A 115,343-nucleotide genomic window follows, 5' to 3' on the forward strand; every position below is an offset into this window, starting at 1 on the left:
AGCCGCTGGCAAGGCAGCGGCTAACAGGCAGTTAGATACCGTCGCGTTCCAGCGGGCAGCTCATGCAGCGCGCGCCGCCTCGGCCTCGTCCGAGCTGATCTCCGGGCACAGATAACACCTTGATACCCGCTTTATCATATTTTTCATTGGTGTAGGTATTGCCTTCGTAGCCAATAACAACGCCAGGGCGTACGGTTAGCACGTTGTTGGCGTCGTTCCATTGCTCACGCTCGGCCGCGTAGCTATCACCACCGGTGGTAATGATATTGAGTGGGCCGACATCCAGCGCTTTTTCAATCGCGGTGAGGTAGCAAGATTGCGCTTCCACGTTCAGGCTGTCTTCCCCTTTGCGGGTTAAGCGCCAGCATGGCAAATCAGGACGCATCACGGTGGGGTAGACCGAGAAGGTATGCACATCCATATGGGTCATTACGGTATCAAGGTGCATACACGAGCGGCTTTTCGGCAGTTGTACCGCAATCACTTCTTTGGCTTGACCACTAAACAGCAGGCTTCGCGCCAATTGTTCAACCCCTTGAGGCGTGGTGCGTTCCGACATACCAATTAAGACAGCGCCGCGGCCAATCACTAACACATCGCCGCCTTCAATCATGGCGTTGTCGTAATCACGCACTTCATCACCGAGGTAATTAATAAACTGGCTTTCTGCAAATTCGGGATGCCAGCGATAGATGGCGCGCAGGTGATTGGTTTCACGTTGGCGTGCGGATTTTGCCATTGGGTTGAGTGAGACACCGCCATATACCCAGCAGGATGTATCTCGGGTAAATAAGTGGTTCGGTAGCGGCTCAATCACGAAATCGGTTTTGTCGTGCATCGCTTGCATCATTGAGGATGATTGCACGGGCAAGTCAATGTAGCTTAATCCGCCGAGTAAAATGTCGGCGAGTGCATTGTGATCGATATCGGCCATGTAGGCGCGCACGTCGTTAGCAAACTGATAGCCGAGGCGATATTGGTTGAGTTGGGTGTCGAGTAGCCATTGTTTTGCTTCTGGCACGGCGAGGGTTTCAACCAGCAAATCATGAAGCAAATAAACCTGCACCCCTTCGTTGGTTAAGGTGCGGGCGAACATATCATGCTCTTCTCCGGCTCGTTCCACCGCCAGAACATCATCAAATAACAGCTCATGGCAGTTCGATGGCGTCAGGTGGTTTAACGCTCGTTCAGGGCGGTGAAGCAATACCCGCTTCAGTTGCCCAACTTCTGATCCAACGTAAAACTCACTCATGGTAGGTCCTCTTTTTCCTTTCTACGGGCCAGGCAATGAGACAGACTACATCGCCTTACACACGTCATTGTGTGTCACCAGTGGTGCGGGGAGTGCAGGTCTTGCTCGAGGGACGGGCGTGTCTCATGTCCTCCTTGGATGGTCGAATAATGACAACCTTCTGAAAGCAGGTCAATGTTACAATTCACTAACAATCCCAGCGGACTAGCAAGGTCACAGAAAATTCATCAACTTGGCGACTTTCTGGTCAGTTTGCCTTTTTATCAACGTGGCATTTTTTGCTAAACCGTGCCATATTGCGCCCCACATTCACTATTTGGAGTCGCGGCATGTCACTGGCAGAAATGATTCAAGAGCAACAAGAAGATACTCGCATGATTATTGAGGAGCTTCTGGCGGATGGAAGCGATCCGGATGCGCTTTACACTATTGAGCATCACCTATCGGCGGCCACGTTTGCTGAGTTAGAAGATGCCGCTGTTGAGGCATTTAAACTGGGCTTTGAAGTGGCGGAAGCCGAAGAGCTAGAGCTGGAAGAAGGCGGGACCATCGTCTGCTTTGATGCGGTGATGGAAACGGCACTTAATGCCGAGCGTATTGATGAGCAAGTAGAAAAGCTAATGACGCTTGCTGAAAAACACGATATCGATTACGACGGCTGGGGCACGTACTTTGAGTCGGGTGAAGACGAAGACGGCGACGACAACGAATAAGTCGGCCATCCATCCTGTTTTAAAAGCCACGATATATCGTGGCTTTTTATTTAATGATGATGCCCCACATGAAGCGGTGCGGAGTTTACCGAATGGCGACGCTGCCATACCTTTTCGTGGAAGAAGTAGGCAAGGGTGTTGATGCTTGGCTCAACCAGTGCCAGTGCGCCACCGACTAACCAATCGCCACTGATCACATAGCCCACTAAGAAGGCAACGTTAAAGTGCACCACCGCAAAGCTGGCGGTTTTCACCACGGGACGTGCGCGGCGGCTCAGTTGCCAGAGTTTTTCATGAAGATAAAACGCGCCGGTATTGACGGTGGGCTCTGTCATCGCAATCAAGCTACCTATGATGATGTCGCCCGTCAGCACATAGGCCACGGTAAAGGCGATAGAAAAGTGGATAGCGGCAAAGCTTAATGTCTTTTTCATGGTGTAGCTCCTTCGCGGCAACACGCGTTTTATCAACACTGACAGTATGTCGTGTTTATGTCGATAAATAAAAACGGTTCTCACTATCTTTTAGATAGGGCGGAGCTATCAAGTGTGGTGGATTTTTGCTGCGGCGTGCTGAGTGACGGATGGGAGAGAATAAAAAAACCACGCCAGATGGCGTGGTTTATCACGAAGGTCTATCGATTTAAAACGTCCGACGTCAACGCTCGATTTAAAGCGCTGCAATCGTGGTTTTTTGCTCACCCAGTTTGGTGAGGCTGACACGATAGTTGTCGAGTTTTTCGCGCTCTTTGGCGACCACTGCTTCAGGAGCTTTGGAGACAAAACTTTCGTTGCCGAGCTTCCCTTCGATGCGTTTGATCTCGCCTTCTACTTTGGCGATTTCTTTATCCAAGCGCGCCAGTTCGGCATCTTTGTCAATCAGACCCGCCATCGGGATCAAGATTTCTGAGCCACCAACCAAGGCAGAAGCACAGGCTGGGAGAGATTCACTACCATCCAGTACCTTGAAGCTGCCTAGTTTGGCAAGAGCGTGTAAGGTCGCGCTGTTGGTGTTCGCACGAGCGGCATCGCGTTCATCAGCGGCTTTCAGCATCACCTCAAGCGGCTGGCTTGGCGCAATATCGTACTCAGCACGTAGGTTACGGATGCTAACGATAAACTGCTTCACCCACTCAATGTCTTCTGACGCTTGGGTGTTCACGCGGCTAGCATCAAATTGCGGCAGTGGCTGCTGCATAATGGTATCGCCTTCCACACCGTCAACCAGCGGTTTGACACTTTGCCAAATCGCTTCGGTGATGTAAGGGATCACCGGATGCGCCAGACGCAAGGTTTTTTCCAATACCGTGATCAGGGTATAGCGGGTGGCACGTTGTTGTGCTTCGTCGCCTTTCCACAGGACAGGCTTGGTAAGTTCCAAGTACCAGTCACAGAATTGGTGCCAAATAAACTCATACAACACACCGGCAGCCATATCGAGACGATAGTTGTCGAGGTGAGTATTGAAGTCTTTCGCCGCTTGCTGGAACTGAGATTCAATCCACTGATCAGCCAGTGAGAATTGCATCTCGCCGCCGTTCATGCCGCAATCTTGATCTTCGGTATTCATCAGCACATAGCGGCTGGCGTTCCAAAGTTTGTTACAGAAGTTGCGGTAACCTTCAAGGCGCTTCATGTCCCAGTTGATGTCACGACCGGTAGAGGCCAGCGCTGCGAGGGTAAAACGCAGTGCATCGGTGCCGTGGGCTTCGATGCCGTTTTCAAACGTTTTACGGGTCGCTTTCTCAATTTTTTCAGCCAGCTTTGGTTGCATCATGTTGCCGGTGCGCTTCGCTACCAACTCATCGATGCCAATGCCGTCAATCATGTCGAGAGGGTCAAGGACGTTACCCTTAGATTTTGACATCTTGGCGCCGCTTTCGTCGCGGATAAGGCCGGTCATATAGACCGTCTTAAAGGGCACTTGTGGCTTACCATTTTCATCTTTGATGAAGTGCATGGTCATCATGATCATGCGCGCCACCCAGAAGAAGATGATGTCAAAGCCTGATACCAACACGTCGGTCGGGTGGAAGGTTTTCAGCGCATCGGTGTTCTCTGGCCAGCCTAGGGTACCGAACGTCCAAAGTGCCGATGAGAACCAAGTATCTAGTACGTCATCGTCTTGGCGCAGCGTTACGTCGTCTGCCAGTTGGTTTTCACGACGGACTTCGTCTTCGTCACGGCCAACATAGACATTGCCTTGGTCGTCGTACCAGGCAGGAATGCGGTGACCCCACCAAAGCTGACGAGAAATACACCAGTCTTGTACGTCACGCATCCACGCAAAGTACATATTCTCGTATTGCTTAGGTACGAATTGAATGTCGCCATCTTCTACCGCTTTTACGGCAGGCTCTGCCAGTGGTGCAGTACGTACGTACCACTGGTCGGTAAGCATTGGCTCAATGACGACGCCGCCACGATCGCCGTATGGGACAGTGAGATCGTGATCTTTGATTTCTTCCAATAAACCCAGTGCGTCAAATTCGGCCACGATCGCTTTACGCGCGGCAAAACGCTCCAAACCTTGGTAGTTGGCTGGAATATCGGTTGGGTAAGCATTGCTTGGCTGACCTTTGTGATCAAACACTTCAGCACTGTCGCGGATATCGGCGTTCAGCGTGAGAATGTTGATCATTGGCAGCTGGTGGCGCTGGCCCACTTCATAGTCGTTGAAGTCGTGCGCGGGAGTGATTTTTACACAGCCGGTGCCTTTTTCCATGTCAGCGTGCTCATCGCCCACGATAGGGATACGACGATTCACCACTGGCAGTAACACGTGCTGACCAATCAGGTCTTTGTAGCGCGGGTCTTCTGGGTTAACCGCAACACCGGTATCGCCCAGCATAGTCTCCGGACGGGTGGTGGCAACCACAATGTAGTCTTTGCCTTCGGCTGTTGTCGCGCCATCGGCAAGTGGATAACGGAAATGCCACATGTGGCCTTTCTTGTCTTTGTTTTCCACTTCGAGATCGGAAATCGCGGTGTGCAATTTCGGATCCCAGTTCACCAAACGCTTACCACGATAGATAAGATCTTCTTGGTAAAGGCGAACAAAGACTTCTTTAACGGCATTGGAAAAGCCTTCATCCATGGTGAAGCGCTCGCGATCCCAATCGACAGAGGCACCGAGACGACGCAACTGTTGCGTGATCGTGCCGCCTGATTCGCCTTTCCATTGCCAGATCTTGTCGACAAACGCGTCACGTCCGTAGTCGTGCTTGGTCTTGCCTTCTTCGGCCGCGATCTTACGTTCCACCACCATTTGTGTTGCGATACCGGCATGGTCGGTACCCACTTGCCACAAGGTGTTTTTGCCTTTCATACGCTCGGCACGGATCAAGGTATCCATAATGGTATCTTGGAACGCGTGACCCATATGCAAGCTGCCAGTGACGTTTGGCGGCGGGATCATGATGCTATAGGCATCTTTGCTGGTATCACCATGAGGTCGGAAATAGCCCGCCTCTTCCCAGCGCTGGTACAGCGCTTTTTCAATTGATTGTGGGTTATATGTCTTTTCCATAGCGCTCTTGAAAGATCGTCAAGGTTTGGGCGATTGGTCGATGGCAAGGGTTTGAAGTTGCAGGCCTGCCAGTCGGTATGCTTTATATCGGTGACGCGCGTGCTGTTTGAGCGTCTCATCGCAAGGGACGAAGTCTACCACTTGTGCAAACGAAGGCGCAAAATTTGATGCCTCTGTCGCCAAATTGATTAGCACGCTGCGGTGCCCGGAGTGACGTACACCGGGCCAACCGATTTCTACGGGTGCACCACCTCGTGGTCCTTCTCCTACCAAATTATGGGGAACAAACGTATCGGCGTCGCGCTGCCATAAGGCATCATCCAGTTGATGGGCCTGTTGCTGGTCGCGGGCGGCGAGATAAATACGTTGTCCCTGTTGATAGTAATAGAAGGCCAAATGAATCGCGGTGTCTATTAACGTTTGTTGTTCGCGCGCTTGTTGTTTGGGCGTCAATCCATCGTCAGATGACGCGCCGTCGGGTGGCGCCAACAAATAAAAGGTGGCGGTGGACATATACGCTCCTAAAGTTGAGAAACGGCCTCCGTCCCAAAAGTGTGGTGTCCGGTCAAGCGCGGGACAACCAACATAGCGGATTGTGCGCGCTGACACCAGTGTCGATTAAAGTTCAGACAAAAAAAGGAGGCCGTTTGGCCTCCTTGGCAATTACTCGACCACTTCGAGGCCAGAGCGATTCAATAAGAACTGCACCAGCAAAGGCACCGGGCGGCCGGTTGAGCCTTTTTCCTTGCCGCCGCTTTTCCATGCGGTACCGGCAATATCTAGGTGTGCCCAGTTGTATTTCTTGGCAAAGCGCGACAAGAAACAGCCCGCAGTGATGGTGCCACCACCTTTGCCACCAATGTTGGCCATATCGGCAAAGGGGCTGTCGAGCTGCTCTTGGAACTCGTCAGTCATCGGCAGACGCCAAGCGCGATCACCTGCTTGCTCAGAAGCATTGATGATTTCATGCGCCAGCGGGTTCTGGTTGGCAATCAAAGCACTGATGTGATGGCTAAGAGCCATGATGCAGGCGCCGGTTAAGGTGGCCACATCAATCACACAGTCTGGCTCATAGCGTTCAACATAAGTCAGGGCGTCACACAAGACTAAACGGCCTTCGGCATCGGTGTTGAGCACTTCCACCGTTTGGCCTGACATAGTGGTGAGAATATCGCCGGGACGATAGGCTTGGCCATCTGGCATGTTTTCACAGCCGGCGAGCACACCGACGACGTTAAGCGGTAAGTTGAGCTCGGCAAGGGCACGCATCACCCCAAAGACAGACGCGGCACCGCCCATGTCGTACTTCATTTCGTCCATGCCCGCACCGGGCTTAATGGAAATGCCGCCTGAATCGAAGGTCAGTCCTTTACCGACCAACACAATCGGTTTGGCATCTGGGTCGGGATGGCCTTTGTATTCCATGATTGACATCATCGACTCGTTTTTCGAGCCTCGGCCAACGGCAAGGTAGGTATGCATGCCGAGCTTTTCCATTTCTTGCTCGCCGATGATGCGCGTGGTGACGGTATCAAAGTCGTCGGCTAAACGACGGGCTTGCGAGGCGAGGTAAGCCGGGTTTGCCACGTTGGGTGGCATATTGCCCAAATCTTTACACGCGTTGACACCTGAAGAAACGGCTAAGCCATGCGCAATCGCACGTTCACCCAAATTCAATTCACGACGGGTTGGCACATTGAACACCAACTTGCGTAGCGGGCGACGGATTTCTGGCTTCACGCTCTTGAATTGGTTGAAGGTGTAGAGGGTGTCTTTGGTGCTTTCAACGGCTTGACGGACTTTCCAGTAGGTGTCGCGGCCTTTCACGTGCAGCTCGGTTAAGAAGCACACCGCTTCCATCGACCCGGTTTCATTAAGGGTGTTGATGGTTTTTTTGATAATCTCTTTGTATTGGCGCTCGCCAAGTTCGCGCTCTTTACCGCAGCCGACCAGCAGGACACGCTCAGACAGGACGTTCGGGACATGGTGTAGCAGGAGCACTTGGCCTGGCTTGCCTTCCAAGTCACCGCGGCGCAGTAGGGCACTGATATAGCCGTCACTGATTTTGTCGAGTTGCTCGGCGACGGGTGACAGGCGGCGAGGTTCAAATACGCCCACGACAATACAGGCACTGCGTTGCTTTTCGGGGCTACCGCTCTTTACACTGAACTCCATTTGTACTCCTAGATCCTAAAGACAATTGAGACCAAATGTTGGATAATGCCGCCTCTATGTTGTTGAACGCTCTATTGCGCCCGGATCAGCCGGCGGTCAACAAATGGCCGAAAGATTAGAAAACAACTAATTAAACCAGAAACTATAGTTATTCGAGTAAAAAAACAAGTTTTCCATAGGTGCCTTCGCTTTGATAATTGTTCGATATTTGATCCGGGAGACGGTTAAGACACAAGTTGCAGTTTTATTTGTGTTATTTCTGGTCTTTTTTAGCCAAAAGTTTATCCGTGTTCTTGCCAATGCGACAGAAGGGTCGATTCCAAGTGATCAAATTATCACCTTGGTGGGACTCTACATGCCATCCATGGCCATGTTGATGTTGCCGCTAAGTTTGTACATTGGGATATTGATCACCTTTGGTCGCTTGTACGCGGAAAGTGAAATCACGGTGATGAATGCCACCGGAATTGGTAACGAATTTTTGATCCGCGCTGCATTGTATTTGGCACTGATCACAGGTTCCGTGGCCGCCTTTAATGCGCTATGGCTAACACCTTGGGCCAATAACCAAGAGCTGAAGGTGATGGAGCAACTGGAGGCAGAGTCGGGACTGGAGCTCTTAGTACAAGGCCAGTTCCAGAGTGCACCGTCTGGACAAGCAGTGATTTTTGTCGACAACATCGAAAATGACGGCAAGACCTTGAACCGTATTTTTGTCGCCCAACCTGTGCCCCGCGAGTCGCTGCTGCCCAACGTGGTGGTGTCGGATAAAGGCTATATCTCGGAGTTGCCAGATGGGCGTCAGGTGCTCGATTTAGTCGATGGCACCCGCACCGAAGGGATCCCTAGTCGCCTTGAATATGGGGTGACCACCTATAAAAACTATCAGGTATTGATTGGCCAGCGTGAAGTGCGTGAAAAAAGCCGAGATTGGGACGCGGTGCCGACTTTGCAGCTATTTGGGGAAAGCAGCTTAAAAGCGCGTGCCGAGCTGCAGTGGCGGATCTCGCTGGTCCTGTGTATCCCGCTGATGACCATGATTGTGGTCCCGCTGTCATCGGTGAACCCTCGCCAAGGACGCTTTGCCAAGCTCTTCCCGGCGATATTGATTTATCTGGCCTATTTCTTGTCTATCAGCGCAGCAAAATCCGCGGTCGAAGATGGTGATTTACCCGCACAAATTGGTTTGTGGAGTGTTAACGTCGCGGCCTTGTTACTCGCGGTTATTTTAGCCAGTTGGGACTCATTACCTATGCGTAAACTCAAAGCCAGTTTGAAAGGAGCCGCCTGATGTTTCGCATCCTAGATTGGTATATCGGCCGCACCCTGATCGGCACCTCATCCCTGTGTTTGGCCACACTGGTTGGGTTATCCGCCATCATCAAGTTCGTCGAACAGCTGCGTTCGGTCGGGGATGGCGCTTACACCATGGGCAAAGCAATTTTCTACGTGCTGCTGAGCATGCCGCGTGACATTGAAATGTTTTTCCCCATGGCAGTATTGCTCGGCGCTCTGATTGGACTTGGGATGCTAGCATCCAGCTCCGAGCTGGTGGTAATGCAGGCGGCAGGCGTGTCGAAACTGCAAATCGGTATGTCGGTGCTGAAAACCGCGATCCCCTTGATGCTGATTGTCATGGTGCTCGGTGAATGGGGCGCGCCTGATGCGCAAAAAGCCGCCCGTGAGCTGCGTTCGATTGCTAAATCCGGCGGGAATGTCATGTCGGTACGACGCGGGGTATGGGCCAAAGATGGTAATGATTTTATTTATATTGCTCGGGCCGACGAGCAAGACAACCTCAATGGCGTAAGCATCTGGAAGTTTGATGACAACCAAGTGATGACCAATGTGGTGTTTGCCGAACGTGCCGACTACCTCGATAAAGACAGTTGGATGCTCAAAGATGTCACCATTACGCGCATGCAAAATCACACCGCCTTTACCAATGTGAAGCAAGACCAACTGGTGTGGAAAACCACGCTCACCCCCGATAAATTGGCGGTGGTGACGGTAAAACCGGAAGAGCTGCCGCTATCTGGCTTGTATAGCTATGTCACCTATCTGAAAGCCTCGCAGCAGGATGCGTCGCGCTATGAGCTCGCGTTGTGGCGAAAAGCGGTGCAGCCACTGTCGATAGCGGTGATGATGCTGTTGGCACTGAGCTTCGTGTTTGGTCCGCTTCGTAGTGTCACCATGGGCGCTCGGGTACTGTCTGGGGTGATTTTCGGGTTCGGTTTTTATATTGCTAACGAAGTGTTTGGGCCGATGAGTTTGGTGTATAAGCTGCCGCCAGCGTTAGGGGCTGTGACGCCGAGTTTGATTTTCTTGGCCGTCACCTTGCTACTCCTGAGACGCAAATTGTAGCCACCGCATCGATACATGACGAAGACAAAAAAGGCCAAGGTATGGTTTCTTTGGCCTTTTACTTGGATAAGAGCGCGGATGCGTGCTAGCGCTGGTCCGTGTACTGAAACGCTTTAATCACCTGATTGACGCCGCGAATATTGCGGGCGATATCGGCGGCTTTATCCGCTTGTGCTTGGGTCACGGCACCGAGAAGAAAGACTTCTCGTGCCTCGGTCACCACTTTGATGTTCACGCTGCGCAGGGTGTCATCGGCAACAAGCGCAGCTTTAACGCGGGTCGTGAGCCAGCTGTCGGTACTAATATCAGCCAAGCCCAGCATCGGCGCTTGGCGAATTTGGTTGTAGACCACATCCACATTGTCGAGCGCACGAATGCGGGCAACAAACTCCTCGGTCAATGCCGGATCGGCACTTTGCCCCACCAAGAGAACCTGACCTTGAAAAGCCGCGGCTTTCGCGCGGATCTTATTTCTAAACGGTGGTTTATTGACAATGCCAGCGGTATTGAGACCGATTTGTGTATCTTGCCATTCTTCGCCAGTGGTGCGCGGGTCAGAAGAGTAAACGGCGGAACAAGCCTGTAAGGTAAAGGCGAGTAAAACGGTCAATAACACACGCATGTTTATTCTCCGTGAGAAGGGAAAAGCACCTGATCAATTAAGTCACACAGGCAGTGCACGGCAAGTAGGTGACCTTCTTGAATACGCGCTGTACGCTGTGAGGGAATACGAATTTCGACATCTCGTTGGCCAAGCAAGCCTGCCATTTCGCCGCCGTCTTTGCCTGTCATGGCAATGATGGTCATATCGCGCGTCACCGCGGCTTCCATTGATTTAATGATGTCTTTGCTGTTTCCGCTCGTTGAGATGGCGAGGAGCACATCCCCGGCTTGGCCGAGCGCGCGTACTTGCTTGGAAAACACTTCATCGTGGCTGTAATCGTTCGCCACCGCCGTTAACGTGGTGGTGTCTGCGGTCAGCGCTAACGCCGGCAAGCTAGGACGCTCGGTTTCGAAGCGGTTTAGCAAACAGGAGGCGAAATGTTGCGCATTAGCTGCAGAGCCGCCATTGCCACAGCAAAGAATTTTATTGCCATTCAGCAGGCTTTGCACCATCACTTGTGCCGCTTGTGACAGATGCTCTGGGATCGCTTCTGCGGCCGCGATTTGTGTTTGAATACTCTCGGTAAAGCTTTCTTTGATGCTTTCTAGCATTACTTACCCTTCAACGATGTTTTTTATCCAGTTGATTGCTTCAACGTGGCCATCAAAGGTCACAGCGTCAAAGCGAAACTCGGTGTGGTGACTGTGAAAGCCGTGACGTTGCATCCAACGTTCGGCAGCAAGGTACAAGCGGCGGCGTTTGGTGGCGGTGATGCTTGCGGCAGCGCCGCCAAAACCTTTCCCCCGTCGGAATCGGACTTCGACGAAGACTAGGCACTTGCCCTCTTGCATGATTAAATCCAGCTCGCCGCGGCGGCTATGGGCGTTTTTATCCAGTAAGGTCAGCCCCTGTTGGAGCAGGTATTGGCAAGCATGTTGCTCGTAAGCTTGTCCCGTCTCCTTAGTTGGCTGACCTTGCATTACTGGCTTGCTCCGTTATCTGTCGGGGCAACCGGCTCGATGTCGGTTTTGCCAAAGCGTGCCCACTGCATTTTACGGTTAATGACGCAGTTGTCACCGAGCGACAGTTGTCCGGTTTGACCATTAACCTGATAACCGGGCAGCGCTTGCATTTGGGGCAGGCCGGTTAGCAGGGCGTAAGCATCGACCCCCAGCGCATGTAAGCGCGCGGTATTATTACTTTGTGCTGGGTGGCGACGCGCATGTTGCTGGTGTGCTTCGCTGTCTGGGCTGATCAGAAGAGGGACATCGCTAAACTCAATGCCTTGTAACTCGCCCAGTTGTCCCATGCCATCGGCGCGGTTGTTGCTGCGTGAGCTGGCATACAGTTTAGGCGGAACCACATCAGGATTAATCGCCACTTCGATGAAAGGTTTCAACAAGGTCAGATCGGCGGCACCGGCTACCATGTAAACCGCATCGATATCGCGACGACTTCTTGGCTGCGATAACAAAGGCAGATCGGTCAGCTGTTTCATTTGCTGAATACGGCGCTGACTCCCGTCTAATCCGAAAATGGATTGAATGCGGGCTTGCATGCCACTGCGATCACCAAAGGCGGCTTGCTCCGGTTGGGTGTCCGTCAAAGCCTGCCAGCGGGTGGAAAACGCTTCGCTCATTCGACGCCCAAAGGTGGAGTCAGGATACAGCACCATCGGGAATTGATAGCCTTGGTTATAAAGGTGATCGGCGGCTTGTGCTGCTTCTTGCTCGGGAGAAAGGGTGAAATAACACACACCGGGAGTGAAACTATCATCGTTGGGCTGGTTCAATGCCAACAAAGGCACTTGACCGGCGATTGCCTCACTGACTGCGGCGACCATGTGTTTTTGGAGCGGGCCAACCACAAAGTCGAGACGATCGTCTTGCACGCGCTGTTCAAGGGCCTGCATATCGAGCGCATTGGTGTCGTAGAAAAACACCGTCGGCTTTTGCTCACTCTTGTCATCGAGCATGGCTTCAACAAAGCCGTCGCGAATGGCATCCCCTTGTTCGGCAAACTTGTCACTCAGTGGCAGCATCACACCGACACGTGTTGGTTGGGTGATGGTAAGCGACTGAATATCTGCCAAGTTGTCAGGCAAGTACCGATTGGCCGGATGCGCGGGGTGCTGGCTCAAGTAATCATTTAGCGCGGTTTGCATTTGAGCTGGATCGCGGCTGTAGCGCCGTGCAATGTCTAGCAAGCGAACCCAACCGGCGAGAATGTCATCATCGCCGCTTTCAATCCGTTTCACTTCGCGCTGGTTTAATTGCTGCAAATCTTGCCACAAAGTATTCCACGCTTGGCGAGCCTCGTTGCCTTCCAAATAGCCAGCGGCCAAGCGTTGGTTGGTCACCGCGGCGAAGGCATTGCTTTGCTGACGCGCAATGGTGGCTTTTTGACGATAAAAACGCGCGCGCTGCTCGGCACTCAACTGCCAACTTGGGTTGAGGGTGAGTGCTTCGTCAGCTTGAGGGAGCTTGCCGGTTTCCGCTAGAAAGCGTGCCCGTGTCAGCGTCCACTCGATCTGTTGATCGGTGGTAAGAGGACGTCGTTCCAAGCGTTGGAGTAAAACGTCTGCTTGGTTGAACTGTTGCTCGTTAATGAGCGCCTTGATTGCCAGTAAAAACCAGTCATTTTGCTGGTTGCCTTCACTGGTTTCCGCTTGCAGCAGGTAGAAGGTTGAGTTCTCCTTCGCCGGTTGACTGATCGCATGGCGAGCTGTGGGTCCTGTGGTTGGCGCGCTACAGGCCGCCAGTGCCAACGCCAAGGCTACAGGCGTGACAAGTCGTGTTACACTTTGACGCTTCTGGGTAAGTTTAAGCATGAACATGTTTCAACCGTGACAACGTTGCCCCTATCTTAATCGCCGAAGGGTTGTTAAACAAATGACTGATGCAAATCTATCCGAGCGGGCACTTCCCACGCTATATATTGTACCGACGCCAATCGGCAATTTGGCTGACATCACGCAACGTGCGTTAGAGGTGTTAGCCAATGTTGACCTGATTGCCGCCGAAGATACGCGGCACACGGCTCGATTATTGTCGCATTTCTCGATTAGCACCAAAACGTTTGCCCTGCACGAACATAATGAGCAGCAAAAAGCGGCTGCGCTGATTAATCGCTTACAGCAAGGTCAGTCGATAGCTCTGGTCTCCGATGCGGGCACGCCGCTGATCAGTGACCCAGGCTATCACCTTGTGACGCAATGCCGCGACGCGGGGATCCGAGTGGTGCCGCTGCCGGGCGCGTGTGCGGTGGTGACTGCATTGAGTGCATCAGGCTTGCCTTCAGACCGCTTTAGTTTTGAAGGGTTCCTGCCGCCGAAAACGAAAGCCCGTCAAGACACGTTCCGTGATTTAGCCGATGACCCGCGCACCTTGATTTTTTATGAGTCGCCGCACCGTATCCGCGATAGTTTGGCCGATATGCTGGCAGTGCTTGGGCCAGAACGTCGCGTGGTACTGGCGCGCGAGCTCACCAAAACCTTTGAAACCATTCACGGCGCGCCCTTGGGGACATTAATTGAATGGTTGAATGAAGACCCCAACCGCTTAAAAGGCGAGATGGTGTTGCTAGTGGCTGGCCACCGTGCGGATAAAAATGCGTTGCCACAGTCCGCCTGTCGCGCATTAGGGTTACTTGCCGCTGAGCTACCTCTTAAAAAAGCGGCGGCGTTAGTCGCGGAACTGTATTCGGTTAAAAAGAACGCACTCTATAAGTGGGGCTTGGAGAATCTGTAACTGGGCGTGATTTTGGCTGGCTTGCGCTAACAATCTTCTATATACTCCCCCGCTCGAGTTGGCCGGGTAACCGCTGCTTTATTGATGTCCTTTGGGAGACTGATAAAGGGGAGGAAAGTCCGGGCTCCTCAGGGCAGGGTGCCAGGTAACGCCTGGGGGGCGTGAGCCTACGACCAGTGCAGCAGAGAGTAGACCGCCGATGGCTCTTCGGAGCACAGGTAAGGGTGAAAGGGTGCGGTAAGAGCGCACCGCGCGTCTGGCAACAGTTCGTGGCACGGTAAACTCCACCCGGAGCAAGACCAAATAGGTCCCTATTGGCGCGGCCCGCGTTTGGGGACGGGTAGGTTGCTGGAGCCTGTGAGCGATTGCAGGCCTAGACGAATGGTTACCGCCGTTTTTACGGTACAGAACCCGGCTTACAGGCCAACTCAACCGCATTTATAGGCGAGCCTTTTTGGGCTCGCCTTCTTGTTTTCAGCGATTGGTCAGATGATTTAGTTATATTGCTATCAATAGTCGATAGGTGAACACAGACTAACCAGCTGAATTGCCTCTTTTATTTCATAATGTGTGATCGTAATCACTTTCGTGACTCGCTTGACTTTCTTTTTACCTGCTACGTACACTTCTGGGTGGGAAAATGTGGTGTAAAGTGGATAATTTTGGTGAAAAAGGGAAAATAACGCCATGTTACGAGGCGTCAGCGCCATTTCGGTCGATAAAAAAGGACGGCTTGCCTTGCCGACCCGTTATCGTGATGCGTTAGTCGCGCATTGCGAAGGCCGCTTTGTGTGCACCATTGATCACCAACTCCCTTGCTTGGCCTTATATCCGGTCCCTGAATGGGAAGTGATTGAAGACAAGCTCTCAAAATTATCCAGCTTTCAGCCTGCAGAGCGGCGTCTCCAGCGTTTGTTGCTTGGGCACGCATTTGATTGCGAAATGGACGGACAAGGGCGACTGCTGCTTGGGTCCACGTTGCGCCAATATGCCGGACTGGATGGCAAAGCGATGTTGGTCGGCCAGCTCAACAAATTTGAAATTTGGGATGAGCAAACCTGGCAGCAGCAAATTCGTCAGGATATGGATACACAGGCGGAGTCAAACCACCTCATCAGTGAACGATTAGCAGATCTGTCACTGTAATTAATGAAGCGAATTTATGTCAGAACAATATACCCATGTATCCGTCCTTTTAAATGAGTCTGTGGACGGCCTTGCCATTAAACCTGACGGCATTTATGTCGACGGCACCTTTGGCCGTGGCGGCCACTCGCGACATATTTTGTCTCAGTTGGGCGAGAACGGGCGCTTGTATGCGATTGATCGCGATCCTCGTGCCATCGAAGAAGCGGGCACCATCAAGGATCCGCGTTTTCAAATTATTCATGGGCCATTTTCGGGCATTGAAACCTACCTCACCGATTTAGGATTGGCAGGAAAAGTCGATGGTGTGTTGCTCGATTTGGGCGTGTCGTCGCCACAGTTGGATGATCCGACCCGTGGCTTTAGCTTTTTGCGCGATGGGCCGCTCGATATGCGTATGGACCCGACTGCTGGCCAGTCTGCTGCGCAGTGGTTGGAAACTGCAAGCGCCGATGACATTGCTTGGGTGCTAAAAGTCTTTGGTGAAGAACGCTTTGCCAAGCGGATTGCCCATGCGATCGTCAAATACCGTGAAGATGAAGAGACCCCGCCGCTTGAAACCACCAGTCAACTGGCCAAGTTGATCGATAATACGGTGCCGTTTAAAGAGAAGAAAAAGCACCCCGCGACTCGCAGCTTTCAGGCGATCCGCATTTATATCAACAGTGAGCTCGATGAGATAGAACTGGCTCTGCAAGGCGCATTGGCGGTGTTAGCGCCTCAAGGACGCTTATCGGTGATCAGTTTCCACTCACTCGAAGATCGCATGGTGAAACGCTTTATTCGCAAACAAAGCAAAGGGCCGGAGGTGCCGAAAGGGGTGCCTCTGACTGAGGCGCAGATTGCTGAACTTGGTTCGGCGGCGATGAAACCCATCGGTAAAGCGATCAAACCATCGTCACAAGAAATTGAACACAATGCCCGTGCACGCAGTTCGGTGCTGCGTGTAGCAGAAAAGCTTGGATAAATCATGGAAAGACGCCCGAGCCTCGCTAAACAAATTCGCCACGACCTACTGGCAGTAGGCAAGGTGCCTTTGTTGCTGCTCGGCGCTGTGCTGGTGTCGGCAATTGCGGTGGTATTGATGACACAATCCACCCGCAACTTGATTGCTAAACAAGATGCGTTGCTCGACCAGCGTGAAACCTTAGAAGTGGAATGGCGAAACCAACTGTTGGAGGAAAACTCCCTGTCGGAACATAGCCATGTCGAATCTGTGGCGCGAAACGCGTTTGGTATGATTCGGCCCACGCAAAAAAATGAAGTGATCGTTAAACGACCCTTGAGTACGAACCCGTGAAAAAGCGTACCCAGAAGCCAGCAAATCGACGCACGCCAAAAGCGCCACCTGTTTTTATCAAGTGGCGCTTTGGCCTTATTTGTGTGTTTATTGGTCTTGCGTTCGCCGCACTGGTGGCTCGGGCGGCTTTTATTCAAGTAATTGAGCCCGACCGTTTACGCTACGAAGGGGACTTACGTTCGGTCAGGGTGGAAGAAGTACATTCCGCCCGTGGGATGATATCCGACCGCAATGGTGAGCCTTTGGCGGTCAGTGTGCCTGTCCAAGCAGTCTGGGCGGATCCTGTCACGGTATTTAAGCATCAGGGATTAGCGAAAAAAGATCGTTGGTACGCACTTGCGGATGTGTTGGGACTGGATCGCCAAGCTCTGATCGACAAAATTGAAGCAAACCGCAACCGCCGTTTTATCTACCTGCAACGCCAAGTCCGCCCGGCCATGGCGTCTTATGTCAACAAGCTCGACCTGCCCGGGGTGGGCTTAAAAGAAGAGTCTCGTCGTTTTTACCCTAGTGCCGAAGTGAGTGCTCACTTGGTGGGTGTGACTGGTATCGACGGTCACGGTTTGGAAGGGATTGAACGCCGTTACGATGAGTGGCTTACCGGTGAACATGGCAAACGTACCGTACGCAAAGACCGCTTTGGTCGCGTGGTAGAGCACATTGCCACCGAAGATAAAAAAGAAGGCCAACCCATCGCATTGAGTATTGATCAGCGCCTGCAAGCCATTGCTTATCGCGCGATTAAGCAAGCGGTCGCAGATTACCGCGCTACGTCTGGTTCACTGGTGATGGTGGATGTCAAAACCGGTGAAGTACTCGCCATGGTCAATGCGCCTTCCTATAACCCCAATAACCGTGGTGATCTGAAAAGCTTTAATATGCGCAACCGTGCGATCACCGATGTGTTTGAGCCCGGCTCCACCATGAAGCCTTTTGTGGTGCTGACGGCGTTGGAAAATGGGGTCGCCGACATGAATACCGTGATTGATACCGGAAACGGCATCATGCAAATCGGCGGCAGCCGCGTGCGTGATGTATCGAAAGTCGGCAAAGCCAATCTGGCGCGCATTCTCAAAAAATCCAGCAACATAGGTGTCAGTAAGCTGTCATTGGCAATGCCGGTCGAAACCTTACTTGGTGAGTATGGCAGTTTTGGTTTGGGGGCGAGCACTGGCGTTGAGCTGGTTGGGGAGTCGGTAGGTATTTTCCCGACCCGTCGCCGGTGGTCCGATTTTGAACGTGCGACCTTAGCGTTTGGTTATGGTTTGTCGGTCACGCCTGCACAGCTTGCCCGTGCTTATGCCACCTTGGGCTCACTGGGTGTGAATCGTCCGTTGAGCATCATCAAGCATGAAGGGGTGACAGAAGGCAAACAAGTCGCTACCCGCGACAATGTCTATAAAGTGCTGCAGATGCTAGAAGGTGTCACTCAAGAAGGTGGCAGTGCACGTCGTGCGGCGGTGGATGGTTATCGTGTTGGTGCTAAAACCGGGACGGCAAAAGTCGCGGTCGCGGGAGGATACGGTGACGAATACATTGGCTACACCGCGGGGCTGGCGCCGATCAGTAACCCACGACTCGCGATGGTGGTGGTGATCAACGAACCCCAAGGTGACAAGTATTATGGCGGCCAAGTGGCAGCCCCAGTATTTTCGAGCGTGATGAAAAGTGCGCTTCAGATTTTAAATATTGCTCCGGATGCTCAGACCGGCCCGGGGCTTCAAGTAGCTCAGCGTTCTAACCAAGTGGATGCGAATGAATGATTTAAAGCAGTGGCTAAGCCCTTGGCTAGCTGATGCACCGAGTATCACAGTAAACCGACTCACGTTGGACAGTCGCCAAGTGACGTCAGGAGATGTGTTTGTTGCCATTGCCGGCCATCAAGTGGATGGCCGGCGGTTTATTCCTGCGGCCATCGAGGCTGGTGCGGTGGCGATTGTTCAGCAAGCCGATGATGCAATGGCACGTCTTGATTGGCACCACGAGGTGCCGGTTATCTCTTTACCGGACCTCCCCACCATGCTGTCAGCGTTGGCGGCTCGTTTCTATCACGACCCGCAGCAGCGAATCGGCTTGATTGGCGTGACCGGCACCAACGGTAAGACCACGGTGTCGCAGCTAATTGCACAATGGCTTGATGCGCTAAATGCGCCCACCGCGGTGATGGGCACCACAGGCAATGGCTTTATCGGCCGACTGCAGGCCGCGGAAAATACCACTGGCGATGCCATTAGTATTCAAGCGCAGTTAGCGACCTTTGCCGACCAAGGCGCCAAGCATGTAGCGATGGAAGTGTCCTCGCATGGATTGGTGCAAGGCCGCGTGGCGAGCTTGGCCTTTGATGCGGCGGTATTTACCAATCTCAGCCACGACCACCTTGATTATCACGGCACCTTAGCGGCATACGCTGAGGCGAAAAAGCAGCTTTTCTCATTGGGTAATCCGCTCAAAGTGATTAATGCCGATGATAAGGTGGGACGCCAATGGCTACGCGAGTGGCCCGAGGCGATTGCGGTCGCGCTGCACGCAGATTCTTTGCAACACCACGTCGGCCCTTATGTGCGTGCCACCCAGATTGATTTTGCCACCGACGGCGTGCGTGTGATGGTCGAAACCAGTTGGGGGCAAGGGGAGTTGAATGCTGCCTTGGTGGGGGATTTTAACGTCAGCAATCTCTTGGTCAGCTTGGCGACCCTATTAGGCTTAGGCTATTCACTGGATGCCTTGTTAGCCACTAGCGATCAATTGAACGCCGTCATTGGCCGGATGGAGGTTTTTCTTGCTCCTGACAAACCGACCATGGTGGTTGACTATGCTCACACGCCCGATGCGCTGGAGAAGGCACTGATCGCACTGCGCCGCCACTGTCGGGGTAAGTTGTGGTGTGTATTTGGCTGCGGCGGCGATCGCGATACTCGCAAGCGTCCGGTGATGGCTCGCATCGCAGAGCAATATGCCGATCAGGCGGTATTGACTAACGATAACCCGCGCAGTGAAGCGCCCAATGCGATTACCGATGACATGCTTGCTGGGATGCAGGCCCCCGATAACGCGTGGGTGGAGCACGATCGCGCGCGTGCGTTGTCACGGGTGATGCAGGCGGCCAAGGCTGACGATATCGTGCTGGTCGCGGGCAAAGGCCATGAAGACTACCAAGTCCTTGCCGACGGCAAAGTGCATTATTCCGACCGTGAAACCGTGGCTGCGTTACTGAAGGAGTTACCATGATTACCACCGCACTCACAACTTTTGCTGATGTTTTGGCCGCGCAATGGCACGGTGTGGACACCCCGCCGACGCTGGATGTTGCCGCGATCACTACAGATACCCGACAGGTGTCTGAAGGCGCGCTATTTGTGGCGTTGAAAGGCGAACGGTTTGATGGGCACGACTTTGCAGAACAAGCCAAGCAGGCGGGCGCTGTAGCTCTGGTGGTATCGACACCGCTGGATATCGACTTGCCGCAATTGGTGGTCAACGATACCCGTATCGCACTGGGCCAGCTGGGCGCGTGGGTTAAAGCGCAGTGTCAGGTTCCTACTATCGCGATTACGGGCAGCTGTGGCAAAACCACGGTCAAAGAAATGCTCGCGTCCATTTTGTCGCGCAAAGGGAAGACCTTGGCCACCGCAGGCAATTTTAATAACGATATCGGGGTGCCGCTCACCTTGTTTCGTCTCACGCCCGATCATGACTATGCGGTGATTGAGCTGGGGGCGAACCATATCGGTGAAATTGCATACACCACATCGCTTGTCAAACCGGATATTGCCATGGTGACCAACCTTGCAGCTGCCCACCTTGAAGGGTTTGGCTCGCTAGAGGGGGTCGCGACCGCCAAAGGTGAAATCTATCAAGGCCTGCCTCAAGGCGGCATTGCGCTGGTTAACGCGCAAAGCCATGGCGGTGAGAAATGGCAAGCCGTGTTGGCAGACAAAAACGTGATTCAGGTGACTGAGCAAGCGGCTGCGCCTTTGCAACTGGTGGAGAGCGAGCTGGTCGAGGCGGGCTGCTACCGCTTAGTGTTCAGTGACGGCGAGCAGCAATCTACGGTGACGTTACCGCTGCCCGGCAAACACAATATTACCAATGCATTGATGGCCGGGTGTGCCGCGATGCAGTTACCGGGCGTGACCTTAGAGGACGTTACTCAAGGACTTGCGGCGATGAAAAATGCCGCAGGTCGCACCGAAGTGAGTGAGCCGCGTGCCGGACTGCGCTTGATTGACGATACCTACAATGCCAGCGTTCCGGCGATGAAATCCGCCATCGACGTGCTTGCCAGTTATTCTGGCGAGCGTTGGTTGATTTTAGGCGATATGGCCGAGCTAGGGCAGTACAGCGAACAAATGCACCGAGATGTGGGTGAGCACGCCGCTAAGGCGGGGCTGACGCAGGTGTTTACCACAGGAACCGATAGCCGTGTGATCAGTGAATGCTGTCACGGCCGTCATTTTGACTCAAAAGACGCGCTGATCGCGCATGTAGTAACCATGATGAAAACACATAATCCCGACACCATTTTGGTCAAAGGCGCCCGAGGTATGGCGATGGAGGCGGTTGTTGCCGCCATTAAGGAGGCCTGCTGATGCTGGTATGGTTAGCTGAGGCATTGCAGGGCTTTTTCCCGTCGATGCGACTGTTTGAATATTTGACCTTTCGCGCCATTGTGAGTGCGTTAACTGCGCTGGTGTTCTCGTTATGGATGGGGCCTAGATTGATCAAATATCTGCAATCGATGCAGATTGGCCAAGTGGTACGAGAAGAAGGGCCCGAATCGCACTTTAGCAAGCGTGGTACACCTACGATGGGCGGGGTGCTTATCCTAGCCGCCATTACCCTGACCGTCTTTTTATGGGCAGATTTATCGAACCCCTATGTGTGGGCGGTGATGGTAGTGTTGCTAGGGTACGGTACGGTCGGCTTTGTCGATGATTATCGCAAAGTGGTGCGCAAAAACACCGATGGCTTAATTGCACGTTGGAAGTATTTTTGGCAATCCGCCATTGCGCTAGGTGTGGCGTTTGCGCTGTATGCGCACGGTAGTGACACCGCCGCGACCCAACTGGTTGTTCCCTTTTTCAAAGATGTGATGCCTCAACTGGGGCTGTTTTATATCGTCTTTACCTATTTTGTGATTGTTGGTACCAGTAATGCGGTGAACCTAACCGATGGGTTGGATGGTCTTGCGATTTTGCCGACGGTGATGGTCGCGGGAGGCTTTGCGTTTATTGCGTGGGCAACGGGGAATGTGAACTTTGCCAGCTATCTGCATATCCCTTACATCAAATACAGCAGTGAGCTGGTGGTGGTGTGTGCGGCTATTGTCGGCGCTGGCTTAGGCTTTTTGTGGTTTAACACCTATCCAGCCCAAGTATTCATGGGCGATGTCGGCTCGTTGGCCCTCGGTGGCGCGCTAGGCACCATTGCTGTCTTGGTGCGCCAAGAATTGCTGTTGATCATCATGGGCGGCGTGTTTGTGATGGAAACCGTGTCGGTGATCTTGCAAGTCGGCTCTTATAAATTGCGTGGGCAGCGCATTTTCCGTATGGCACCGATTCATCATCACTATGAATTAAAAGGGTGGCCGGAGCCGCGAGTCATTGTCCGCTTTTGGATTATTTCTTTGATGCTGGTGCTGATTGCACTGGCAACGCTGAAGGTACGTTAATCATGTCAACCGTGAGCCAGCGTTCGTTAACCGAGTTTGATCATATCGTGGTGATGGGCTTGGGGGTGACTGGATTATCCGTGGTGCGCTTTATTGCCCGCCACCATCCTCAAGCGACGATTCGCGTGATGGATTCGCGTCTTCAACCTCCCGGGTGTGATCAACTGCCGGCTCAGGTGACATTACATACCGGCAGCTGGCAGGAACAGTGGTTAGCCGACGCCGATCTGGTGGTGACTAACCCCGGCATTGCGCTGACGACGCCCGCGCTTGGCCCTGTTCATCAAGCGGGCATCCCCATCGTTGGCGATATTGAGCTCTTTGCGTGGTATTGCGATAAGCCGGTGGTCGCCATCACCGGCTCGAACGGAAAAAGCACCGTCACCGCCTTAGTGGGCGAGATGGCGAAAGCGGCGGGTATCCGTGTGGGTGTGGGTGGCAATATCGGTGTCGCGGCGCTTGATTTACTCGACCAAGGGCATGACTTATATGTGCTGGAGCTGTCGAGCTTTCAACTGGAAACCACGGCGTCATTGGCGTTGAATGGCGCCGCGTTTTTAAACTTTTCTGAAGATCACATGGATCGTTACGACAGCTTGGCTGATTATCGCGCGGCCAAGTTACGTATTTTCGCTCACGCACTCACCCGGATTGCCAACGCTGATGATAAAGCAACACACAGTGAGCAACCTCTCGTTTTATTTGGCTTTCAGCAAGGCGACTATCGCCTTATCAGCCATCAAGGCCAAGAGTGGCTCAGTGTGGAAGGTGTTCCTGTCCTGCCCGTTGCCGAACTGGCGCTCGTTGGGCGTCATAATGTCGCCAATTGCTTAGCGGCAATGGCATTGGCAGACAGTGTCGGTATCGATCGCGATGGACAAGTTCAGGCGATGCAAACCTATACTGGCTTGCCTCATCGTTGCCAGACGGTGGCAACGATCAACGGCGTAACTTGGGTCAATGATTCCAAAGCGACCAATGTGGCCAGCACGTTAGCCGCTTTGGATGGCTTAACGCTGCAAGGGCAGCTTCATCTGCTACTCGGTGGTGATGGTAAAGGTGCGGATTTTCATGCGCTTCAACCTGTGTTGGATAAGCTATCTGCCCAGCTATATTGCTTTGGGCAAGATGGTGACAAACTGGCTGCATTGAGCCGTTCGTCGCATCGTTTTGAGACCTTGGAGCAGGCGATTGATGTCATTGCCCAACACGTTGCACCGGGTGATATGGTGCTATTGTCACCAGCCTGTTCGAGCCTCGATCAGTTCGCCAACTTTATGGCACGTGGCGATGCCTTTGCCGATGCTGTCAAACAACTAACCGTGAGTGATGCCCGATGATACGCACTTGGCCCAAACAGTGTTGGTCTTGGCTGCGCACCCCATCGCCGGGTGTGCTCTATGATCGTCAACTTGTTTGGGTATCACTGTTATTGATGGTGATTGGTCTGGTGATGGTGACGTCGGCGTCTATCCCGGTCGCCCTTCGCTTGGCCGATGCCCCATTTTTATTTGCGAAACGGCACGCGATTTATCTCACGGTAGCCGTGATAGCGGCTGTGGTGGTGATGTATATTCCCGTGCGGCTTTGGCAAAAATACAGTGGTTGGATGCTATTGCTGTCATCGGTGTTGCTGTTGGCCGTGTTAGCCATCGGGCGCTCGGTCAACGGCGCAGCGCGCTGGATCTCCATTGCTGGGATCAATGTTCAGCCTGCGGAGATTGCCAAGTTATCTCTATTCGTTTTTTTGGCAGGATACCTCGTCCGTCGTCATGGTGAGGTGCGCGAGCACTTTCGTGGCTTTGCGAAGCCGCTTGCGGTGCTGTTGTTATTTGCAAGCTTACTCCTTGCCCAGCCCGATTTAGGCTCAGTGGTGGTGATGTTTGTGACCACGGTGGGTATGTTGTTTATTGCTGGCGCCAAATTGTGGCAATTTATCGCGCTGCTGGTGGCAGGGCTTACGCTGGTGGGAGGCTTGATCATTGCAGAGCCTTATCGGGTGCGGCGTGTTACCGCTTTCCTTGACCCTTGGCAAGACCCGTTTGGCAGTGGCTATCAGCTCACCCAATCGTTAATGGCGTTTGGACGCGGTGATTGGTTTGGGCAAGGCTTGGGCAACTCGATTCAAAAATTGGAGTACTTGCCAGAAGCGCATACCGACTTTGTTTTCGCCGTGATTGCCGAAGAGCTAGGGCTGGTGGGCGTTAGTGTCATTTTGGTTTTAATTTTCTGCTTGGTCTTTAAAGCCTTATTTATTGGCAGACGTTGCCTTGAACAAGAACAATTGTTTGGTGGCTTTCTCGCCTTTGGTATCGGGATTTGGTTTGCGTTTCAAACCATGGTGAATGTGGGCGCTGCCGCGGGCATGCTACCGACCAAGGGGCTGACGCTGCCTCTGATCAGTTATGGCGGTTCCAGCCTTTTGATCATGGCAATGGCGGTCGCCCTGCTTTTACGCATCGACCATGAGTACCGTTTAGCCACGGCCCAAGCCCATCAAATCAAGCATTATCAGGATAAAATTCAACACGATGAGCAGTAAACGTTTATTGGTAATGGCGGGGGGAACCGGTGGACATGTGTTTCCCGGCCTCGCGGTCGCCAAATATTTAGAGCAACAAGGCTGGCAGATCCGTTGGTTGGGTACTGCGGATCGCATGGAAGCGGATCTGGTTCCCAAACACGGCATTGATATTGAGTTTATTCGTGTCAAAGGCTTGATCGGTTCGGGCCTGATCCGCAAGCTGCGTGCGCCGTGGATGATCCTCAGCGCCATTTGGCAAGCACGCCAAATCATTAAGCGCTACCAACCCGATGCGGTGTTGGGCATGGGCGGATATGTGAGTGGCCCCGGCGGCATCGCTGCTTGGCTCAGTGGTGTACCTGTGGTGCTTCATGAACAGAATGCGGTGGCTGGGTTAACCAACCAATGGTTGGCGAAAGTGGCTAAGCAAGTACTGCAAGCCTTTCCGGGAGCGTTTGAGGGTAAGCCTGTGGTCGGCAATCCGGTGCGCCGTGATGTGTGCACCTTGCCCTCACCGACAGCACGCTTTCGTGACCGCAACGGACCATTGCGTATTCTGGTGATGGGCGGCAGCCAAGGTGCGCGCATCTTAAACCAAACCGTGCCTGTTGCGGTGGCAAAAACGGCGCAGCCGGTCATGGTGCGACACCAAGCCGGGAAAGGAAACGCGCAAAGCACAGAAGCGGCGTATCACGCCGAGGGCGTTACCGATGCGACCGTGACCGAGTTTATTGATGATGTTGCTAGTGCTTATGCTTGGGCCGATGTGGTGATTTGTCGCAGTGGCGCTTTGACGGTCTCGGAACTCGCGGCAGCCGGTGTGGGGGCGATATTTGTGCCCTTTATGCATGCCGACCGTCAGCAAGCACTAAACGGTGATTACTTGGTTGAACGTGATGCGGCACTGATGATTGAACAGCCATCACTGACAGCCGCCACGCTGGCTGAGACAATTGACGGCTTAGACCGAGCGCGCCTCCTTACGATGGCGAACGCCGCGCGTGATGCCGCGATCATTGATGCGGATGCACGTGTGGCACAAGTGATTGCCGAACAAGCAAAATAATAGAGAAAAGATGAATGGGTAAATTGGATAATCAGCAGCTAGAAAAACTTCGCACCATGATCCCGGAAATGCGTCGGGTGAAACGGATCCACTTTGTGGGCATTGGCGGTGCGGGGATGTGTGGTATTGCTGAAGTGCTGATTAACGAAGGTTACCAAATAACCGGCTCGGATCTTGCACAAAATGTGGTCACCGAGCGTTTGGCGTCCATGGGGGCAGAGATCTTTATCGGTCATCAAGCCAGTCACATCGAGAAAGCAAGCGTGGTGGTGGTCTCTACCGCCATCAAGCCCGATAACCCGGAAGTGGTCGCGGCAAAATCTCTCCGCATTCCGGTGGTTCGTCGTGCCGAAATGTTGGCTGAATTGATGCGATATCGGCACGGTATTGCCGTTGCCGGCACCCATGGTAAAACCACGACCACCGCATTAGTGACCCAGATCTATTCGGAAGCCGGTTTAGATCCCACTTTTGTCAATGGTGGATTAGTCAAAAGTGCTGGCACCAACGCGCGTTTGGGGAGTAGCCGATATTTGATTGCGGAAGCGGACGAAAGCGATGCCTCTTTTTTGCATTTACAACCTATGGTCGCCATCGTCACCAATATTGAAGCCGACCATATGGATACCTACGGCGGTAACTTTGAAACGCTAAAGCAAACCTTTATTGATTTTCTTCACAATCTGCCGTTTTACGGGTTAGCGGTGGTGTGTATTGATGACCCTGTGGTGCGCGCCCTGATCCCATCGATTGGTCGTCAAGTGATCACCTATGGCTTTTCTGATGATGCCGATGTGCGTTTGCACGATTATCACCAAAAAGGTCAGCGCGGGATTTTTAAAGTCACCCGTCCGGGACGCGAGACCTTGACCATAGAGCTCAATATTCCGGGACAACACAACGCATTAAACGCCAGTGCCGCGATTGCTGTCGCGACCGAAGACGGTGTGGATGACGCTGCGATTGTGCGTGCGCTTGCCAGTTTTGAAGGAACAGGACGTCGTTTCGACCAACTGGGCGAATTCCCTGTCGAGCAAGGAACGGCGTTATTGATTGACGATTATGGTCACCACCCGAGTGAAGTGGATGTCACCATTAAAGCGGCACGCGCTGGCTGGCAAGATCACCGTTTGGTGATGATCTTTCAGCCGCACCGGTACAGCCGTACCCGCGATCTCTATGATGATTTTGCCAATGTGCTGGAAAACGTGGATGTGCTGTTGATGTTAGATGTCTATTCCGCGGGAGAAACACCGATTGCCGGGGCTGACGGTAGAAGTTTGTGTCGCAGCATTCGGGCGCGAGGCAAGCTCGATCCGATTTTTGTGCCAAATGCCGAGGCGTTACCGGCCGCACTGGCCAATGTGCTGCAAGCGAATGACTTAGTTTTAACACAAGGCGCGGGTGATATTGGTAAAGTAGCGCGAAATTTAGCGGCAATGGCGCTGGATAAAGCAAAAATGGCACAACAAAAAACAAACTGATGTGATAAAAAGCTGTGTCATAATCGGACGATCCGAATAAAAAGACGGCTTTTTTCGCATCACAGAGCAAAATTGCTCGGAACAGATCTCAGCTTATTGATACAAAGCGTCAATCAAGTTGGAGCACGAGGCGCGGGATCGCTATAATCAGTCGGTTTTTTCGCTGGACGTGTCAAGCTTGCTCGACACAAGGCGATAACAAAGGTATGAGCATGGTAAATGCGCTCACACGCATACAAGAAACAGTGAACCTTGAACGTCAGCAATGGGCGGGATTGGTGTTTCTTACCGCAGTCATTCTTTTGATGGTGACCGGCTTTGTGCGAGTGATCGATTGGATGAGCGACGAGCAGCAGCTGCCTTTGTCTCAGTTGGTCATCGAAGGCGATCGGACTCAGGTCAGTGATCAGCAAGTGCGCGATGCAGTGTTGTCGGTCGGCACCCTGAAAAGTTTTATGTTGCAAGATGTGAATAGCATCCAGGCAAATATCGAGGCGCTGCCTTGGGTTAAGCACGTGGCGGTTCGCAAACAGTGGCCGAACACCTTGAAAGTCCATATTACCGAGTACCAAGCGCGGGCTATCTGGAATGGACAGAAGCTGTTAACGCCTGAGGGTGAGATTTTTGATGGCACGCCGGCGGATGTCGCAGGACAGGATCTGGTGTCTTTGCATGGTATACCAGAGAGTGCAAAAGAGGTACTTGCCGCCAGTGAGACTTTGAATGCGCAGCTCAATCGCATTGGCTTGTCGATTCAAGCCTTATCACTGAACGAGCGACGCTCTTGGCGTATCGTGACACGTAGCGGTATACGGATTGAGTTGGGTCGAGAAGCACGCGAAGAGCGCTTAGCGCGGTTCGTGCACCTTTACCCTGAGATACAGCAACAACAAACACCGATCGCTTACGTGGACTTACGCTATGACACAGGTGCTGCCGTAGGTTGGAAAACTGAGACGGAAGAGACGACTAGCCAAGATTAAGAGATGGTGTGAATGAATAAAGCGACAGATAAATCACTGATTGTTGGACTGGATATCGGTACGTCCAAAGTGTCTGCGCTGGTCAGTGAAGTGCTGCCAGACGGCACCATCAACGTATTGGGCGTGGGGACCAGCCCGTCTCGTGGCATGGATAAAGGTGGCGTCAACGACCTAGAATCTGTGGTCAAATCCGTCCAGCGTGCGGTGAATGAAGCAGAAATGATGGCGGATTGCCAAATCAGTTCTGTATATCTTTCTTTGTCAGGAAAGCACATTCACTGCCAGACTGAAAGAGGGATGGGTACGATTTCCGATGAGGAAGTGACCCAAGATGACGTTGACAATGTGATCCACACTGCCAAGTCAGTGAAGATTAGTGATGAGCAACGCGTGCTCCATGTGATCCCACAAGAATATAAAATTGACTATCAAGAAGGGATCAAAAACCCAGTGGGGTTGTCAGGTGTGCGTATGGAAGCCAGTGTGCACCTCATCACATGTCACAATGACACGGCAAAAAATATTGAGAAAGCGGTTGAACGATGTGGTCTTAGAGTTGATCAACTGATTTTCTCCGGCTTGTCAGCAAGCCATGCGGTGATTACACCGGACGAACGTGAGCTGGGTGTCTGCGTTGTCGATATCGGCGGTGGTACCATGGATCTCGCAGTTTGGACGGGAGGCGCGCTGCGCCACGCAGAGGTTATCCCTTATGCGGGGAACGTGATTACCAGCGACATTGCTTACGCGTTCGGAACACCGCTTGCCGACGCAGAAGACATTAAAGTGAAGTACGGCTGCGCACTTAGCGAATTGGTCAGCAAGGATGCCAAAGTCAATGTGCCCAGTGTGGGCGGACGCCCATCACGGACATTGCAGCGCCAGACTCTGGCAGAAGTGATTGAGCCACGCTGCTCTGAGCTGTTGGGATTGGTCAATCAGAAACTGGTTGCCATTCAAGACAAGCTACGCAGCGAAGGCGTGAAGCACCAGTTAGCCGCAGGCATTGTACTGACTGGCGGTGCGGCACAGATGCACGGTTTGGTCGAATGTGCTGAGCGTGTATTTCAGAATCAAGTACGAGTTGGGCAGCCTGTGGGTGTCACCGGATTAACCGACTATGTACAAGCACCATGTTATGCAACAGCGGTTGGGCTTTTGCATTACGGCAAAGAAAACTTGCTGACAGAAACGAGTGAACCAGAGCAAAAGCGGGCTGTTGCCAGTTGGGTAAGCAAGCTGAGTAGCTGGTTTAAGAAAGAATTTTAACCCTGATGCGAACAGGAAGGACGGAGAGAACTCATGTTTGAACCGATGATGGAAATGTCTGACGATGCGGTAATTAAAGTCGTTGGCATTGGCGGTGGCGGCGGTAACGCTGTCGAGCATATGGTACGTGAGTCAATCGAAGGCGTTGACTTCATTAGTATTAACACTGACGCCCAAGCGTTGCGTAAAAGTAGCGTTGGCACCGTCATTCAAATTGGTGGTGACATCACCAAAGGCCTAGGCGCGGGCGCAAACCCTCAAGTAGGTCGAGATTCTGCCCTTGAAGATCGCGATGCGATTAAAGCTGAGCTCGAAGGTGCCGATATGGTATTTATCGCAGCAGGAATGGGCGGCGGTACTGGGACAGGTGCAGCACCTATCATCGCAGAAATTGCGAAAGAAATGGGTATCCTCACCGTTGCAGTGGTCACCAAACCATTTAGCTTCGAAGGTAAGAAGCGACTGGCCTTTGCTGAGCAAGGAATTGAAGAGCTGTCTAAAAATGTTGACTCGCTTATCACGATTCCTAACGAAAAACTGCTCAAAGTACTGGGTCGTGGCATAACCTTACTAGATGCGTTTGCGAAAGCGAATGATGTACTTCGTAACGCGGTGCAGGGTATTGCTGAGCTGATTACCCGTCCGGGCCACATCAACGTCGACTTTGCGGATGTCCGCACTGTGATGTCAGAGATGGGGCACGCCATGATGGGAAGCGGGGTTGCTACGGGAGAAGACCGAGCAGAAGAAGCGGCTGAAATGGCCATTTCTAGCCCGCTACTTGAGGACATCGACTTAGCAGGCGCACGCGGTGTGCTGGTGAACATTACCGCTGGTTTCGATATGCGTCTTGATGAATTCGAGACGGTTGGTAACACGGTTAAAGCGTTCGCCTCTGATAATGCGACTGTCGTGATTGGTACCTCGATGGATCCGGAAATGAGCGACGAGCTGCGAGTGACTGTGGTGGCAACGGGGATTGGCAACGAACGTAAGCCAGATATTACCTTGGTGACCAATGCACAGTCTGGGCAAGCACCGGCCGAGCCGAAAAAGGCACAGCCTTTGCAAGAAAAACCTCAGGCGGCAACGCCTGCGGCAAAAGAGCAGCCAGCTGCGTCGTCGTCAAACGCGGCGCCAAAATCGCAGACCGAGCATGATTATCTCGATATTCCTGCGTTTTTGCGTAAGCAAGCTGACTAGTGCCAGTGCTTGGTTTGTAGCCAGCGATGTGCTATCATCACGCTCCCCTTGTCTAAGGTGACAGGGTAATGAGTGACGCAGAGCACACTTTTTTGAGAAAAAGTTGAGATAAGCCGATGATAAGACAGCGAACATTAAAAAGTATTGTCGAAACGACCGGTGTGGGCCTCCACTCTGGGCGTAAGGTTACGCTTACTCTGCGTCCGGCTCCTGCGAACACCGGCGTGATTTATCGCCGTACCGATATGGAGCCGCCGGTTGACTTTCCGGCTGATCCAGCGGATGTACGCGACACCATGTTGTGTACCGCGCTCGTCAATGATGAAGGCGTGCGTATCTCGACTGTCGAGCACTTAAGTGCCGCGATTGCCGGTATGGGCATCGATAACATTATTATCGAGGTCAATGCGCCAGAAATTCCGATTATGGATGGTAGCTCAAGCCCATTCATCTTCTTGCTGCAATCTGCCGGCATTGAAGTACAAAACGCACCAAAACGATTCATTCGCATCAAAAAACCTGTTCGCATTGAAGACGGCGACAAATGGGCAGAGCTGGTGCCGTATAACGGTTTCCGCCTCGATTTTGCCATCGACTTCAACCATCCTGCGATTGAATCAGAGCAACAAAATTTGGTGATGGACTTCTCGACGCAGTCGTTTATCAAAGATATCAGTCGTGCGCGAACCTTTGGGTTTATGCGCGACATTGAGTACCTGCAATCACAGAACCTATGTTTGGGCGGCAGCTTTGACTGTGCCATTGTTCTGGATGACTACCGCATCTTGAACGAAGAAGGTCTGCGCTTTGATAACGAGCTCGTGAAGCACAAAGTGTTGGATGCAATTGGCGACCTATACATGTGTGGTCATAGCATCATCGGTGAAATGCGCGCCTATAAATCGGGCCATGCACTGAACAACCAGCTGCTGCGTGCGGTATTGGCGGATCAAGAAGCGTGGGAGTGGGTGACGTTTGAAGAAACGGAAAAATCACCGGTTGCGTTTGCTGACCCAGATATGGTGCTTGCATAAGACTTGCACCTAAATAGGGCAGAGTTGCCTCATTGTGGTAAGTTGCTCAGCACCCTGTTAAATAAAGCCAGAGTCACGACTCTGGCTTTTTTGTGTCTGTCGCTAGCTTGGCTAGAGCTTCTAAACGCGCTTTTAACTTCGGCGAGGCACTTTGCCCCAGCTCATGCAGTAACTCACCCGAGGCTTTGCTCAAATGGCGTGCGGGTGTGGTGGCATCTTCTTCTCTATCCACGGCGGCCAAGGCTGGATTAATTTTCACTTCAATGGTGGTGAGACTGGCGAGGCCTTTTTGCCGTAATACAGACAAAAGGTGTTGGCGCTCGTAATTGAGCCGCATAGCCCAAGCAGCGCTGCCAGCTTCAACCACAAGTACGCCCTCACGATAGTTGGCTACCCGGCATGCCTTGGAGGTTTCGCCTGGCAACAAGGCCAAGATCAGCTTATTCAACTTGGCGAGCTCAACTGCGCGTTGAGCGATATTGTTGTTGTCGCTCTCCAAGAGGTGCAACGTAGAGCGGGGTCGGTGATCTCGCATGGCTATTGTCTTTTTTATCGTCAATTCGGTGCGTGAACAGTCGCACAGCGTCTAATTTTTCCTAATTGATCCTATCTGTCCCTGATTATTCATAGGATGTCGGTCCAATTTCCCTTATTATAAGTGACCGAATCATTCACAGGTAAGTGTCGCATGGGTAGAGCGACAGGCATAGTGTTTTCAATGCAGCCTGTTAATTTCACAATCAGCTTCGCGGAAAATAAGTTGTTAAGCGGCACTGTCCGCCCTTGAATTCTTTCCGATTTGGCTCCACCTAATAAAGATGCGCGCATTGGCATCTTCTGTCGAATCGATGAACCATAGCCTATCCGCGTTGAACTGAATGCACACCAGCATCATTGCTGTGCAGCTGCCGCCCATGTGGGAAGACCATTAAAAAGAGTACCGGCAACGCCATGTTATCGAAAATCCTGACTAAAGTTATCGGAAGCCGTAATGACCGCACTTTGCGTCGGCTGCGAAAAGTCGTTGATGAAATCAACAAGCTAGAGCCCCAATTTGAATCCCTCAGTGATGATGCGCTAAAAGCGAAAACCGTCGAATTCCGTGAGCGTCTCGACCAAGGCGCGAGCTTGGACGATCTGCTTCCTGAAGCCTTTGCCACCGTCCGCGAAGCATCTAAGCGTGTGTTTGGTATGCGTCACTTCGATGTTCAGCTGATCGGGGGCATGGTACTGCACAGTGGCCAGATTGCAGAAATGCGCACCGGTGAAGGTAAAACCCTGACCGCGACCTTGCCGTCTTATTTGAATGCACTGACAGGCAAGTCCGTGCACATCGTTACCGTCAACGACTACTTGGCGCAACGTGACGCGGAAACAAACCGCCCGCTATTTGATTTTCTTGGTATGACGGTCGGCGTGAATGTGCCGAACATGCCACCGGAAGCGAAGAAAGCCGCTTACGCGTGTGACATTCTTTACGGTACCAATAACGAATTTGGTTTCGACTACCTGCGCGACAACATGGCGTTCCGTGCGGAAGATCGCGTGCAGCGCGATCGCTACTTCTCAATTGTCGATGAGGTGGACTCCATCTTGATTGATGAGGCGCGTACACCACTGATTATTTCAGGGCCTGCAGAAGATAGCTCAGAAATGTATCAGCGGATCAACGCCTTGATCCCTCAGCTCGAAAAGCAGGACGAAGAAGACTCAGAAGAATACCGTGGCGATGGTCACTACACCGTCGATGAGAAAGCCAAACAGGTCTACATGACCGAAAACGGCCAAGAATTTGTCGAAGAGCTGCTAAAGAAAAACGGCTTGATGGCAGAAGACGATACGCTGTATTCGCCCGCGAACATCAGCTTGTTGCACCATATTAACGCTGCACTCCGTGCCCATGTACTGTTTGAGCGCGACGTCGATTACATTGTTAAAGAAGACGAAGTGATCATCGTTGATGAGCACACCGGCCGCACCATGCCGGGACGTCGTTGGTCTGAAGGATTACACCAAGCGGTGGAAGCCAAAGAAGGGGTGAAAATCCAAAACGAGAACCAGACGCTGGCCTCGATCACCTTCCAGAACTTCTTCCGACTCTATGAAAAGCTGTCAGGGATGACAGGGACCGCGGACACCGAAGCGTTTGAGTTCCAGTCGATTTATGGATTGGATACCGTGGTTATTCCGACCAACCGCCCGATGGTGCGTAAAGATCATGCTGATCAGGTTTATATGACCGAGCGTGAGAAATTCGCCGCGATTATTGAAGACATTAAAACGCGAGCGAAAGCTGGCCAGCCGGTACTTGTCGGAACCGTCTCGATTGAAAAATCAGAGCTTCTTTCTAATGCGCTGAAAAAAGATGGTATCAAGCACCAAGTCCTCAACGCGAAATTCCACGCCCATGAAGCCGAAATCGTCGAACAAGCCGGTTATCCGGGCACCGTGACGATTGCAACCAACATGGCCGGTCGTGGTACGGATATTGTTCTAGGCGGTAGCTGGAAGCAGGTACTGGGTGATATTGACGAGCCAACAGACGCACAAGTCGAAGCGGCGAAAGAGAAATGGCAGCAGCTCCACGACCAAGTGGTTGAGGCGGGTGGCCTGCACATTATTGGTACGGAGCGTCACGAGTCACGCCGTATTGATAACCAGCTTCGTGGCCGTGCCGGTCGTCAAGGTGACCCAGGTTCGACGCGTTTTTATCTGTCGATGGAAGACTCACTGATGCGCATTTTTGCCTCAGAAAAAGTCTCTAACATGATGAAACGCCTCGGGATGGGTGAAGGTGAAGCGATTGAACACCCTTGGGTGAACAAGGCAATTGAAAACGCGCAACGTAAAGTAGAGGGGCGTAACTTCGACATTCGTAAGCAGCTGCTGGAATTCGATGATGTGGCCAACGATCAGCGTAAAGTGGTCTACGAATTGCGCGACGCACTACTGGTTTCTAGCGATATCAGTGAAATGATTGAGCATAACCGTGAAGATGTGGTGAATGCGCTGGTTAGCCAATATATTCCGCCGCAATCGTTGGAAGAAATGTGGGATATCGCCGGCCTAGAGCAGCGCTTAAAAGCAGACTTTGATATCGAATTGCCTATCCAACAATGGTTGGATGAAGACGACAAGCTGTATGAAGAGTTACTGCGCGAGCGAATTCTGTCATCGCTGATTGATGTCTATAAGAGCAAAGAAGCGGCGGTGGGTGCTGAGACACTGCGCAACTTCGAAAAAGCGGTCATGCTGCAAACGTTGGATACGCTGTGGAAAGAGCATTTGGCGGCGATGGATCACCTGCGCCAAGGCATCCACCTGCGCGGCTATGCGCAAAAGAATCCGAAGCAGGAGTACAAGCGTGAATCGTTCGAGCTGTTTGAAGACATGCTAGAAGCGCTAAAAACCGACGTGATCACCACACTCAGCCGCGTTCGTGTGCAACAGCCTGATGACGTTGAGCGTATGGAAGCGGAGCGTCAAGCACGTGCCGAGCAAGCGGCTCGCCAACAGCAAGTAAACCACGCCAAAGCCGATAATCCACTCAGTGACGGCGAGGCGAATGCTTCAGGCAACGAAACTGTGGTGCGCGATGGCCGAAAAGTTGGCCGTAATGAGCCGTGTCCATGCGGATCAGGGAAGAAATTTAAACAATGTCACGGTAAAATCTAACCCTGACTATGTATGACTAAAAAGGCCGTTTTAGCGGCCTTTTTTTATACCCCAAGACGCGCGTTCGCCGACGTGTTTGTCATCGATATTGACAGACAGTGGATAGCGCGTAGGCGGTAGTAAGTAGGAGTATTCATGAAACGGGTTAATATTGCCGCTGGTGTGATTGTTAATGCCGCGCAAGATAAGATATTTATTACACGTCGCCATGCGGATGTGCACCAAGGCGGAATGTGGGAATTCCCCGGCGGAAAAATTGAAGCCAACGAAACCCCGCGCCAAGCCGTGGTGCGCGAGTTGCGTGAAGAAGTGGGGATTGATGCCACCGACGTCAGCCCCTTTATTTCGCTAGACTTTGATTTTCCAGACAAAGCGTTAAGCTTTGATTTTTTCTTAGTCAGTCGCTTTGAAGGGGAGCCGCAAGGGCAGGAAGGTCAGCATGGTGAGTGGGCACCGATTGCGCGTTTATCCGAGTACACTTTCCCTGAAGCGAATGACGCGGTGCTTGAGAAAATCCGTGCTCGATTTTAAGCACGGATCGTTCGTCTTGGCAGGTGGAGATTACTCCGCCTGTCCTTCTGACCATAGGTCGTCATCAGAGCTGTCTGGTGCGCCGGGAATCGCCTTTTCTTCATTGGCCCATTCCCCTAAATCAATCAACTGACAACGTTTGCTGCAAAACGGGCGATGCGGGCTGATTTCGCCCCAAACAACAGGTTGTTGGCAGGTTGGACATTTCACCACCGCGGGGGTATCACTCACGCTCATCTCCTTAACAGACACTGATAAATACCGGCATATTGTCGGCGACCTCGCGATCATCGTCAAATGGCATAAAACGGATCGCAAAACGGTTTTTGTGTCCTGAAACCAACGGATAAACGCCCAGATCGGGGTTGACCTGAATCCGGATCAGGCACGCGCCATCAGTGTCTTGTTGATAGAAGCCTTGTTTAACCTCGACATGCCCACCTTGTGCGCTTTCTCGGGTCAGTTGCAACCAAAATGCTAAGGCATGACGCAGCGGTGATAGCGTGGCGAGCCAGCCATTAATCGCGTTTTGGCGGGCGGCCAAAGGCTGATGTAACCAATGGTGGAAAATGGGCAAATCAAAACTACAGCTGCCACCGGGAATGGAGAATCGCTGTTTGATGCTGGTCAAGAAGCGATCTTCGCGTAGTGCTTGGCCAAAACGCTTGGCTTGTAAGACCGCACGTTGGTGCTCGGCCAATTGCTCAAGCAGTTGTTGCAGCTGCTGTTGGTCGACTTGGGGCACATTGGCCCATGCGTTGAGCTTTTTCTTGAGCTTATCCAAATCCTTGGCAAGATCCGCTTTTACTTGCACTTGTTCTAATATTTCCAGCAAATCAAACAGACTGCGGAAAAATTGAATATGGTGGCAAGGGGCCGATAATCCGCTCACTTCGTCCAATTGATCGAGCAGGTACTCTAGGCGCAAATAAATTCGCACCTGTTCATTGAGTGGGTGTTCATACAAAGTGAGGCTGGTCATAAATGTTTTGCGATCCTATCCGGTTACTCCCCGGTGTGATGTTGGGCGGCCAAGGTTAAATACGTCTGGTGTAAGGCATCAATCTGGTGTTGGAGTTCCGTCTCTGGTTGATCATTGTTGATGATGTCGTCGGCGACCGCAAGTCGCTGTGCACGGGTTGCTTGGGCTGCCAGAATGGCATCGACTTGCTGGCGGCTCACGCCGTCTCGCTTTAATGTCCGTGCAATTTGGGTTTGCTCATCAACATCGACCACCAAAATACGGTCTGCTAATGCCATGAGGTTATTTTCCACCAATAACGGCACCACAAGCAAACAGTAGGAAGAGCGTGCTTGCGCGCAAGCGCTGATCATCCGGGTGCGGATCATTGGGTGCAGTAAGTCATCTAACCAACGTTTGTCGTCAGGGTGAGAAAAGACCCGCTCTCTGAGCCAAGCGCGATTCAATTGCCCATCGGACTGCAAGGCTGATTCACCAAAGCGCGCGGCGATTGCCGCCAGCCCTTCACTGCCAACCGCCACCACATCGCGTGCAATCACATCAGCATCAATCACCTCAATGCCTTTGGCAGCAAACTGGTTGGCAACCGTGGTTTTGCCGCTACCGATACCGCCAGTCAGCCCGATCACTAATCCCATTAACCTATACTCCCAATACTTGTGAAAGATACCAGTGTAACAGGCCATCACCCCACAGGAGGCAGACCCAGCCGGCGATCGCAATAAAAGGACCAAAGGCAAACGGCTGTTGCAGTCCTTGCTGCTGTCGGCGGAGTACGATCGTGCCAATCACGGCGCCACTCAATGAGGCCAGCAGGATCAATAGCGGCAGTACTTGCCATCCCAGCCAAGCCCCCAAGGCGGCAAAAAGCTTAAAGTCGCCATAGCCCATGCCTTCTTTGCCGGTGATGAGCTTAAAAGCCCAAAAGAGGCTCCAAAGGCTGACATAACCGACCATGGCGCCAATCACACTTTCACTGAGGGTGACTGGGCTGATGCCGATTAGCGCAAGGCCGATGCCGGCCCACATCAAAGGTAAGGTGAGTTGATCGGGCAGCAACAGGGTTTCCCAATCAATCAAGGTTAGGGCTAGCAAGACTAAACTGGCCGCCATCACGGCGATGGCCCATGTCGGGGAGGCGAGAAGCCAAGCGGGGAGCATGCAAAGTATTGCGCTGGTCATCTCCACCAACGGATAGCGTTTACTGATGGGGAGCTGACAATGGCGGCAGCGGCCTTTTAAAGCCAGCCAACTGAGCAGCGGAATATTGTCATACCAGCGAATGGTTTGCTCACAGGCCGGACAGTGAGACGCGGGGAGACACAAATCAAAACGCTGCCCGTCAGGGGCGTCAATATTAGCATCGGGAAACGTGGCCAAGCATTCTTGGCGCCAACGACGCGCCATCATGATTGGCAAACGTGCGATAACCACATTTAAAAAGCTACCGATAATCAGGCCGAATAGGCCGGCAAGAACGATGAATAACGGCGATGAGAATATCAACATGGGACCTTCTGGGTATAAACCTTGTGCGCATCATAGCGCCTTGTGGCGAGAGACTCTATCTTGGCTAGCCAAGAACGGACATCAGATTGAAAATCGGTAAATACATGGCCACCACCAAGCCGCCAATCAATAGTCCCAGCACTAAAATTAACAGGGGCTCGATGATTTTACCGAGGTTGTCCACGGTGTTATCGACTTCGGCTTCATAGATTTGCGCGATGCGGTTGAGCATATTATCGAGTGATCCCGACTCCTCGCCAATCATCACCATTTGCGTCACCATTACAGGGAAGCTGTCGCTGTCACGCAATGCTTGGTGGAGTGGAATACCGGTCGCGGTGTGCTGGTAAACTGCGTTGAGCGCGTGAACATAATAGGCGTTGGTCATGGATTTCGTGGCCGCTTGTAAGCCAGAAAGTAACGGAATGCCGGCACTAAAGGTGGTGGCGAGGGTACGAGAAAACTTGGCAATGCAGGCTTTACTCACCACTTCACCGATGACGGGCAGTCGCAGTAGCCAGCGGTCATAGTAATATTGGTAGGTCGCGTTTTTACGCTGCAGTAGTTGGTGGGCAGCGGCAAGGCCCGCCATTATCAATGTGATGGTCAATGCGTGCTGGCTCACGATGTCGGATAAGGCGAGGACTTGTTGGGTCAGCCAAGGTAGCTCGGCGCCGAAGGAGTCAAAAATATGTTTAAATTTCGGGATCACGAATACCAGCAGATAGGCACTCACTCCCAAGGCCACGCTGATCACGATGGTGGGATAGATCATGGCTTTAATCACTTTACTACGAAGCTGCGCCTGCTTTTCACGATACAAGGTTAACCGGGCAAAGACCTGCGGCAATTGCCCGGTTTGCTCACCTGTTGCGACCAGATCGCAGTAGAAGCGATCAAACAAGGGAGTCGCTTGCGCCAACGCATCACTCAAACTGGTACCGGCTTCGAGTTGCTGGCGAATATGACGCACCAGCAAGCGCATCTCGGCTTTGACCTGATTGAGCGCGATGAGGTTGAGGGCTTGTACAATGGGGATCCCAGACTCAAGCAGGGTGGTGAGATCGCGGGAAAACTGAGTGATATCCGCCGCGTTGGCTTTGTGACGGCGCTGCTGAAAGCTCGATAGCCGACGGCGAATGATGCGTGTGGGCAAGATCGATTGGCTCGCCAACTGTTGGCGAGCATCCTGCTCGGTATAGGCGAACACCTGACCTTTTTTGTCGCCGCCTGCAGCGGCTTGGCGCCAATGAAAGAGAAACAGCGTGGGTTTGGCCATGAAGACTCCTTAGGCAAGCTGAATAACGCGAGTAAGCTCTTGAATGCTGGTGATCCCTTGGTTGAGTTTGGCAATCCCGGATTCGGCTAATCGCCACATCCCTTCCTCCGTCGCCAGTTGGGTCAGTTCGATGGCACTGGCATTGCGGTAAATAGCGCTGGCAATGGTCTCGGTCACAGGAAGCACCTCATACACACCTGTGCGACCTTGATAGCCTTGATAACACTGATAGCAGCCGTGAGGATGGGCTTGGTACAAGGTGTTTGGGGTTAAAGTCGGGTAGAGGTTGGCTAAGTGCTGAAGGTGCGGGTCATCAGCTGGATGCGGCTGTTTACACATCGGACATAAACGGCGGACCAAACGTTGGGCCACCACCAAGGTTAGAGAACTAGCAAGGTTGTAGGGCGCAATGCCCATATGAGATAAACGGGTGATGCTCTCGGCGGCGGAATTGGTATGCAGGGTTGATAACACCAGATGACCGGTTTGCGCGGCCTTGATCCCGATTTCAGCGGTGTCGAGATCGCGAATTTCCCCCACCATGACCACATCGGGATCTTGACGCAAAAACGCACGGAGTGCGGTGGCAAAATCTAAACCAATGGCCGTATTAACGTTGACTTGGTTGACGCCCTCTAGCTGGATCTCAACCGGATCTTCGACGGTGGCTATATTGCGCTCGGGCTGATTGAGATATTTTAACCCACTGTATAAAGAGACGGTTTTGCCGCTTCCGGTTGGGCCGGTAAACAAAATCATGCCTTGCGGTCTATCCAATGCGTCTTGATAGTGCTGGCGTTGCCACTCGGTTAAGCCTAAATCATGCAAGGTTAATTGCTGTTGGCCATTATCTAGCAGACGAACCACCACTTTCTCACCCCAAATGGTTGGCAAGGTAGAGACGCGCATATCGACGGTGTGATCGGCGGTGAGGGTCAGCTTGATGCGCCCGTCCTGTGGCAAACGTCGTTCAGCAATATTGAGTTGAGCTAAGATTTTGAGCCGGGTCGATAGCCGCCGCGAGACCCCAGCCGGAGGATGGGCATAGGTTTGCAATAAACCGTCTTGGCGAAAGCGAATCTGGTAGTGATGCTCAAAGGGCTCGAAGTGTACGTCGGAGGCTTTTTTGCGCACCGCATCCACCAAGATCTGCTGAATGTAGCGACTGATGGGCGCCTGATCGCTTTGTAGCTCGGCACTGTCCTCTTGTGGGCTATCGGTGACGGTCAGAGCCGCTAAGTCCTGATCACTGATGGTGATGCCATCGCCAGTGCCATCGATATCTGCCCCGTATAAGTGGCGCAACGCAGCATCCAAATCTGGCTGACTGAGCACCACCAACCGGACATTGAGCCCAGTAGAAAAGCGAAAGTCAGCGACAGCTTCTGCGTTATCTGGGTCACTGACCCCCAGTAATAGCTCTTGGCCTTGCTGAGCAAGCGGTAGCACTTGGTGACGCTGAATTAAATCACGCCGGTCGAGGGCATAGCAGGTGTCTTTAAACGGATACTGATGGCTTTCTGCAAATGGAAGATGATGCAGGTTAGCGAGGGTATGGGCGAGCGCGGTGGGGTCAACCCCAGCATCGAGTAAATGCGCAAGACTGAGCGAGGTATGTTCGCCAATGCCCAGCATATCGCGCTGGGCATCAGTCAATAAACCGGCTTGATACAACTGAGCGGTCGGGATCATAAATAACGCTTTTCAATGCTGATAAAACCTAGCACAAGCCTGTGCTAGGTTGCGGATTGATTAGTTAGACTTAGCCTTTGCTTGGATCACCGCCTGTACTACCGTCGTCACTCGGACAGCCATTAACTTCTATGGTTTTCGATGGTTGCGTGCATGTCCACTTGCCTTTCTCGCTCCGTGCGAGTATGACATTATTACCCTCCGGCATCCCCTGCACGGCTATTTTCATGTTTCCTTTAACGCCACTAATCTCAGTGAACTCTACATCACCAGGAATACCAAGATTTTCTTTGGTTTTTTGGTCGTTGTTTGGGAACGCGCCCGTTTCCATTATCTGCGCTTCTACCACGGAGCGCATATTGGTTAATGTGGCAATCGCGGCAGTGACTTTGGCTTTGTCTTGATACTTTTGGTATTGCGGAACGGCGATGGCAGTCAGGGCGCCAATAATGCCTAATACCACCAGTAACTCAATCAAGCTAAACCCTTGTTGCTTTTTCATCCTATTTCTCTCCTCGTAATCATGAGTTGCCGCAAAGTGAGTGGGCAACAATCAGTGCCAGCACTTTACGCTCGTGCGTGTGGCGCAAAAAAGAGGGGGAACATAAGTTTGAGAGTCAAGGATAAAACCTTGATGTAACAGCGGGTTTTTTCTGTTGCAGTGTTCGACAGACTACAAATTTTTTGTCACGAAATTGTTATAAAAAGGCCGCTTGTAAGAAGCGGCCTCATCATCTTGCCAACAGAAGGGTTATTGGAAGCGCATGGATAAGTCGAGCGCAGTAACATGCTTGGTCAGCGCGCCTACGGAAATATAATCCACGCCTGTGGCAGCATAGTCGGCGAGGGTGTCCAAGGTGACGTTTCCAGACACTTCGAGGGCGACACGGCCTTGGTTGAGCGCTACCGCTTCACGCATCATGGGAATGGTGAAGTTATCCAGCATCACCACATCGGCCCCCGCATCAATGGCTTGTTGCAGTTCGGCCAAGGTTTCTGTTTCTACTTCCACTGGCTTATCGGGGTTAAGGCGACGGGCTTCTTGCACGGCATTAGCAATGCCCCCACAGGCAAGAATATGATTTTCTTTAATCAAATATGCATCGAACACCCCAATCCGATGATTATGGCCGCCACCACACGCGACCGCGTACTTCAACGCACTGCGCAGCCCTGGAATGGTTTTGCGGGTGTCGAGTAATTGGGTGTGCGTGCCATTAAGCGCCGCCACATAGGTCGCAACCTTACTGGCGCAGCCTGACAAGGTTTGAATGAAATTCATCGCATTACGCTCGCCGGTCAAAATAATCCGCGAGGGGCCGTGCAGGGTACACAGGGTTTGGTTTGGCGTCACTTTGTCGCCATCTTTGACATGCCAAGTGAGTGACACGGTACCGCCGAGTTGACGAAACACCTCATCGGCAAACGCCTGACCACAAAATACCCCAGCTTCTCGGGTGATCAAAGTAGCGGTGGAGACCGAGTCGGCAGAGATTAAGCTTGCGGTAATGTCCTGACTGGGATCAATCTCTCCTCCCAAGTCTTCTCGAAGTGTCTCAGAAACTAGACGTTTTACGTCCGCATCAAGGTGCGAGGTGAGATAAGCAAAGCGGCTATCGCTATCGTGTACCGCGCGAAATGGAGAAGTTGTCGACGTCATCTTGGCTCACTGGTGCAGTCAAAAGTTGCCGAAATGATAACCTCACTGGTGATGAAATGCAGCTACTGCCGCGGTAAACTTTTTTGTCGTCTTGTTTTTTGTACATAGCCTGTCTAAACCTTGACTATACTTGGTGTCAGCACACACTTATGAGGCGCAACAATGAAACGACTATTGGCATTATGTGCCATGTTAGCCATCGCAATACTGGGATATTGGGTATGGCAAGGGGTGCGTGCGCCAGTTACCAACAGTGGGCCGACTATGACGATCGCGGTATCGCTCACCCCGCTTGCCGCTCCAATCATTATTGCGAAGAAAAAAGGCTTTTTTGAACAACAAGGTATAGGGGTTACGTTAAGGCCTGTCCATGGTGGAGTAAAAAGCTTCAATTCGCTAATGGCGGGGGAGGCCGATCTCGCGACGGTCTCCGAAACAGTGGCGATGTTTAATAGTTTTCAACGCGATGACTTTAATATCCTCGCCAGCTTTGTAGAGTCCAATAACGACGTTAAGCTCTGGTCATTGACGTTGCCGATTCACCAATCTTTAGATGTGCTGGCGAATGCGCGTGTTGGCGTGGTGCAATCGAGTGCCAGCGAGTTCTTCTTAGACTTAATGCTGAATTTGAATGGTCTATCTGAGTTACCGATACGAAAGGCCTACTACTCTCCAGACCAACTTCCCGGCGCATTATTACGTGGGGAGGTGGATGCGATTTCTATTTGGGAGCCTTACGGCTATCACATCATGCAAGAGGCGCAGCAGCGTGTATCGCAATTTAACAGTAAAGGGCTGCACAACCTCTCTTTTTTATTGGCGAGCCGAAGCCCATTAAACATTCATCAACACCAGCATATGCGCCAAGTGATTGCAGGGCTCGATGACGCGATTGATTATATTCATCTTTATCCTAATGAATCAAAAGCAGTCGTGGCCGACTACTTATCGATTCCCGACAACCAGCTGGCATGGCTGTGGCAAGATTATCTTTTTCGGCTATCCCTGAGCGACGCTTTACTCCTTAGCTTGAAAAATCAAGCTATGTGGGCGCGAGAAGCTGGACTAGTGGCAGGGACGGAACCGAGCTTTCGTCGTTTGCTAAATCCTGGCCCTTTAACGGAGGCGACGCATAAGGCGAGCTTATTAAAATGAAGATAGGACAACAGTTAAGTGTCGTGGTGTATGCTTGTGCTGCGCTCACCATGATCACCTTACTTATCACCGTCGAGTTATTTTATAAACAAACTCAGGTCCAACATCGTCTCGATGCCATCGTCTCTTTACATTCACAAATTGATGCGGTGCGGGGAAGGCTTTGGTTATATCAGCAGTACCATAGCGCGGAAACACGCCAAGATGCGTATCATGCCAACCAAACCTTACTGCAACGCCTTCGTGAAAAAAACAGTGAATTGCCGTTACAGTCTATCCAAGTGATTCGCCAAGCGGCACAGAGTATCGATACTTTACTTGTCTTATCAGCGCGACGTCATAGCGAGATCAATACTACGGATACCTCGCGATTGATGGTGTTTTCTCGCTATAACATGCTATTGCAAACCATGAGTGAGGCGGCCTTCTCCATGCGTCAAGAAGCGATGCACTCAGCTGGGCAGCAACAAAAAGCCTTGCTTCTCCTCCATGGCGGTGTGCTGATCTTACTGGCGCTGTTAGTGACCGCGTTAGCCACTAACACACGGCGACGTTTCTTCCAGCGGTTAGAAGAACTGCATGACGATGTGGCGAAAATAAAGCAAGGGGATTTAACCACTCAGCTTTCACTCGAAACCTCTGACGAGATGTCTGATCTTGCCGCCCACGTTAACGAGATGAAACGTACCTTGAAAAATACTATGGTGCGCAAAGAGCAGCTTGCCGAAGAGATTGCCCAACAAACTCAGCAACTGCGAGAGCAACAGCAACAGCTAATGTATTTAGCCGAGCATGATGAACTCACGCGATTGTTTAATCGCCGCGCGTTTGAGTCACATGTGGAGGTGGCCTTGATGCGTGCTTCACGCGCGCAAACTAAAGCCGCGTTGCTGTTTATCGATGTAAACCGATTTAAAGAAGTGAATGATACCTATGGTCACGGGGTGGGGGATGAATTGCTAAAAGTCGTTAGCCAGCGGTTAAAGCTTGCGGTGCGACGCTCTGATTTAGTCGGGCGTTTAGGCGGCGATGAGTTTATTGTTTGGCTCGATTTATTGGCGGATAAACAGGCACTGCACGAGGTGATTGAGCGCATTATGCAAGAAATGCGCGCGCCCATGGTGACCAATGGTGCAGAGCTAGAGCTTTCTCTGAGTATCGGGGTGAGCTGTTTCCCCACCGATGGGCTGGAATTGCAACAATTGATGAATCAAGCTGATGCGGCCATGTATCACGCCAAAGCGAATCCAAGCGCGGGTTGCTGCTTCTATTCCAATCTGAACACCCGCGAGATAGAGTAATCGTCCAGTCCAACCATGGATAGCGGCATGTCTTTTTCAAACATCAACGATCATTGGCTGGTGGGCGCGCGCGCTTGCCCATCTCCCCACTACAACCAACGACCCGATGGGGAAGAGATTTCCTTACTGGTCATCCACAATATTAGCCTCCCGCCAGGACAGTTTGATGGACCCTATATTGAACAGTTTTTTCAAGGTCAGCTCGACGCGAGTGAGCACCCTTATTTTGCTGAGATCGCCGATCTTCGCGTCTCCGCGCACCTACTGATCCGACGAGATGGAAGTGTGATCCAGTTTGTACCATTCAACGAGCGTGCGTGGCATGCTGGCGCTTCGTGTTTTGACGGACGCGAGCAATGCAATGACTTTTCGATCGGTATCGAGCTCGAGGGCACGGATGACCTACCTTATACCGATCCGCAGTACCAAGCTTTAGCGACGATCACCCGTACGCTGATGCAGTATTATCCAGCCATTACCTGTGATCGTATTACCGGCCATGAACATATTGCGCCGGGAAGAAAAACCGATCCGGGCCCTGCATTTGATTGGCCCTACTATAATTCGCTGATCGTCAAATAGTGTGGCGGCATCACGCGCTTGTTTAGGCTCGTGGGGCTGTAAAAAAGCGACTTGTTAATAAAGTGTTTATTGGTCAGACCAATTTTTGCGAGCCAGAGTGTGCCGACTGTCACCTTAAAGATACAGTCGTTTCCATGATGTCAATCAAACTTCTGGTGGACACAATATCTGCTGTCTGGTAACTTTAAAGGATTATAAAAAATTGGTATTACCAATTGACAACCAGTCAGTTTCTGTCGAAGGCAGTGAAAGCTGCTAAGACGGATGGTCAACAAAAACAATGGCATATCAAAGAATTCGTCAACCCAAACTCTCAGACGTTATCGAGAAAGAGCTCGAAGGTTTAATTCTGGAAGGCACTTTATCGCCGGGCCAGAAGTTACCGCCTGAGCGGGAGTTGGCAAAACAATTTGATGTGTCGCGTCCGTCAGTGCGTGAAGCGATCCAGCGACTTGAAGCTAAAAAGTTGCTGACGCGTAAACAAGGTGGCGGCACTTTTGTCAGTGAACGACTGTGGCAGCGATTCTCTGAACCCCTGCTAGAGTTATTGGCGGACCATCCTGAAACCCAACTTGATTTGCTGGAGTCACGTCATGCGCTGGAAGGCATCTCTTCTTACTTTGCCGCCCTTCGCGGCACGAAAGAAGACTTCAAGCGGATATGTGACTGCCATGATGCAATTCGTCATGCGCAGCAACAAGGGGACTTAGAGGCAGAAGCCTCGGCTGTCATGCAGTATTTAGTTGCAGTAACGGAAGCGGCACACAATGTGGTGCTGCTTTATATTATGCGCAGTCTTGCGCCGCTGCTGGAGCAGAATATTCTGCAAAACTTTGAGCTACTTTACCGCCGCCAAGAAACGGTGGAAAACGTCAGCCGACACCGGGCTGAGATCGTGGATGCGATTACTGCTGGCGAACCAGAAAAAGCCAGACAGGCGTCACATGCACACTTAGCTTACATTGAGGAAACTCTGTTGGATCTTGGCCGTGAAGAAAGCCGTCGAGAACGGTCTCTGCGTCGAATTCAACAACGCAAGGACGAGTTGGAATAATACCGGATTCGCCCAAAAGAAAGGGCAAGCGGTGTCTCCAGCTGCGACAACGTTTGTTTTGTATGAGTCAATCAACGAAAGGATAGATCGCCATGTCTGAAGTCATGAAACATGACGTGGACGCACTTGAGACTCAAGAGTGGCTACAAGCCCTCGAGTCAGTCGTTCGTGAAGAAGGTGTAGAACGTGCCCAGTTCCTTCTGGAGCAAGTACTGGGACAAGCACGTTTAGACGGTGTTGACATGCCAACTGGCGTGACCACCAACTATGTAAATACCATTCCTGCCGATCAAGAACCTGCTTACCCAGGTGATGTGAATCTGGAACGTCGTATCCGTTCTATCATTCGTTGGAACGCAATCATGATCGTGTTGCGTGCGTCCAAGAAAGATTTAGAGCTGGGTGGCCACATGGCATCATTCCAGTCATCGGCTGCTTTCTACGAGACCTGTTTCAACCACTTCTTCCGTGCGCCGAATGAAAAAGACGGCGGCGATTTGGTGTATTATCAAGGTCACATCTCTCCAGGTATCTACGCGCGTGCGTTTGTTGAAGGTCGTCTCACTGCTGAGCAGCTCGACAACTTCCGCCAAGAAGTAGACGGTAAAGGTATTTCTTCTTACCCACACCCGAAACTGATGCCTGAATTCTGGCAATTCCCTACCGTTTCTATGGGTCTGGGTCCTATTGCGTCTATCTACCAAGCGCGTTTCCTCAAGTATCTGCACGGTCGCGGTCTGAAAGACACCTCAGAGCAACGCGTTTATGCGTTCTTGGGTGATGGTGAGATGGATGAGCCAGAATCACGTGGTGCGCTGTCGTTCGCGGCCCGTGAAAAACTGGACAACCTATGCTTCCTGATCAACTGTAACCTGCAGCGCCTTGATGGCCCTGTAATGGGTAACGGTAAGATCATCCAAGAGCTAGAAGGCCTATTCAAAGGTGCTGGCTGGAACGTGATCAAAGTGGTTTGGGGTTCTGGCTGGGATAAACTGCTGGCGAAAGATACCTCAGGTAAACTGCTGCAGTTGATGAACGAAACCATCGACGGCGATTACCAAACCTTCAAGTCAAAAGATGGCGCCTACGTGCGTGAGCACTTCTTCGGTAAGTATCCAGAAACAGCGGCTTTGGTTGCTGATATGACCGACGAAGAAATCTTTGCACTGAAGCGTGGTGGTCATGAGCCATCAAAACTGTTTGCTGCGTTCAAAGCGGCACAAGAGTGCAATGACCGTCCAACCGTTATCCTAGCGAAAACCGTTAAAGGTTACGGCATGGGTGAAGCGGCAGAAGGTAAGAACATCGCGCACCAAGTGAAGAAAATGGACATGACCCACGTCATTGCCATGCGTGATCGTCTTGGCCTGCAAGACTTGCTGTCTGATGAAGACGTACAAAACCTGCCTTACCTACAGTTGGAAGAAGGTTCAGCGGAGTATGAGTACCTGCACGCGCGCCGTAAAGCGCTGCACGGTTACACCCCGCAACGTCTGCCTAACTTTACTAAAGAGCTAACACTGCCAAAACTGGATGATTTCTCAGCCCTGCTGTCTGAGCAGAAGCGTGATATCTCCACCACCATGGCCTTTGTACGCTCTTTGAATGTATTGCTGAAAGACAAAAACATCGGCAAAAACATTGTACCTATCATTGCTGACGAAGCGCGTACTTTCGGTATGGAAGGCCTGTTCCGTCAAGTAGGTATCTACAACCCACATGGTCAGACATACACCCCTGAAGACCGTGGTGTGGTGTCTTACTACAAAGAAGACCAAGGCGGTCAAGTACTGCAAGAAGGGATCAACGAGCTAGGCGCGATGTCATCGTGGGTAGCGGCGGCGACCTCTTACAGCACCAACGATCTGCCAATGATCCCATTCTACATCTACTACTCAATGTTCGGCTTCCAACGTGTTGGCGACATGGCGTGGATGGCAGGTGACCAACAAGCACGTGGTTTCCTATTGGGTGCTACTGCCGGTCGTACTACCCTGAACGGTGAAGGTCTGCAGCACGAAGACGGTCACAGCCATATTCTGGCGAGCACTGTGCCTAACTGTGTTTCTTACGACCCAACCTTCGCGTACGAAGTGGCAGTGATCATGCAAGACGGTATCCGTCGCATGTACGGTCCTGACCAAGAAAACATCTACTACTACCTGACGCTGATGAACGAAAACTATCATCAGCCAGCCATGCCTGAGGGCGCGGAAGAAGGTATCCGTAAAGGTATCTACAAGCTAGAAACCTACACGGGCGACAAAGCGAAAGTTCAGCTAATGGGCTCTGGCACCATCATGACTGAAGTGCGCAAAGCGGCGAAACTGCTTAGCGATGAGTACGGTGTAGCGTCTGACGTATACAGCGTGACTTCGTTCAACGAGTTGGCACGTGACGGCCAAGATGCAGAGCGCTTCAACATGTTGCACCCAGATGCAGACGCACAAGTTCCTTACATCCAAACTGTAATGGGAACTGAGCCTGCGATTGCTGCGACTGACTACATGAAGAACTACGCTGACCAAGTTCGCGCGTTTATCCCAGCGGAATCTTACAAAGTTCTGGGTACTGACGGCTTTGGTCGTTCTGACAGCCGCGAAAACCTACGTCGTCACTTCGAAGTGAACGCAGGCTATGTGGTTGTTGCGGCGCTTAACGAGCTGGCTAAGCGTGGCGATGTTGACAAGAAACTGGTAGCGGACGCTATCAAGAAATTCGACATCGATACCAACAAAGTAAACCCGCTGTTCGCGTAAGAGGCTGAAATAATGTCAATCGAGATTAATGTACCTGACATCGGTGCTGATGAAGTAGAAGTGACTGAGATCCTTGTTAGCGTTGGCGACAAGGTCGAAGAAGAACAGTCGTTAATCACCGTTGAAGGTGATAAAGCATCCATGGAAGTGCCTGCATCACAAGCGGGCGTGGTCAAGGAAATCAAAATTGCTGAGGGTGACAAAGTTACCACTGGCTCTTTGATTATGATCTTCGAAGCCGATGCGCCAGCGCAAAGCGCACCAGCTCAAGAGGCGGCACCAGCCGCCCCTGCTGCTCCAGCGGCTGCGTCAGAAATCAAAGAAGTGCACGTGCCTGATATCGGTGGTGACGAAGTCGAAGTCACCGAGATCATGGTTGCGGTTGGCGATACCATTGAAGAAGAGCAGTCACTGATCACTGTTGAAGGCGATAAAGCCTCAATGGAAGTGCCTGCACCGTTTGCGGGTACCGTTAAAGAAATCAAGATCGCGGCGGGTGACAAGGTGTCAACTGGCTCACTGATCATGATGTTCGAAGTGGGTGGTAGCGCGCCAGCGCAAGCGCCTGCAGCCGCCGAGGCACCAGCAGCGCCTGCAGCAGCACAAGCCAAAGACGTTCACGTCCCTGATATCGGTGGCGATGAAGTTGAAGTGACTGAAATCATGGTGGCGGTAGGCGACACCATCGAAGAAGAGCAGTCACTGATCACCGTTGAAGGCGACAAAGCGTCAATGGAAGTCCCTGCACCGTTTGCGGGTACAGTGAAAGAAATCAAAGTGGCCGCGGGCGATAAAGTCTCGACGGGTTCGTTGATCATGGTCTTCGAAGTTGCCGGTAGCGCACCAGCAGCGCCTGCACCTGCAGCGGCACCTGCTGCTGAGAAGGCGGCACCCGCTCCTGCAGCCAAAGCTGACGCCCCAGCGGCTAAAGCTGACGCTGGCAAAGACGAGTTTGTAGAGAACAAAGAATACGCGCATGCGTCTCCTGTTGTTCGTCGTCTGGCCCGTGAATTTGGCGTGAACCTTGCGAAGGTAAAAGGTAGTGGCCGTAAAGGACGCGTACTGAAAGAAGACGTTCAGAGCTTTGTAAAAGAAGCGCTGAAACGCCTTGAATCGGGTGCAGCATCGGGTTCAGGCGACGGTAGCGCACTGGGTCTGCTCCCTTGGCCAAAAGTGGACTTCAGCAAATTCGGTGAAACCGAAGTTAAACCACTGTCTCGCATTAAGAAAATCTCTGGTGCGAACCTAGCACGTAACTGGGTGATGATCCCGCACGTGACGCAGTGGGACAACGCTGATATCACTGAAGTGGAAGCGTTCCGTAAAGAACAAAATGCGATCGAGAAGAAGAAAGAGTCTGGCATGAAGATCACCCCATTGGTGTTCATCATGAAAGCGGCTGCGAAAGCGCTAGAAGCTTTCCCTTCGTTCAACTCGTCGCTATCTGAAGACGGTGAAAGCCTGATCCTTAAGAAGTATGTCAACATCGGTATCGCCGTTGACACGCCAAACGGTCTGGTTGTGCCTGTGTTCAAAGACGTGAACAAAAAAGGCATCTACGAGTTATCTGAAGAGCTGATGGCGGTTTCTAAGAAAGCTCGTGCAGGCAAGCTCACTGCCTCTGATATGCAGGGTGGTTGCTTTACCATCTCGAGCCTAGGTGGCCTAGGCGGTACGGCATTTACGCCAATCGTCAATGCACCAGAAGTGTCTATCTTGGGTGTGTCTAAGTCAGAAATGAAACCAGTATGGAACGGTAAGGACTTTGAACCTCGCCTAATGCTGCCATTGTCTCTGTCTTACGATCACCGTGTGATTGACGGTGCCGAAGGCGCGCGCTTTATTACTTACCTCAACGGCTTGTTGTCAGACATCCGCCGTTTGGTACTGTAATCGCGTCACCGACAACACCCTCCGGCCCGTTATGGGCCGGTTGGGAATTGTTGTGCAGCTCACAGGCTATGGGTTTTTATTTTTCAGCCCATTAACATGGCTGTAAACTGTGGCTTCCAAACTCCCACAACAATAAAAAATTACCGCTCTTAGCCTGTCAGGGAATAAGACTACAACGAGGTCAGAATGAGTAAAGAAATCAAAGCGCAAGTCGTCGTCCTTGGCGCTGGTCCTGCTGGATACTCCGCCGCCTTCCGCTGTGCCGACCTAGGTTTGGAAACAGTATTGGTTGAACGTTACAACACCCTAGGTGGTGTATGTCTAAACGTTGGTTGTATCCCTTCTAAAGCCCTACTTCACGTTGCCAAAGTGATCGAAGAAGCCAAAGCCATGGCGGATCACGGTGTGGTTTTCGGCGAGCCACAAACCGATATCGACAAAATTCGCACTTGGAAAGATAAGGTTATCGGTCAGCTGACCGGTGGTCTGGGTGGCATGGCCAAGCAGCGTAAAGTGACTGTTGTTAACGGTAAAGGCCGTTTCACTGGCGCGAACACCCTAGTAGTTGAAGGTGATGAAACCACCACTATCAATTTTGATAATGCCATCATTGCGGCGGGCTCTCGTCCAATCGAACTGCCATTTATCCCGCATGAAGACCCACGTATTTGGGACTCAACGGACGCGCTTGAGCTCAAAGAAGTACCAGAGAAATTGCTGGTAATGGGCGGTGGTATCATCGGTCTAGAAATGGGTACGGTTTATCACTCGCTAGGTTCACAAATCGACGTTGTTGAAATGTTCGATCAAGTGATCCCTGCTGCGGATAAAGACGTGGTGAAGGTCTTCACCAAGCGTATCAGCAAGAAATTTAACCTGATGCTAGAAACCAAGGTGACCGCGGTAGAAGCCAAAGAAGACGGCATCTACGTCACCATGGAAGGCAAAAAAGCGCCAGCAGAGCCTGTACGCTATGATGCCGTTCTGGTTGCCATCGGCCGTACACCAAACGGTAAGCTACTTGACGCTGGCCAAGCGGGCGTTGAAGTTGATGACCGTGGCTTTATCCGTGTTGATAAGCAAATGCGTACTAACGTGCCACATATCTATGCAATTGGCGATATCGTTGGTCAGCCAATGCTTGCGCATAAAGGTGTGCATGAAGGCCACGTTGCCGCAGAAGTCATTGCTGGTAAGAAGCACTACTTCGATCCTAAAGTGATCCCATCGATTGCTTACACTGAGCCAGAAGTGGCATGGGTCGGTAAGACCGAGAAAGAGTGTAAGGAAGAGGGCATTAACTACGAAGTGGCTACCTTCCCATGGGCCGCGTCTGGTCGTGCGATCGCGTCTGATTGTGCCGACGGTATGACTAAGATGATCTTCGATAAAGACACTCATCGCGTGATCGGTGGTGCGGTTGTTGGTACTAACGGTGGTGAACTGTTAGGCGAGATTGGCCTTGCTATCGAGATGGGTTGTGATGCCGAAGATGTCGCATTGACAGTACACGCTCACCCAACTTTGCATGAGTCTGTTGGTCTTGCCGCAGAAGTGTTTGAAGGCTCAATCACTGACCTGCCAAATCCAAAAGCAAAGAAAAAGAAATAAACCGCGCGTTTATCGTTTTCTGATTAAGCCCCGCCATGCGGGGCTTTTTTATATCTGTTAGGTACCGCTTAAGAATAAAAAAAGCGGGCCAAAGCCCGCTTCGTGCGTCAGAAGATAGCGTTTAAAGCTTAAAGCTCCCAACCAAGGTATCAAGACGTTTAGAAAGATCGCGCAGTGACTCACTGGCTTCTGCCATGGTGTTGGCGGTATCAGCGGTTTGCTGCGAGCTGTGATTAATCTCTTCAATATTTTGGTTAATGTCATTCACCACGGTGGACTGCTCCTCGGTAGCCGTCGCCACTTGGGTGTTCATATCCGAGATTTGGACAATTTGCTCGTTGATCAAATTGAGTGCTTGTGACGCCTCGTCGGAAGCATTGACCCCTTCGGCCGTCATCGCTCGGCTTTGCTCCATGGCTTGCACCGCATTGCTCGCTTCTTGTTGGAGGCGATCGATCATGGTTTGAATTTCATCGGTAGAGTCAGATGTACGACTTGCCAAACTGCGCACCTCGTCGGCAACAACCGCAAATCCGCGTCCTTGTTCGCCCGCTCGTGCCGCTTCAATCGCCGCATTGAGTGCCAGTAAATTCGTTTGCTCGGAGATACCGCGGATCACATCCAAAATGCCGCCAATCGAGTCAGTATTCTCTGCTAATGCACTGACGACCTTGGACATGTTCTCCATGTCATCGGCTAGGCGTGCAATCGTATCTCGCGCTTGGGTAACGACTTGTTGGCCACTGGCTGCACCATCAGAGGCTTGATTCGCAGCGCTGGCGGCATTGGCCGCATTCCCAGCAATCTCATTGACGGTAGCGCCCATCTCGTTAATCGCGGTCACCACCTGAACGGTACGATCTCGCTGATGTTCACTTTGCGATTGCGTGGCGCTGGCTTGTGCTGAGACCTGTTCGGCAGCGCTTCTTAGCTCACCACCCGTGGCGGCCACATCTGAGACTAGGCGGTGGATTTTTTCCACAAAGCTATTGAAACCAGACGCGAGTTGGCCAATTTCATCTTGGCTGTTGATGTCCACACGTTGGCGCAGATCGCCTTCACCTTCACCTATTTCACGGAATACATTGGCGACATATTGGATAGGCTTGGTAATGGTCGCAGCAAGCCAGATGGCGACAACAACGAACAATAGGCCGACGACGACAGAGACCATTAAAATTTGGTTGCGCGTTTGATTCAGCGGGGCATAGACTTCGTCTGCTGGGACGTCTGCGATCACAAACCAATCCATGGAAGGCACATAGCTAGAGGCGAGTAAAAGTTCATCACCATTCACTTTGGTGTCGAGTAAATTGAAGTCACCTTTGTTAAGCAGGCTACGTGCTTGAGCACCATATAAGTCGGTAAGGTTCTTCTCTCCCATTAGGCTGGTGTCGCGATGGAGCTGAACTTCGCCCTGCGCATTGACGAGAAAAACAAAGCCGGATTGCTCAATCTTGAATTGATTCAGAAATTGCGTCATGTCATCCAGTGAGCGTGAAAACCCAGCCAGGCCTGTCCCGTTAAGTTGCTGGAAGTTCACGAACAGTTTGAGATCCCCATTATCCTCTTGGAACACTTGCGCCATGGTGGCATTGCCACTGTCTAGGAAGTTATAGAACCACCCATCTTTATCGCGGGTCAGGACCCGCAAGAAGCCATTCTGATTCCAGTACTGCCCCGTCTTACGGTTCGCAATACTGGCGTCATTCAGTCCATATTGTGCTCGCAATATATTGAGTTGCTCGATGACACGCGCTTCTTCATTAGCTGTCATGTCGCTACTGATCATATCGAGCATTACAGGGTTTGAGGCTAACTGGCGTGCGGCGGATTGTAGCTGGTTGACTTCACTATCAATCGAATCGCGAAATTGGGTGAGGGTGGTTGGCAGCTCGTTCTCCAACAGCCGCTTTTCCATAATATCTCGAGCTTGGCTTAAGCTCATGTAGCTGATAATCGCCGTGGAGGCGATAACGGCTGACACAAAGGCCAAGATGAGTTTTTGTTTAATAGTGAGTTGGTTTAGCTTCATGCCCTTCTCTCTACAAGTCAATGAATACAGGGTTTGCCACGCAATAGGGTGACAAAAACTAGGATATTTTTATGGTACTAATGTCTAAGTTAGCAGAAGTGTGTGAATGGTTAACGACGTATCGGCGAGAACCCCACAAACTTAACGGAACAGTTCGGTTTTATTGATAAAAATAATACCTATTGCGCAGTTTCAACAGCAAAGGGGAATAATACCTTTCTACCGCGGATGTGAAGCTGTGAACTTGATAACATACTGATTACTGCGTCGTGGAAAAAAGCGGTGTAGAATCAGTCACAACCGCGACACATGCTGTGAGTAGTGTGAGAAGAATAGGGATTAGCGCGCTGCGTCACTAAGACCTAAGTCGTATGTTTCATAAAAGGGGTAGATTTTAATTTTAAGTTAAAAATGCTATCCTCACGCAGCGGTTACGTGCTCGAACCCTCGTCTTGCTGGAAAATTTTAATAAACTTCGCCGGATAAGCGTGATACGAGTACTAACACTTTCCAAGGATGTTGGATCACACGATCTGACCGAGAAAAGAGGAAATAGTCGTGCTTGAAGCCTACCGTAAACACGTCGAAGAACGTGCCGCTCAGGGCATTGTGCCTAAACCGCTGAACGCTGAGCAAACCGCCAGTCTGATAGAACTGTTGAAAAACCCGCCCGCTGGCGAAGAAGAAACACTGGTCTACCTACTTGAAAATCGAATTCCGCCCGGCGTGGACGAAGCGGCTTATGTGAAAGCTGGCTTTCTTGCCGCGCTCGCGAAGGGAGAAGCAAGCTCTCCGCTCATTAGTCGTGAACGCGCTACTGAGCTATTAGGGACCATGCAAGGCGGTTATAACATCGAACCGCTTATCGCACTGCTTGATGATGCCACGTTGGCACCGATTGCGGCAAAGGCCTTGTCTCAGACTCTGCTAATGTTCGACGCGTTTTATGACGTTGAAGATAAAGTGAAAGCAGGGAATACCTACGCCAAGCAAGTGATGGAATCTTGGGCTAACGCCGAGTGGTTCTTAAACAAGCCGCAAATCCCTGAAAAAGTGACGTTGACGGTGTTCAAAGTATCAGGTGAAACCAACACCGATGACTTATCGCCCGCACCCGATGCTTGGTCGCGCCCTGATATTCCGCTCCACGCGCTGGCCATGTTAAAGAACGAGCGCGAGGGCATTCAGCCGGATAAGCCCGGTGAGATTGGTCCGATTGCGCAAATGAAAGCGCTGGAAGAAAAAGGTCATCCACTGGTTTACGTGGGTGATGTAGTCGGTACGGGTTCGTCACGGAAATCAGCGACCAACTCTGTGCTGTGGTTTATGGGCAAAGATATTCCTAATGTGCCGAACAAGCGCTTTGGTGGTTTTTGTTTAGGTGGAAAAATCGCGCCGATTTTCTTCAATACCATGGAAGATGCGGGTGCGTTGCCGATTGAGCTAGATGTTAGCAAGCTCAACATGGGTGATGTGATTGACTTGTATCCGGCCGACGGCAAGGTATGTAAGCATGGCACCGACGAGGTCTTGTCTACTTTCCAACTGAAAACCGATATCTTATACGATGAAGTGCGCGCCGGGGGCCGTATTCCTCTCATCATCGGCCGTGGTTTGACCGACAAAGCGCGTGAGAGTTTAGGCCTTGAGCCTTCGGACGTATTCCGTCGTCCGCGTCCTGTTGCGGACTCTACCAAAGGGTTTACGTTGGCACAGAAAATGGTCGGTAAAGCCTGTGGTGTCGAGGGTGTCCGCCCCGGTACCTATTGCGAGCCAAAAATGACCACCGTGGGTTCACAAGATACCACGGGTCCGATGACGCGTGATGAGCTAAAAGATTTAGCCTGTTTGGGCTTCACCGCTGATCTCACTATGCAGTCATTCTGCCACACATCCGCTTATCCAAAACCTGTGGATGTCGAAACCCACCACACACTGCCGGACTTCATTATGAACCGTGGTGGTGTGTCATTGCGTCCGGGTGATGGTGTCATCCACTCATGGCTCAACCGAATGCTGCTGCCCGATACCGTGGGAACCGGCGGTGATTCACACACCCGTTTCCCGCTGGGGATCTCGTTCCCTGCCGGTTCAGGTTTGGTGGCCTTTGCGGCTGCAACCGGCGTGATGCCACTGGATATGCCAGAGTCAGTTCTGGTGCGCTTTAAAGGCGAAATGCAGCCTGGGGTCACCTTACGTGACTTAGTGCATGCCATTCCATATTTTGGTATTAAGCAAGGTCTCCTGACGGTTGAGAAATCTGGCAAAATCAACGAATTCTCAGGCCGTGTTTTGGAAATTGAAGGGGTGGAGCACCTGACTGTTGAGCAAGCCTTTGAGCTGTCGGATGCATCCGCAGAGCGTTCAGCGGCTGGCTGTACGGTCAAGCTGTCACAAGAGTCAGTGGCAGAGTACCTTGAGTCGAACATCGTGATGTTGAAGTGGATGATCGCCGAAGGCTATGGCGACCGTCGTACCATCGAACGTCGTATCCAAGCGATGGAGCAATGGCTCGCTAACCCTAGTTTGATGGAAGCGGATAAAGATGCCGAGTACGCGCATGTGCTCGAAATCGATCTGGCAGACATCAAAGAGCCGATTCTGTGCGCGCCGAACGACCCAGATGATGCCCGCACCTTGTCGGATGTTGCTGGCGATAGCGTCGATGAAGTCTTTATCGGTAGCTGTATGACCAACATTGGTCACTTCCGTGCAGCCGGTAAACTGCTGGATAAATTCGGTGGCAGTTTATCGACCCGTATGTGGGTAGCACCACCGACGAAGATGGATAGAGATCAGCTAACAGCAGAAGGCTATTACGGTATTTATGGCCGTGCTGGGGTGCGGATTGAAACGCCAGGGTGTTCATTGTGTATGGGGAACCAAGCGCGTGTGGCAGAGAAATCGACCGTATTGTCGACCTCGACCCGTAACTTCCCGAACCGTTTGGGAACCGGCGCCAATGTGTATCTTGCCTCAGCGGAGCTTTCGGCGGTAGGTGCGATCCTAGGACGTATTCCCACCAAAGAGGAATACCTCGAATACGCCGAGCAAATTAATGCCACTGCAGCAGATACCTATCGCTATCTGAACTTCCACCGTATGGACGAATACACGCAAAAAGCGGATAACGTCATTATCAAAGCCGCGGTCTAGCCGGCTTTATCTAACGCCCTCTTCGGAGGGCGTTTTTTTATCCTGATGATGCTGTTGGTCTGAATGGCTTATTGTTCACTTTGCGTGGCAATCAGGCGGGCGATATTCTCCGCTGTGCGGCGCAGATTCTCCGCCGTGTGTGCAAAAGCATGTTGTAAATCACAGGGACCTGATTGAATCGGCAAGATAGTGGTAACTCCGCGTTCGTATAAGGCTTCGCAATCGTCGCCAACGCGGCCTGCGAGTACTATCACAGGAACATCAAACTGCTTCGCGACCTGTGCCAAGGCGGCGGGCACCTTACCATGCAGCGTTTGACCATCGACTTTTCCTTCGCCGGTTACCAACCAATTGGCTTGTGCTATGTAAGGGGTGGCTTGGCTGCGTTCTAGCAAGAGCGCCACACCGGGGACCAATTGCGCTCCGAGTAAGCCCCCCAAAGTGGCACCAATTCCACCGGCCGCGCCGGCGCCTGCAAATTGTGCAATCGATTTGCCGAGCTGATAGCGACAGAGGCTGGCAAAACGATGCAGGTGTTGCTCCAGTTGACGAACCTGATCCGGTGACGCGCCTTTTTGGGGCGCAAATACAGTTGCCGCACCTTGTGGACCACATAGCGGATTATCCACATCACATGCAGCCGTTAATCGGACGCGTTTAAGTCGGGGATCGAGCTGGCTCAGATCAAGGTGCGCGAGCTTACCTAAGCCATCACCGGTTGGCGGAATGGGCGCATCCTGGCTATCGAGCAATTTTGCCCCCAAGGCGACCAAGATACCTGCGCCCGCATCTGTGGTGGCGCTGCCGCCTAAGCCGATAATAATTTCATCGACATCATGTGCGAGGGCGGCACGAATAAGCTCTCCAGTCCCTAGGCTGGTGGTGTGTAGTGGGTTGCGTTGATGGTGAGCGAGCAGGGGCAAGCCAGATGCGCTGGCCACGTCGATGATCGCGAGTCGCTGCGAAGGGACGATAACATAGCTGGCGGTGAGCGATGAAAAATCGGGACCAGTCACTCGGCAAGTGTGAAAATCGCCGCCTAATTGCTGGGCAAAACTTTGCGCCGTCCCTTCACCGCCATCGGCCATGGGAAGCAAGGTAAAATGCGCCTTGGGTAGTATACGCGCCATGCCGTCATGGATGGCTTGCGCAGCCTCGCCAGCTGAAAGGCTTTCTTTGAACGAATCAGGGGCTATCACTATATGCATCGGCTACTCCTTTCCAGACGCGACCACGTTGATGAGGCTGATATATCCTTCCTACTTGAAGCCGCAGCGGTGTTGGCTACGTTCGTTCACTCCAATCACATAGTCTATCTATGCTCATGGGGACTCACTCACTGGCTACCTACCTGCAACGCCAAGTTGTCTGGATATAGTATTTAAGTATGGCGAAGGTGGCAGTTTGATGACAGTCTCGAGTTGGCAATTGATAGAAAAACTCGGACAATAGCCGCTCATTTTGGAGGTGGATGTGGATTACGAATTTTCCCGCAATAGTTTTGATGACAGCTATCGCATTGTGTTCTCTATGGGGCATGAGGCCATGGGACGTTGGTTGCTTGATGAGTTGGGTACCGACCTGAGTGAGGTGGATGCGTGGTTAGCCACCTTTACCCAGTTGCGTCAAGAGCAGCAATGGCGAGGACACACCTTCACGCTGACGGCCAGTCCTGAAGAAGTGGTGGTGATGGCCAATGCGATGTTACAAACGCCCTCTGACGAGGCGACGGATACGTTGAGTGCTCAAGACCTACAGTTTTACGATCAAGAAAGCAGTGCTGCTTGTGGTTATGAAGACTTTCTGGCCATGCTCGAAGCGTATCGTGATTTTATTGCGCGCTACGGACGCCGTACGCGATAACCTGCCGGCGAGTGACGCTGACACTCGCCTCCTTCCTATAAGACATCCGCACGTGGCTCGCTTTGGTGCATCGTCCTCCTCGTGATGAATCTATGCGTCGAGATGGTGAATAGTTTGCACTAAAAAAGTGCAAATGTGCGCCTTCCCCCAGTTAGTTTCTGTAATGTCCTGATTTTTATCTAATTAATAGTTGGCATATCTCTTGATACTTATTGACTGATGCAAACATAAGGACTCAGGAGAAGGATATGAAACTGATTAGCGCCATTATCAAGCCTTTTAAGCTTGATGACGTCCGTGAAGCACTATCCGACGTCGGCATTGACGGCATGACAGTGTCAGAAGTGAAAGGATTTGGCCGCCAAAAAGGGCACACCGAACTGTATCGCGGCGCCGAATACCAAGTCGATTTTTTGCCGAAGGTGAAACTCGAAATCGCCGTCCAGAGCGATAGTGTTGATGCCGTGGTGGAAGCGATTTCCAAGGCGGCACAAACCGGCAAAATCGGCGACGGTAAGATTTTTGTCTTTGACCTCCAGCAAGCCGTGCGGATCCGCACTGGCGAAATGGATCTGGAAGCAATTTAATCACAGGGAGTAATCACAATGGAATTGGTCAATACGGTTACTGAGTTACGTTACGCACTCGACACCTTCTTTTTCCTTCTATCCGGTGCGTTGGTGATGTGGATGGCGGCTGGGTTTGCCATGTTAGAGGCAGGGCTAGTTCGCTCGAAAAACACCACTGAGATCCTCACCAAAAATATTTGCTTGTATGCGATTGCTTGCACCATGTATCTGTTGGTGGGCTACAACATCATGTATGTCGATAACAGTGCGGGTGGCTTTATGCCCTCGTTTGGTTCGCTGATTGGAACGCAAGCGGCCGATGCAGATCACTCTCTTGAATCGGACTTCTTTTTCCAAGTGGTGTTTGTTGCTACTGCAATGTCTGTGGTCTCGGGCGCCGTGGCAGAGCGTATGAAGCTGTGGGTATTCTTGCTGTTTTCTGTGGTGCTCACCGCGGTCATCTATCCGGTAGAGGGTTACTGGACATGGGGTGGTGGCTTCTTATCCGAAGCAGGCTTTAGCGATTTTGCTGGCTCAGGTATCGTGCATATGGCGGGCGCGTCAGCTGCATTAGCGGGGGTAATCTTACTGGGGGCACGCAAAGGAAAATACGGCAAAAACGGTCAAGTGAATCCGATTCCTGGCTCGAACCTGCCTCTAGCGACCTTGGGTACCTTTATCCTATGGTTCGGTTGGTTCGGCTTTAACGGTGGTTCACAGCTGATGGTGTCAGACTTTGAAAACGCCACGGCGGTAGGACAAATTTTCTTGAACACCAATGCGGCGGCGGCAGCCGGTGCGATTGCTGCCTTACTGGTGTGTAAAACACTATGGGGCAAAGCCGATTTGACAATGATCTTAAACGGTGCATTGGCCGGTTTGGTCGCCATTACCGCTGATCCCTTATCCCCCACGCCAGTCGCTTCGCTTATTATCGGTGCGGTATCGGGCGGCATTGTGGTGTTTAGCATCGTCGGCCTCGATAAAATTAAAATCGACGATCCAGTGGGTGCGATTTCGGTGCACGGTGTGTGTGGTTTCTTTGGCTTGATGGTCGTGCCGCTGAGCAACGCAGACGCAAGCTTTGGTGCACAATTGCTGGGGGCGGCCGTGATCTTCGCTTGGGTCTTTGGTGCGAGCTTTGTGGTGTGGTTGGTACTGAAGAAAACCATGGGCATTCGTGTTACCGAAGAAGAAGAGATGTCAGGCATGGATTTGCATGACTGCGGTATTGATGCATATCCCGAATTCGTTAGCGTGAAATAGTCACTCGTACGGCACTTAGTTAAACTCTGAAACGAAACCTTACATTTTTGATGTTGGGTTTCGTTTTTTTTTGCGTGGCAGAATATTGAGCCCAAAATCATTAGCTGTATACTAACGAAACTGAGAAACGTTATCATTTATCGTCTAATTTAAGGACTGTTACGATGAAAAAACTGCTAATCGCCTCTGCTGTTACGGCTAGCTTATTAGGAACGAGCGCCGCCTTTGCCGCTGAAGAAGTGAACGTCTACTCGTATCGTCAACCTTTTTTGATTGAGCCTATGTTCGATGCGTTTACTGAAGAGACGGGCATCAAAGTCAACGTGAAGTTTGCTAAACAAGGTATGGCGGAGAAGGTGAAGCAGGAAGGCGAATACAGTCCTGCAGATGTATTGCTGACCGTCGATATTTCTCGCCTCAAAGACTTGGTTAATCACGATGTGGTTCAGCCAGTGCAAAGCGATGTGATCGATCAAAACGTTCCTGAGCAATTCCGTGACAGTGAAGATAAGTGGGTTGCGTTAACTACTCGTGCTCGCGCCGTTTACTCATCGCGTGAGCGGGTCGGTAAACTGGGTGATGATTTTGATTATCTCGACTTGGCAAAACCTGAATGGAAAGGCAAGATTTGCACCCGTTCAGGCAAACACCCTTACAATGTGTCTTTGGTGTCTGCCATCATCGAAAATCACGGTGAAACTACCGCTAAAGAATGGCTGAAAGGGGTGAAAGCTAACTTGGCGCGTAAACCTCAAGGTAATGATCGTGCACAAGTCAAAGCGATTAAAGAAGGCTTGTGTGACGTTTCTTTGGGGAACAGCTACTACCTTGGTAAGATGCTGAACGACGAAGAACAAAAAGCGTGGGCGGAAGCGGTATATATTAACTATCCTGGCCAAAATGCGCACGGCACCCAAGTGAATGTGAGCGGCATGGCGATGGCGAAGTATGCGCCGAATAAAGAAAACGCTCTTAAACTCATGGAATTCCTAACGTCAGACAAAGCGCAGCACATGTATGCTGAAGTGAACTTTGAAGAGCCAGTGAAACCTGGCGTAGAAAAGTCTGAGCTAGTGGCATCGTGGGGCGAGTATAAGCACGATCCTATGCCGCTAGAGGCCATTGCTGATAACTACAGCAAATCAGTGAAGCTACTGGATGAAGTCCAGTTCGATCTGTAAGCCTCTACACGGGGTGCGTGGCACCCCGGTTGTCTTTCTCTGACGCCTGAATGTTGTAGGCTATGCAAGACAGATTACCCGTTATTAAAACCAGCAGTTGGGGCCTAGCCCTGCTGCTGGTTTTGCCGATCTTGGCAATCTTCTACACCGCAATCGGTGATACAGATGATATTTTCTCCCATCTGTTTGAGACCGTTTTGCCGACGTATACGCTCAATACCAGCTTATTGGTGGTGGGGGTCGTGGTTATTGCGATTGCATTAGGCGTGCCGACGGCTTGGATGCTTGCCATGTATCAAGTGCCGGGCAGCCGACATTTGCAATGGGCGATGGTACTGCCATTAGCCATGCCGGGTTATATCATCGGTTACATCTACACCGATTGGTTTGATTACGCGGGGCCGTTACAGCGCCTGCTGCGCCATTGGTTTGAGTGGCAAAGTGTCAATGATTACTGGTTTCCAGATATGCGGACCTTACCGGGGGCGTGTTTTGTGCTGGCATTGGTGCTGTACCCATATATCTACCTGCTGACTCGCGCCGCATTTATGGAGCAAAGTGTCACCTTGACGCATTCTGCGCGTCTGTTGGGATGCTCGCCACTGCAAAGTTTTCGCCGTATCTCCCTGCCTTTGGCTCGTCCAGCCATTGCCGTCGGGGCATCGCTGGTGGCAATGGAAGCGCTGGGAGATTTTGGTACGGTTAACTATTTTGCCGTGAGTACATTAACCACCGCGGTATATGATACTTGGTTGGGTTACTCAAGTTTAACGGCGGCGGCTAAGATTTCTGCCATTATGCTGGTGGCCATTTTTGTATTGATCAGTGCCGAGCGCTATGGACGACGTAAGCAAGCGCAATTTACGCCGTCATCCAGCAGTGATGCGATAGAGAAAACCCCTCTGTTCGGTTGGAAGAAAGTGGGCGTGGTTGTCTGGTGTTGGGGCTTGCTATCGCTGGCGTTTATATTGCCGCTGCTTCAACTGATCATTTATGCGTGGCACTACTATGCGCAAAATGCCATCGACGATTTTCTCACCTTTAGCTACAACAGCTTTTATACCTCCAGCCTTGCGGCTGTGGTTGCGGTCGGCATTGCATGGACCGTCAATGTGTATCGCCGCTTACGCGGTCATGGTTTGAGTGTCGCGCCCATGCGTCTCGCTTCTATGGGGTATGCGGTGCCGGGCACGGTGTTAGCGATTGGGGTGATGCTGGTATTAACTCGAGGCGATCACCTGATCAATGACATCGCCAAGGCGTATGACTGGGGACGCCCCGGTTTGGTGCTTTCTGGCACCATGTTTGCCTTGCTCACTGCCTTTGTGGTGCGTTTCAGTGCGGTCGCGATCGGCAGTATTGAGTCTAGCATGGCAAAAATACCGCCATCACTCGACATGGCGGCGCGTACTATGGGATGCACGACCAGCGGCGTGATTCGTCGTGTTCATCTCCCCTTAATTCGTCGGGGGACTTTAATTGCGATGCTGTTGGTCTTTATCGAGTCGATGAAAGAGTTGAATGCGGCGATTTTACTGCGTCCGTTTAACTTCGAAACCCTTGCTACCTACGTGTACAACTTTACCTCGGATGAGCACCTCGAATATGCGGCCTTACCTGCCATTTTGCTGGTGGCGGTAGGGCTGATACCGCTTATTTTGATTAACCGTTCGCTGGAGCAGAAATACCAATGAAGTGCGCCCTGTCGATAGAAAACCTGACCTGCAGTTATAACGGCACGCCAGTGCTCAAAGATCTGTCTTTGCAAGTCGCGCCGGGTGAGATTGTGTGTTTGCTCGGCGCCAGCGGCTGTGGCAAAACCACCTTGCTAAAAGCCATGGCTGGGTTAATCCCTCTGAGCGCGGGCACGCTGTCGATTGGGTGTAACATCATGGAAGATGGCCAGTATTCGGTGCCGCCTGAGCAGCGCAATATTGGTATGATTTTTCAAGATTATGCGTTGTTTCCACACTTGACCGTCGCTGAGAATATCGGTTTTGGTCTCACCTCACTAGTCGCGTCTGTGCGTAATGAAAAAGTGGCTGATATGCTCAAGCTCGTGCGCCTTGAAGGACTGGGCGAGCGCTATCCGCACCAGTTATCCGGTGGTCAACAACAACGAGTTGCGATTGCGCGTGCGCTGGCTTATGAGCCTGATCTATTGCTGTTGGACGAGCCGTTTTCCAATATTGATACTCAAGTGCGTCATGACTTGATTGAAGAGATCCGCCGGATCTTTAAATCACAGGGTGTGACGGCGATTTTGGTCACGCATAGTCGGGAGGAAGCCTTTGCGTTTGCGGACAAATTAGCGGTGATGAACCAAGGGATTATCGAGCAATTTGGGGATACGACTGAGGTGTATTACCAGCCGAAAAGCCGATTTGTGGCCGATTTCTTGGGACAAGGCTCTTATGTTCCAGTGACTGTGTCGGCGCAAGATCAAATGCAGACGCCGCTGGGACCTTGGCCGCGGCCAGTGCATTGTCACCCCGGTCCACATTGGTGGTTGCTTCGCCCGCAATTTTTGAGTATCCGAGCGGATGCGCAAGGCGAGGGGCAGGTATTGTCTCAGCAATTTATGGGTGACAGCAGCCGTTACACCATTGATATTCACGGTCAAAAATTGTCGGTGCATGCACGAGAGCCATTATCGGTGGGGGATACGGTAAGTCTCACTATTCGCCCTCATGAGCCGGTGTTATTTAACGATGGACCCAGCTTTATTGATGCTTAAACGAAAAAAGCCAACCGTGAGGTTGGCTTTTCGTCATCGGCGCGCAATTTAAGCGCCTTGCTGACACAGTACATCGATGTACTTTTGTGCCATTTCGCTCAATGCTGCTTTATCGGGTTGCTGGTGCGCTTGTAAAAACAACACATAGCAAATCCCTGCAAGCATGCTCGCCAGCTCGCGAGGTTGGTGACGGTGAGTGAGTTCACCTTGCGCCATGCCTCGCTCAAACACGTGCACAAATTGCTCGACGGCATCGCGGCTGCCTTTTACAAAGCGTGGCCAAATGTCTTCGCGAATCGATGTACTCCATTCAAACCAGACTTTCATCCATGCTTTGTCTTCCAATGCGGTATCGATAATCTGCGAGGTAATGCAGTTAAGCGATGCACGCATTGATTGGCTATCGCGGGTGCAATCATTGATTAACGCAATGAAATGCTTTTCTGTTTGGGCCAAAATTTCCTCGACCAGATCTTCACGGGTCGGGAAGTAATTGAAGACGGTTGCCACAGAGACATTCGCCATATCAGCAATATCAGCGTGACCGGCACGACCGATTCCCCGTTTTGCAAACACATCCAAACCACAAGTTAACAACTGCTCTTTGCGTCTCTCTGGTGACAGTCGCGTCCTTGTTCTTTCATTTGATTGAGCCATCCTAAAACCTGCCAACTTATATTTAGTTTGTACAAATTAATTATTGTTTGTGCTAATAATTTTCTTAATTAGCGGGTTGAGTTTATACCAGCTTTCTGTGGCGTGACAACGGCTGGAAGGCCGATCTGGGCCGTAAATCGGTAATTTTGTCTGCAAAAAAAGTCATCTATTAATAAAAACACAGGCAGGGATTATTTTTTCTTATCAATCAGTGTGATAGTTAACTAGTGTAAGGGTACAAGCTAAGGTCAATCGGTGGAATTGGGATCCGCAATCGATTTAGTGCTAGACTATGCCACCTTTGTTATTGACCCCCGCAAACGTGGGGACAAACCATCGGGGCAGATATGAAACACACCGTTGAAGTGATGATTTCAGAACAGGACGTACAGGCGCGAGTAAAAGCCCTGGGCGCCGAGATCAACGAGCATTATAAAGACTCAAAAGACCTAGTATTGGTTGGATTGTTGCGAGGCTCGTTCGTCTTTATGGCTGACTTATGTCGTGCCATTGACTTGCCACACTCGGTCGATTTTATGACCGCATCAAGTTATGGCAATAGCATGGAAAGCACACGTGACGTGCGCATCCTCAAAGACTTAGATGATGATATCAAAGGAAAAGACATTCTTTTGGTAGAAGACATCATTGATACGGGTAATACGCTTAGCAAAGTGTGCGAAATTCTATCGCTAAGAGAGCCCAATTCCGTGCGTATTTGTACCCTACTTGATAAGCCAGAACGTCGTGAAGTGGATGTGAAAGTCGATTGGCTTGGCTTTACTATCCCAGACGAGTTTGTGGTTGGCGTAGGGATTGATTACGCGCAGAAATACCGCCACTTGCCATTTATCGGTAAAGTGGTACCGCTCGATTAATCGTGACGGTATTCTCTGAGCGCTGAGCCTCTTTGGCTGTCAGGCGATGATAAGCCATAAAAAACCGAGCAGACGCTCGGTTTTTTTGTCTCCATAGCGAGTTAATAGGCACCTTCTCGCTCGGGGGCCGGCGCGCGCTGATAATGCGCGGGAGACAATCCCAGCATTTCTTGTAGACAAGATGCCACCGCGACCGATGACCAAGTGCCAGTGAGTACGCCAACAAAGAGCGTCAGCGCAAAGCCGTACAAGGCATCGCCACCTAATACCAACAAACATCCGATGGTAAATAGTGTGGTGCCGGCGGTGATCAAGGTGCGCGAGAAAGTCTCACAGACCGCAATATTGGTGCTGATATACACACATTGATTTGGTTTAGCTCTGAGCACATCGCGCAGCCGATCGCCGATCACAATCGAGTCATTGAGCGAGTAACCAATAACGGCGAGAAGGCCGGCAATAACATTGAGATCCATCGGCACAGCCAGTATCGCTAGCAGGCCCAAGGTGAGGATCACATCGTGCACCAACGCCCCTACTGCCGCCAAGGCAAGGCGCCATTCAAAACGAATAGCCAAGTAAAGCATGATAGCCAACGAAGCAACCAGCAGAGCCAATCCCCCTTGTTCAAATAGCACCTGACCCACTTGAGGGCCGACGACGTTCGCTTGAACCAAGTTAACGGGCATGGCGAGCGCGCTGCTGATTTGTGCGATGACCTGTTGCGGATCTTGCCATTGAGACGCATGAGGTAAAATGAGCTGCCACTGGCCATGAGTGGTGCTTGGCGTGAGTGTTGCCAACTCGCCAAATTGATTGTGCAGGGCAGCGATCAGCGTATCACTGCCAGCTAAGCTGGGTAGGGCGAAATCAATCACGATACCGCCAGTAAAGTCGATGCCCAAGTTTAGGCCATAATACGCGATCGCCCAGAGACTGATCACGGTGAGCAATCCCGAGAGCGCGAAGCTGGTATAGCGGACTTGTGTAAGTTTCATGACTGTAGCTCCTTAAATAGTCACGGCGCGGCGGCGGTCGCGTCCCCAAATTGGGTTGATGATAGCTCGCGTGCCGACAATGCCGCTGATCATACTGGCGCATAATCCCAGAATTAGCGTGGTGGCAAACCCTTGTAATGGACCTGAGCCGACCGCATACAAACAGACCGCTGAAATTAAGGTGGTGATATTGGCGTCAAAGATGGTGCTAAAGGCCGCTCGATAACCTGTATCAATGGCATTGGCTAGGCTTGCGCCAGCACGTAAGCGATCGCGAATACGCTCAAAGATAAGCACATTAGTATCGACCGCCATGCCCACGGTTAACACTAAGCCAGCGATGCCCGGTAGGGTCAACACGGCGCCGGGCAGCAGCGCGAGTAGGCCGACTTGCATCATCAAGTTGGCAACCAGTGAGACAATCGCGACCCAGCCGAAGCGGCGATACCAAAGCATCATAAAGATAGCCATACCTATCATGCCAACGGCCAGTGCAGAAAATCCTGCCTTGATATTATCGGCGCCCAAGGTCGGACCAATCGCGCGTTCTTCGACGATTTTAATTGGCGCGGTGAGTGCGCCAGCGCGCAGCAACATCGAGAGGTTACGGGCTTCTTCTGGGCTCGACAGGCCCGTGATCCGGAATCGATCGCTGAGCGCACTTTGAATTGTCGCGACGTTGATCACCCGTTCATTGGCAACCAGATCACCCTGCTCATTGGCTTGATACTCACGGTACACAGTGGCCATGGGATCGCCCAAGTGACGTCGGGTAAAGGCCAACATGGTCTCGCCACCGGGGCCATCCAAGCGAATATCAACTTGTGGACGACGCATTTCATCAACGCTGGTACGCGCATCAATAATGTGTTCCCCGCCCAAAATGGCGTGACGTGCTAACGGCACCACATTGTGCTGCGCGTCATACAGGCGTTTCGGGCTTGTGGCATCGAGGGCATAGAACGCGAGTGAGGCTGTCGCGCCAATGACATTTTTGGCTTGCTTAGGATCGTGCACCCCGGGCAGTTCGATACGAATATAGTCTTTACCCTGACGTTGTACACTCGCCTCAGCCACGCCTAAGGCGTCGATACGTTTGCGCAGAATATCGATATTCTGACGCACAGCTTGATGGCTCATCGCGTCTTGCTCGGTATCTGTCATCTGCCAGCCATTTGCGGCGCTATTGAATCGCCATTGCGGATAATGCTCGGTAAACCAAGCGCTGGCTTTGCTGCGATCGCTGGCACTGAGCATCGGCAATTGCACCGTGGTGTTATCTTTGGTGTTGACCGTGGCGTTAGCGGGTAAGTGCTGACTGTCTAACCAAAGGTTGAGGCCTTGCACTAACGCCTCGGCTTGATGAGCGAGTGCTTGGTCGGTATCAACCCAAAGTAACAACTGTACACCGCCACGCAGATCGAGCCCTAGTTTTACCGGCTCGGCGCCGAGGCGCGACAGCCATGTGGGTGCTGCGGATAAATAATCGAGGGTGATTTCCGCGTCGGGTCCTAGAGTGCCTTTTAATTGCTGTTGTACGTTCTGTTGCTGGCTAATATCGGGCGTGATTAAGGTAACCGTCCCTTGCGAGTCATAACGCACTTCACTCACGGCCTCAGGATGGGCTTTAAGCCAGTTTTGTAGTCCCTGATGCGAGTGATGCGACACGCTCACCACTGGGTGGTCGCCAAAAAAGCTTGGTAACGCCTGCACGGTCAGGACGATCAACATCAGGACTAATGCGGCGTAGTGCCATAAAGAATAGCGATTAACGGGGGATAATTTATTCATTCGTTCTCCTTGGCTGTGCATCACGCACAGCAAAACCTAATACCAAGCGCCAGCTCGATATTGTGATTGGGGGAAAGGCGCGACGGCCTTTAGGAAAGCGAACGATTAACGCGAATGAATAAAGCGATATTGCAGGTTGTGTTCTCGCCAGCCACCAAGACGGGGGAGCGAAAAAGCAAGATACTGGCGTGGCAGGCACACCCCAAGTGCGCACAAAAAGGCAATCAGGTGCCAAGCAAGGCGAATGTGCGGGGGAGGAAGAATCGCGACTAAATGTGGCGGTTGGGTATCGTCATCAGGCAATGCCGCAGGCAAGGCAACACTGGCTCTCGCGGTAGAAACGAGCGCCGGAGTTTGCTGAAGGGCATGGACTTGGCTGCTGGAGCGAAACGGTGAAACCTGTGCTTGCGCTGCCACATTGACCAGCACCGCAAACAGCATCATGCCCGCCATCAGCCACATGGTGAGCGGAGAGCGGTGCATTGTTGATGATGAAGCGTGCGCGATCGGAGTCATGGCGGTGTTGTACGACGATTAAGTCGCGATCACAAGTGTGACTGTGTCAGCACTGTGTCAATTCTCACAACAAACCGGCGCGGCAGAGTCGGGCACTAGATGACTCATCGCCGCTTGGTAGTTCACTTCCAGCGACTCGCGGCTATCTGCGGTCATGCCTAAATCGCGCAAAATACCGTCGGTGGTGTTGTAGAACCAACCATGTACTTTCACGTCTTGGCCGCGCTCCCAGGCCGCACGCAAAATGGTGGAATTGCCCAAATGATACACTTGCTCAGCCACATTAATTTCGCACAGGCGATTACCGCGTTCTTGGGGTGGCAGGCTGCCGAGATAATGTTTGTGTTTGAGGTACAAATCGCGAATATGGAGTAACCAGTTATTGATCAGACCAAGCTCTGGGTTATCAATAGCCGCGTGGACACCGCCACATCCATAATGCCCACAGACAATAATGTGCTTGATCTGTAGGACATCGACGGCGTACTGCACCACGGATAAACAATTGAGATCGGTGTGAATCACTTGATTGGCGACATTGCGGTGAACAAACAACTCACCCGAGTCTAATCCTGTCAGGCGCTCGGCGGGTACGCGGCTATCAGCACAGCCAATCCAGAGGTATTCAGGATGTTGTTCTTGGGCCAAGTTGGCAAAAAACTGGGGGTTACTGTCGCGAATATCTTGCGACCATGCTTTGTTGTTAGCAAATAAAGCTTTGATTTTGGCCATGGGCAACGTGTCTTTTGGCAAACATATCAATTGCCACTATACCTCACTGTTACGCCGTGAAATATACTGAGATCAATATTCACATCTTTTTACATTTATGACGCTCGAGGGATCACGCTGTTAACGGTGCGATCGACTGCTCGGATAGGTTAATGCGAGAAAATTCGTATACTGTCCGCTCCATGATGATCTTAACCGCAGTAGAGGTAGTGCGTGTTTGATAAAGGACGATTTGCACAACTGTCATTAAAGGGCGATCTATTCGGCGGCGTGACGACTGCTATTATTTCATTGCCTTTGGCGTTAGCCTTTGGTGTCGCCTCAGGCGCCGGTGCAGAAGCTGGACTTTGGGGAGCCATCTTAGTTGGGCTTTTTGCATCGCTGTTTGGTGGCTCGTCCACCCTGATCTCAGAGCCGACCGGCCCGATGACGGTGATCATGACGGCGGTATTAACTGCCATGATGGCGCGCTACCCGGAAGGCGGCTTGGCAATGGGCTTTACCGTGGTGATGATGGCCGGCGCGTTCCAAGTACTGATTGGCAGTTTGCGCTTGGGTAAGTACGTGACCTTAATGCCCTACAGTGTTGTTTCTGGGTTTATGTCGGGTATTGGCGTGATATTGATTCTGCTCCAACTTGCGCCGTTATTAGGGCAAGCTGCGCCATCGGGTGGTGTCCTCGGTACCTTAAAAGCCTTGCCGGATTTACTGGTTAATGCCGACATTAAAGAAGTCTTTCTCGGCGCGCTCACGCTGGGGATTTTGTTTTACTTTCCCGCTAAGTACCGCCGTTTCATTCCCGCGCAACTGGTGGCACTTGTCAGTATTACCTTGGTGTCGGTGGTACTCTTTGATACGGACAGCATTCGTCGAATTGGTGAGATCCCAACCGGCCTGCCGTCGCTCGTGATCCCTCATATCACCCCCGAGCATTTTACCGCTATGGTCATTGATGCACTGGTACTCGGGACGCTCGGCTGTATTGATACCCTGTTAACCGCCGTGATTGCGGACTCGCTGACCAGACAAGAGCATGACTCGGATCGTGAGCTGCGCGGACAAGGCATTGCCAATATGATCGCAGGGCTATTTGGCGCCTTGCCCGGCGCAGGGGCTACCATGGGCACTGTAGTCAATGTCCAAGTGGGGGCGCGTTCGCCGCTATCGGGCATTTTGCGGGCGCTTATTCTGGCTGCGGTGGTGTTGGTGGCCGGCGCGTTGACCGCGCCCATCCCGATGGCAGTATTGGCGGGCATCGCCTTGTATGTTGGCTTTAATATCTTAGATTGGAGCTTTTTGCATCGCGCCCACAAAATCAGTTTGCAGCAGACGGGGATCATGTATGGCGTGATGGCACTGACTGTGTTCGTTGACTTAATCGTGGCGGTGGGATTAGGGGTCTTTATCGCTAACTTACTGGTAATAGAACGACTCAGTCGCGAGCAAGCGAAACAAGTGCGCGCAATCAGTGATGCCGAGGATGACGAGGTACCGCTGAATGATGAGGAGCGTGCCCTTTTAGATGCCAGTAATGGACAAGTACTGTTCTTCTATTTATCCGGGCCCATGATTTTCAGCGTCTCTAAAGCCATTGCGCGTCAACATGCGCATATCAATGAGTTCCGTGTGATGATTTTGGACTTAAGTGATGTGCCTATGCTGGATATGACCGTTGGGCTGGCGCTCGAAAACGCGATTAAAGATGCACGAGAAGCGAACTGTACGGTGTTTTTACTGTGCCCGCATGACGAAACGCGTGAGCAATTGCAGCGCTTACACATAGGTGATTGGGTCCGTGATGCACACATTTTCACCACACGTAAGCCGGCGCTTGAAGCGGCCAACCGATTAGTTGAAGTGATGCCATAACCTTATAGCGCGACGTGACCTTGCGGGTGATGTCGCGCTTTTCGCTCTTTTTTAGCGTTGCTAAGTTTTTGGCAAACCTTATTTTACAACGCTTTTATTTTAAATTTGCCACATTTCTACGCATTTCGAATCATTTGCTTGAAACTTGACCACGTGTTTTCCTACCTGATTTGATCTTACACACATTCCTATATACTGGCGCCCGCGCACCGGGTGAGTCCCGTGCCAGTGAGTAAAGCCGTCATGGCCGTGAAACTGCATACGACTTGAAAGGATCAAAGGTTTTGAAATTCGAACGATTCAAAAACTGGACCCTCAAAGGGGACCTGTTTGGGGGCGTCACCACGGCGGTTATCTCTTTGCCCCTCTCGCTGGCGTTCGGGGTAGCGTCAGGGGCGGGGGCGGAAGCCGGAATGTGGGGCGCCATTTTAGTGGGCTTGTTTGCTGCTTTATTTGGTGGCTCTTCAACGCTTATCTCTGAGCCAACTGGGCCGATGACGGTGATTATGACCGCGGTGCTCACTACCATGGTGTCGCGCTATCCTGAGGGCGGCATGGCAATGGGCTTTACCGTGGTGATGATGGCGGGCCTGTTCCAAGTGATATTGGGAACGCTCAAGCTGGGCAAGTACGTGACCTTAATGCCCTACAGCGTGATCTCCGGTTTTATGTCGGGGATTGGCGTTATCCTGATTATTCTCCAACTGCCACCCTTACTGGGCCAAGCCACGCCTGATGGCGGGGTGTTAGGCACGCTCAAAAGTCTTCCCGATCTGATCGCTCACACTCAGCAAAGCGAATTACTGTTGGGACTGGTGACATTGGGTATTTTGTTCTCCTTTCCACAGCGTTATCGGCGCTATATGCCGGTGCAGCTGGTTGCGCTCGTTGTGGTCACCTTACTGTCGATTGCATGGTTTGATTTGGCGGCGATTCGCCGGATTGGTGAGATCCCAACCGGGCTGCCAACCTTGGTGTTGCCTCAATTTAACAGTGAAATGCTCACCACCATGATGGTCGATGCCTTGGTTCTCGGGACCTTAGGCTGTATTGATACCTTATTGTCAGCGGTGATTGCCGATTCACTCACTCGCGAGGAACATGACTCGGACAAAGAGTTACGCGGCCAAGGGTTAGCGAATATGGTTGCTGGGTTATTCGGCGCGTTACCAGGGGCTGGCGGTACCATGGGGACGGTCGTCAATGTGCAGGTCGGGGGACGCTCACCGTTGTCGGCCATTATCCGTGCACTCTTGCTCGCGGCGGTCATCTTAGTCGCCGGCTTTCTGACTGAGCCCATTCCGATGGCGGTATTGGCGGGTATCGCTATTTATGTCGGTTTTAATATTCTTGACCGCACCTTCATCCAACGTGCGCATAAAGTCAGTTTGCATCAAACCGTGATCATGTATGGTGTGATGGTGCTGACCGTACTGGTGGACTTGATTGTCGCAGTCGGCGTTGGGGTGTTTATCGCCAATATTATCGCGATTGAACACCTGAGCCGGGAGCAAGAAAAGCAAGTGAAAGCGATCAGTGATGCTGATGAGGACGATGTGCCGCTTAACGATATGGAGCGTGCCTTATTAGACAGCGCGAACGGAAAAGTGTTGTTTTTCTACCTCTCAGGCCCAATGATATTCAGTGTCTCAAAAGCGATTGCACGTCAACATAGCAAAATTGAGGAATTTGATGTCATGATCCTCGACCTTAGCGACGTGCCCATGATTGATATGACTGTCGGTCTCGCGCTGGAAAATGCCATCAAAGATGCGTTAGACGTCAATTGCCAAGTCTTTTTGCTCTGTCCCCACCAAAAAACGCGGGACCAATTGGAGCGCTTGCATGTAAAAAATTGGCTCACTGACGATCACACCTTTGATAGCCGTTATGACGCATTACGCGCCGCGCACAAAGTGACCGAAGTTATGGCTTAAACGTAACGGGAGCTTATGAAAGCAATCGAAATTAAGGACCTGGTGAAAACGTACGGGTCCAATGTCAAGGCGCTTAAAGGGGTATCGCTCTCCGTGGAGGAGGGCGATTTTTATGCGCTATTGGGGCCTAATGGGGCGGGAAAATCGACCACCATTGGCATCTTGAGCTCACTGGTCAACAAGACCCAAGGTCAGGTGAGCATTTTTGGCTACGACTTAGACACGCAAAAGGTGGAAGCCAAAAAGCAAATTGGCCTTGTGCCGCAAGAGTTTAACTTTAACCAGTTTGAAAAAGTGCAGCAGATTGTGGTGAACCAAGCTGGATACTACGGTGTGCCGCGTGCTCAGGCCAAAGAGCGTGCGAAAAAATACCTCTCTCAGCTCGACTTGTGGGATAAACGCCATGAGCCGGCACGGAACTTATCGGGTGGGATGAAGCGTCGTTTGATGATCGCCCGCGCGTTAATGCACGAGCCTCGCCTATTGATCTTGGACGAGCCGACAGCTGGGGTGGATATCGAACTGCGTCGCTCGATGTGGGACTTTCTCAGTGAGATAAACCGCCAAGGGATCACCATTATTTTGACCACCCACTATCTCGAAGAAGCGGAGATGCTGTGTCGAAACATCGGTATCATCAATCGGGGTGAGCTGGTGGAAGACACGTCCATGAAAGCACTGCTTGCCAAGTTGGACGCGGAAACCTTCATTCTTGATTTGCAGCCTGGACATAAGCTCAGCACCTTAGAGGGCGTGAATTGGCAAAAAACCGACACTAACACCCTTGAAGTGGAGGTGAATAAATCAGTCGGGCTGACGCCGGTATTTGAACAGTTGTCGCAACAAGGTGTGCAAGTGCTGTCGATGCGAAACAAGGCGAATCGTCTTGAGGAGTTGTTTGTCACCTTGATTCAGCAAAATGGGGAGGGCCACGCATGAATGCCTTGTATTGGGTCGCTTTTCGTACCCTGATCCACAAAGAAGTGGTCCGCTTTACGCGTATTTGGGTACAGACCTTGGTGCCACCAGCGATTACCATGAGCCTCTATTTTATTATTTTCGGTAACCTGATTGGCTCTCGAATTGGTGAAATGGAAGGTTTCACCTACATGGAGTACATCGTGCCCGGGCTTATCATGATGTCGGTGATCACCAACTCTTACTCGAATGTGGCATCGTCCTTCTTTAGTGCCAAGTTCCAACATAATATTGAGGAGTTGTTGGTCGCGCCGATTCCAAACTACGTGATCATTGCCGGCTACATTGGTGGTGGCATGTGTCGCGGCTTGGCTGTGGGGGCCTTGGTGACCATGACGTCGCTCTTTTTTGTCGACTTGCAAATCGCGCACCCTCTGATTGTTATTACGACCGTGGTGCTGACGTCGGCGGTGTTTGCGCTGGGGGGATTAATCAATGCTATCTTCGCCAAAACCTTCGACGATATAAGCTTGATCCCAACCTTTGTCCTCACGCCATTGACCTATTTAGGCGGGGTCTTTTACTCGCTATCACTGTTACCAGAGTTTTGGCAGGGCGTGTCCAAACTGAACCCTATTGTGTATATGGTTAACGCCTTCCGTTACGGCTTTTTGGGTGTCTCGGATGTGGGAATTACCACCTCGTTTGGCGTCTTACTGCTGTTTATTGCGGGGCTGTATGCCTTGGCATGGGGATTAATTTCTCGAGGCACCGGATTGCGCAGCTAAGCGAGGGTTAATCCATGGCTAAGATGAAGCTATCTGATTGATCGTTAAAAAAGCCCCAGCAATCCAAGCTGGGGCTTTTAGGTTTTGTCAGTTAAACAAGCCTTTCAGCCATCCGACTGGGTCTGGTTTATCACACCGTTTCGCCAACTCACCATTCGGATCCCACATAGGGAGTTTTTGGTTACCGTAACAGTCCAGTTGATAGCGACTCGCGTTATGTTGCACCGTGACGGTGGTGACTTGTGCAGGCCACGCGACGCTGAGGTTGCTCGCACCGCGGCGCGTGAGGTAATCGTCATAGACACGCAACGCCCCTGATGCACCGGTCAGTCCCGTTGATTGGTTGTCATCGCGGCCCAACCAAATAGTGGTGACTTCCTTATCATCCATGCCAACAAACCAGCTATCACGGTTGTCGTCGGTTGTACCTGTCTTACCGGCGAGCGCAAACTGGCCATGATGTTGCTGCAAGTAGCGGCCCGTTCCTTGTTGAACGACTTGTTTCATCGCATATAAGGTTAACCAACCGGCTTGCTCTGGTACCACACGCTCTGCTTTGGGCCAGTTGCGATAAAGACTATGGCCTTCTTTGGTGGTCACAGCCCGCAGTGCGGTGAGAGGCGCGCGCTGACCAGCACTGCCGAGGGTTTGATACATCTGAGTAACGTCAAACGGACTCATGCTAAATGTACCAAGCAGCACGGATGGCACGCGTGGAATGGCATCAGTATTCGCACCCAGCTTGCCGAAGGTGTCAATCACTTCACCTAAGCCCAGTTGCATGCCGAGATTCACCGTGGGCACGTTATACGACTTGGCCAGTGCCGTGAGCAAAGACACACTGCCTCGGTATTGACGGTCATAGTTCCGCGGTTGCCAACTGCTGCCTTGACTGCCCTCAAGACGAATGGGTTTGTCGTCAATGTCGCTGGTAAGCTGAAAACGGGTCGGATGGCTTAATGCCGCAAGATACACCGCCGGTTTGGCCAATGACCCAATTGGGCGTTTTGCGTTCAGGGCGCGGTTAAATCCGGCGAAACCGGGCTTTGCGCCGCCGACCATGGCGCGAACTTCGCCACTGCGACGGTCGGCAATCACTGCTGCGGCTTCCAGTTGGTTACCGGCCCGTCCTTTTAATGCTTTGACCTTAGTGGTCACCGCGCGTTCGATGGCCTGTTGAGAGACAGGATCGAGGGTGGTGAATATGCGCAGGCCAGCACCAGCAGCGTATTTGTCGCCGACCTTTTGACGAATTTCTTCTTTGAGCTGATCAAAGTAAGCCGGTTGGGGGCGTGCCAGCGAGGGCGTGTTTTGAATATCTAGCGGGCGGCTGGCGGCCGCATCATAGTCTGAGCTGGTGAGTAGGTTTTGCTCCATCATTAACCGTAAAACGAGATCGCGACGAGTTTTCGCGCGCTCAGGATGACGGAAGGGGTTGTAATAAGACGGCCCCTTGACCATGCCAACCAACAACGCAAGTTGGTCAACGCGCAGCTCGTTGATGGGACGTCCAAAGTAGAGTCTGGCGCCCAATGGAAATCCATGCACAGGTTCACCGCGGTTTTGACCGAGATACACTTCATTGAGGTAAGCCTCGAGGATTTTGTCTTTGCTGTAGCGAAAATCGAGCAACAGTGCCATGTAGGCCTCTTGGACTTTTCGCCACAAGGTGCGGTCACGGGTTAGGAACAGGTTTTTGGCGAGCTGTTGGGTGAGGGTTGAGCCACCTTGTACAGTGCGACCTGCACGAATATTGGCCACCAAGGCTCGCAATATCCCCGTTGGAGAGACCCCCTCGTGGTGGTAAAAGTCGCGGTCTTCGGTTGTGATCAGGGCTTCTACCAGAAATTCAGGAAAGCGCTCCCGGGGTAAAAATAAACGCTGTTCGTGGATCCCAGACTCCATCATCCCCAATAACTTGGGTTCGATACGCAACAGCCCTAGCGGTTGGTTGCTGCTTACCTCGGTGATTTTGGTCACTTGGTTGCCGTTAAAGCTTAGCATGGCGTGCCGAGCGGTGGCCGGACCGTCTTCAAAGTCGAACGGACGGCGGATGATTTCTAACCGTGTCTGCGACGCTGAGTATTCACCGGGGCGCTTGGGGGTACGCACTTTTTGGTAGTTGAGTGCATCTAGCTGCTGGCGCAACTGAACCAAGGAAAAATCGCTCCCCGGTGACAGGCTAATCACACGGCCATAGACAACGCCCGGGAGCTGCCAAATTTGACCACTAAATTTGTCTTGGATTTTGCCATCTAAGTAAATACCGAGGATAACGATAGCCGCTATACCGACCAAACTGCATTTAAAGCCGAAGGTAAGCAAGCGCTTGGTCCAGCTTGGCTTGGCGGTCGCTTTTTTCGTCCGACGGGTCGGCGCGGTGCGTTTCTTAGTGCTTGTGCGTGTTTTTTTATTAGCCATACAATCGGTTAACTCTGGTTAAAATGGCGTTTCGTTTTGCGTGTGGGCACATGATTGGCTGGGTCATCCGGCCAAAGGTGTTTAGGGTAGCGTCCCTTCATTTCTTTTTGCACCTCTTTATAGGCCCCTTGCCAAAAGCCCGCTAAGTCTTGGGTTATTTGTAACGGTCGCCCGGCAGGGGACAAGAGTTCTAGCTGGACCGCTACCTTACCATTGGCAAGCGTCGGTGTTTGCGCTTGTCCGTACATCTCTTGCATCTTCACCGCCAAAACCGGTGCCTTGTTAGGCTCGTAGCGTAATCGATAGCGAGAGCCAGTCGGCACCGTTAGGTGAGTGGGTAGGGCGGCGTTAAGCTGTTGCGTCGTCTCATACCCAAACCAAGCTTCGAGTACTGGTTTTAGATCTAACTGTTTAAGTGCTTGCCAACGCGATAGGCCGTGCATAAACGGCGCAAGCCATGTATCGAGGGTGTTAAGCAAGTCCGCATCGCTTAAAGGCGGTAACCTAATGTCGAGTCCCCACGCCTGTGCGCAGCGCGCCCGTGTGAGTAAGGACTGACTTTCTGGCTGCCAATTCAATGCCTGAAGGCCTTTTTGACGAACCGCATCAAGTAACCCTTGCACTTTCTGCTCCGCGGTAAGCGTATCAAGCGGTTGGCGGCTAAACACCAGCTCTCCCAAACACTGCTGTTTTTCTGCACGTAGCGTGCCACGCTGTTCATCCCACGCGATCACTTCTCGGTGTGTAAACAGATCGGGACGAGCCTCACTCAAGGTCGTCAGGGATAACGCAATGGCGCAGTAGGCCCGGCTATCGCTACGCTCACTGGCCATTACATCACAGATCACCAGCGTGTCGGCATGGCTCAGGGGATCCTGGCTGTCGAGTGTGACGCCGTGACCATTTGCCATCACAAAGCGCCCCGATTGCCCACGTGATTGCGCAATGCGATCGGGCCAAACGAAAGCGGCCAATAACGGCAATGCCTGCTCATCGAGTGTATGGGTCAAACGGATGCCAAGTACGTGAGCCAGCGACTTGGCCCGTGACTGGTGCTCTCGCGATGACATCGCGGCGCGCACCTGATCGATAAGCGATAATGATCCGTTTCCTCTGACCGGTTTATCCACCCAAGCGGCTAACCAGCAAGCGGTCGATTGCACTGATGTGGCGGCCGTTTCCACGCGTGCGAGCATTGCTGCAGCGCGAGGTTGGGCGGCCAATTGGCTAGCCCGTTGCCCGAGCGCGGTGAATGTCTGTCGTGTATCCGTCAGGCCTAATTGTGTCAGTCTTTGGCAGGCAGCTTGCCAATGTTTCGCGGGGGGCGCGTCAAGCCAGTGTAAATCTTGGACGTCACAGCCCCATTGGATCACATTCAGGGCCAAGTCGGTTAAGTCTTCACGCAGAATCGGTGCATCAGGGGCCGCAGGCAGGCGCTGGAATTGCTCCTCACTATAAAGACGTAAGCAATGTCCCTCGCTGAGTCGTCCGGCCCGTCCAGCACGCTGAACTGCAGAGCTGCGCGCAATATGCCGAGTGACGAGCTTATCGATACCCGTCTGCGCGTGGTGGGTCACCAAACGCTCAAGACCCGAATCAATGACCAGCTGGACCCCATCAATCGTCAAACTGGTTTCTGCAATATTGGTAGTCAGTACCAACTTTCTCCTTCCCTTGGGTGCAGGTGCGATAGCCGCTTGCTGCGCTGAAAAGTCGAGGCTACCGTGAAGCAGATGTAAATCCATGTCGTCGGGGAGCGTGTTTTGTAGCGCTTGATGGACGCGGCGTATTGCCTGCATCCCGGGCAAAAACATCAGTGCCGAGCCTGAGTGTTGTCGGATAAAGTCGAGACTAGCGCGTGCCACCGCACTTTCCCACTGGTCACGGCGAGCGATTGGCTGATAGTGATAGTGAATTGGAAAGCTGCGCCCTTCGGTAGCGAGTACCAATGCGTCAGGCAGACATTGACATAAGGCGTGATTGTCTAAGGTCGCTGACATCACAATTAAACGTAAGTCTTCGCGCAGGCCCGCTTGGCTGTCGAGACTTAGGGCCAGCGCTAGATCGGCGTATAAACTGCGCTCGTGAAACTCATCGAATAGGATCAGGCTTACGTCTTCTAGCATTGGGTCTTGTTGCAGTAAGCGCGTCAGGACACCTTCGGTAACTACTTCTAAGCGGGTGTTGGCACTGACTTGTGTGTGGCCACGCATTCTCAGCCCCACGGTTTGTCCAACTGCTTCATTTAACTGTTGCGCTAAAAAAGCAGCGATGTTTCGCGCAGCTAAACGTCTTGGTTCAAGGAGTAGGATTTTGCCGGTTAAGGCGGTGCGTTCGAGCAGTGCGAGTGGCAGGCGCGTTGACTTACCGGCGCCCGGTGGCGCCGATAAAATGATTTGTGGGTACTGGCGCAAGCCGTCAATTAACGGCGGAATCACGGCATCAATCGGAAGCTGAGACAAGCGTTTGCCCTTTGTGTCAGAATCAAAGCGGTTATTTTAACGAACCAGACGCAAAAGGAGACCCCATGCGAGTATTTTTCGCGCTGGGCTTGAATGAGAGCGTGAACCTTGCTGCCAGAGAGGCGCTGGCTGACTATAAAAATCAGCTATCGGGGGAAGGGCGCGCCGTGCCTGACGCCAACTTGCACCTCACGCTAGCGTTTTTAGGGGACGTGCCGGAGGCGGTGTTACCAGCGTTGTGTGAAGAGGCCAACGTTATTCGTCTCTCCTCATTCTCCCTGACATTATCACAATTAGCCATCTGGTCAGGGCCAAACATCGCTTGTGCCACCGTCGCGACGCCGTCCGCTATGTTGTGCGATCTGGCCCATCGCTTAAGCCAGTTAGCAGCTTGGCCAGCACAGCGTGATAGTCATGCGTTTACTCCTCACATCACTTTACGTCGAGGGGTTAAAACCGTTCAAGGTTTGGACGGACCGGCGCTACCACCGCTAACATTTACTTGCCAACGCTTTGGTCTCTACGCTTCGCCTTCTCATCAAGCCACACATGGCCAGCGTGATAGTGAGGGGAGAGCCTTATACCAATGCTTACACGCGTTTGATCTTACTAGCAGGAATTGAGCATGCAGTTTTCTCCACCACTCCAGTCGGCCACCTTAGTGCGCCGTTATAAACGCTTTTTAACCGATGTCACGCTGGCCAATGGCGACACCTTGACGATGCATTGTGCCAATACAGGCGCTATGACGGGGTGTGCAACTCCCGGCGATACCGTGTGGTATTCCACGTCGGACAATGCAAAGCGTAAATATCCGCATAGCTGGGAGCTCAATTATACTCAGCAAGGTCACTGGATTTGTGTCAATACGGCCCGCGCCAACACCTTAGTGGTTGAGGCGATTGAGGCTGGGCGTATTCCTGAACTAGCCGGCTATGCACAATTACAGACAGAAGTACGCTATGGCAGCGAAAACAGTCGCATAGACCTTCTATTACGTGACGATGACAAAACGGACTGCTATATAGAAGTAAAGAGTGTCACCCTATTAGAGGAGGACGGCTGGGGAGCCTTCCCAGATGCGGTGTCAACCCGAGGGCAAAAGCATCTGCGTGAACTGATTTCAATGGTCGAACAAGGCCATCGTGCCGTATTACTGTTTGCTGTTTTGCATTCAGGGATTGAAAAAGTCACCGGTGCCCCCCATATCGACGCGGACTATAATCAGTTATTAAATGACGCGGTGGCGGCGGGTGTGGAAGTAATTTGTTACCAAGCTGAGTTGTCGCCAAGTGAGCTAATACTGGTTAATTCCGTACCTTTTGTTGCGAATACAGCAAAAGTGTAGACATGTTCACACTGGGCGTAGCAGGGCGTAAATCAAAGATTGCCACCCTATAGGCTTTCTGATATAGATAGCGCCCTCATTTGACTGACACGGGTCATGTCAAGGTGTTTTTAGGAGAAGCTGAATGCCAGAAAGCAAAGAAAAGAAATCGCTGGGCATCCTGGCCATTGCCGGATTAGAGCCATACCAGGAGAAGCCTGGTGAGGAATATATGGGCGAGCCACAGCTCGAGCATTTCCGTAAAATCCTCAACGCGTGGCGTAATCAGCTCAGGGAAGAAGTCGATCGTACGGTTAACCATATGAAAGACGAAGCGGCAAACTTTCCCGATCCTGTTGACCGAGCGGCGCAGGAAGAGGAGTTCAGTTTGGAGCTGCGTAACCGCGATCGTGAGCGCAAGTTGATCAAAAAAATCGACAAAACCCTACAACGCATTGAAGACGATGACTTCGGTTTTTGTGACTCGTGCGGTGTGGAAATCGGTATTCGTCGCCTTGAAGCGCGTCCGACCGCCGAGCTATGTATCGACTGCAAAACGCTTGCTGAGCTTAAAGAAAAGCAAATGGCGGGCTAATTGCCCCGACAGCCAATGCAGTGAATTGGCGGTATACTCAATTGGATAAAAGGGAGCTTCGGCTCCCTTTTTGTGTCTTGGTATGCTTGTGTTCAGGCTATATCCCCGTACAATTTGCGCTATTCCTTGTTGCCACCAGGCTTATGCCCTTGATTGCCCGCTTATCATGACCTCGCACACGCACTATATTGGCCGCTTTGCGCCTTCACCGTCCGGTCCTTTGCATTTTGGCTCTTTGGTCGCGGCATTAGGCTCCTACTTAGATGCACGCGCTCACGATGGACAATGGCTGGTGAGAATCGAAGATATTGATCCGCCGCGAGAGGTTGCAGGGGCGGCGAGTGATATTTTGCAAACACTCGAAGCCTATGGACTGCATTGGGATGGTGCGGTGCGGTATCAAAGTGATCACTTGCTTGATTACCAAGCGCAGATTGATGCGTGGTTAGCCTCGGGCGAGGCGTACTATTGCACGTGCACACGTAAACAAATTAAAGCGGCAGGTGGGATCTATTTAGGGACATGCCGAGAAAAGCATCAGGGGCCAGAGCAAGCGGCGGTACGCTTGAAAAGTCCGGCTGCGATTCTCGCTTTTGAGGATCGGCTTCACGGTACGCTAGACATGGATGCGGCACTTGCCAGTGAAGACTTTATTATCAAACGGCGTGATGGTCTGTATGCCTATAATCTCGCGGTGGTCTTGGATGATATTGACCAAGGCATTACTGATGTGGTGCGCGGCGCGGATTTAATTATGCCCACAGGGCGTCACATTGCCTTGTATCAAAAGCTGGGTAAGGTGGCACCACGCTATCTACACTTGCCCTTGGCAGTCAATGCCGATGGGAACAAGTTATCTAAGCAGAATCATGCTCCCGCGATTAATCGCGCCGACCCAATGCCAGCGTTACTCGCCGCATTAGCGTTTTTGGGAATGCCATTTTCTCCAGATTGGCGCTCGGCGAAACCGGGAGAATTATTGGCAGAAGCGGTAAAAAGATGGTCAATAGCCACCCTGCCACGGGAAACAGAGGTAAAGACAGCATTCTAAAATTTCCCACCCTGATATATTATATGCCGCTGTTTCATGGCCCGAACTGTAAATGACGAGGTGAGCTATCTTTAATCGAGTGACCAGCTTTTGCCGTAAGGTTCTGAATCGTGATAATAAATCACGAGCAATAGAGGATCTTAAGTTGGAAGTTATCCCCCGCAAAGCACATGGCATTTCGCGAAAAGGTATCAGCGAAAATGCGCTGAAAGTGCTCTATCGCCTGCATAAAGCGGGCTATGAGGCGTATCTCGTCGGTGGCGGTGTGCGTGATTTACTCTTGGGGCGTGACCCCAAAGACTTTGATATCGCCACCAATGCCACGCCAGATGAAGTGCGTAAGCTATTCCGAAACTGCCGCCTTGTCGGACGGCGATTTCGTCTTGCCCATATTCTGTTCGGCCGCGATGTGATTGAAGTGGCGACCTTTCGAGGTCATCACACTGATCCAAAGAAAAGTAAGCACACGGCGCGTTCAGAAGACGGCATGCTGCTAAGAGACAATGTCTATGGCAGCATTGATGAAGATGCACAACGTCGCGATTTCACCGTTAACGCGCTGTATTACAACATCGCTGATTTTTCGATTCGTGATTACGCCGGTGGTGTGGACGACCTGAACAATCGAATTATTCGTTTGATTGGTGATCCTGAAACGCGCTATCGCGAAGATCCGGTGCGGATGTTGCGAGCGGTACGCTTTGCCGTCAAGCTCGATATGACCATCAATCCAGCTACCGCAGCACCGATTGAAACCTTGGCCCCGTTGCTACAAGAAATCCCGTCGGCGCGCATGTTTGAAGAAAGTCTGAAACTGCTACAAGCAGGTCAAGGCTTGGCAACCTATAAAATGTTGCGAGAGTATCATCTCTTCGAACAGCTTTTCCCTGCGGTTGCGGCGCACTTTACCGAAGAGCACACCAGTCAAACCGAACAAATGCTTGAGCAGGTCTTAAGCTCCACGGATAAACGGATCGCCAACAGTCAACGGATTAACCCGGCCTTTTTGTTTGCGGCCATGCTTTGGTATCCCGTGGTAACACGTGCTGAGGAGATGACTTTCGAAAGTGGCTTGAGTTATTACGATGCCTTTATGGTGGCCGCTAACGACATCCTTGACGAGCAAGTGAAAACTGTGGCGATTCCGCGACGTTTCACGGCAATGGTACGAGAAATCTGGCAACTGCAAATGCGCATGACGCGTCGCACAGGGGCTCGCGCCTTTAAATTGCTTGACGAATCCAAATTCCGTGCGGCATTTGATTTGTTAGAAATGCGTGGTGCGGTTGAAGGTGGAGATACCGAGGTGCTAGGTGCATGGTGGCGTGATTTCCAACGTGCCGACCAAGGTGGCCGACAGAAAATGGTCCGCGCCATTAATAAAGTCAGTAACACTCGTAAGCCTCGCCGTCGTAAGCAAGCGCCACGACGACGTAAACCACAATCGAATTCATCGTCATGAATCGTGTGTATATCGCCATTGGTAGTAACTTGGGGAACCCGATAGAAAAGGCGAACCAAGCGATTGCTGCCTTAAAGCAATTGCCGCAAAGTCAGTTTGTTGCGGCATCTCCGCTTTACACGAGTAAACCTATGGGGCCAGCGGATCAGCCGGATTATATTAACGCGGTGATTGCGCTGGACACCCACCTTGACCCTTTGACACTATTGGATGCAACGCAAGCGATTGAGCTTGATTATGGCAGGGAACGCAAAGCAGAACGCTGGGGGCCAAGAACCTTGGACCTCGACATTTTGCTCTATGGCAATCGCGTCATCGATCATCCGCGACTGACGGTGCCACACTACGGCATGAAAGTGCGCGAATTCGTGCTTTATCCACTTGCCGACATAGCCCCCGACTTGTGCTTGCCCGACGGCAGCACCCTCGCCGCGAGCCTGACGCGCGTCGATCGTAATGGTTTAACCCGTATTAGCGATCACGCTTAATCGGTGGGCCCCAGTTTCAGGCTTTGGGAGACATAATGAAAAAAATCACAATCACTGATCTGATGACATGGAAGCAGCAGGGCCAAAAGTTTGCATCACTGACGGCTTATGATGCGAGTTTTGCCCAATTGTTCGAGCAACAGGAAGTGCCTGTTTTACTTGTAGGCGATTCGCTTGGAATGGTTCTACAAGGAAAGAGCGATACCTTATCGGTGTCGGTTGAAGAACTGGCTTATCACACCCGTTGCGTACGTGCGGGTAGCCCAAATAGCTTGCTGATGGCAGATATGCCATTTATGAGCTGTGCCACACCGGAGCAAGCTTGCGCCAATGCTGCTGAGCTGATCAAAGCTGGCGCCAATATGGTAAAAATTGAAGGCGGATCATGGCTGGTGGATGCGGTGAAAATGCTGACCGAGCGCGCCGTACCGGTTTGTGCGCACTTGGGTCTCACCCCGCAATCGGTCAATATTTTTGGTGGCTTTAAAGTACAAGGCCGTGATGAAGATAAAGCCGAGCAAATGGTCGCTGATGCGGTCGCGCTAGAAAAAGCCGGCGCGCAGATCATCTTGCTGGAATGCGTTCCCGCCTCACTGGCCAAGCGTATTACTGACACCGTGTCAGTCCCCGTGATCGGGATTGGCGCGGGCGGTGACACCGATGGTCAAATTTTGGTCATGCATGATATGCTCGGTGTCTCTGCCAATTACATGCCTAAATTCTCAAAAAACTATTTGGCGGAAACTGGCGACGCGCGTGAAGCGGTGGCTAAGTACGTCAAAGAAGTAGCAAGCGGCGAGTTTCCGGGTCCCGCACATACGTTTAAATAGAGAGGCCGAGTATGCAGGTGATTTCTGAGGTTGCGCCGCTGCGCGATCAGATTAGCCAGTGGCGAAAAGCCGATAAACGCATTGCGTTTGTACCCACAATGGGTAACTTACACCAAGGGCATTTAACGCTGGTGCGTAAGGCGCGTGAGCTTGGTGAAGTGGTAGCGGTAAGCATCTTTGTGAACCCGATGCAGTTTGACCGAGCAGACGATCTGGCTAATTATCCACGCACCTTGGAAGACGATTTAGCCCAATTACGCGAAGAGGGCGTCGATCTTGTCTTCACCCCGAGTGCTGAGGTGCTTTATCCGCAAGGGCTTGATACGCACACCACGGTGGACGTCCCTGGGCTCTCTACTATGTTAGAAGGCGCATCGCGCCCCGGACATTTTCGTGGGGTGGCGACCGTCGTCACTAAGCTCTTTAACTTAGTACAGCCCAGTGTGGCGTGCTTTGGCGAGAAAGACTTCCAGCAACTTGCTGTGATCCGAAAAATGGTCACAGATATGGCGATGCCGATTGAGATTGTCGGTGTGCCGACCGTGCGTGAGAGTGATGGTCTGGCGATGAGTTCTCGCAATAACAACCTGACTGTCGATGAGCGTCAGCGTGCGCCTGTGCTCGCGAAAACGATGCGTTGGATGAGTGCACAAATGCGTAATGGCCGTCGTGATTTGGACGATCTGATTGAAGATGCGCACGATCAACTCCGTGCCGCTGGCCTGCAACCGGATGAGTTTTATATCCGTGATGCGTCAACCCTTGGCCAAGTCACAGAAGACAGTCGTCAAGCCGTTATCTTAGTGGCGGCTTACTTGGGACAAACCCGTTTGATTGACAATCTGGTGGTTGAATTACAGCGTGCTGCGGACAAGATAGAAAAAGTCGAGTCGGCCAGTCACTAGCCATCCCCATCCATAAAGTAGGAAATCCGTGTTCTCGGTTTCAAATAATCTTTAATTTCCTGCGGTAACTTAGAGATAGGCACGGCGGTGTCTATCTCTAGATCGCTCTCTCGCATATCAATAATGGTCGCTTGATCTGCTGGAATTTCTGGGTCGTAGAGCATGACGTTGGGTTTCAGTAGAGCACTACTATTGACCGATATGATCATTCCCGTTTCACCACTTGAAAGCCTCACCACGGTACCAGGTGGATACACGCCCATCATTTTGACAAACAGCGCCAGTAATCGCGGGTTGAACTTGTCTTTGTTGTCTTTAAAAAGATGAGATAGGGCGGCAAATGGCATGCGTGCCGGCGCACCAAATTGGGGGCGGCATAACCGGTCGTAAAAGTTCATCATGCTGACGATTTGCGCCATCTCGTCGATTTTATCCCCTTGAAGACCCTCAGGAAAACCACTGCCATCGGCGTACTCATGGTGCTGGGTAAGGATCTTCTCCACGTTCGGCGTACACTCATCCATCTCGGTAATCAGCTCCGAGCCGTAAGCAACATGCAAGCGATAGTAATTCATCTCCGGTTCAGTTAGGCGCTCTTTTTTACGAATAATCGCCGACGGAACTTTTTTGGTCCCAATATCGTGAAGAACGGCGCCGGTTAAAAGCGTGCGGATTTTATCATTGTCGTAACCATGGCTTCTGGCGAGCATTAGGGCCAGTACAGCCACATTCAAAGAGTGCGCATACATATCTTCCGCAAGTGATGGATCGTCCATTAAATGCAAGGTGACATTCGCTTCGCTGCCAACAACCATCAGGCTATCCACCAGCATGCGCACATCCTCATTGGCGGCTTGGGGGCGCTGTGACACCTTCATGTTGATAGCGCGAAGCTGTGCCATGGAACGTTGGTAGTGTTGCTGTACTTTCTGAATACGGGCGCGAAAACGGCGTTGCTCTTCTATCCGCTTCTGCTTTTCTTGCTCCATGGCTTCTTTTTCACGGTGGATAGCGTTGGGATCCACCTCGTCAGGATTTTCCGTTTTCTCAGCAAGCGCAGGCAGAGGCGTCGAAATGCTTTTATCTGGGTAGTAATACACGAAACTAATCGGGAGCGAGCGAATCACCTTGGCTTGTGCATCGCTCTCAATTTGAAAACGATTCAGCATAAAAGGGTGATCACGCCACTTCAGTGGGAGTTTTATGTACAAACCGGCTTGTAGCCGTTCGGTCGAAAGCTTAATGCTACCTGCTGCCATGCTCACTCTAGGAGATTTGCGCCTGTTCGGTCCGTGAATGAATGTGGTGTTACGCCATACTACCAGTACTGTATGCGGTTTAATGTAGGGTGCTACACAGACTATTGATATCTCTGATATCCCCACTCAATCATGTTGCCACTGATGTATTACAAAGATAGCCGACTTTAATTGATTCGGCGGGCGTTTTCCTTAGCTAGATAGGAAAACCCACATGAAGTGAGATGGGCAGACGATAAATGTGAGTGTGGATATAGCGAGATAAAAATAGATACAAAAATCCCCACTCATGAGAGCAGGGATCTTTTCGAAAGATGGTGCCCGGAGGCGGAATCCATTACGGCCTGTAAGGTGCGGCCTGCAAGGTCACCGACACGGTGTCGGCATAAAAAATCCCCACTTGTGAGAGCAGGGATTCTCATAAACATGGTGCCCGGAGGCGGAATCGAACCACCGACACGGGGATTTTCAATCCCCTGCTCTACCGACTGAGCTATCCGGGCTAAGGAGCGCTATTTAATAGTATTAACTGCATAATGTCAAAGTAAATTTCAGCTCAAACGCCTAACAAACAATATTCGTTGCAGATTACACCCTGTTTTGTACGAAGTGTGAGCATTCTCGCTAATTTCAAATCCAGCATACGCAATGCGTTTGTTCATACGCCTTTCTTTCGTTGCCCCATCCAGTGTTTAAGTGACTGTATTTTTTGTCTTGCATGCCCAGCTTTCTTTCTTGTGGTGGCTATATTTATGAACATTATCTTTGTATTTGTGTGGCTAAAAAACCGTCATTTAGCCGATAGTTGCTACACTTATAAAGCGAAACAGAAAACATATGTTTTTAAACAAATAGTTAGAGCGGCCTTGTGATGGATATTACCCTTGGAGAGTCATTGGATATCACCCAGATTCAATCAATTAAAGAAGAAATCGCAAACAAAATCGGCGACGAAAACCAGTGCACGCTAGACGCGGGAAGCGTCAATCGGATTGATGGGGCAGGCTTGCAGTTATTACTTTGCTTGGTCCGGACCCAAGAGCAACTGCAATGGCAAAACGTGTCTGAAAGTCTTTATGGCGCGGCGCAAACCGCAGGCATGGTCGAGCTACTAAAGCTCAATCGTTAAACATGGATATGGGGTAAGAGGATGGCAAATATACTTGCAGCAGATGATTCAGTATCCATTCGGCAAATGGTGAGTCATACCTTGAAAGAAGCCGGTTACCAAGTTGAAACGGCAAACGATGGCGCAGACGCATTGCGTAAAGCGAAAACCAAAAAATTCGACCTCATTATTTCAGACGTCAATATGCCAGTGATGGATGGGTTGGAGTTTGTGCGACAAGTGCGGGGCGTGCCGCAGTACAAATTCACCCCCATCTTGATGCTGACCACCGAAACATCAGCAGAGAAAAAGTCGGCCGGTAAAGCTGCCGGAGCGACGGGCTGGATCGTTAAGCCGTTTAATCCAGACACCTTACTGAAAACACTACAGCGCGTGTTGTAAGGCGCATCGACGGAGGGTTCTATGGCCATGGACATGGACCAGCTACGGCGTATTTTTTATGAAGAATGCCGCGAGAATCTGGAAGTGCTGGAGCGAGAGCTATTGGCTCTCGACCCTGAAACCACTGACCTAGAATCAATTAACACCATATTCCGCGCTGCCCACTCGATTAAAGGGGGGGCTGCGACATTTAATCTCGATGATATCAGTCATTTCACCCATGACATGGAAACGCTGCTTGATGAAGCGCGTGAAGGGAAGCGGCAGTTAGATAGTCACACTATTGATGTGCTGTTGCGTGGCGGGGACTGCATTATGTCTATGTTGGAGTCGTATGAAAACGACACTGACTATGACAGCTCTGAACGTGATGCGGTGACCGAAGCGTTAAACGCCATCATGGGAAATGAGGCCGCAGCGCCCTCCGAAGCGCAAGCACCTGACGTCGCTGATGTCCCGGCTGTCTCGGTAGCGGGCGAGTGGCTGGTTGGTTTTGAGCCTCACCCAGACATGTTGTTTTCCGGTAATGATCCGGTGCGTATTCTTCGAGAGCTCGAAGCACTGCCCGGCGGGGCGGATATTGAGTGTGACCCTTCTGCACTGCCTGATTTTAACGAACTCGATCCCGAGCAATTGTTCTTAAAATGGCAAGTGCGCGTTGATGGGCATGTTCCCCGTGAAGATATCGAAGCGATTTTTGATTGGGTCGAAGATGAGTGTGAGCTGAGTATTACGCGCAATGAGGAAGCATCGACAGGATCCGTTTCTTCGGCTACTACTTCGGCTTCTGAAAGCATAGTGGCTTCTGAAAACATAGCGGCTTCTGACAACGCGCCTGTGGTATCAGCGCAACCTGCTGAGGAACAAACATCGGACAAGGCTCAGACAGCCAGCAAATCCAGTAGCAAAAAAACGGCGCCCAAACCTGCTGCGAAAAGTGATGCTAGCGTTTCCTCCATTCGTGTTGAGATCGACAAAGTCGATAACCTGATCAATTTGGTCGGCGAATTAGTGATCACACAATCTATGCTGGCTGAACTCAGTAGTAACTTTTCTCCAGAAAAACTCGAGCAACTCCAGTCAGGCCTCGAGCAGTTGATGCAAAACACCAAAGAGCTACAAGAGAGTGTGCTCGATATTCGCATGTTGCCGATCAGTTTTGCCTTTAACCGTTTCCCTCGTTTGATTCGCGACCTGTCATCACAGTTGGGTAAGCGTGTAGAGCTCATGATTGAAGGGGAAAGCACTGAGCTGGATAAAACGGTTTTAGAGCGTATCTCCGATCCGCTGGTGCACTTGGTGAGAAATGCGGTCGACCATGGCTTGGAATCCCCCGAAGAGCGAAAAGAAAAAGGCAAACCTGAAGTCGGGCTAGTGCACTTGAATGCCTATCACCAAGGCGGTTCTATTGTGATTGAAGTCAGCGATGATGGTGCCGGACTTAACAAAGAAAAAATCTGGCAAAAAGCGCTGGATAAGGGCCTCATCTCAGATGACTTACCGATTGATGAATTGACGGACACGCAAGTGTTCAATCTTGTCTTTGCACCGGGCTTTTCAACCGCTGATCAGGTATCAGACGTATCAGGGCGCGGTGTGGGGATGGACGTCGTGCGCCGTAATATCGAGCAGTTAGGCGGGAATATCGATGTGCACTCAGCACCCGAAAAAGGCAGCACATTCAAAATCAGTTTGCCATTAACGCTGGCGATATTGGACGGACAACTCGTCAAGGTGGCGGGCCAAGTTTATGTGGTGCCACTTATCTCGATTATCGAATCCATTCAAATTGATAGCCAACAAATTAAAACCGCGTCTGGCGTACAGCTCTATCGTTTGCGAGAAGAAAATATTCCCATTTTGCGTTTAAAAGAAGAGTTTGATTTAGGGCACTGCGGTGAGGATCTCGATAAGCAATTGCTTTGCTTGGTTGAAGCGGGCGATAAGAAAGTCGGGTTGTTGCTCGATGAGCTGCTGGGTCAGCAGCAAGTCGTGATCAAAAGCTTAGAGTCTAATTATACCCGCGTGGCAGGTATTTCCGGTGCCACCATTTTGGGTGACGGCTCGGTATCACTCATCCTCGATATCCAAGGGCTTATTACGCAATTCTTGTCGCGCGTCAGTGACGCGAGCGGTCATATCGCCGCGGCATAAGGAGAGGCCATGCAGAACTTGATGCAGTCAGAAGACGTGGTGGACATTGACGATCGCGTCGATCGATTACAAGGCAGCGATTACCTGAGCTTCGACTTAGCGGGGGAGCTTTATGGCGTGGATATCCAAACCGTCGAAGAGATCCGAGTTTGGGAGCCACCGACACTGTTGCCGCGCTCACCGGCGTTCATTCTTGGCGTGATCAACCTGCGCGGCATGATAGTGCCTGTCATGGACCTACGTGTGCGATTCAACACCAAAAAAGCGGACTACCATCGTGAAACGGTCGTGCTGATTTTGCGCGCCAGTGAGGCCGCTAACCACAAGGTCATGGGCGTTGTGGTGGATGCGGTATCTGATGTGGTGGATCAAGGCGAAGGGCAGATTATGCCCCCCATCGGTGATTCTAAAGTGATTGCCTACGTAAGTGGCCTACTCAATGTCGATCAGCGGGTGATGTCATTGGTCAATGTTGATGAACTGCTGCGTATCGAGCACTGGATATAGGTGAAATAAATATGGAGCAATCACGAGAGTATTTGAGTTTTTTATTGGAAGACGAAGAGTACGGCGTGCACATTTTGGATGTGAAAGAGGTTCGCGGTTGGTCGCAAGTGCGACGCATTCCTAATTCGTTGCCACACATGTTAGGCGTGCTGGAGTTACGAGGAGAATACATCCCCATCATGGACATTCGCCAGTGTTTTGGTATGCCGCCTGCCACGCTTACCTCTATGAGCGTGATTATCATCGTCAGAGACAAGCAAGGTATCTCATTGGGCATCGTGGTCGATGCTGTGGCCGAGGTACATAACTTGAGTAAAGAGCATATTAAAGCCCCGCCTGGGCTACATCGACGCGAAGAGTGGTACATGGAAGGGATCGCCTCGGTGAATGATAGGCATGTGGTTCTGATTAATTTAGAGCAGTTATTCGATTTTGATCAGTTACAGCAAACAGCACAACCCGAGATCGCGAACGAGGACTAGAATATGGCGTGGTTTAAAAGGGAAGTACAGCAAGAGCACCAGACCCAACAATCAAAGCAGAATGTGCAGCTTCTTGCGGCACTCAATGTCGCGCCTGCTGCACTCATTATGCTCGACAATCAACTGCAAATCACATTGATTAACCGACGGGCATTGCAGTTGTTGCAATGCTATCAAGCGGCGATTCGAGAGCGCGGCAATGCCGAATTTACTGCTCAAAGCGACATGCTTTTTGGCAAACCAATGAGTGCGGTATTGCCGTCTGACTTGGTCGATTATCAGCAATGGCAGCAGTTATTAGATGACAAGCCCTCGGTGCAAAACATTGAAATTGGCGCTGGGAAGCTGCGCGTATCTGCCAGTAAAGTGGCGGATGGGCAAGGCTTTAGCGTTGAGCTTAGTGATATCACAGCACGCGCTCACCAAAGCGAAGAGCACAGTTTGCTAAAAGGCGCATTGGATAATACCCACAGTGCGTTTGTCATTTTGGGGCTGCATGGTGAGATCACGCATGTGAATGAGCAAACCGTCCGCTTATGTAAGCAGCATGAGCAGACATTTCGCAGTAAAAACAATGCGTTTGTCGCGAATCGTGACGATATTATTGGTAAGCAAATCGATTACCTGTTTCCGCAGCTTCAGCGTGACACCTTCCTGTCGCCGAATAACTTACCCATTAATCGTGATATTCGCTTTAAATCTGCTCGTTTTGAGTTTCATGCGACGGCGAGTTATGACCGACATGGTAGCCATATCGGCACCACCATTGAGTGGCGAGATGTGACAGAGCGACGTAAGAAAGAAGCTGAGCGTTCGCTGCTAGCCGCTGTGGTAGAGGGCATGACCACCAATGTCATGCTAGCGGACAAAGATGGCATTATTCGTTATCTCAACCCTGCAGTGACGGACTTATTTAACAGTCGCGAAGAGGAGATGCGCCAAATTTATCCTGGATTTTCGGCCGATAAATTGGTGGGAACCAGTATTGATCAGTTCCACAAAAACCCAGCCCATCAACTCTCTATTATTGCGTCTCCGGAACGCATGCCGTTTAAAGCCGAAATTACCGTGGGTGAGGTCGAATTTGCCCTGAACTGTATCGCCCTTTATGACGATGATGGCGAGTACATTGGCCCTGCGCTTCAATGGGAAGACATTACCGAGCAAATGGATGGTCAGCGTCAAATTGAGCGACTGATTGCCAAAGCGGCAGACGGCAATTTAAGCGACCGAATGAATACTAAGAAGTACCGTGGTGCGATGGCTAAGTTGGGTAACGGAATTAACCAATTGCTCGATAGCTTTATTGATCCGTTGAATGAATGTATCCGAGTGATGCGCGGGGTATCAAAAGGCGACCTTAAGATCAATATGCCCGACAACTACAAGGGAGACTTTGAAGATCTAAGCCAAGCGGTGAATTCTTCAATCAATAACTTGCGCAATATGGTGGAGAAGATCACCCATTCTTCAGCTCGCGTGGCATCGGCATCTGCTGAGATTGCCGAGGGTAACAATGATCTGAGTGAACGCACTGAAGAGCAAGCGGCAAACTTACAGGAAACCGCAGCCAGTATGGAGCAGATGACGGCTACGGTGAAGCAAAATGCAGAAAGTGCGGCGTCAGCAAACACCTTATCGTCTAAAACCAGCGAAAAAGCGCGCAAAGGCGGTGAAGTGGTTAAGGAAACCGTTGAGGCGATGGCCGAAATCAATGATGCGAGTAAGAAAATTGCTGACATCATTGGCGTGATTGATGAAATCGCCTTCCAAACCAACCTATTGGCGCTGAATGCGGCGGTTGAGGCGGCGCGAGCGGGCGAGCAAGGTCGAGGTTTTGCCGTTGTCGCGGGCGAAGTCCGTAATTTGGCGCAGCGCAGTGCTGGTGCAGCTAAAGAAATCAAAGAGCTGATCAAAGACAGTGTAGAGAAAGTCACTCAAGGCTCGAAACTGGTCGATGAATCTGGGGAGATGTTGGAAGAAATTGTCTCTTCTGTGATGGAAGTATCCCAGCTTATCGACAAGATCAACGCGGCGAGCCAAGAGCAAGCAACCGGAATCGACGAGATCACCCGCTCTGTGGCGCGTATGGACCAAATGACGCAGCAAAACGCAGCTTTGGTGGAAGAGGCCGCAGCATCTAGCCAGTCAATGCGCGATGAGAGTGCTGAATTGATTAATCTAATAGGTTTCTTCCAAGTTGATATTGATGCAGAAAAATTGGTCGACAAGCAACTTGCACCATCTAGTGCGAAGCCTACTACTTCCCGTCCTTCAGTGACGGCGAAGAAAGAGCCAGCGCCTTATCGTAATGGAGAAGCTGCGCCAGCAGCCCGGCTAAAAGCGGTGAATTCGGGAAAAAGCGCGGCGTCTGAAGTCAGTGATGAGTGGGAGGAGTTTTAAGCGTGAGTGCGCCGGTGAGCTCGTCATCTGCGAGTGCATACTCGTTCAGCCAAACGCAATTTAAGTTTGTGCAGAGATTTATGCTGAATGAGACCGGTATTTCGTTGGCGGACAAAAAGAAAAGTATGGTGTATAGCCGTTTGGCGCGCTGTTTGCGCCGAACGGGCGTGGAAAATTTTGATGACTATTTTGCGTTGGTGGAGAAAAGTGCGGATGAGCGAGTGGCTTTTATTAATGCGCTCACCACCAATAAAACGCAGTTTTTTCGCGAGCGCCATCACTTTGATTTCCTTGCCCATCAGTTGATCCCACAGTGGCAACAACGTAAGCAAAAGCGGGTGAGAATTTGGTCGGCAGGATGCTCTACTGGTGAAGAGCCTTACACCATAGCCTCGGTATTAGCGGGTCATGGCATGATTGGTGGTCAAATGGATGTTCATTTATTGGCCACTGATCTCGACACCCAAGTATTGAACACCGCGAGCAACGGCACCTACAGCTTAGAAGTTGTTAACACCATCCCGCCGGAGTATCTCAAACCGGGATTTCTAAAAGGAAAAGGGATTAAGCAGGATTTATTTAAAGCCAAACGAGCGCTACGCGACATTATTAGCTTTAAGCAACTTAATCTAAAAGGTGACTGGCCTCACAAGCATGCAATGGATGCAATTTTTTGTCGTAACGTAATGATTTATTTCGAGCGCGAGACGCAGCAATGGTTAATTGAGCGCTTTTGGCGCCAATTAGCGCCGGGCGGCATTTTATTTATCGGCCACTCAGAAGGCATTGGAAAAATGGCGGATAAATTCGACAACCTCGGCCATACCATGTATCGCAAACGGGAGTGATATGCACCAAGCACTAGAACTGCACCATCATGCCCAAGAAAAAACCGTAAAGCGTTTTTTTAGTCCAGAGCATGACAGGCACATGGTGAAATTGAAGCCGGGAGAGATTTACGTCAGCTCGGACGACGAGCTTATCGCGACAGGGTTAGGGTCGTGTATTGCTGCATGTATCTGGGATCCTCTCGCCAATATTGGCGGCATGAATCACTTTATGTTGCCACTTAAAGATGACCAAGCGGCGAAAGAATGGAGTGCAGAGCAATACATGTCTCATGCGGCGCGGTACGGTAACTATGCCATGGAGATCCTCATCAATACCTTGTTGCAACAAGGGGCGATAAAAAACCGTTTACGCGTCAAGCTTTTTGGTGGGGGCAATATCATGGGGCAGAACATTGCTATAGGGCGCAAAAACATTGAGTTTGTTCGTCGCTATGTTGCCAATGAAGATCTGACCTTAGTCTCGGAAGACCTTGGCCAGTCTTTTCCTCGCCGCGTGTTGTTTGATCCTAGAACTGGAAAAGCTTGGGTGAAGAAAATTCAGTCTCTCAGTCAAAAAGAGCTGGTGGCAGAAGAGGCCCAATACAATCAACGCTTGCTCCAAGAATCTCGAGATGACAGCGCTGATAATCAAGATGTGGAGCTGTTTTGATGAGTAAGTATCGCTATAAAGTACTGATCGTTGATGACTCACCGCTCTATCGAACATTGATTCGGGAGTGTCTGGAGAGTGATCCTGCCCTTGAGGTCATCGGGGCGGCGGAAGATCCTTATGAAGCACGGGAGAAAATTAAGAAGTTAAACCCGGATGTGATCACGCTAGATATTGAAATGCCGAAGATGAACGGTATTCAATTTCTTAAAAATTTGATGCGCTTACGGCCAATGCCCGTAGTGATGGTGTCGACCTTGACCCAGCATGGGGCCGAGGTCACTTTATCGGCGCTGGAGATTGGCGCCGTCGATTATGTGCCTAAACCGTCTGCCAATATTGCCACCGCCATGACCCAAGAGCGGGATGAGCTGGTGAGTAAAGTGAAAGCGGCGGCCCAAGCCAATATTGGTCAACCCCATTGGGGCAAACAGGCCGCCACCGTGCAAGTCAATCGCCATCACTATAACCGCAAAGGGTATGAAGTTATTGCGCTAGGTGCTTCCACTGGCGGTACGGAGGCGCTAAGGGGCGTGCTTGAAAGACTGCCTGAGCACATGCCGCCCATCGTGGTCACTCAACATATCAAATCGGCTTTTTGCGGCCCTTTCGCTCAGCGGTTGGACCGAGCTTGTCGTTTGTCCGTCGAAGAAGTGACGGCTGACCGTATGCCGCTTATACAAGGGCATGTTTATGTGGCGCCGGGCGATCGCCACCTTACGGTGGTGAATCGACAAGGGCATTTATATTGCCAACCGACGGATGAAGCGCCGGTTGAGCGTCACCGGCCGTCTGTTGATGTGATGTTTTCCTCTGTTGCAGAAGCCGTCGGTGCAAAATCGGTAGGGGTCATTTTAACCGGGATGGGGAGAGATGGAGCGTCCGGTCTTCTAAAAATGCATCAAGCCGGTGCATTAACCGCGGCGCAAGATCAAGCCAGTTCTGTGGTATGGGGGATGCCACGTGTCGCGATTGAACTCGGAGGCGCATCACACATTCTTCCGCTCTCTGATGTGGCAAATTTCTTAGTGGAGACAGTCTATGGCAAGTGATTCTAAGCCCCTAATATGGCCACCGTTATTAACGTTACTTCTCACGATTGGCTTTGCGTTATGGTCGATGACATGGCAAGCCGGTGTGTTTTCCGTGTTAGTGCTTACATTGATGGGCGGACAAATATTTCAGCTATCGAAAAATCATTCTAAGGCAGATAGACAAGAGGCCAAGGACATGGTGGAAAAGGATGCTCCCGAACAACTTCTCCGCCGTATCCACCATATTCTATCGATTGAGTTGGTGCCAATTCGAGAGCAGCTAGCACGTCAACGTGAGGTGATTGATGCGTCAGTTGAAAGCCTCAATGGGAGCTTCTTTAGTATGCAAAGTGCTTGTCAGGATCAAGTTGCGACCGCAACCAGTATGGCCAATGAATTGCTGCACAATGAAGAAAGCGAGTACAGCCTGACCAAAGTACTACCCGAAACCGAGCGTGCGATCGATGCATATATCGACATTATGGTTAAGGTCAGTGATAAGAGTGTGTCATCAATTTATACCATTGAAGAAATGTCGAGCAAACTCAATGAGGTGTTTGAGCTGTTGGATGATGTACAAGCGATGTCCGATCAAACTAATTTACTGGCATTGAACGCGGCGATAGAAGCGGCGCGCGCCGGCGAAAACGGCCGCAGTTTTGCGGTCGTCGCCCAAGAGGTGCGCTCGCTCGCGATTAAGGCGACAGATCTTAATACTGAAATCCACAAACATATCGATCTCGCCCAAGAAAGTGTCGATAAAACCAAACATACCGTGGGTGAAATCGCCTCGTTGGATATGACCGAGTCGATTCGTTCGAAAGAATACATTGACTCATTACTGGAAGGGGTGAAGTCGGTCAACGACAAAGTTGGCCAAGAAATAGAGCGGGTATCCATGCTGGGGGAGCAGGTTCAGCAAGAAATCGGCTCGTGCATTAAGAACCTTCAATTTGCCGACATCATTACGCAACAAGGCGGGCACATACTCGACAACCTGCATATATTGGAAGAGTTAAACGCATTAATTATTGAAACCATGTCGGAAAAGGATATTGACTGGCATGCGTTAAATGAAAAGGTCAATGAAATTGAAGAAAAAGCAGGCTCTGCCAAACGTGCACCTGCTAAACAGCAATCCCTCGATGAGGGTGAAATAGAATTATTTTAGAGGTGCCAATGAGAATTCGACGCGAAGATCAAAGGGACGGAAAACAGGTGATCTTGCACGTAAAAGGCGAGTTCAACTTTACCTTAGTGCAAGAGATTCGAGAGGCATACGCGGATCTTACAAGCCAAGAAGTCATTGTTGATCTCCGAGAATCGACCTATATGGATAGTGCGGGGCTCGGCATTCTATTGAACATGCAAGATTATCTAAATAAACGTGATGGTTCGATTCGGCTAATCAACTGTCCGGATGCGATTAAGCGAGTGTTATTCATCGCTAAGTTTGAGAAAAAATTCAAAATAGAGTGAGCCTCCTATGAATGTGTTGGTTGTGGATGATGAGCCGGCGTTGGTGCACTACATTGCCGCTGCTTTAAAAAATGAAGCTGATAATATTAGCATGGCGATGAATGGCAGCGAGGCGCTTCAATTGTTGGAGTCGATCTCGTTTGAAATGTTTCCGGACTTGATCATCTCCGATGTCAATATGCCCAAGCTCGATGGCTTTAACATGGCGCAGGAAATACGGAAGCGTTTCCCGCAAAAGTTGCTCCCGATTATTTTTTTAACTGGTGTGGATGACCAAGACATTTACGCAAGTTGTATGCAATACGGTGATGATTTTTTGAGTAAGCCGGTGGATGTTGCGACTCTGATTGTTAAAGTTCGTACTCACTTTCGACACACTTGTCTGTTCCGCGAAGTCACCTTCCAACGCGACCAGCTGAAACAATTTCAAGAGGCCACCGTCTATGAGCACGCGATGGCAAGTCAAATATTTGAGCGTTTGATGTCATTCAGTTTGTCGGGTGTATTAGGGATTAATAGTTACTCAGGCTCGTACAGTCTGTTTAATGGTGATGTCACCATGATATTACCCAGGCCTTTGGGGGGAGTATATATCCTGATTGCTGATGCTACAGGGCATGGACTTCCGGCTGCAATAAGCACTATTCCAGCAGTGAAAACATTTATCACAACTGCTCAACGAGGATTACCGGTGGGCGATATTGCCAGTGAAATAAATGCGCACCTACGAAATTTTATGCCGGTTGGCACTATGCTCGCTGGTTCGGTTTTGGAGGTGATGCCGGATGGACTAACCGTGAATATGTGGAGTGGTGGAATGCCGGATGCGTACAGCCTTGATCAATATGGGCAAGTATTAGAAACCCATCACGGACGACACATGGCGTTAGGGGCGCAAGATAGGGCAAGCTTTGATGCGACTATTACGCGGTTACAGTTCAGGGAAGGGCAGCGTTTATTTTTAGCCACAGATGGTGTGATTGAAGCGAGAAATCAGTCTGATAAGCAGCTTTCTGAAATCGGGCTTGTTCGGGCAATCAGTGGTTGTCAGGGGAGCTTAATTGAGCAAGTGAAGCGCACACTTTCGGCCTTCGCCGGTGATGCTGGGGTGACAGATGATATTTCCATGTTAGAGCTTTCTTTTCCCATTGTTTGCCCAATAAGAGAAGATCACGAGGTATCGCTACAACCTTACTCGATGGTGCCATCGCGTACTCAGATTCGCTTTGATACCGAGTTGCTAAAGAAAGCAGATTTAATTGCTGACTTGCGAAGCCGAGTGAAAGGGGTTGTAGGGGAAAGTACTGATCTTGATTTAATTTGCACCGTGATATCAGAGCTTCTCAATAATGCCCTCGATTATGGCATTTTGGGTTTAGAGTCCGTATCGAAAAACGATGTAGATGGCTTTTTTAACTACTACCAATCGCGGCAAGAAAAACTCGATACATTAAGTGGTGATCATTACATTGAGTTGGAGTTAGACTTTCAGCCCAAGGTGCAGCGCTTTATTTTAAAGATGGCACACTCAGGGAAAGGCTTTGATTATGAGCGTCAAATCCGAGACACCAACCATGATGCGGAGAGCTTGTCTGGAAGAGGGATTACGCTGATTAAATCGATATGCGAGCAGTTTAGCTACAGTGATCAAGGCCGAGCCGTTGAAGCGGTTTTTAAGCTTAATAATGGACAAGCGTAACGAATAGAGCTGATGCTGGAGTGGGGCGCCTAGCCCAGTGACATATTTGGCACTAGCCAAACAAAAAAAAACGCCAACCTTTCGGCTAGCGTTTTCTTTAAAAGTGGCTCCCCCAACTGGACTCGAACCAGTGACATACGGATTAACAGTCCGCCGTTCTACCAACTGAACTATGGGGGAATAATGGTGCCTCGAGGCGGAATCGAACCACCGACACGGGGATTTTCAATCCCCTGCTCTACCAACTGAGCTATCGAGGCAATGGTGCCGGCTGCCGGAGTCGAACTGGCGACCTACTGATTACAAGTCAGTTGCTCTACCAACTGAGCTAAGCCGGCACACAAATCGCGAAATACTGTGTGTCACACCATTATTTCATTATATGGTGCCCGGAGGCGGAATCGAACCACCGACACGGGGATTTTCAATCCCCTGCTCTACCGACTGAGCTATCCGGGCCAACGGGGCGCTATTAAACGGATTTTCCGCCTCACCGTCAACTGTTTTTTTGAAAAAAGTGCGCTAATCGTGTCGTTTGGATAAAAAGGCAGCGAAATGCCATAAAAGTGCACAATTTTCAGGGTTTCACGAGGTATTATTGGGGTAAGTTCGCAAACTCTTTTTGGTAACGTGTTACCTTTTGTAGGTAGCGCCGAGACTCCGAAGAAGGGTGGCGATGGGTGAGCGCCCAAAACACCTGATTAGGTTTTAGGCTATTTAAGTCTCGCATGGCACGATCACGATTGCGGTCAAAGGTTCGTAGCACATTTCCCGTCCCACCGTTGTAGGCGGAAATCATACTGTAGTGCAAAGAGAGTGGATCGCGTACGGCTTTAAGATACCGGTTTTTAAGGATGTAGAAATACGCAGTGCCAGTATCAATATTTTTCTCTGGATCAAAAAGGTATTGCGGGCTGGGCTGGCCACGACGCTTTTTCACCAATTTAAACACATCTCGTCCTGCGGTTTTGGGGACAACTTGCATTAGCCCGTAAGCATTCGCCCAGCTTACCGCATAGGGGTTGAAGCTGCTTTCCGTTTTGATAATCGCATAGATAAGCTGTTCTGAAATATCATAGCGCTTGGCGGCACGACGGACGATATCAGCATACTGATAACTTCGCTTCGCGACGTGGTCACTTACCATGGGGATGGTGACGTAATACATATTCTGAAAACGGACTTGTTTTTTCTTCAGACGGTGGTCGAGTAAGTATTCGGCAAAGCGATTTGCGCGCCACTGCCAGCTAATGGCTTTACCTTCGTGGTCCACCACTTGTCCTTCCAAAAAGGGGCGACCTTCGAGTGGCACCTCAGCCGCCGAGTAAAGATCGACAGAGGCAGGGTCTTGAGGTGTTAGCAGAGTGGTGATAATGGCCTGTTTTAAATGCGATTTTGGATTATCTGTGGCGACGGTTTCAACTTGAATAACACCGCGTTCAAAATCAATCCGAGCCCGACTTTTATAGTTATCTGTGTATTTTACGTAGTCGCGTTTGCCCGACACAAAGACTTGATTCTCACCCCAGCGCACTTCAATGTTGCCAGTAAACTGACCGATTAATTGGTTGAGCGCGTCAATGTCTTTTTCAAATTGACCGGGGAGAGGGGCAAGATTTTTCGCAAATCGGTTGGTCGTTTTATAGCTGACGCCCACGTACTGCTCGACGCTTTCGCGGCTACAACCTGTGATCAGTAAACTTAGACAGCAAATCAGTAAACAGAGTAATCGCGTCATCTTTCATCGCGTTAGCATAAAAAAACACCCGCATTTAGCCTAACACAATGCGGGTGATTTGCAGTGATAACGCAATCTGCTTGTGGGGCAGTGCGTATTATTGGCTGTCTTCCGGTGGCACGTAACCATCGATCTGCACGTCTTGGCCTTCGAAAAGGAATTTCACCATCTCAGCCTCGATCAATTTACGGTGCTCGGGATCCATCATGTTGAGTTTTTTCTCATTGATGAGCATGGTTTGCTTTTTCTGCCACTCAGCCCACGCTTCTTTTGAGATGTTATCGTAAATACGCTTGCCCAGCTCACCGGGATAGAGTTGAAAATCAAGGCCATCAGCTTCTTTCTGGAGGCGTTGGCAAAATACGGTACGGCTCATAATCTAGGTTCCTCATTATCGCCTGTTTGGGGGCGTTGGCGTTCGTGATTAAGCAAGGTTAACAGCTTTTTCACTGGGGCCGCCAATCCAACTTTTGCGGGTTGTGACAAGTTATACCAAAGCCCTTGATTGGCTTCCATGATGATTTGAGGGCGTTGCGACACCGTGACACTGATCGGCACAATATCTAAGTGAAAGTGGCTAAAGGTATGGCGAAACGCGGTTAACACTTCGGTGCGTAGCGGCTCTAGGCCTTGTAACTTCTCTTGAATTGCTTGCTCGGCGTGTTGCTCGTCAGCTTGGGGTAAACACCATAGTCCCCCCCAAAGGCCACTGGGTGGGCGCTGCTCTAGCCAGATTTCGTCTTGATACTGAATCAGTAAAAAACTGGTTTGTTTTACGGGTAGCGTTTTTTTCGGTTTTTTTCCGGGAAAATCGAGTTGGCGTCCTTGCGCACGCGCTTCACACCGCTCTGCGACGGGGCAAAGTTCGCATTTCGGCTTGCTGCGGGTACAGATCATGGCGCCCATATCCATCATGGCTTGATTGTACTTATCCGTGTCTGTTGTGGGTGTCAGTGTTTCAGCCAACGCCCAAAGCTTGTTTTCAACCGGTTTTTTACCCGGCCATCCTTCGATGGCAAAGCAACGCGCGAGTGTGCGTTTTACATTGCCGTCGAGTATGGGATGTGGCTGTTTAAGCGATAGGGAAAGTACCGCACCTGCGGTGGAACGCCCCACTCCGGGTAAGGCCATCACGGCCTCTAAGGTGGTAGGAAAAACGCCGTCGTATTGCTCGGCAATTACCTTTGCGGCCTTGTGTAAGTTGCGTGCTCGCGCGTAGTAGCCAAGCCCTGTCCACAAATGGAGAACTTCGTCTTGATCTGCGTTCGCCAAGTCCGTCACGGTCGGGAAGCGCGCCATAAAGCGCTCAAAATAAGGAATAACCGTACTGACTTGTGTCTGCTGAAGCATGATTTCACTTAGCCAGACTTTATAAGGCGTCTTGTTTTGCTGCCACGGCAAGGTTTTACGCCCATATTGCTCGTACCATGCCAAGATGGCGTCTGAAAAGGATTGACTCACTGCGATCTCTCTTATTGTTTTGCTCACACGTGCACGGATGCAGGGCACAGGGTACACTAACGACAGGGATCACCAATAGGATCACTTGATCCCAACTTGCGCTGGCGTGAAAACTTTGCATAATGCGCAGTCCGTTTAGATTTCCAACAATCTTGGGTCTTGCGCGAACCATTGAGTCCCAATCACTGCATCACAGGCATACAATCATGACTGAAGTCACTAAAACCGAACTCACCGAGGATGGAAAAGTCATTCGCAAAATTCGCAGCTTTGTGCGTCGCGAAGGCCGGTTAACTAAAGGCCAAGAACAAGCGCTGAATGAATGCTGGCCAACCATGGGTATTGATTTTGATGCCACTGAATTGGATTGGCAGCAGGTGTTTGGCAATGACAATCCTGTGGTGTTAGAGATTGGCTTTGGTATGGGGGCGTCCTTGGTTGAAATGGCGAAAAACGCGCCAGAGAAAAACTTTATTGGCATTGAAGTACACACCCCGGGTGTGGGTGCATGCTTGATGGCGGCGCGTGAGGCCGGTGTGACTAACCTTCGTGTGATGTGCCATGATGCGGTGGAAGTGTTTGAACAAATGCTGCCGAAAGAAAGCTTGGATACGGTGCAACTCTTCTTCCCGGACCCGTGGCACAAAAAGCGTCACCATAAGCGCCGTATTGTTCAGCTCCCGTTTGCTGAAATGGTACGCGATAAGCTTAAAGTCGGTGGTGTGTTCCATATGGCAACGGACTGGGAAAACTATGCCGAGCATATGATTGAAGTGATGGAAGCTGCGCCACACTATCAAAATATCGCCGAAGAGGGGTATTATGTTCCGCGCCCTGACGATCGTCCGCTCACCAAATTTGAGCAACGAGGTCATCGACTCGGTCATGGTGTGTGGGATATTAAATACACACGCACGGCGTGATTGATTGACGCCTTGTTGGCGCCACTGTTCGATGCGCACTGAAAGCCAACCTTGGGTTGGCTTTTTTGTCCCAAGCTGTAAAGGGAGCAAGCAAGTGAAACCCAGTTCTCAATTATTATCTGACATCCTGGATGATGTGCGTCCGCTGATCGGCAAAGGCAAAGTTGCCGATTATATTCCAGCACTGGCTGATGTGCCGAATCACAAGCTAGGCATGGCGGTGTGTTACAACGACGGTGAGATTATTCGCGCCGGAGATGCGGATGAAGCCTTTTCGATTCAATCGATCTCCAAGGTGTTGAGCCTGACCCTTGCGATGCAAAATTACAAAGCGGATGAGATTTGGTCGCGTGTTGGTAAAGAGCCATCTGGGCAAGCCTTTAATTCGCTTATTCAGCTTGAGATGGAACAAGGTATCCCGCGTAATCCATTTATCAATGCAGGGGCACTGGTGGTCAGTGACATGCTGCATACACGCCAATCGGCACCGCGCCAGCGGATGTTAGAGTTTGTTCGCGCACTCGCTGCAAACCCTCATATTTGCTACGACAAAGTGGTCGCGGACTCGGAAATGCAGCACAGTGATCGCAATGCCGCAATCGCCTATTTGATGCGAGCATTTGGCAATTTTGAAAACGAGGTTGTGCCGGTACTGACCAACTATTTTCACTATTGTGCGCTGAAAATGAGTTGTGTGGACTTGGCGAAAGCGTTTTTCTATCTTGCCAATCAGGGTAAGCCGTTGGGGCGGGCGCGCGCGATCCTCACCAAAACCCAGAGCAAACAATTGAATGCGCTACTGGCTACGTGTGGCTTGTATGATGGTGCGGGTGAATTCGCCTACCGTGTTGGGATGCCGGGCAAATCTGGCGTGGGCGGCGGCATTATTGCGGTCGTTCCCGGTGAAATGTCGATTGCAGTATGGTCGCCTGAGCTTGACCCTTCTGGCAACTCGTTGGCAGGAACGGCTGCCCTTGAGCTCTTATCAGCAAGAATTGGGCGCTCGATATTCTAGTTTTTGGCGGTGATGAGGACTAACACCATCAGCGAAAGTGAAAAAAGCCCCGCGAGATCAGGCGGGGCTTTTTGATTGCGACTCAACCACAGATGTCATCCAAGGTTGCGCATGCTTATGCCTCAGCGGCTAGGGTAGCAAAGGCATGATCGGCCGCCGACAAGGTAGCGTCGATCTCTTTTTGCCCGTGCGCTAAGCACGTAAAGCAGGCTTCATAAGCGGACGGTGCAAGATAGACACCTTGCTCTAGCATTAAGTGGAAAAAGCGCTTAAAGCGTTCTGTATCACATTGCTGCACGTCTTTAAAACATGTGACCGTGTCGTTATCGGTGAAGAAGAAACCGAACATTGCACCGGCTTGGTTGGTAGTCAGTGCAATACCGTGTTTGTCCGCAAGGGCTTTAAAACCATCGGCCAGTTGCTTGGTGATACTGTCCAGATAATCATGGTTGCCTGGCTGACGCAATTCGCTGAGACAGGCGAGGCCCGCCGCCATAGCCACAGGGTTACCGGCAAGGGTACCGGCTTGATAGACTGGGCCAGTCGGAGCGATATACTCCATCACATCGCGACGACCACCAAACGCTCCCACAGGCATACCACCCCCGATGATTTTACCCAGAGTAGTTAGGTCGGGTTTCACACCGTAGTAGGCTTGAGCGCCGCCGAGTGCCACGCGAAAGCCGGTCATCACCTCATCAAAGATCAGCAGAGCGCCGAACTCGTCGCAAAGGGCGCGTAGTCCTTCCAAAAAGCCTGGCTGTGGTGGGACGCAGTTCATGTTCCCTGATACAGGCTCAACGATGATACAGGCGATATCGTCTGGATAGGTTTCAAAGGTCTGACGGACAGAATCGAGGTCGTTGTAGGTACATGTCAGCGTGTGTTTCGCAAAGTCAGCAGGCACCCCCGGTGAGTTAGGCTCACCCAAGGTGAGAGCGCCAGAGCCCGCTTTAACCAACAGGCAGTCGCCATGACCGTGATAGTTCCCCTCAAATTTGATGAACTTATCCCGCTTGGTAAAGCCGCGAGCCAAACGAATCGCACTCATGGTCGCTTCTGTCCCTGAGTTGACCATGCGGACCATTTCCATCGACGGCACCAGCTCTGCCACTAATTCTGATAATGTGATTTCACTTTCTGTCGGGGCGCCAAAACTTAGGCCACGATGAGCGGCATCAATCACAGCCTCACGAATAGCAGCATGGTTGTGACCCAAGATCATCGGGCCCCATGAGCCGACGAAATCAATGTAGGCTTTACCGTCGGCATCGAAAATATAAGCGCCATCGGCGCGCTCCATAAAGACAGGGTCGCCGCCGACGCCGGCAAAAGCACGTACGGGAGAATTCACGCCACCTGGAATGGTGCGTCTTGCTTGTTGGAAAAGTTGTGCTGATTTGGTCATGACATATCCTGTTATGTAAGGCGTAAGCCTAAATTGCGTTGGGGCATTTTAACCAAAGATACGGATCACTGGCGAGATGGAGTATGATTTGATTGACCCCTGAGTGGCAATTTATACGTACTGATCACACCCTCGATCAATCGGGTAATACTTGAACACTTTACTCAGGTATTAGATAATTCAACGCTAAGCACGATGAGCATGTGAGGTAACAATGAGCGATGCACCTTTGCCGTTAGAGTTCTCAGAAGCAGCGGCGACTAAGGTTAAAACGCTGATTCAGGAAGAAGAAAATCCAAATCTGAAACTGCGTGTTTACATTACAGGTGGTGGCTGCAGCGGCTTTCAATATGGCTTTACCTTCGACGAAAACGTGAATGAAGGCGATATGGAAATCGAAAAAAGCGGCGTGAAGTTAGTGGTTGACCCCATGAGCTTACAATACCTAATGGGGGGTGTGGTGGACTATACCGAAGGGCTAGAAGGCTCACGTTTCTTTGTCAATAATCCGAATGCGACCACGACGTGTGGGTGTGGCGCATCCTTTAGCGTATAGCGGGATCTCGAGACGTTCATAGCGGATAGTTATTGACTATCAAACACAAACGGCGCCGACAGGCGCCGTTTGTGTTTATGTGCCGCTGGTTACCCGCCGTTATTGGCGTGATAGCTGAGCGGCCCGACTGAGGCAAGCAGTTGATTAAACTTACTCAGCTGCGCCATGCGTGACTCGGCGAGGCGTACAAAGGCTTGTTTTTCTTGCCCTTGTAGTGATTTAGCTTCGGGTAATCGCACCGTACGCGGGTTTTTATGGACACCATTCACCAAAAACTCATAGTGCAGGTGCGCCCCTGTTACCCGGCCTGTAGCGCCCAAGGTGCCAATGATATCCCCTTGTTTGACCCGTTGACCGGTTTTCACTTTACGTTTAGTTAAGTGCAGATACTTGGTGATATAGGTTGAGCTGTGGCGGATAAATACATAGTTGCCATTAAAGCGGTTGTATGAGGCTTTCATGACCACGCCATCCCCAGCGGCTTTGATAGAGGTGCCAACCGGAGCGACATAATCCGTCCCCCGGTGCGGCTTTACGCGTCCTGTCACTGGGTGTAAGCGACGCGGGTTAAAGTTCGAACTGACATAACGGAAGTTCACAGGAGAGCGCAAGAAGGCTTTTTTCATCGCTTTGCCCGTGGGGGTGTAATATTTGCCATTCTTGGCACGTACCGCGGTGAACGTATCTCCTCGGTTGGTAAAGGTGGCAGCTAAGATGTTGCCACTCCCAATATGTTCACCTTCAACAAACTCTTCTTCATACAGCACAGAGAAGCTATCGCCTTCTCGAATATCGAGTGCAAAATCTACGTCCCAGCCAAAAATCCCGGCAAGCTGCATAATCTGATTCGGATCTAACCCTGCATCGGTAGCGGCCTGCCAGAAATTTGATTTGATGGTAGCTCGGGCAAAGTTCAGTTGTGTATCAATGTTTTTTGTCTCGATGCGTGACTGATATTTGTCATCGACCTTGCTCACGATCAGGGTTTCATTGGTGCCGCGTGGCTGAATGAGTTGCACCAGTTCACCGCTTTCATCAACGCCCAAACGCACTTCATCTCCTGGCTTGAGATAGGCCAAGCTTTTGGTGCCTTCATCAGCGTTAACCAGACGATAGAGTGTGGTTGGACTCAAACCGGCGCGATTAAACAGCAAGGCCATGCTTTCACCATGCTGGACTTCATAACTTTGCCAGTTGATATGGCGTTTAAACTGCGCTGGCATTTCACCTTCAGGCGGCAGCAGAGAGACGGCATCGACGGGTAAGGGGTAATGTTTGCCAAGCTCAAAGTTAGGTTCAGGGCGTGGCGTGCTTGCGCCATCAGGGACAAGGATGAGTAATACCACGAACGCGCTCAGTGCACCTATCGTGAGTTTATGTAATTTAGGTAAAGCTGCGAGTTTTTTTAACGGCATGAAAACTATGTTGAATCACTGCGAATACAAAATATGACAGTCAGATTCCCAATCGGTTTATTGGGGATGATGCCCTGATAATAATTTGACACGGTTAACACAAAGGCCACAAACATCTGTTGCCGGCAGCCACTGTGCACACCTTGCACACTGGCTATAAGTCTAACTGGTTTCAAAAACTGTCGCTATTCGAGTAGTATGTCGGTTTATCACATTTTTGCCTATTTTGTAGGAGCGAGAGACTATGGCGAGCCTGGAAGCCGCGCTAGCAGAACTAAAACGTGGCGTTGATGAAGTAATCCCTGAAGACGAGCTGGTTGCCAAGCTTAAAGAAGATCGTCCTCTGCGTATTAAATTGGGTGCAGATCCGACGGCACCGGATATCCACCTTGGGCACACAGTGATCCTAAATAAGCTGCGCGCGTTTCAGGAGCTCGGCCATGAAGTCATCTTCTTGATCGGAGACTATACCGGCATGGTCGGTGATCCGAGTGGTAAAAACACTACCCGTCCACCGTTGACGCGTGAGCAAGTGTTGCAAAACGCAGAAACCTACAAAGAGCAAGTGTTTAAAATTCTCGATCCGGCTAAAACCCGCATTGAGTTCAACTCGACGTGGCTTGGTGAGTTGGGCACTGATGGCATGATCCGCCTTGCGGCAAGCTCAACCGTGGCCCGTATGCTGGAGCGTGATGATTTTAAAAAGCGTTACAGCAGCAACCAACCCATTGCGATCCACGAATTTATCTATCCGCTGCTACAAGGGCATGACTCTGTCGCGTTGGAAGCGGACGTAGAGCTGGGCGGAACGGATCAGAAGTTCAACCTGCTGATGGGGCGTGAGCTCCAAAAGCAAGCTGGACAGAAACCGCAAGTTGTTATGACTATGCCGCTGTTGGTGGGGCTGGATGGCGTGAAGAAAATGTCCAAGTCCGCCCATAACTACATCGGTGTGAGCGAACGTCCGGATGATATGTTCGGTAAGATCATGTCTATCTCTGACGATTTGATGTGGGATTACTACGAGCTGTTGTCATTCCGTCCTTTAGAGGAAGTGACTCAGTTCAAGAAAGATGTCGAAGCGGGCAAAAACCCACGTGACATTAAAATCTTGCTAGCGAAAGAGATCATCGCGCGTTTCCACTCAGACGCGGATGCGGATGCGGCCGAGCAGACCTTTATCAATCGTTTTCAAAAAGGGGCGATGCCTGACGAGATGCCAAGCTTTAGCTTTGAGCAAGGCATTGCGATTGGTAACCTTTTGAAAGATGCCGGTTTGGTCAGCTCAACCTCAGATGCGCTGCGTATGATCCGCCAAGGCGCGGTGAAAATTGACGGCGAAAAAGTCGAAGACACTAAGCTGGTGCCAGCGGCGGGCGAAGCCGTTTACCAAGTGGGTAAACGTAAGTTTGCTCGAGTGACGCTCAGCTAATTATTGGTTGAATCGACAAGCCCTCGCCACATATGCGAGGGCTTTTTTGTGCCTGCATGATCCTGATGCGCATCATGCTCGGTGTGAGGCGCGATTAAGTGTGCCAAACCCCTTTCAAGGCGCGAACCATGTGTTGGCCCAGATAGAAGGCGGTTTGTAAGCAGGCTTCACTCAGTCCTTCTCCGGTTTCATGGGCGGTGACACCATGTGTTGTGCCGGTTGGGTTGATGTTCTCGACCCCTATATTGGCGCGACCTAAGCTAAGCCATAGCATATCGTGTTGACTGGCTAACGTTTGGAAGTAGCTGAGGGTGGCTGATTGGTCTCCTCCCGTTTGGCTTCCTACCGTAAACCCGGCGGCTAGCTTACCCCGCCAATCTTGCTGCTCCCACGTTGGGCTGGATGCATCGGCAAACGCTTTAAATTGTGCGCTTGGCCCGCCCATGTAGGTGGGTGCACCAAAAATAATCGCATCCACATCTTTAAGCTGAGTAAAGACCTTTTCGTCGATAAAACGGCCATGTTTAATCACATCAGGCTCAATACGATAGACGAGGGGATCGGCATCGCCAGCTTGGATCCCTTCTGCAATCGTGGTAGCGAGTGCGTGTGTATGGTCACTGACCGAATGATAAATGATCGCAATACGTAACATTGTGGCTCCTTGCTGGTGGCTGTCTAACAGTCCTTAGGGTAGAGGCGCGAACTTTCAACCCCCAATCTTCTATGCTTAACGATCAAGGGCAAAGGGTGGCAAGGATAAATGCCAGCGAATCGCCGCTAAGCGGATCAGCAAGGTGGTGACCATGCCTGCGATTGAGGCGGTGACGGCATCTGGCCCCACTTCAACCGCGAGAGTATGAACGATCCCGCCGGCAATACATGCGGTGGCATAAACCTCGGTTCTCAGCACCATGGGCACTTCTCTGGCCAACACATCACGAATAATGCCGCCCCCACACGCGGTAATAACGCCCATGATTACCGCGACCAGTGGTGAAGTCCCATAGCTTAACGCTTTATCGACACCGATGCCGACGAAGACGGCTAAACCGACGGCGTCGGCGCAGGGTAATACGTACCAAGGGAGTCGGCGGGGGTGGCGAATAAGCAGCATGGTGGCAACACAGGTGGCAAGGATCACCCAAATATATAGTGTGTCACTGATCCAAAACACGGGCGTTGCTCCCATCGCCATATCGCGTACCGTTCCGCCCCCAATCGCGGTGGCGCAGGCAAGGACCACGACGCCAAAAGGGTCCATCCGTAAACGGCCAGCCATGAGTACACCAGAGATGGCAAATACTGCGGTGCCAAATAAATCAAATAAATACAAAATCATGGTTTGGGTCATCATGGGTCCTAGGTTGCGCGGCGCACCGTATCAAGTGCCTCACAGATTTGGGTTGCAGCCTGCAACGCACGGGGCGTTGCTCGTGTTAGCCAGTCTGGGTTTAATTGAAACGCATAGTGCTGAGCAAGGCTGGGGAGTAAGTCTTTCATACTTTGCCAGCTGGCAGGCAGTTCACCACCGGTATAAAACACAGTGTGCGGTTTGCGGGTGATCACTTGCTCCATATTCACTTGCGGATAAGCCGCGGGGCTATCGGCAAAAATGTTTTCGCCGCCACATAGCCTAAAAAGCTGGCTTGGCCAAGCGTGATCACTGGCTGTCATCAGTGGCGCGCCACTTAATAAATAAAAGTAAGGTACCGACGTCGCATCTTGATAGCGGGTATGCAGTGCATGCAGTTTTTGGTCGAAAGCGGCTGCATTTTTCTTGGCGATTTCGGGGTGGCGGCCATAACGGCCTAGTTCGCGAATAAAGCGGCTGATGTCGTCGAGTTTTTCGACATCAAGATAGCGGATTTCAATGCCCAGTTGCGCCAATGTTTCCAGTGGTTTAGGTGGGTTGCCGCCACGCCACGCCAAGATTAAGTCGGGCTTAAGCGCCACAATACGCTCCAGTTTGATGCCCCGATAGTTCGATACGCGTTCCAGCGTTTTTGCCTCCTCGGGATAATCACTGTACGCGCTGGCGGCGACGAGTTGTTCACCGAGGCCAGCAGCGTAAGCGAGCTCAGTGGCATGAGGAGCCAGACTGATCACACGAGGTGGGGCAGGGTGTGCATAAGCGGCCGTGGTAAAGAGAAAAGCGGCAACTAAAAGTCCGACGCCGCGAGGAGAG

General features: G+C 51.3%; 100 protein-coding genes, 5 tRNA genes and 1 other RNA gene (1 of these 106 cut by a window edge). 65 read left to right on the forward strand and 41 right to left on the reverse strand.

Features of this window, described 5'->3' with window-relative positions:
* Positions 1–31: 31 nt before the first annotated feature.
* Positions 32–1,252, reverse strand: coding sequence for an arginine deiminase (arcA, locus tag BZG84_RS03500; protein ID WP_069587982.1), 1,221 nt, complete (start codon positions 1,250–1,252; stop codon positions 32–34).
* A 329-nt stretch (positions 1,253–1,581) separates the two neighbouring features.
* Between arcA and rraB the strand changes: the two genes are divergently transcribed.
* Positions 1,582–1,965 carry a ribonuclease E inhibitor RraB gene (rraB, locus tag BZG84_RS03505; protein ID WP_077455376.1) on the forward strand — a complete coding sequence of 128 codons (384 nt, stop codon included), beginning with the start codon at positions 1,582–1,584 and terminating at the stop codon, positions 1,963–1,965.
* A gap of 50 nt (positions 1,966–2,015) precedes the next feature.
* Here rraB and BZG84_RS03510 read toward each other — a convergent pair whose 3' ends face one another.
* From BZG84_RS03510 to pepA, 4 genes are all read right to left on the reverse strand, one after another.
* Positions 2,016–2,399, reverse strand: a complete 384-nt coding sequence (locus tag BZG84_RS03510; RefSeq protein ID WP_077480327.1) for a DUF2061 domain-containing protein — start codon at positions 2,397–2,399, stop codon at positions 2,016–2,018.
* 235 nt (positions 2,400–2,634) lie between these two features.
* Positions 2,635–5,493, reverse strand: a complete 2,859-nt coding sequence (locus BZG84_RS03515; RefSeq protein ID WP_077480326.1) for a valine--tRNA ligase — start codon at positions 5,491–5,493, stop codon at positions 2,635–2,637.
* Between the two features lie 18 nt (positions 5,494–5,511).
* On the reverse strand, positions 5,512–6,006 hold the full coding sequence (locus BZG84_RS03520; RefSeq protein ID WP_077480325.1) for a DNA polymerase III subunit chi: 495 nt from the start codon (positions 6,004–6,006) through the stop codon (positions 5,512–5,514).
* 150 nt (positions 6,007–6,156) lie between these two features.
* Positions 6,157–7,668 (reverse strand): leucyl aminopeptidase, encoded by a 1,512-nt coding sequence (gene pepA, locus BZG84_RS03525; RefSeq protein ID WP_077480324.1) that lies wholly within the window; start codon positions 7,666–7,668, stop codon positions 6,157–6,159.
* Positions 7,669–7,858: 190 nt separating this feature from the next.
* Between pepA and lptF the strand changes: the two genes are divergently transcribed.
* Both lptF and lptG read left to right on the forward strand, forming a co-directional pair.
* On the forward strand, positions 7,859–8,959 hold the full coding sequence (lptF, locus tag BZG84_RS03530) for an LPS export ABC transporter permease LptF (RefSeq protein ID WP_077480323.1): 1,101 nt from the start codon (positions 7,859–7,861) through the stop codon (positions 8,957–8,959).
* The gene (gene lptG, locus BZG84_RS03535) at positions 8,959–10,032 is read left to right on the forward strand and encodes an LPS export ABC transporter permease LptG (RefSeq protein WP_069586583.1); all 1,074 of its coding nucleotides are present in this window, start codon (positions 8,959–8,961) and stop codon (positions 10,030–10,032) included. The genes lptF and lptG overlap by 1 nt, the downstream gene beginning before the upstream one ends.
* Positions 10,033–10,117: 85 nt before the next feature.
* On the opposite strand, the gene BZG84_RS03540 is transcribed toward lptG, so the two are convergent.
* From BZG84_RS03540 to BZG84_RS03555, 4 genes are read right to left on the reverse strand one after another with little or no spacing between them, the layout of a single operon-like run.
* Complete coding sequence (locus BZG84_RS03540) at positions 10,118–10,654, reverse strand: BON domain-containing protein (protein ID WP_069586584.1); 537 nt, start codon at positions 10,652–10,654, stop codon at positions 10,118–10,120.
* 2 nt (positions 10,655–10,656) lie between these two features.
* A complete protein-coding gene (locus BZG84_RS03545; RefSeq protein ID WP_069586585.1) occupies positions 10,657–11,247 on the reverse strand; it encodes a phosphoheptose isomerase in 591 nt (196 codons plus the stop codon).
* Between the two features lie 3 nt (positions 11,248–11,250).
* On the reverse strand, positions 11,251–11,616 hold the full coding sequence (locus BZG84_RS03550) for a YraN family protein (protein ID WP_069586586.1): 366 nt from the start codon (positions 11,614–11,616) through the stop codon (positions 11,251–11,253).
* Positions 11,616–13,472: a penicillin-binding protein activator gene (locus BZG84_RS03555; RefSeq protein WP_077480322.1), complete on the reverse strand. Its 1,857-nt coding sequence runs from the start codon at positions 13,470–13,472 to the stop codon at positions 11,616–11,618. The genes BZG84_RS03550 and BZG84_RS03555 overlap by 1 nt, the downstream gene beginning before the upstream one ends.
* A 55-nt stretch (positions 13,473–13,527) precedes the next feature.
* Between BZG84_RS03555 and rsmI the strand changes: the two genes are divergently transcribed.
* The 17 genes from rsmI (at position 13,528) to lpxC (ending at position 32,065) form a co-directional block, all read left to right on the forward strand.
* A complete protein-coding gene (gene rsmI, locus BZG84_RS03560; protein WP_069586588.1) occupies positions 13,528–14,385 on the forward strand; it encodes a 16S rRNA (cytidine(1402)-2'-O)-methyltransferase in 858 nt (285 codons plus the stop codon).
* A gap of 54 nt (positions 14,386–14,439) precedes the next feature.
* Positions 14,440–14,820, forward strand: an RNA gene (gene rnpB / locus BZG84_RS03565) — RNase P RNA component class A.
* Between the two features lie 252 nt (positions 14,821–15,072).
* Positions 15,073–15,531 carry a division/cell wall cluster transcriptional repressor MraZ gene (gene mraZ / locus BZG84_RS03570; RefSeq protein WP_069586590.1) on the forward strand — a complete coding sequence of 153 codons (459 nt, stop codon included), beginning with the start codon at positions 15,073–15,075 and terminating at the stop codon, positions 15,529–15,531.
* Between the two features lie 16 nt (positions 15,532–15,547).
* On the forward strand, positions 15,548–16,498 hold the full coding sequence (rsmH, locus tag BZG84_RS03575; protein ID WP_077480321.1) for a 16S rRNA (cytosine(1402)-N(4))-methyltransferase RsmH: 951 nt from the start codon (positions 15,548–15,550) through the stop codon (positions 16,496–16,498).
* Between the two features lie 3 nt (positions 16,499–16,501).
* Positions 16,502–16,831 carry a cell division protein FtsL gene (gene ftsL, locus BZG84_RS03580; RefSeq protein ID WP_069586592.1) on the forward strand — a complete coding sequence of 110 codons (330 nt, stop codon included), beginning with the start codon at positions 16,502–16,504 and terminating at the stop codon, positions 16,829–16,831.
* Entirely contained in the window at positions 16,828–18,594 is a 1,767-nt protein-coding gene (locus BZG84_RS03585; protein WP_069586593.1) for a penicillin-binding transpeptidase domain-containing protein, read from the forward strand. The genes ftsL and BZG84_RS03585 overlap by 4 nt, the downstream gene beginning before the upstream one ends.
* The gene (gene murE, locus BZG84_RS03590) at positions 18,581–20,059 is read left to right on the forward strand and encodes a UDP-N-acetylmuramoyl-L-alanyl-D-glutamate--2,6-diaminopimelate ligase (RefSeq protein WP_077480320.1); all 1,479 of its coding nucleotides are present in this window, start codon (positions 18,581–18,583) and stop codon (positions 20,057–20,059) included. Before BZG84_RS03585 ends, murE begins: the two co-directional genes overlap by 14 nt.
* Complete coding sequence (locus BZG84_RS03595; RefSeq protein ID WP_077480319.1) at positions 20,056–21,420, forward strand: UDP-N-acetylmuramoyl-tripeptide--D-alanyl-D-alanine ligase; 1,365 nt, start codon at positions 20,056–20,058, stop codon at positions 21,418–21,420. The genes murE and BZG84_RS03595 overlap by 4 nt, the downstream gene beginning before the upstream one ends.
* A complete protein-coding gene (mraY, locus tag BZG84_RS03600; protein WP_069586596.1) occupies positions 21,420–22,502 on the forward strand; it encodes a phospho-N-acetylmuramoyl-pentapeptide-transferase in 1,083 nt (360 codons plus the stop codon). The genes BZG84_RS03595 and mraY overlap by 1 nt, the downstream gene beginning before the upstream one ends.
* Before the next feature lie 2 nt (positions 22,503–22,504).
* Complete coding sequence (gene murD, locus BZG84_RS03605; protein WP_077480318.1) at positions 22,505–23,842, forward strand: UDP-N-acetylmuramoyl-L-alanine--D-glutamate ligase; 1,338 nt, start codon at positions 22,505–22,507, stop codon at positions 23,840–23,842.
* Positions 23,839–25,044 (forward strand): cell division protein FtsW, encoded by a 1,206-nt coding sequence (gene ftsW / locus BZG84_RS03610; protein WP_077639583.1) that lies wholly within the window; start codon positions 23,839–23,841, stop codon positions 25,042–25,044. Before murD ends, ftsW begins: the two co-directional genes overlap by 4 nt.
* Positions 25,034–26,092, forward strand: coding sequence for an undecaprenyldiphospho-muramoylpentapeptide beta-N-acetylglucosaminyltransferase (murG, locus tag BZG84_RS03615; protein WP_069586599.1), 1,059 nt, complete (start codon positions 25,034–25,036; stop codon positions 26,090–26,092). Before ftsW ends, murG begins: the two co-directional genes overlap by 11 nt.
* Positions 26,093–26,106: 14 nt before the next feature.
* Positions 26,107–27,576 (forward strand): UDP-N-acetylmuramate--L-alanine ligase, encoded by a 1,470-nt coding sequence (gene murC, locus BZG84_RS03620; protein ID WP_077478943.1) that lies wholly within the window; start codon positions 26,107–26,109, stop codon positions 27,574–27,576.
* 212 nt (positions 27,577–27,788) lie between these two features.
* Positions 27,789–28,559: a cell division protein FtsQ/DivIB gene (locus BZG84_RS03625; RefSeq protein ID WP_108743589.1), complete on the forward strand. Its 771-nt coding sequence runs from the start codon at positions 27,789–27,791 to the stop codon at positions 28,557–28,559.
* 12 nt (positions 28,560–28,571) lie between these two features.
* Positions 28,572–29,828: a cell division protein FtsA gene (gene ftsA / locus BZG84_RS03630; RefSeq protein ID WP_069586602.1), complete on the forward strand. Its 1,257-nt coding sequence runs from the start codon at positions 28,572–28,574 to the stop codon at positions 29,826–29,828.
* 33 nt (positions 29,829–29,861) lie between these two features.
* Positions 29,862–31,031, forward strand: a complete 1,170-nt coding sequence (gene ftsZ / locus BZG84_RS03635) for a cell division protein FtsZ (RefSeq protein WP_077455359.1) — start codon at positions 29,862–29,864, stop codon at positions 31,029–31,031.
* A 116-nt stretch (positions 31,032–31,147) separates the two neighbouring features.
* On the forward strand, positions 31,148–32,065 hold the full coding sequence (gene lpxC, locus BZG84_RS03640; protein WP_069586604.1) for a UDP-3-O-acyl-N-acetylglucosamine deacetylase: 918 nt from the start codon (positions 31,148–31,150) through the stop codon (positions 32,063–32,065).
* Positions 32,066–32,138: 73 nt separating this feature from the next.
* On the opposite strand, the gene BZG84_RS03645 is transcribed toward lpxC, so the two are convergent.
* Positions 32,139–32,600, reverse strand: coding sequence for a DUF721 domain-containing protein (locus BZG84_RS03645; protein ID WP_096630796.1), 462 nt, complete (start codon positions 32,598–32,600; stop codon positions 32,139–32,141).
* 416 nt (positions 32,601–33,016) lie between these two features.
* On the opposite strand from BZG84_RS03645, the gene secA reads away from it, so the two are divergent.
* Together secA and mutT are read left to right on the forward strand one after the other, a co-directional pair.
* Positions 33,017–35,740: a preprotein translocase subunit SecA gene (secA, locus tag BZG84_RS03650; protein ID WP_077455358.1), complete on the forward strand. Its 2,724-nt coding sequence runs from the start codon at positions 33,017–33,019 to the stop codon at positions 35,738–35,740.
* 135 nt (positions 35,741–35,875) lie between these two features.
* The gene (gene mutT, locus BZG84_RS03655) at positions 35,876–36,271 is read left to right on the forward strand and encodes an 8-oxo-dGTP diphosphatase MutT (protein ID WP_077478946.1); all 396 of its coding nucleotides are present in this window, start codon (positions 35,876–35,878) and stop codon (positions 36,269–36,271) included.
* A gap of 30 nt (positions 36,272–36,301) precedes the next feature.
* Here the strand turns inward: mutT and yacG are convergent, their stop codons facing one another.
* From yacG to nadC, 8 genes are all read right to left on the reverse strand, one after another.
* Positions 36,302–36,508, reverse strand: a complete 207-nt coding sequence (gene yacG / locus BZG84_RS03660) for a DNA gyrase inhibitor YacG (protein ID WP_069586608.1) — start codon at positions 36,506–36,508, stop codon at positions 36,302–36,304.
* Positions 36,509–36,512: 4 nt separating this feature from the next.
* Positions 36,513–37,253: a cell division protein ZapD gene (zapD, locus tag BZG84_RS03665; protein WP_077478947.1), complete on the reverse strand. Its 741-nt coding sequence runs from the start codon at positions 37,251–37,253 to the stop codon at positions 36,513–36,515.
* Between the two features lie 23 nt (positions 37,254–37,276).
* The gene (gene coaE / locus BZG84_RS03670) at positions 37,277–37,891 is read right to left on the reverse strand and encodes a dephospho-CoA kinase (RefSeq protein ID WP_077478948.1); all 615 of its coding nucleotides are present in this window, start codon (positions 37,889–37,891) and stop codon (positions 37,277–37,279) included.
* A 4-nt stretch (positions 37,892–37,895) separates the two neighbouring features.
* Positions 37,896–38,762, reverse strand: coding sequence for a prepilin peptidase (locus tag BZG84_RS03675; protein WP_077478949.1), 867 nt, complete (start codon positions 38,760–38,762; stop codon positions 37,896–37,898).
* Between the two features lie 64 nt (positions 38,763–38,826).
* Complete coding sequence (locus BZG84_RS03680; protein ID WP_077478950.1) at positions 38,827–40,041, reverse strand: type II secretion system F family protein; 1,215 nt, start codon at positions 40,039–40,041, stop codon at positions 38,827–38,829.
* Between the two features lie 9 nt (positions 40,042–40,050).
* Positions 40,051–41,733: a type IV-A pilus assembly ATPase PilB gene (pilB, locus tag BZG84_RS03685; RefSeq protein WP_077677984.1), complete on the reverse strand. Its 1,683-nt coding sequence runs from the start codon at positions 41,731–41,733 to the stop codon at positions 40,051–40,053.
* Positions 41,734–41,803: 70 nt separating this feature from the next.
* Positions 41,804–42,235, reverse strand: a complete 432-nt coding sequence (locus tag BZG84_RS03690) for a pilin (RefSeq protein WP_077478952.1) — start codon at positions 42,233–42,235, stop codon at positions 41,804–41,806.
* A gap of 249 nt (positions 42,236–42,484) precedes the next feature.
* Positions 42,485–43,393, reverse strand: coding sequence for a carboxylating nicotinate-nucleotide diphosphorylase (gene nadC, locus BZG84_RS03695; RefSeq protein WP_077478953.1), 909 nt, complete (start codon positions 43,391–43,393; stop codon positions 42,485–42,487).
* A gap of 162 nt (positions 43,394–43,555) precedes the next feature.
* Here nadC and BZG84_RS03700 point away from each other — a divergent pair, with 162 nt between their 5' ends.
* The 7 genes from BZG84_RS03700 to lpdA all read left to right on the forward strand — a co-directional run bounded on the left by BZG84_RS03700 (position 43,556) and on the right by lpdA (position 53,748).
* The gene (locus tag BZG84_RS03700) at positions 43,556–44,548 is read left to right on the forward strand and encodes an ABC transporter substrate-binding protein (protein WP_077478954.1); all 993 of its coding nucleotides are present in this window, start codon (positions 43,556–43,558) and stop codon (positions 44,546–44,548) included.
* Entirely contained in the window at positions 44,545–45,849 is a 1,305-nt protein-coding gene (locus tag BZG84_RS03705; protein ID WP_077478955.1) for a diguanylate cyclase domain-containing protein, read from the forward strand. The genes BZG84_RS03700 and BZG84_RS03705 overlap by 4 nt, the downstream gene beginning before the upstream one ends.
* Before the next feature lie 27 nt (positions 45,850–45,876).
* On the forward strand, positions 45,877–46,431 hold the full coding sequence (gene ampD, locus BZG84_RS03710; RefSeq protein ID WP_077478956.1) for a 1,6-anhydro-N-acetylmuramyl-L-alanine amidase AmpD: 555 nt from the start codon (positions 45,877–45,879) through the stop codon (positions 46,429–46,431).
* Between the two features lie 280 nt (positions 46,432–46,711).
* Positions 46,712–47,485 (forward strand): pyruvate dehydrogenase complex transcriptional repressor PdhR, encoded by a 774-nt coding sequence (gene pdhR, locus BZG84_RS03715; RefSeq protein ID WP_069586617.1) that lies wholly within the window; start codon positions 46,712–46,714, stop codon positions 47,483–47,485.
* Between the two features lie 92 nt (positions 47,486–47,577).
* A complete protein-coding gene (gene aceE, locus BZG84_RS03720; RefSeq protein WP_077478957.1) occupies positions 47,578–50,244 on the forward strand; it encodes a pyruvate dehydrogenase (acetyl-transferring), homodimeric type in 2,667 nt (888 codons plus the stop codon).
* 12 nt (positions 50,245–50,256) lie between these two features.
* Positions 50,257–52,137 (forward strand): pyruvate dehydrogenase complex dihydrolipoyllysine-residue acetyltransferase, encoded by a 1,881-nt coding sequence (aceF, locus tag BZG84_RS03725; RefSeq protein WP_069586619.1) that lies wholly within the window; start codon positions 50,257–50,259, stop codon positions 52,135–52,137.
* A gap of 186 nt (positions 52,138–52,323) precedes the next feature.
* Entirely contained in the window at positions 52,324–53,748 is a 1,425-nt protein-coding gene (gene lpdA, locus BZG84_RS03730; RefSeq protein ID WP_069586620.1) for a dihydrolipoyl dehydrogenase, read from the forward strand.
* Between the two features lie 121 nt (positions 53,749–53,869).
* On the opposite strand, the gene BZG84_RS03735 is transcribed toward lpdA, so the two are convergent.
* The gene (locus BZG84_RS03735) at positions 53,870–55,783 is read right to left on the reverse strand and encodes a methyl-accepting chemotaxis protein (RefSeq protein ID WP_077478959.1); all 1,914 of its coding nucleotides are present in this window, start codon (positions 55,781–55,783) and stop codon (positions 53,870–53,872) included.
* Positions 55,784–56,341: 558 nt separating this feature from the next.
* On the opposite strand from BZG84_RS03735, the gene acnB reads away from it, so the two are divergent.
* On the forward strand, positions 56,342–58,939 hold the full coding sequence (gene acnB, locus BZG84_RS03740; RefSeq protein ID WP_077677985.1) for a bifunctional aconitate hydratase 2/2-methylisocitrate dehydratase: 2,598 nt from the start codon (positions 56,342–56,344) through the stop codon (positions 58,937–58,939).
* Between the two features lie 68 nt (positions 58,940–59,007).
* Here the strand turns inward: acnB and BZG84_RS03745 are convergent, their stop codons facing one another.
* Positions 59,008–60,147 carry a glycerate kinase gene (locus BZG84_RS03745; RefSeq protein WP_077478961.1) on the reverse strand — a complete coding sequence of 380 codons (1,140 nt, stop codon included), beginning with the start codon at positions 60,145–60,147 and terminating at the stop codon, positions 59,008–59,010.
* A 265-nt stretch (positions 60,148–60,412) separates the two neighbouring features.
* On the opposite strand from BZG84_RS03745, the gene BZG84_RS03755 reads away from it, so the two are divergent.
* From BZG84_RS03755 to BZG84_RS03780, 6 genes are all read left to right on the forward strand, one after another.
* On the forward strand, positions 60,413–60,802 hold the full coding sequence (locus BZG84_RS03755) for a YacL family protein (RefSeq protein ID WP_158011464.1): 390 nt from the start codon (positions 60,413–60,415) through the stop codon (positions 60,800–60,802).
* Between the two features lie 248 nt (positions 60,803–61,050).
* Entirely contained in the window at positions 61,051–61,389 is a 339-nt protein-coding gene (gene glnK / locus BZG84_RS03760) for a P-II family nitrogen regulator (protein ID WP_069586419.1), read from the forward strand.
* Between the two features lie 18 nt (positions 61,390–61,407).
* Positions 61,408–62,637 carry an ammonium transporter gene (locus BZG84_RS03765; RefSeq protein ID WP_077478964.1) on the forward strand — a complete coding sequence of 410 codons (1,230 nt, stop codon included), beginning with the start codon at positions 61,408–61,410 and terminating at the stop codon, positions 62,635–62,637.
* A 164-nt stretch (positions 62,638–62,801) separates the two neighbouring features.
* Entirely contained in the window at positions 62,802–63,818 is a 1,017-nt protein-coding gene (locus BZG84_RS03770; protein WP_077662333.1) for a Fe(3+) ABC transporter substrate-binding protein, read from the forward strand.
* A gap of 62 nt (positions 63,819–63,880) precedes the next feature.
* The gene (locus BZG84_RS03775) at positions 63,881–65,512 is read left to right on the forward strand and encodes an ABC transporter permease (protein ID WP_077478966.1); all 1,632 of its coding nucleotides are present in this window, start codon (positions 63,881–63,883) and stop codon (positions 65,510–65,512) included.
* Positions 65,509–66,555 (forward strand): ABC transporter ATP-binding protein, encoded by a 1,047-nt coding sequence (locus tag BZG84_RS03780; protein ID WP_077478967.1) that lies wholly within the window; start codon positions 65,509–65,511, stop codon positions 66,553–66,555. The genes BZG84_RS03775 and BZG84_RS03780 overlap by 4 nt, the downstream gene beginning before the upstream one ends.
* Positions 66,556–66,603: 48 nt before the next feature.
* Here the strand turns inward: BZG84_RS03780 and BZG84_RS03785 are convergent, their stop codons facing one another.
* A complete protein-coding gene (locus tag BZG84_RS03785; protein WP_069586424.1) occupies positions 66,604–67,212 on the reverse strand; it encodes a TetR/AcrR family transcriptional regulator in 609 nt (202 codons plus the stop codon).
* Positions 67,213–67,559: 347 nt separating this feature from the next.
* Here BZG84_RS03785 and hpt point away from each other — a divergent pair, with 347 nt between their 5' ends.
* Positions 67,560–68,090 (forward strand): hypoxanthine phosphoribosyltransferase, encoded by a 531-nt coding sequence (gene hpt, locus BZG84_RS03790; RefSeq protein ID WP_069586425.1) that lies wholly within the window; start codon positions 67,560–67,562, stop codon positions 68,088–68,090.
* A gap of 101 nt (positions 68,091–68,191) precedes the next feature.
* Here the strand turns inward: hpt and secF are convergent, their stop codons facing one another.
* The 4 genes from secF to can all read right to left on the reverse strand — a co-directional run bounded on the left by secF (position 68,192) and on the right by can (position 72,127).
* Entirely contained in the window at positions 68,192–69,088 is an 897-nt protein-coding gene (gene secF, locus BZG84_RS03795) for a protein translocase subunit SecF (protein WP_077677986.1), read from the reverse strand.
* Positions 69,089–69,100: 12 nt separating this feature from the next.
* A complete protein-coding gene (gene secD, locus BZG84_RS03800; protein ID WP_108742939.1) occupies positions 69,101–70,879 on the reverse strand; it encodes a protein translocase subunit SecD in 1,779 nt (592 codons plus the stop codon).
* A gap of 105 nt (positions 70,880–70,984) precedes the next feature.
* Positions 70,985–71,362, reverse strand: a complete 378-nt coding sequence (locus BZG84_RS03805; protein ID WP_077478970.1) for a hypothetical protein — start codon at positions 71,360–71,362, stop codon at positions 70,985–70,987.
* Between the two features lie 90 nt (positions 71,363–71,452).
* Positions 71,453–72,127: a carbonate dehydratase gene (gene can / locus BZG84_RS03810; RefSeq protein ID WP_077478971.1), complete on the reverse strand. Its 675-nt coding sequence runs from the start codon at positions 72,125–72,127 to the stop codon at positions 71,453–71,455.
* 213 nt (positions 72,128–72,340) lie between these two features.
* Between can and BZG84_RS03815 the strand changes: the two genes are divergently transcribed.
* The 4 genes from BZG84_RS03815 (at position 72,341) to BZG84_RS03830 (ending at position 77,639) form a co-directional block, all read left to right on the forward strand.
* Positions 72,341–73,996 carry a SulP family inorganic anion transporter gene (locus BZG84_RS03815; protein ID WP_077662327.1) on the forward strand — a complete coding sequence of 552 codons (1,656 nt, stop codon included), beginning with the start codon at positions 72,341–72,343 and terminating at the stop codon, positions 73,994–73,996.
* A 284-nt stretch (positions 73,997–74,280) separates the two neighbouring features.
* Complete coding sequence (locus BZG84_RS03820; RefSeq protein ID WP_069586431.1) at positions 74,281–75,933, forward strand: SulP family inorganic anion transporter; 1,653 nt, start codon at positions 74,281–74,283, stop codon at positions 75,931–75,933.
* Positions 75,934–75,948: 15 nt separating this feature from the next.
* Entirely contained in the window at positions 75,949–76,872 is a 924-nt protein-coding gene (locus BZG84_RS03825) for an ABC transporter ATP-binding protein (RefSeq protein WP_069586432.1), read from the forward strand.
* A complete protein-coding gene (locus tag BZG84_RS03830; protein ID WP_069586433.1) occupies positions 76,869–77,639 on the forward strand; it encodes an ABC transporter permease in 771 nt (256 codons plus the stop codon). The genes BZG84_RS03825 and BZG84_RS03830 overlap by 4 nt, the downstream gene beginning before the upstream one ends.
* A gap of 87 nt (positions 77,640–77,726) precedes the next feature.
* Here the strand turns inward: BZG84_RS03830 and mrcB are convergent, their stop codons facing one another.
* Both mrcB and hrpB read right to left on the reverse strand, forming a co-directional pair.
* Positions 77,727–80,060, reverse strand: coding sequence for a penicillin-binding protein 1B (gene mrcB, locus BZG84_RS03835; RefSeq protein WP_077478973.1), 2,334 nt, complete (start codon positions 80,058–80,060; stop codon positions 77,727–77,729).
* Positions 80,061–80,068: 8 nt separating this feature from the next.
* A complete protein-coding gene (hrpB, locus tag BZG84_RS03840) occupies positions 80,069–82,522 on the reverse strand; it encodes an ATP-dependent helicase HrpB (RefSeq protein WP_077677987.1) in 2,454 nt (817 codons plus the stop codon).
* Between the two features lie 65 nt (positions 82,523–82,587).
* Here hrpB and thpR point away from each other — a divergent pair, with 65 nt between their 5' ends.
* The 8 genes from thpR to panC all read left to right on the forward strand — a co-directional run bounded on the left by thpR (position 82,588) and on the right by panC (position 89,180).
* Entirely contained in the window at positions 82,588–83,145 is a 558-nt protein-coding gene (gene thpR, locus BZG84_RS03845) for an RNA 2',3'-cyclic phosphodiesterase (protein ID WP_077478975.1), read from the forward strand.
* Between the two features lie 2 nt (positions 83,146–83,147).
* Positions 83,148–83,870: a DNA/RNA nuclease SfsA gene (gene sfsA / locus BZG84_RS03850; protein ID WP_077478976.1), complete on the forward strand. Its 723-nt coding sequence runs from the start codon at positions 83,148–83,150 to the stop codon at positions 83,868–83,870.
* A 124-nt stretch (positions 83,871–83,994) separates the two neighbouring features.
* Positions 83,995–84,444, forward strand: a complete 450-nt coding sequence (gene dksA / locus BZG84_RS03855) for an RNA polymerase-binding protein DksA (RefSeq protein ID WP_069586438.1) — start codon at positions 83,995–83,997, stop codon at positions 84,442–84,444.
* A gap of 166 nt (positions 84,445–84,610) precedes the next feature.
* Entirely contained in the window at positions 84,611–85,495 is an 885-nt protein-coding gene (gene gluQRS / locus BZG84_RS03860; protein ID WP_077478977.1) for a tRNA glutamyl-Q(34) synthetase GluQRS, read from the forward strand.
* A 103-nt stretch (positions 85,496–85,598) separates the two neighbouring features.
* Positions 85,599–86,957, forward strand: coding sequence for a polynucleotide adenylyltransferase PcnB (gene pcnB / locus BZG84_RS03865; protein WP_069588471.1), 1,359 nt, complete (start codon positions 85,599–85,601; stop codon positions 86,955–86,957).
* Positions 86,954–87,445 (forward strand): 2-amino-4-hydroxy-6-hydroxymethyldihydropteridine diphosphokinase, encoded by a 492-nt coding sequence (folK, locus tag BZG84_RS03870; RefSeq protein ID WP_069588415.1) that lies wholly within the window; start codon positions 86,954–86,956, stop codon positions 87,443–87,445. Before pcnB ends, folK begins: the two co-directional genes overlap by 4 nt.
* A gap of 35 nt (positions 87,446–87,480) precedes the next feature.
* Complete coding sequence (panB, locus tag BZG84_RS03875) at positions 87,481–88,275, forward strand: 3-methyl-2-oxobutanoate hydroxymethyltransferase (protein WP_077478978.1); 795 nt, start codon at positions 87,481–87,483, stop codon at positions 88,273–88,275.
* A gap of 11 nt (positions 88,276–88,286) precedes the next feature.
* Positions 88,287–89,180 carry a pantoate--beta-alanine ligase gene (panC, locus tag BZG84_RS03880; protein WP_077478979.1) on the forward strand — a complete coding sequence of 298 codons (894 nt, stop codon included), beginning with the start codon at positions 88,287–88,289 and terminating at the stop codon, positions 89,178–89,180.
* Here panC and BZG84_RS03885 read toward each other — a convergent pair.
* Entirely contained in the window at positions 89,177–90,439 is a 1,263-nt protein-coding gene (locus BZG84_RS03885) for an HD-GYP domain-containing protein (RefSeq protein WP_077677988.1), read from the reverse strand. The genes panC and BZG84_RS03885 overlap by 4 nt on opposite strands.
* Before the next feature lie 427 nt (positions 90,440–90,866).
* Positions 90,867–90,942: transfer RNA gene (locus tag BZG84_RS03890), tRNA-Phe, on the reverse strand.
* A 368-nt stretch (positions 90,943–91,310) separates the two neighbouring features.
* Between BZG84_RS03890 and BZG84_RS03895 the strand changes: the two genes are divergently transcribed.
* The 12 genes from BZG84_RS03895 to BZG84_RS03950 all read left to right on the forward strand — a co-directional run bounded on the left by BZG84_RS03895 (position 91,311) and on the right by BZG84_RS03950 (position 103,207).
* On the forward strand, positions 91,311–91,568 hold the full coding sequence (locus BZG84_RS03895) for an STAS domain-containing protein (protein WP_077478981.1): 258 nt from the start codon (positions 91,311–91,313) through the stop codon (positions 91,566–91,568).
* Between the two features lie 21 nt (positions 91,569–91,589).
* Positions 91,590–91,949 (forward strand): response regulator, encoded by a 360-nt coding sequence (locus BZG84_RS03900; RefSeq protein ID WP_069588426.1) that lies wholly within the window; start codon positions 91,590–91,592, stop codon positions 91,947–91,949.
* Between the two features lie 21 nt (positions 91,950–91,970).
* Complete coding sequence (locus BZG84_RS03905) at positions 91,971–94,103, forward strand: chemotaxis protein CheA (protein WP_077478982.1); 2,133 nt, start codon at positions 91,971–91,973, stop codon at positions 94,101–94,103.
* Between the two features lie 9 nt (positions 94,104–94,112).
* Positions 94,113–94,610, forward strand: a complete 498-nt coding sequence (locus BZG84_RS03910; RefSeq protein WP_077478983.1) for a chemotaxis protein CheW — start codon at positions 94,113–94,115, stop codon at positions 94,608–94,610.
* An 11-nt stretch (positions 94,611–94,621) separates the two neighbouring features.
* Positions 94,622–95,092: a chemotaxis protein CheW gene (locus BZG84_RS03915; protein ID WP_077478984.1), complete on the forward strand. Its 471-nt coding sequence runs from the start codon at positions 94,622–94,624 to the stop codon at positions 95,090–95,092.
* A gap of 3 nt (positions 95,093–95,095) precedes the next feature.
* Complete coding sequence (locus tag BZG84_RS16535) at positions 95,096–97,495, forward strand: methyl-accepting chemotaxis protein (RefSeq protein WP_077478985.1); 2,400 nt, start codon at positions 95,096–95,098, stop codon at positions 97,493–97,495.
* 14 nt (positions 97,496–97,509) lie between these two features.
* A complete protein-coding gene (locus BZG84_RS03925; protein ID WP_269635020.1) occupies positions 97,510–98,343 on the forward strand; it encodes a CheR family methyltransferase in 834 nt (277 codons plus the stop codon).
* A gap of 1 nt (position 98,344) precedes the next feature.
* Positions 98,345–98,995 carry a chemotaxis protein CheD gene (locus BZG84_RS03930; protein WP_077455315.1) on the forward strand — a complete coding sequence of 217 codons (651 nt, stop codon included), beginning with the start codon at positions 98,345–98,347 and terminating at the stop codon, positions 98,993–98,995.
* Positions 98,995–100,047 (forward strand): protein-glutamate methylesterase/protein-glutamine glutaminase, encoded by a 1,053-nt coding sequence (locus BZG84_RS03935; protein WP_077478986.1) that lies wholly within the window; start codon positions 98,995–98,997, stop codon positions 100,045–100,047. Before BZG84_RS03930 ends, BZG84_RS03935 begins: the two co-directional genes overlap by 1 nt.
* A 463-nt stretch (positions 100,048–100,510) precedes the next feature.
* On the forward strand, positions 100,511–101,200 hold the full coding sequence (locus tag BZG84_RS16610) for a methyl-accepting chemotaxis protein (RefSeq protein ID WP_420876433.1): 690 nt from the start codon (positions 100,511–100,513) through the stop codon (positions 101,198–101,200).
* Between the two features lie 8 nt (positions 101,201–101,208).
* On the forward strand, positions 101,209–101,508 hold the full coding sequence (locus tag BZG84_RS03945; protein ID WP_077478988.1) for an STAS domain-containing protein: 300 nt from the start codon (positions 101,209–101,211) through the stop codon (positions 101,506–101,508).
* Positions 101,509–101,515: 7 nt separating this feature from the next.
* Positions 101,516–103,207, forward strand: coding sequence for an ATP-binding SpoIIE family protein phosphatase (locus tag BZG84_RS03950; protein ID WP_077677989.1), 1,692 nt, complete (start codon positions 101,516–101,518; stop codon positions 103,205–103,207).
* Positions 103,208–103,311: 104 nt separating this feature from the next.
* Here BZG84_RS03950 and BZG84_RS03955 read toward each other — a convergent pair.
* The 7 genes from BZG84_RS03955 to mutY all read right to left on the reverse strand — a co-directional run bounded on the left by BZG84_RS03955 (position 103,312) and on the right by mutY (position 106,406).
* Positions 103,312–103,387: transfer RNA gene (locus BZG84_RS03955), tRNA-Asn, on the reverse strand.
* A gap of 4 nt (positions 103,388–103,391) precedes the next feature.
* Positions 103,392–103,467: transfer RNA gene (locus BZG84_RS03960), tRNA-Phe, on the reverse strand.
* 2 nt (positions 103,468–103,469) lie between these two features.
* Positions 103,470–103,545: transfer RNA gene (locus BZG84_RS03965), tRNA-Thr, on the reverse strand.
* Positions 103,546–103,590: 45 nt separating this feature from the next.
* Positions 103,591–103,666, reverse strand: a tRNA-Phe gene (locus BZG84_RS03970).
* Positions 103,667–103,802: 136 nt separating this feature from the next.
* Positions 103,803–104,945, reverse strand: a complete 1,143-nt coding sequence (mltC, locus tag BZG84_RS03975; protein ID WP_077478990.1) for a membrane-bound lytic murein transglycosylase MltC — start codon at positions 104,943–104,945, stop codon at positions 103,803–103,805.
* A 97-nt stretch (positions 104,946–105,042) separates the two neighbouring features.
* Positions 105,043–105,321 (reverse strand): oxidative damage protection protein, encoded by a 279-nt coding sequence (locus tag BZG84_RS03980; RefSeq protein WP_077478991.1) that lies wholly within the window; start codon positions 105,319–105,321, stop codon positions 105,043–105,045.
* A complete protein-coding gene (mutY, locus tag BZG84_RS03985) occupies positions 105,318–106,406 on the reverse strand; it encodes an A/G-specific adenine glycosylase (protein ID WP_077478992.1) in 1,089 nt (362 codons plus the stop codon). The genes BZG84_RS03980 and mutY overlap by 4 nt, the downstream gene beginning before the upstream one ends.
* Before the next feature lie 206 nt (positions 106,407–106,612).
* On the opposite strand from mutY, the gene trmB reads away from it, so the two are divergent.
* Positions 106,613–107,329, forward strand: coding sequence for a tRNA (guanosine(46)-N7)-methyltransferase TrmB (trmB, locus tag BZG84_RS03990; RefSeq protein ID WP_077478993.1), 717 nt, complete (start codon positions 106,613–106,615; stop codon positions 107,327–107,329).
* 94 nt (positions 107,330–107,423) lie between these two features.
* Complete coding sequence (gene glsB / locus BZG84_RS03995; protein ID WP_077478997.1) at positions 107,424–108,344, forward strand: glutaminase B; 921 nt, start codon at positions 107,424–107,426, stop codon at positions 108,342–108,344.
* Between the two features lie 115 nt (positions 108,345–108,459).
* On the opposite strand, the gene hemL is transcribed toward glsB, so the two are convergent.
* Positions 108,460–109,752: a glutamate-1-semialdehyde 2,1-aminomutase gene (gene hemL, locus BZG84_RS04000; protein ID WP_077662313.1), complete on the reverse strand. Its 1,293-nt coding sequence runs from the start codon at positions 109,750–109,752 to the stop codon at positions 108,460–108,462.
* Positions 109,753–109,966: 214 nt separating this feature from the next.
* Between hemL and erpA the strand changes: the two genes are divergently transcribed.
* Entirely contained in the window at positions 109,967–110,308 is a 342-nt protein-coding gene (erpA, locus tag BZG84_RS04005; protein WP_069588460.1) for an iron-sulfur cluster insertion protein ErpA, read from the forward strand.
* Between the two features lie 89 nt (positions 110,309–110,397).
* On the opposite strand, the gene BZG84_RS04010 is transcribed toward erpA, so the two are convergent.
* Entirely contained in the window at positions 110,398–111,723 is a 1,326-nt protein-coding gene (locus BZG84_RS04010; protein ID WP_077480010.1) for a peptidoglycan DD-metalloendopeptidase family protein, read from the reverse strand.
* A 244-nt stretch (positions 111,724–111,967) separates the two neighbouring features.
* Between BZG84_RS04010 and tyrS the strand changes: the two genes are divergently transcribed.
* Positions 111,968–113,155 (forward strand): tyrosine--tRNA ligase, encoded by a 1,188-nt coding sequence (gene tyrS, locus BZG84_RS04015; RefSeq protein ID WP_069588464.1) that lies wholly within the window; start codon positions 111,968–111,970, stop codon positions 113,153–113,155.
* Positions 113,156–113,249: 94 nt separating this feature from the next.
* Here tyrS and BZG84_RS04020 read toward each other — a convergent pair whose 3' ends face one another.
* The 3 genes from BZG84_RS04020 to btuF form a co-directional block, all read right to left on the reverse strand.
* Positions 113,250–113,810 carry a flavodoxin family protein gene (locus BZG84_RS04020; RefSeq protein ID WP_077480009.1) on the reverse strand — a complete coding sequence of 187 codons (561 nt, stop codon included), beginning with the start codon at positions 113,808–113,810 and terminating at the stop codon, positions 113,250–113,252.
* A 75-nt stretch (positions 113,811–113,885) separates the two neighbouring features.
* On the reverse strand, positions 113,886–114,497 hold the full coding sequence (locus BZG84_RS04025; RefSeq protein ID WP_077662391.1) for a TRIC cation channel family protein: 612 nt from the start codon (positions 114,495–114,497) through the stop codon (positions 113,886–113,888).
* 20 nt (positions 114,498–114,517) lie between these two features.
* On the reverse strand, positions 114,518–115,343 hold the 3' portion of the coding sequence (btuF, locus tag BZG84_RS04030) for a vitamin B12 ABC transporter substrate-binding protein BtuF (RefSeq protein WP_077480008.1). The gene runs 11 nt beyond the window's last position; 826 of the gene's 837 nt are visible here — the last part of the coding sequence; the start codon falls outside the window, past its right edge — the gene reads right to left on this strand; it ends in the stop codon at positions 114,518–114,520.

Origin of the sequence: Salinivibrio sp. PR932 (assembly GCF_001996125.1) — a bacterium.
Lineage (GTDB): Bacteria > Pseudomonadota > Gammaproteobacteria > Enterobacterales > Vibrionaceae > Salinivibrio > Salinivibrio proteolyticus.

Bases quoted from the DNA above. Each gene is read 5' to 3' on its own strand.
- arcA (WP_069587982.1), bottom strand. From the start codon at position 1,252: ATGAGTGAGTTTTACGTTGGATCAGAAGTTGGGCAACTGAAGCGGGTA.
- rraB (WP_077455376.1), top strand. From the start codon at position 1,582: ATGTCACTGGCAGAAATGATTCAAGAGCAACAAGAAGATACTCGCATG.
- BZG84_RS03510 (WP_077480327.1), bottom strand. From the start codon at position 2,399: ATGAAAAAGACATTAAGCTTTGCCGCTATCCACTTTTCTATCGCCTTT.
- BZG84_RS03515 (WP_077480326.1), bottom strand. From the start codon at position 5,493: ATGGAAAAGACATATAACCCACAATCAATTGAAAAAGCGCTGTACCAG.
- BZG84_RS03520 (WP_077480325.1), bottom strand. From the start codon at position 6,006: ATGTCCACCGCCACCTTTTATTTGTTGGCGCCACCCGACGGCGCGTCA.
- pepA (WP_077480324.1), bottom strand. From the start codon at position 7,668: ATGGAGTTCAGTGTAAAGAGCGGTAGCCCCGAAAAGCAACGCAGTGCC.
- lptG (WP_069586583.1), top strand. From the start codon at position 8,959: ATGTTTCGCATCCTAGATTGGTATATCGGCCGCACCCTGATCGGCACC.
- BZG84_RS03540 (WP_069586584.1), bottom strand. From the start codon at position 10,654: ATGCGTGTGTTATTGACCGTTTTACTCGCCTTTACCTTACAGGCTTGT.
- BZG84_RS03545 (WP_069586585.1), bottom strand. From the start codon at position 11,247: ATGCTAGAAAGCATCAAAGAAAGCTTTACCGAGAGTATTCAAACACAA.
- BZG84_RS03550 (WP_069586586.1), bottom strand. From the start codon at position 11,616: ATGCAAGGTCAGCCAACTAAGGAGACGGGACAAGCTTACGAGCAACAT.
- BZG84_RS03555 (WP_077480322.1), bottom strand. From the start codon at position 13,472: ATGTTCATGCTTAAACTTACCCAGAAGCGTCAAAGTGTAACACGACTT.
- rsmI (WP_069586588.1), top strand. From the start codon at position 13,528: ATGACTGATGCAAATCTATCCGAGCGGGCACTTCCCACGCTATATATT.
- mraZ (WP_069586590.1), top strand. From the start codon at position 15,073: ATGTTACGAGGCGTCAGCGCCATTTCGGTCGATAAAAAAGGACGGCTT.
- rsmH (WP_077480321.1), top strand. From the start codon at position 15,548: ATGTCAGAACAATATACCCATGTATCCGTCCTTTTAAATGAGTCTGTG.
- ftsL (WP_069586592.1), top strand. From the start codon at position 16,502: ATGGAAAGACGCCCGAGCCTCGCTAAACAAATTCGCCACGACCTACTG.
- murE (WP_077480320.1), top strand. From the start codon at position 18,581: ATGCGAATGAATGATTTAAAGCAGTGGCTAAGCCCTTGGCTAGCTGAT.
- BZG84_RS03595 (WP_077480319.1), top strand. From the start codon at position 20,056: ATGATTACCACCGCACTCACAACTTTTGCTGATGTTTTGGCCGCGCAA.
- mraY (WP_069586596.1), top strand. From the start codon at position 21,420: ATGCTGGTATGGTTAGCTGAGGCATTGCAGGGCTTTTTCCCGTCGATG.
- murD (WP_077480318.1), top strand. From the start codon at position 22,505: ATGTCAACCGTGAGCCAGCGTTCGTTAACCGAGTTTGATCATATCGTG.
- ftsW (WP_077639583.1), top strand. From the start codon at position 23,839: ATGATACGCACTTGGCCCAAACAGTGTTGGTCTTGGCTGCGCACCCCA.
- murG (WP_069586599.1), top strand. From the start codon at position 25,034: ATGAGCAGTAAACGTTTATTGGTAATGGCGGGGGGAACCGGTGGACAT.
- murC (WP_077478943.1), top strand. From the start codon at position 26,107: ATGGGTAAATTGGATAATCAGCAGCTAGAAAAACTTCGCACCATGATC.
- BZG84_RS03625 (WP_108743589.1), top strand. From the start codon at position 27,789: ATGGTAAATGCGCTCACACGCATACAAGAAACAGTGAACCTTGAACGT.
- ftsA (WP_069586602.1), top strand. From the start codon at position 28,572: ATGAATAAAGCGACAGATAAATCACTGATTGTTGGACTGGATATCGGT.
- ftsZ (WP_077455359.1), top strand. From the start codon at position 29,862: ATGTTTGAACCGATGATGGAAATGTCTGACGATGCGGTAATTAAAGTC.
- lpxC (WP_069586604.1), top strand. From the start codon at position 31,148: ATGATAAGACAGCGAACATTAAAAAGTATTGTCGAAACGACCGGTGTG.
- BZG84_RS03645 (WP_096630796.1), bottom strand. From the start codon at position 32,600: ATGCGAGATCACCGACCCCGCTCTACGTTGCACCTCTTGGAGAGCGAC.
- secA (WP_077455358.1), top strand. From the start codon at position 33,017: ATGTTATCGAAAATCCTGACTAAAGTTATCGGAAGCCGTAATGACCGC.
- mutT (WP_077478946.1), top strand. From the start codon at position 35,876: ATGAAACGGGTTAATATTGCCGCTGGTGTGATTGTTAATGCCGCGCAA.
- yacG (WP_069586608.1), bottom strand. From the start codon at position 36,508: ATGAGCGTGAGTGATACCCCCGCGGTGGTGAAATGTCCAACCTGCCAA.
- zapD (WP_077478947.1), bottom strand. From the start codon at position 37,253: ATGACCAGCCTCACTTTGTATGAACACCCACTCAATGAACAGGTGCGA.
- coaE (WP_077478948.1), bottom strand. From the start codon at position 37,891: ATGGGATTAGTGATCGGGCTGACTGGCGGTATCGGTAGCGGCAAAACC.
- BZG84_RS03675 (WP_077478949.1), bottom strand. From the start codon at position 38,762: ATGTTGATATTCTCATCGCCGTTATTCATCGTTCTTGCCGGCCTATTC.
- BZG84_RS03680 (WP_077478950.1), bottom strand. From the start codon at position 40,041: ATGGCCAAACCCACGCTGTTTCTCTTTCATTGGCGCCAAGCCGCTGCA.
- pilB (WP_077677984.1), bottom strand. From the start codon at position 41,733: ATGATCCCGACCGCTCAGTTGTATCAAGCCGGTTTATTGACTGATGCC.
- BZG84_RS03690 (WP_077478952.1), bottom strand. From the start codon at position 42,235: ATGAAAAAGCAACAAGGGTTTAGCTTGATTGAGTTACTGGTGGTATTA.
- nadC (WP_077478953.1), bottom strand. From the start codon at position 43,393: ATGACGTCGACAACTTCTCCATTTCGCGCGGTACACGATAGCGATAGC.
- BZG84_RS03700 (WP_077478954.1), top strand. From the start codon at position 43,556: ATGAAACGACTATTGGCATTATGTGCCATGTTAGCCATCGCAATACTG.
- BZG84_RS03705 (WP_077478955.1), top strand. From the start codon at position 44,545: ATGAAGATAGGACAACAGTTAAGTGTCGTGGTGTATGCTTGTGCTGCG.
- ampD (WP_077478956.1), top strand. From the start codon at position 45,877: ATGTCTTTTTCAAACATCAACGATCATTGGCTGGTGGGCGCGCGCGCT.
- pdhR (WP_069586617.1), top strand. From the start codon at position 46,712: ATGGCATATCAAAGAATTCGTCAACCCAAACTCTCAGACGTTATCGAG.
- aceE (WP_077478957.1), top strand. From the start codon at position 47,578: ATGTCTGAAGTCATGAAACATGACGTGGACGCACTTGAGACTCAAGAG.
- aceF (WP_069586619.1), top strand. From the start codon at position 50,257: ATGTCAATCGAGATTAATGTACCTGACATCGGTGCTGATGAAGTAGAA.
- lpdA (WP_069586620.1), top strand. From the start codon at position 52,324: ATGAGTAAAGAAATCAAAGCGCAAGTCGTCGTCCTTGGCGCTGGTCCT.
- BZG84_RS03735 (WP_077478959.1), bottom strand. From the start codon at position 55,783: ATGAAGCTAAACCAACTCACTATTAAACAAAAACTCATCTTGGCCTTT.
- BZG84_RS03745 (WP_077478961.1), bottom strand. From the start codon at position 60,147: ATGCATATAGTGATAGCCCCTGATTCGTTCAAAGAAAGCCTTTCAGCT.
- glnK (WP_069586419.1), top strand. From the start codon at position 61,051: ATGAAACTGATTAGCGCCATTATCAAGCCTTTTAAGCTTGATGACGTC.
- BZG84_RS03765 (WP_077478964.1), top strand. From the start codon at position 61,408: ATGGAATTGGTCAATACGGTTACTGAGTTACGTTACGCACTCGACACC.
- BZG84_RS03770 (WP_077662333.1), top strand. From the start codon at position 62,802: ATGAAAAAACTGCTAATCGCCTCTGCTGTTACGGCTAGCTTATTAGGA.
- BZG84_RS03775 (WP_077478966.1), top strand. From the start codon at position 63,881: ATGCAAGACAGATTACCCGTTATTAAAACCAGCAGTTGGGGCCTAGCC.
- BZG84_RS03780 (WP_077478967.1), top strand. From the start codon at position 65,509: ATGAAGTGCGCCCTGTCGATAGAAAACCTGACCTGCAGTTATAACGGC.
- BZG84_RS03785 (WP_069586424.1), bottom strand. From the start codon at position 67,212: ATGGCTCAATCAAATGAAAGAACAAGGACGCGACTGTCACCAGAGAGA.
- hpt (WP_069586425.1), top strand. From the start codon at position 67,560: ATGAAACACACCGTTGAAGTGATGATTTCAGAACAGGACGTACAGGCG.
- secF (WP_077677986.1), bottom strand. From the start codon at position 69,088: ATGAAACTTACACAAGTCCGCTATACCAGCTTCGCGCTCTCGGGATTG.
- secD (WP_108742939.1), bottom strand. From the start codon at position 70,879: ATGAATAAATTATCCCCCGTTAATCGCTATTCTTTATGGCACTACGCC.
- BZG84_RS03805 (WP_077478970.1), bottom strand. From the start codon at position 71,362: ATGCACCGCTCTCCGCTCACCATGTGGCTGATGGCGGGCATGATGCTG.
- can (WP_077478971.1), bottom strand. From the start codon at position 72,127: ATGGCCAAAATCAAAGCTTTATTTGCTAACAACAAAGCATGGTCGCAA.
- BZG84_RS03825 (WP_069586432.1), top strand. From the start codon at position 75,949: ATGAAAGCAATCGAAATTAAGGACCTGGTGAAAACGTACGGGTCCAAT.
- BZG84_RS03830 (WP_069586433.1), top strand. From the start codon at position 76,869: ATGAATGCCTTGTATTGGGTCGCTTTTCGTACCCTGATCCACAAAGAA.
- mrcB (WP_077478973.1), bottom strand. From the start codon at position 80,060: ATGGCTAATAAAAAAACACGCACAAGCACTAAGAAACGCACCGCGCCG.
- thpR (WP_077478975.1), top strand. From the start codon at position 82,588: ATGCGAGTATTTTTCGCGCTGGGCTTGAATGAGAGCGTGAACCTTGCT.
- sfsA (WP_077478976.1), top strand. From the start codon at position 83,148: ATGCAGTTTTCTCCACCACTCCAGTCGGCCACCTTAGTGCGCCGTTAT.
- dksA (WP_069586438.1), top strand. From the start codon at position 83,995: ATGCCAGAAAGCAAAGAAAAGAAATCGCTGGGCATCCTGGCCATTGCC.
- gluQRS (WP_077478977.1), top strand. From the start codon at position 84,611: ATGACCTCGCACACGCACTATATTGGCCGCTTTGCGCCTTCACCGTCC.
- folK (WP_069588415.1), top strand. From the start codon at position 86,954: ATGAATCGTGTGTATATCGCCATTGGTAGTAACTTGGGGAACCCGATA.
- panB (WP_077478978.1), top strand. From the start codon at position 87,481: ATGAAAAAAATCACAATCACTGATCTGATGACATGGAAGCAGCAGGGC.
- panC (WP_077478979.1), top strand. From the start codon at position 88,287: ATGCAGGTGATTTCTGAGGTTGCGCCGCTGCGCGATCAGATTAGCCAG.
- BZG84_RS03885 (WP_077677988.1), bottom strand. From the start codon at position 90,439: ATGGCAGCAGGTAGCATTAAGCTTTCGACCGAACGGCTACAAGCCGGT.
- BZG84_RS03895 (WP_077478981.1), top strand. From the start codon at position 91,311: ATGGATATTACCCTTGGAGAGTCATTGGATATCACCCAGATTCAATCA.
- BZG84_RS03900 (WP_069588426.1), top strand. From the start codon at position 91,590: ATGGCAAATATACTTGCAGCAGATGATTCAGTATCCATTCGGCAAATG.
- BZG84_RS03905 (WP_077478982.1), top strand. From the start codon at position 91,971: ATGGCCATGGACATGGACCAGCTACGGCGTATTTTTTATGAAGAATGC.
- BZG84_RS03910 (WP_077478983.1), top strand. From the start codon at position 94,113: ATGCAGAACTTGATGCAGTCAGAAGACGTGGTGGACATTGACGATCGC.
- BZG84_RS03915 (WP_077478984.1), top strand. From the start codon at position 94,622: ATGGAGCAATCACGAGAGTATTTGAGTTTTTTATTGGAAGACGAAGAG.
- BZG84_RS16535 (WP_077478985.1), top strand. From the start codon at position 95,096: ATGGCGTGGTTTAAAAGGGAAGTACAGCAAGAGCACCAGACCCAACAA.
- BZG84_RS03930 (WP_077455315.1), top strand. From the start codon at position 98,345: ATGCACCAAGCACTAGAACTGCACCATCATGCCCAAGAAAAAACCGTA.
- BZG84_RS03935 (WP_077478986.1), top strand. From the start codon at position 98,995: ATGAGTAAGTATCGCTATAAAGTACTGATCGTTGATGACTCACCGCTC.
- BZG84_RS16610 (WP_420876433.1), top strand. From the start codon at position 100,511: ATGGTTAAGGTCAGTGATAAGAGTGTGTCATCAATTTATACCATTGAA.
- BZG84_RS03945 (WP_077478988.1), top strand. From the start codon at position 101,209: ATGAGAATTCGACGCGAAGATCAAAGGGACGGAAAACAGGTGATCTTG.
- BZG84_RS03950 (WP_077677989.1), top strand. From the start codon at position 101,516: ATGAATGTGTTGGTTGTGGATGATGAGCCGGCGTTGGTGCACTACATT.
- mltC (WP_077478990.1), bottom strand. From the start codon at position 104,945: ATGACGCGATTACTCTGTTTACTGATTTGCTGTCTAAGTTTACTGATC.
- BZG84_RS03980 (WP_077478991.1), bottom strand. From the start codon at position 105,321: ATGAGCCGTACCGTATTTTGCCAACGCCTCCAGAAAGAAGCTGATGGC.
- trmB (WP_077478993.1), top strand. From the start codon at position 106,613: ATGACTGAAGTCACTAAAACCGAACTCACCGAGGATGGAAAAGTCATT.
- hemL (WP_077662313.1), bottom strand. From the start codon at position 109,752: ATGACCAAATCAGCACAACTTTTCCAACAAGCAAGACGCACCATTCCA.
- erpA (WP_069588460.1), top strand. From the start codon at position 109,967: ATGAGCGATGCACCTTTGCCGTTAGAGTTCTCAGAAGCAGCGGCGACT.
- BZG84_RS04010 (WP_077480010.1), bottom strand. From the start codon at position 111,723: ATGCCGTTAAAAAAACTCGCAGCTTTACCTAAATTACATAAACTCACG.
- tyrS (WP_069588464.1), top strand. From the start codon at position 111,968: ATGGCGAGCCTGGAAGCCGCGCTAGCAGAACTAAAACGTGGCGTTGAT.
- BZG84_RS04020 (WP_077480009.1), bottom strand. From the start codon at position 113,810: ATGTTACGTATTGCGATCATTTATCATTCGGTCAGTGACCATACACAC.
- BZG84_RS04025 (WP_077662391.1), bottom strand. From the start codon at position 114,497: ATGATTTTGTATTTATTTGATTTATTTGGCACCGCAGTATTTGCCATC.